A 113,222-nucleotide genomic window follows, 5' to 3' on the forward strand; every position below is an offset into this window, starting at 1 on the left:
TCAGGTCAACCGGCCCGGACGGCCGTCCCGGCCGGAAAGGGTTTGGGTTCAGCGGGTCGCTCAGTGCGCGGGCTCAGTGCTTTGGCCACTTCACGTTGAGCAGCAGCAGTCCCAGCAGGAGCCCGTCAATGGTCATGATTGCCGCCATCAGGTAGGCCCAGCCGATCATCACGAGTTGCTCACCGCCCGCCAACTGCAGGAAGTGCGGGGGTGCATCGCAGTGCCCATGACGATCTCCTGACGTGGAATCCCCCCAGTCACTCGATAGTTCCCCCAGTGTGCCACGGCGGCGCCGAAGAGGGAACGGCATGGCCGGGTGGATATCGAGCGCTCCTGCCCGGTTGCTTCTGCCCGGACACGGCAAAGCCCGGCGTGGTCATGGGGAACACGCCGGGCTTCTGCGGTGTGGCGGGGTGCAACTGGGCGGGAACGCGTGCGGGCGGCCTCGCGGTCCGCTCCGTGCGGCGCCGCGGTCCGGCCGGCGCGGCGCCCGGGGGAGGGTCAGCGGAGCACGACGGTCCTGTTGCCCTGCAGGAAGACGCGTCCCTCGCAGTGCCAGCGGACGGCGTTGGACAGAGCTTTCCGCTCGGTGTCACGTCCGGCGGCCACGAGGTCGGCGGCTCCGAAGGTGTGGTCCACCTCTACCACCTGCTGGGAGATGATCGGGCCCTCATCCAGCTCCGCGTTGACGTAGTGGGCGGTGGCGCCGACGGTCTTCACGCCGCGGGCGTGCGCCTGGTGGTAGGGCTTGGCGCCCTTGAAGCTGGGCAGGAAGGAGTGGTGGATGTTGATGGCGCGGCCGTCCAGCCGGCGGGTGAGGTCGTCGCTGAGGACCTGCATGTAGCGGGCCAGGACCACCAGTTCGACGTCGAGCCGGTCGACGAGCTCCATCAGACGCGCTTCGGCTGCAGGCTTGGTGTCCGCTGTGACGGGCACATGGAAGAAGGGGATGCCGTGCCATTCCACGATCCCGCGGTGATCCGGATGGTTTGAGACGACGCCGACAATCTCGATGGGCAGTTCGCCGATGCGGGCGCGGAACAGCAGGTCATTGAGGCAGTGCTCGAATTTGGAGACCATGATCAGGACCCGGCGTTTCGCCGCGTGTTCGCGCAGTTGCCACTGCATGCCGAATTTGTCCGCGACGGGCACGAAGGCTTCCCGGAGCGACTCAATGCCGGCCGGTCCGCCGGTCGAGTCTCCATCAGGGTCTCCGGCCGACGCGAAGTGGAGCCGCATAAAGAAGTGGCCGTCATCCTGCGAGTCGAACTGCTTGCTCTCCAGGATGTCGCAGCCTTGATCGAGCAGGAACCCGGACACGGCGTGGACGAGTCCGCGCGTTTCCGGGCAATCGAGGGTCAGGACGTATTCCGCGGCGCTGCTATTCGGAGTATCCACGGTTCAGCACTCGATCACATTCACGGCGAGGCCACCGCGGGAGGTTTCCTTGTACTTCGTTTTCATGTCCGCTCCTGTTTCTCGCATGGTCTTGATGGCTTTGTCCAGCGATACTTTGTGGCTGCCGTCGCCGTGCAGGCACAGGCGGGCGGCGTTGATGGCTTTGACGCTGGCGATCGCGTTGCGCTCGATGCAGGGGATCTGCACCAGTCCGCCGACGGGATCACAGGTCAGGCCGAGGTTGTGTTCGATCCCGACTTCGGCCGCGTTTTCCACCTGGGCAGGGGTGCCGCCCAGGACTTCGCACAGCCCGGCCGCCGCCATGGAGCAGGCCGATCCGACCTCGCCCTGGCAGCCGACCTCGGCCCCCGAGATGGAGGCGTTGATCTTGAACAGGATTCCGACGGCGGCGGCCGTCAGGAGGAAGCGGATGACGCCGTCGTCGTTGGCTCCCGGGACGAACTTGACGTAGTAGTGCAGGACGGCCGGCACGATCCCGGCGGCGCCGTTGGTGGGGGCGGTGACAATCCGGCCCCCGGCGGCGTTTTCCTCGTTGACGGCGAGGGCGAACAGGTTCACCCACTCCATGGCGAGCAGCGGGTCGGCGGGCACCTGGACGATGTACGGGTCCTGGGCTGCCGCTTCGGCGCTGACGGCGAATGCTGCCAGCGTCCGGAACAACGCCGGGGCGCGCCGCTTGACCTTCAACCCGCCAGGCAGGATGCCCTCGGCCGCGCAGCCGTTCTCCACGCACTGGCGCATGACCGCCCAGAGCGCCAGGAGTCTTTCCCGGAGTTCGGCTTCGCTGCGCCAGACCAGTTCGTTGGCGAGCATCACGTCGGCTATGGACATGCCCTCCCGCGCACAGATTGCCAGGAGCTCGTCGGCTGTGGTGAAGGGATAGGGCAGCACGGTGTCGTCAGCGACCACCTGGTCGGCGCCCTGGGCCGTGCCGTCCACGACGAAGCCGCCGCCGATCGAGTAGTAGCTGCGTTCCCGGAGCACCTCCCCGGTGTGGTCCAGCGCCCGGAAGGTCATGCCGTTGGGGTGGGCCGGGAGGGACTTGCGGCGGTGCAGCACCACGTCCTCGTCCCAGTTGAAGTCCACGCGATGCTCCCCGCCGATCCGGAGTTCGGCATCGAGCGCGGCGGCCGCGACCTGGTCATCGGCGGTGGAGGTGTCTACAGTCTCCGGGTCCAAACCCTGGAGTCCAAGTACCACCGCTTTGTCCGAACCGTGGCCCCGGCCGGTGGCGCCGAGGGAACCGAACAGCTCGGCCTGCACCCGCGTCGTCGAGCTTAGCTGTCCGTCGCTTTTGAGCCCGTCCGCGAAGCGTTTTGCTGCCCGCATCGGGCCGACCGTGTGGGAGGAGGACGGCCCGATGCCAACAGAAAAGAGGTCAAGGACGCTCAGCGCCATCAGGGGACCTCTGGGGACGCATACTCGCGCATGGCGTCCAGGAGCCAGCGGCCCAGGAACTCCGCAAAGGACGCCCGCGGAAAGATCCGGTAGGCCTCGTCGGCGCTCTTCCACAGGACGGCCGGGATGCCGCCGATTTCCGTGGACAGCGCCGTCCCGGTCTTGAAGACTCGGGGATGCAGGTCCAGGGAGCAGCCCTTTTCCAGGACGGCCCGGGCACGCGGGCCGGAGAGTTCAAGCGTGGTGCGGTTGGCGGAGAGATCCACCACCTGGCCTTCCCCGTCGCCCAGGGCCTCGACCAGGGCGCGCGGCAGGTCGCCGCCCAGGCTCTCGTGGGATTCGGCGGGGGCCACGAGCAGGAATTCGGCCGGGCCCAGCCACAGCACGGCGGTGCCGCCGCTGCTCCGGACCTCGCCCGAAGCGGACGGCAGGCCCCCGGTCAGGGTGCCCAGGCGTCCACCGGCGTCGCCGGCCGGATCGACCCGGAGCCCGGCCATGGTCAGGAACGGCACTTCCCGCAGTTCCACGGTGCCCGGAACGGAACCGGACTCGAATGCCTGGCCCAGCGGCGACGCCGGACTCTTCCGGAGGGTCTGGATCTTCTTGGAGTTCTTGAGTGCTGCAGTGTCAGCCATCTTTGCGGGTCCCTTCAGAGTCAAAAAGTACGGTTTCTGCGACAACAACGTCCACCAACTGGTCCCCGGCGGCGGCCACGAGGGTCTCACCGATGCGGTTGCGGCCGTTCTTGATCAGGGCGAGGGCAAACGACCTGCCCAGCGCCGCGCTGTGGTAGCTCGAGGTCACGAAGCCCTGCATCGGGACGGGCCCGTCGGCGGGGTTGGTCGGAATGCCCTGCTCCACCAACTGGGTGCCTTCGGGGAGCCGGATGGTGCCGTCCACGGGCAGGACGCTGACCAGGTGCTTCCGGTCGGTGCGGTCTGCGTCCTTGCGGGCGTAGGAGCGCTTGCCGATGAAGTCCTTGACCTTGGAGACCACCCATTCCATCCCGGCGTCCTGCGGGGTGACGGTACCGTCGGTGTCCTGCCCGACGATCGGGTAGCCCTTTTCGGCCCGGAGGACGTGCATGGTTTCGGTGCCATACGGGGTGATGTTGAATTCCGCCCCGGCCGCTGCCACGGCTTCCCAGGTGTTCAGCCCGTACCAGGACGGGATGTTGATTTCATACGCCAGTTCGCCGGAGAACGAGATCCGGCAGATCCGGGCCTGCACGCCGGAAGCCAGCGTGGTTTCCTTGAACGCCATGAACGGGAACGCCTCGGCGTCGAGACCGCCGTCGGCCGCCAGTTCCGGGGCCAGTTTCGCCACAACGGCGCGGGACTTGGGCCCGACGACGGCGATGGTGGACCACTGCTCGGTGACGGAGGTGCAGTGCACGTCCAGCTCCGGCCATTCGGTCTGCAGCCATTCCTCCAGCCAGTCCAGGACCTTCGCGGCGCCGCCGGTGGTGGTGGTCATGAAATACCGGTCCGCGTCGAGGCGGAGGGTGACGCCGTCGTCGAAGATCATGCCGTCGGGGGTGCACATGACGCCGTAGCGGGCGGACCCCGGAGCGAGTTTCTTGAACGCGTTGGTGTAGATCCGGTTCAGGAACTCACCGGCATCCTTGCCCCGGATCTCGATCTTGCCCAGGGTGGTGGCGTCCAGGAAGCCCACGGACTCGCGGACGGCGGCGCACTCACGGAGCACGGCGGCGTCCATGTCCTCGCCGGCCTGCGGGTAGTACCAGGGGCGCTTCCACTGGCCGACGTCCTCGAAAAGGGCGCCGTGGGCGACATGCCAGGGGTGGATGGAGGTGAGCCGGGCCGGGTCGAAGAGTTCGCCGCGCTGGCGTCCGGCCAGGGCCGCGAACGCGACGGGGGTGAACGGGGCGCGGTACGCGGTGGTGCCGATCTCGCCGATGCCCCGGGACGCTTCGCCGACCTGCCGCAGTGCCGCGGCAATGACGCCGATCGCGTTCACCCCGGAGGTCTTGCCCTGGTCATTGGCGGTGCTGATCGAGGTGTAGCGCTTGACGTGTTCCACCGAGCGCATGCCGGCTCCGGTAGAGCGGAGTACGTCGGCCACCGACTGGTCCCGCTGGAAGTCGACGAAGTGGTGGTGCCAGTCGTCCGGACCGCCTTCCTGCCCGGGCACCAGCCAGAGCTGGCGGGTCGGGGCGGACGCCTTCGGCTCGGAAAAGACCATTGGATCGACGGCTGCGCCAGAGTTTTCAGGGTCGAAGCCGGCGGCGCCGACGGCGGCTGCCCCGGCGGAGATGCCCTGGGCGAGGCAGTCCTCGAGGGCGAAGCTGCCGCGGCCCGCACCGGCCACCTGCTGGTTGGGGACCACACTGCTGGGGACGAATGCTGCCAGGTTCTCGTCCCAGCGGATCTTGCCCTGGCGCTGGGAGTGCAGGTGGACTACGGGGGACCAGCCGCCGGAGACGGCCAGCAGGTCGCAGGCGAGCTGTTCGACGCCGGAGGTGAGTTCGCCGTCGTCGTTGAGGCTCCGGACGGTGACGCCGGTGAGCCGGCCGCCTGTTCCGACAGTGTCGGTTCCGGCAGCGGTGGTGTTGGCCACGGCGCTGCCTACCAGGACGCGGGTGCCGGCGGCGGCTGCGGCGGCGGCGGTCTCGCTCAGCTGCGGACGGGCGTCCACGACTGCTTCGACGCGGATGCCGGCGGCCTTCAGGTCAGCGGCCAGGGCGTAGGCGCTGTCGTTGGTGGTGCTGATGACCACGCGCTTCCCGGCGGCCACGGCGTAGCGGTTGAGGTAGCTGCGGACCGCGGAGGCGAGCATGATGCCGGGGCGGTCGTTGTTTTCGAAGACCAGCGGGCGTTCGTGGGCGCCGGGGGCCAGGATGACCTGGGCGGCGCGGATGTGCCAGATCCGCTGGCGGGACACGCCGGGCGCGGCCGGGGTCAGGAGGTGGTCGGTCCGGTTCTGGGCCGCGATGACGTAGTTGGCGTCGTAGGAACCGAACGCCGACGTGCGGTTCAGGACGGTGCACTCGGCCGCGGAGATCAGTTCGGCTTCAACATTGGACACCCAGTCCAGGGCGGGTACCCCTTCGATGGTCTCGGCGAGGGCCGGGTCGGTGGATCCGGACAGCAGTGAGCCGCCGAGCTCGGGCTGGTCGTCGATGAGGATGACGCGGGCGCCGCTCCGGACGGCTTCGCGGGCCGCGGCCAGGCCGGCGGGGCCGCCGCCGACCACGAGGACGTCGGTGTGCACGTACTTCTTGTCGTACTCGGCGTGGTCCTCCTCCGGGTCCAGCTTTCCGAGCCCGTTGAGCAGTTCGGCGCTGAGTCCGTCCACAAGGGTCACCGTGGTGGCGGGGAGCATGGATTCGGCGACGTGGCCCGGGAAGCGGGCGGCGACCTTGACGAGGGCGTTGGATTCCTCGACCCCGGCGGACATGATGCCGCGGGGCCGGTCCTCGTACAGCGAGTTGCCGGCCGCGATCCGGCCGTTCGCGAGCAGGGCCGAGGCCAGCGTGTCGCCGGGGTGGCCGGTGAATTCCTCGCCGTCCAGGGTGAAGCGCCAGGTGACACTGCGGTCAATGCGTCCGCCGGTGGACAGACGCGCGGGCTGCGGCTGAGCGGTCATTTGACTGCTCCTTCCGGGGAGACGGGGCTGGGAACGGTGGGGGCTGTGGTTCCCGTGGCGGGGCGGAGCTGGCCCATGGGGTAGACGGCCTGGATGTCGTAGGTGACGGTGTCGCGGAGCATGTTGAACCATTGCCGGCAGCCGGTGCTGTGCAGCCAGCGTTCGGCGAACGCGCCTTTGGTGTTGTCGCGGTAGAACAGGTACTCGGCCCATTGCCGGTCGGTCAGTTCTGCCGGGTTTTCGGGGTAAGGCACGTGGGCCTGGCCGCCGTAGTGGTATTCGGTTTCGTCCCGGGGGCCGCAGTTGGGGCAGGGAATCAGGAGCATGTCCGTACCTCTTTCTAGTGGGCCACGGCGGCGGCGCCGTGTTCATCGATCAGGGCGCCGGTTTCGAAGCGCTCGAGGGCAAAGGGTTTGTTCAGGATGTGCGGTGCGCCGGTGGCGATGGTGTGCGCGAAGGTCAGCCCGGCGGCGGGGGTGCCCTTGAAGCCGCCGGTTCCCCAGCCGCAGTTGACGAACATGTTCTCCACCGGGGTGGTGCCGACGATGGGGGAGGCGTCCAGGGTGGTGTCCACGATCCCGCCCCAGGTCCGTAGCACGTGGGCGCGGGCGAAGATCGGGAAGAGTTCGACGGCGGCTGCCATCTGGTGCTCGATCACGTGGAAGGATCCGCGCTGGCCGTAGCCGTTGTAGGAGTCGACGCCGGCGCCCATCACCAGTTCGCCCTTGTGGGCCTGGGAGACGTAGACGTGGACGTGGTTGGACATGACCACGGTGGGGTGGACGGGTTCGTGGAGTTCGGACACGAGCGCCTGGAGCGGGTGGGACTGGATGGGCAGCCGGAACCCGGCCATTTCGGCGAGCACGGAGCTGTGTCCGGCGGCGCAGAGACCGACTTTTTCGGTGTGGATGGTGCCCTGGTTGGTCTTGACGCCGACCACGCGGTTGCCGTCCTTCAGGAAGCCGGTGACCTCGCAGTTCTGGATGATGTCCACGCCCATCTCATCGCATTTGCGGGCGAAGGCCCAGGCAACGTGATCATGCTTGGCGATCCCGGCGCGCGGCTGGTAGGTCGCGCCCATCACCGGGTAACGGATGTTGTCGTTGATGTTCAGGATGGGGCAGAGTTCCTTGACCTGCTTCGGGTCAAGCCACTCGGCATCCACGCCGTTGAGCTTGTTCGCCCCGACCCGGCGCATGCTTTCGCGCACGTCGCCCAGGGTGTGGGCAAGGTTCATTACCCCGCGCTGGCTGAACAGGAAGTCGTACTCGAGTTCCTCCGGCAGGATCTCCCAGAGCTTCAGGGCGTGCTCGTAGATCGCCGCGGACTCGTCCCAGAGGTAGTTGGAGCGGATGATCGTGGTGTTCCGCGCCATGTTCCCGCCGGCCAGCCAGCCCTTTTCCAGGACGGCGATGTTGGTCATGCCGTGGTTCTTGGCCAGGTAATAGGCGGTGGCGAGGCCGTGCCCGCCGCCGCCGACAATCACGGCGTCGTAAGAGGACTTCGGCTCCGGGTTGCGCCAGAGGAATTCCGGGTGCTCCGGAAGCTGTTCCGTGCTCATTGTGCTGCTCCAATCAGTTTTGCCTCGAGGGCCGGTGCCGCGGTTGCGCCAAGGTGCGGGTACAGGGGGAACTTCTCGGCGAGGACCGTGACGCGGTCACGGAGGAGTACGGCCGACTCGTCGCTGAGCTCGCCCTTAATGGCCTCGGCGATAATGTCGGCAACCTCGGTGAATTCGGCCGGGCCGAAGCCGCGGGTGGCCAGCGCCGGGGTGCCGATCCGCAGCCCGGAGGAGACCATCGGCGGGCGGGGGTCGAACGGGACGGCGTTGCGGTTGACCGTGATGCCGATCCGGTGCAGACGGTCCTCACCCTGCTGCCCATCCAGGGCCGAGTTGCGCAGATCCACCAGGACCAGGTGCACCTCGGTTCCGCCGCCCACCACGGAGATCCCGTATTCGGCGACGTCCGGTGCGAGCAGGCGCTCGGCCAGGATCTTGGCCCCTTCCAGGGTGCGTTGCTGCCGGTCCTTGAACTCATCGCTTGCGGCGATTTTGAAGGAAACGGCCTTTGCGGCGATGACGTGTTCCAGCGGCCCGCCTTGCTGGCCGGGAAAAACGGCGGAGTTGATCTTGCGCGCCAGGGACTCACGGCTGAGGATTACGCCTCCGCGCGGGCCCCCCAGGGTCTTGTGCGTGGTGGTGGTGACGACGTCGGCAAAGGGCACCGGGTTCGGGTGCAACCCGGCGGCGACGAGGCCGGCGAAGTGCGCCATATCGACCATGAGGTACGCGCCCACGGCGTCGGCGATGCGACGGAACTCCGCGAAGTCGAGCTGGCGCGTGTACGCGGACCAGCCAGCCACGATCATCTTCGGGCGGTGCTCCAGGGCCAGGGCCTCGACTTCAGCCATGTCAACGGTCATATCGGATTCGCGCACATGGTAGGGGACGACGTTGTAGAGCTTGCCGGAGAAGTTGATGCGCATCCCGTGGGTTAGGTGCCCGCCGTGCGCCAGCGACAGTCCCATGATGGTATCGCCCGGTTCCAGCAGGGCAAACATCGCCGCGGCGTTGGCCTGCGCACCGGAGTGCGGCTGCACGTTCGCAGCTTCCGCACCGAACAGGGCCTTGACCCGGTCGATCGCCAGCTGCTCAATCACATCAACGTGCTCGCAGCCGCCGTAGTACCTCTTGCCAGGGTAACCCTCGGCGTACTTGTTCGTCAGGACCGAGCCCTGCGCCTCCATGACCGAGGCCGGCGCGAAATTCTCCGAGGCAATCATCTCAAGGGTGGACTGCTGGCGTTCCAGCTCATGGTCGATGGCGCGTGCGACGTCAGCGTCGACGCTGGCCAGGGGTTGGTTCAGGGTGCCCGTCATGGCGGCCTCTCTCGGTTCAAGAAAACTTCTAGACGAATGCAACAGTGTTGCGTTTGTTGCAACTCTAGGTGGACGACGGTGTTGCGTCAATCACTTTCTTCTTTGCGACAGGGATTGGTTGATTTCCACAGCACTCAGGAAAATAGGCCTTGACTGTGTCCTCGGTCACGCATAGCCTGTTGCAACAGCGTTGCTCAGAACGCAACCGCTCAAAGTTCTCATTGAAGAAAGGCAACACACCATGACCAGCACGCAATTCGAAGCCGCCAACGACGTCACCAAGCTGGAGCGCCTCAAGGTCCTGAACAATGGCAAGAAGGTCAGCCTCACGTTCTCCGATACCGAGTTTGAGCGCCGGCTGGCAGGGCTGCGCCGCATCATGGCGGAGAAGAGCCTGGACGCCGTCGTCCTGACGAGCTACCACTCCATCAAGTACTACTCCGACTTCCTCTTCACCTCGTTCGGCCGCTCCTACGCCATGGTGGTCACCAAGGACGACACCGTGACCGTCACGGCCAACATCGACGCCGGCATGCCGTGGCGCCGCAGCTACGGCGACAACGTTGTCTACACGGACTGGCGCCGGGACAACTACATCTTCGCCATCCAGGAGGCGCTCCGCACCCGCGGCATTTCCCCGCGCCGGATCGGCGTCGAGGACGACTCACTCCCGCTGGATAACCGCAACAAGATCCAGGCAGCCTTTGAATCCGCCACCCTCGTCGACGTCGCCCAGGCGGCCATGCGCCAGCGCATGATCAAGTCGGCCGAAGAGATCGAGGTCATCAAGCACGGTGCCCGCATCGGCGACCTGGGCGGCGAAGCCATCCGCAACGCCATCACCGCCGGGATAACCGAATACGAGGTCGCCCTGATCGGCACAGAAGCCATGGTCCACGAAATCGCCCGGACCTTCCCGAACTCGGAAATCCGCGACACCTGGGTCTGGTTCCAGTCCGGCATCAACACCGACGGCGCCCACAACTGGGCCACCACCCGGAAAATCCAGGAACACGACATCCTGTCCCTGAACTGCTTCCCCATGACGTCCGGCTACTACACCGCCCTGGAGCGCACCCTGTTCTACGGCGAACCCGACGCCCGCTCCCTGGAGCTGTGGAACATCAACGTGGAGGTCCACAAGCGCGGCCTCGAACTCATCAAGCCGGGAGCCGTCTGCAAGGACATCGCCGCGGAACTGAACGAGATCTACGTGGGCCACGGACTGCTGGCCAACCGGACCTTCGGCTACGGACACTCGTTCGGCGTGCTCAGCCATTACTACGGCCGTGAAGCCGGTCTCGAGCTCCGCGAGGACATCGACACGGTGCTGGAACCGGGCATGGTTGTCTCGATGGAACCGATGATCACGGTCCTGGACGGGCAGCCCGGCGCCGGCGGCTACCGCGAGCACGACATCCTGGTGGTCGGCGAGGACGGGGCCGAGAACATCACCAAGTTCCCCTTCGGCCCGGAATACAACATCGTGGGTGCCTAACCACCCCTGATCCGCGAACAAGCGGCGCCACGTTCCACGTGGCGCCGCTTCTGGCCCTTAATGCGGAATGATGGTGGACACCATGACTACAGCAGAATCCCCCGAGACCACCGGAAACGGCGACACCAAGGGCACCTCCGTCATCGTCAACGCCATCGCCGTGCTGAGGACCTTCACCGCCGACGAACCGCTGCTCGGAGTCACCGAGATCGCCAACCGGGTCGGTCTGCACAAAAGCACCGTTTCCCGGATCCTGGCCACCTTCGAACAGGAACACCTGGTGGAACGTGACCCGGAAACGCGCCGGTTCCGTCTCGGACTGGGGCTGATCGCCATCGCTGGCCCGCTGCTCGCCGAACTGGAGGAACGCCGGGTGGCCTACCCGGTCCTGCGTGAACTCACCGAACAAACCGGCGAAACCAGCGCCCTGATGGTGTGGAACGGCACCGAATCGATGTGCGTGGAACAGATCGCCAGCCACCACCAGATCAAGCACACCACCCCGTTGGGAGCCCGGTACCAGGACGCCATGAGCGCGTCCGTGCAGGTCTTTCTTTCCACCGAGCCCGCGGAGCGGGTGAAGTCCCTGCTGCGCAGCGGGGCGATCACCTACCCGGGGCTGGATGATGCCAGCCTCGACGGCTACCAGATCAAACTCGGCGACGTCATCCGCCGCGGCTGGGCCATCAACTACGGCGAATCATCCATCGACGAAGTCGGCGTCGCCGCGCCCGTGTATGACCACCGCGGCAACATCGTGGCCGGCGTCCTCATCCCGGCGCCCCGTTTCCGCGTTTCCCGCGACCGGCTTCAAAGCCTGGGCGAGGCCTGCGCCGCCGCAGCGGACCGGGTCACCACCCGGCTGGGCGGACGCCCGCCCGGAAACCCGGAACGCACCGGCCAGAGCTAGGACTCGGGCGAGCCGGGCCCCCAGTCAGGCCCAGCGTCCCAGGCGAGCCGGGCGACCAATCGAGCCTACCCTCCAGCCGGCTTGACGTCTCAGACGATTCTGGCGAGGCTGGCCGCCAAGTGCAGGGCCGCCAGCCGTCCCGTTTCCCGGGGGTCACCGCCGCAGAGTTCAAAGATCCGACGGAGCCGCTGGTGCATCGATTGACGTTCCAGATGCAGCTCCCTCGCAGCTTGGGCGGTGTTGCATCCGCAATCCAGCCACGTGACCAGGGTCTCGAGCAGCCGCGAACTACGGTGTGCATCATGGTCCAGAAGTGGCCCCAGTTGCTGGCGCACGAAGTTCCGCCGTTGATAGGGGTCCAGCGACTGAACGGCGAGCCGTTCCACCGCGAACGCCTCCGCGTCGATGACGGGATGGTGAGTGCCGCCAGCTTCGGGACGGGACTGCTCCCGGGAGGCCGCCAATTCCAGCGTGAGCTTGGCCTCGGATAGCGACCAGGGAGCATCCGACACACCTGCCACCAAGGGGCCAACGGCCGCGAGCGTTCTGGCCAGGGCCGGAAGAACCAGCAGGCCTGCCAAAAGCTTTTGCCGGCGCTCTTCCTGCGCATCGGCCCCAAGGCTGGCCACCGCGAGCAGCTCGGCGTTGTCAACGTACGTGGCGTGGGAGTGCGCGGCCCGGGCCAGCAGCTGCTCCACCGACGTCCGCAGCTGTTGGGACGTATCCGACCGAACCACCAGGGCCACCAGCGGATCGGAGACCGGAATGCCTGCTGCCGAGGCCAACTGCTGAAGCCGCCACGGCTGGCTGCGGGAATCAATCGCGCGCATCAAGGCAGCTCCCGCAACCTCCCGGAGCCCTGGCGACATCCGCTGCAGCATTGCCAGGGCCAGGATATCCACCGAGCGTTTTCCGGCAGTGCGGGCAAGGTTTTCGTCCTCGTTGGCGGGGACCCGGAGCACCAGCTGAGCCGCAAGGATTCCGCGTACCGGCACGTCAATGTGGATCAGGCGGGCGTGAACCTGGCCGGTAGCCCCAGAGCTGGCGGTTTCGTCGTTCTCGGCGATGCCTGCTGTTGCGCTGGCCAGCGTTGCGCCCGTTAGGGAAGCCAGGGTCACCTCGGCGTTGATGATGCCGGCGAGCACCGCCAGGATCCGGTCCAGGCTGCCGCCGTGAGCCAGCTCGACGGCCATCGCGTGGCTCGCCTCGTCGGCACGCCGCAACTGGGAAACCGACTCGCTGACCAGTGTCGAGTTGATGGCCTGCATCACACCAACAAACGGCACCACTTTTCGGAGTTCGATGAGCGGAAGGCCGGCTGCCTCGGCGGCCGACACCATCGCGGACGGGAGTGAGGGGAGAGCTATGCCGGTTTCGATTGCCAGCGCGGCCACCCCCCGCTCTGCCAGTTGGCGGACGTACATGATCTGCCGTTCCTCGGAGACGTGAGCCAAAGCCTCGCCTCCCGTCAGCAGCAGCTCCCCGCCGTCAAGCAGGGGAGCGATGTCCAGGATCTCGCTGGAGTGGATCCAGCGGAGCTGCGTGCTGGCCGCTGTGCCGGCCGCAGCGCGGATTACGGGGTCAGCGACGGACAGCGTCGGGTGGTCCAGGACATCCTGAAGGCGTATTGTCATGACACTCCGTCGCATAGAACAAACATTAACTAGACACATTCTATATAGGTGGATGTGGTGCACGCCACATAACCTTGAAGGACCTAAAACTCTCACGGAGGCTCCAATGCCTGAAAAATCCCCAGCGGTTCCCGCCGGTCCGGTGGTCAACGAAGACCACATAGACCACGAGGCCTGGCTCCAGCCCATTCCCGAATCCCAGCGCACCCGGAAAGTCTCCGGTCAGTTCTGGATCTGGGCCGGCGCCAACCTCGCCCCGATCAACTGGGTGCTCGGCGCCCTCGGCATCCACCTCGGCCTCGGATTCTCCGACACAGTCCTCGTTCTGGTTCTGGGGAACCTGATCGGCATGCTGCTCTTCGGCTGCTTTGTGCTCCTCGGCCAAAAGACCGGGGCCACCGGCATGGTGCTGGCCCGGGCCGCCTTCGGCCGGCAGGGGAACTACCTGCCGGCAGCCATCCAGGCGCTGCTGGTCATCGGCTGGTGCGCCGTCAACACCTGGATCATCCTGGACCTGGTCATGGCACTCTTCGGCACCCTCGGCTGGGTGGACCCGACAGCCCACAACTATGCCTGGAAGATCGGCGTCGCCACCGCCATCATGGCCGCACAGGTCGCTATCGCCTGGTTCGGCTACAAGGCCATCGCCGCGTTCGAAAAGTGGACGGTCCCGCCGACCATCATCATCCTCGCCGTGATGTCCGTCGTCGCCTGGTTCGGCATGAAGATCAACTGGACCTACGCCGGCCCCGCCGGCAACATCCTCGAAGGCTCCGAACGGATCGCCGCGATGAGCGCAGTCATGACGGCCATCGGTATCGGCTGGGGCATCACCTGGTTCACCTACGCCGCCGACTACTCCCGCTTCGTCAGCACCGAAGTCCCCAGGCGCAAGCTCTACCTGGCCTCAGTACTGGGCCAGTTCATCCCCGTTGTCTGGCTCGGCATCCTGGGCGCCAGCCTTGCCACTAACAGCGGTGAGATCGACCCCGGCAAGCTGATTGTGCAGAACTTCGGCGTGATGGCACTTCCGGTGCTGCTGATGGTTCTGCACGGTCCGATCGCCACCAACATCCTCAACATCTACACCTTCTCCGTAGCTACTCAGGCGCTCGACATCACCATCAGCCGCCGCAAGCTCAACCTCTTCGTCGGGGTATTCTCCCTCGCCGCCGTCGTCTTCTTCATCTTCCAGGAAGACTTCGCCGCCGTCCTGGATGCCTGGCTGATCGGCCTCGTCGCCTGGGTAGCGGCCTGGGGCGGAGTCATGCTGGTCCACTACTTCTGGCTCGACAAGCGCTGGCCCGGCGACCCGGCCCGGCTCTTCGACGCCGTCGGCACCAGGCGCCTGCCAGCCGTGAACCCGGCAGGCATCGCATCCCTGCTCATCGGCATCTTCTCCACGTGGCTGTTCATGTACGGGCTGGTCCCCGCAATGCAGGGCCCGATCGCCGTGGCCCTCGGCGGATGGGACCTCTCCTGGCTCGCCGGCGGCCTGACCAGCGCCGCAGCCTACGCCGTCATGGGCCCGCGGTTCCACCGCCGCTACCTGAACCTCCGCAGCGACACCGGAGCCGCCCCCGAGGAATCCGCCATCGGGACGGCCAACCGTCCCGCCGTATTCGCGCCCCACACCGGCCACTGACCAGGAGATCACCCTGGTGGCGGCGGTCGTCGCCACCAGCGCACTAACGAGGAGCACCACCAGCATGGACAAGTCAGTATTTCTGGAAGACCTGGATGCCTTTGCCTACCGCGAAGCCTTGGCCTCCGGGGAGGCGATCGTCCTCATTCCCGTCGGGTCCCTGGAGCAGCACGGCCCACACCTGCCGCTGGGAACGGACACCATCCTGTCATCCCACTTCGCGGAGGGTGTTGCCCGACGGCTGGGTGCCCTGGTTGCCCAGCCGATCGCATACGGGTACAAGTCGCAGCAGAAGTCCGGCGGCGGCAACCACCTCTCCGGTACGACCAGCCTGGATGGCGCCACCCTCATCAACGTGGCGCGAAACCTGGTCAAGTCCTTCCTCAACCAGGGCGTCCGGCACGTGGTGTTAATCAACGGCCACTTCGAGAACTACCAGTTCCTGTACGAGGGAATCGACCTTGCCCTTGACGAGTTGGGCATCAAGCCCGGGGCGGAGCAGAGCGTGCTGCTGCTCTCATACTGGGACTTTGTCAGCGAGGAGACGCTGAGGCAGGTCTACCCCGATGGCTTCCCGGGCTGGGAAATCGAACACGGCGGGGTCCTGGAAACCTCCCTCATGCTCCACCTCGAACCGGCCCGGGTAGCCATTGACCGCCTGGTCGACGGTCCTGCCGCGGTTCTGCCGCGCTTCGACAGGCTCCCGGTCGTGCCGGACCGGACACCCGCCACCGGTTGCCTGTCATCGGCCGCGGGCTCCACCGCAGCCAAGGGCGGGCTGCTGTTCGGACAGGTCGTCGGAGATCTGGCCGTCGACCTCGCAAATGAACTGGTCCGGGAACCCGCGCCTGCGGTTGTTCCGGCGTAGGGGACAACGATCCCAGAGGGCAACGCGATTGACCCAGTGAAACTATGGCGCCGCGGGGAGACTTTCCCGCGGCGCCTTTCGTGTCACAGCACTGCACATCGGACATACGACGGCGTCGACCAAACTACGACCCCCAACGCGGAGTCACTTAGCGGCCATCTGCGGCCACGGCACTGGCGCTAAGTGACCCCGCGTTGCTTGGTTTCCGGACCGCACGGCCAGGAGCCGGCAATTGCGGACTACACTCGATCCCGGGCAGCCCGACGGCCCGGCTGACGGCCAAGCCAGATAACGAAGCTGGCATTAGGCCCGCGACAAGGAGGTCAGGATGGCCGGCGGGAGCCGCGAACCAGGCAGGACCGTGACCTCGAAGGTCCTTTCCATTCTCGAAGCCTTCGAAAAGTCCCGGGGTGCCCTCAGCCTCACCGATATCGCCGAGAAATCCGGACTGCCCCTGAGCACCGCCCACCGTCTGGTCAACGAGCTCACGGACTGGGGATTCCTCGCGCGCGAGCCCAACGGCCGCTACCAGCTCGGCATCCGCCTCTGGGAGCTCGCCCAGAACACCGGGAGGCAGCTGCGCGACGCGGCGCGGCCCTACGTTCAGGACCTCTTTTCGCTCACCGGCGAAACCGCGCATCTGGCAGTCCGGGCCGGCCGTGACGTGCTCTACATCGACCGGGTCTACGGCTCCAGGCGGGTGCCCCGCGCCGGTCGGGTCGGCGGCCGGCTGCCCATGCACGCGACCGCCGTCGGAAAGGTCATCCTCGCCTTTGAGGAGGAATGGGTCCGGGACGCCTACCTGAACCGGCAGCTGGCGCGCCACACCGCCCACACCCACGTGGACCCCACAAAGCTGGCTGCTGAGCTGGCCCAGATCCGGGAGCAGGGCTACGCCACCACCCTGGAGGAAGTCCGGCTGGGCTCCTGCTCGATCGCGGTCCCGGTCTTCCATACCGGCAGGATCGGCGCGTCGATCGGCCTTGTGCTGCCCACCAGCCAGGCCGCCACGATGACCCGGCACCTGCCCGTGCTGCGGGGAATCGCCGCCCAGATTGAGCGCGCCACGGCCAGGATCCCGCTGGAAACGCTGCTCGGCAGCCACGTCGCCGGCACGGACTGATCGGCGCGATCCTCGCTATGGTCTAGCACCCCGCAGCACGGCTGCCGGCTGCCCGGGGTGGCCGGCGGCCTTACGTTGCGGCCGGGCAGCGTCCGTCCGGGGGCACTTTGGTGCCAACATTCGACGTCGGCGGCTTAGAAGGGGCGGCGTGTCCGTGTCGAAGTGCCCCCGGACCGCGGCCGGGGGCTCCCAGGGCTTGGCCGGACGCTGTCCAATGGGGCGGGTTAGCCGGGCGATCGGGGCGCGGTTGGCGGAGGAGAGGCTACCGGCCCCGGGGTGGCCGGCAGCCTTGCGGTGCGGCCGGTGGTGTCCGTCCGGGGGCACTTTGAGGGGCAATATTCGACGTCGGCGGCTTAGTTGGCGGCATGTCCGTGTCGAAGTGCCCCCCCGACCGCGGCCGGCCCGCACCACCCCGGGCGGAAGATAACTCACTTCCGCTCAGTGGAAGTGAACGCTGCGTTCCGGGAGTGATGGGGACCACACTGGTGAGAAGAACCCCGGCATGCACTGGCGCTGCCGGCGGAACTCAAACCAAGGAGCTTAGATGTCATCGTCGACGGATACGGCCGGCCGCTGTCCCTTTGGACACGGCGCCGAGGCACCCGCAGGGCACCACGGCTACGAGCCGTTCCAGATGAAGAATCCCTTCCCGGCCTACGCAGAACTCCGGGCCGAGCAGCCGGTGATGTTCGACGAGCGGGTCGGCCTCTACGTCGTCTCCCGCTATGACGACATCAAGGCCGTCTTCGAGGACTGGGAGACCTTCTCCAGCGAAAACGCCCAGGCCCCCGTCCGGGAACGCGGCGACGCAGCAAAGAAGATCATGGAAGACGGCGGCTTCACCGCGTACTCGGGCCTCTCCGCCCGCCGCCCGCCGGAGCACACCCGCATCCGCGCCGTGGTCCAGAAGGCCTTCACGCCCCGCCGTTACAAGGCGCTTGAGCCCTTCATCCGGCAGAACGTCGTCGAGCTGCTCGAAAAGATGCTGGCCCGGCCGGACCGCCACGGCGACATGGTCAAGGACCTCGCCTACGACGTCCCGACCATCACCATTCTCACCCTCATCGGCGCCGACGTGTCCCAGGTGGACACGTTCAAACGCTGGAGCGATTCCCGGGCGGCCATGACCTGGGGCGACCTCAGCGACGAGGAACAGATCCCGCACGCCCACAACCTCGTGGAGTACTGGCAGGAGTGCCTGCGCCTGGTCAAGGTGGCCCATGAGCAAGGCGGCGACAACCTCACCGGGGACCTCGTGAAGTCCCAGCAGGAGGGTGCGGAGATCTCCGACCACGAGATCGCCTCCGTCCTCTACAGCCTGCTGTTCGCCGGCCACGAGACCACCACCACGCTGATCTCCAACGCCCTCCGCGAGCTGCTGGCCCGACCCGAGCAGTGGAAGCAGCTCATCGAGGACCCCAAGAAGATCCCCGCCGCCATCGATGAGGTCCTGCGCTACGCCGGGTCGATCGTCGGCTGGCGCCGCAAGGCCCTCAAGGACACGGAAGTCGGCGGCGTCGCCATCGAAGAGGGCGCGCAGCTGCTGCTCCTGATGGGCTCCGCCAACCGCGACGAGAACAAATTCAGCGCCGGTGAGGACTTCGACATTACCCGCCCCAATGCCCGCGAGCACCTCTCCTTCGGGTTCGGCATCCACTACTGCCTGGGCAACATGCTCGCCAAGCTCCAGGCCAAAATCGCCCTCGAGGAAGTGGCCCGGCTCGCCCCCGGCCTGCAGCTGGAGAACCCGGAAGCCATCGGCTTCCGGGAAAACCTCTCCTTCCGCGTCCCCGAGACCGTCCCCGTCAGCTGGAAGGCCTGAGAAATATGCAAAGCAACGAATATATCCAGTTCTTCGACGGCGGCATCGAACCGAAGCTCGAAAACCTCGGCGGGAAGGGCGCCTCCCTGGTCACCATGACCTCCGCCGGCATGCCCGTCCCGCCCGGGTTTGTGGTCACCACGGCCCAGTTCGACACGTTTATGGAGGAAGCCGGCATCACCCGGCACATCCACCAGCTCCTCGCCGACCTGGACCCCGAGGATATGGGCCAGGTCGACAAGGTCTCCGCCGCCATCCGCGAGGACATCTGCTCCCGCCCGGTGCCGCAAGCGATGCGTGAGCTCACCGTCGGCGCCTACGAAGCCCTGATGTCCCGCTTCGACGCACCCGTCCCGGTGGCCGTCCGCTCCAGCGCCACCGCCGAAGACCTCCCCGACGCCTCCTTCGCCGGCCAGCAGGACACCTACCTCTGGCTCGCCGGCGTCAAAGCCGTCACCGAGCACATCCGGCAGTGCTGGGCCTCGCTCTTCACCTCCCGCGCCATCATCTACCGGCTCAAAAACAACATCCCCAACGAGGGCCTGTCCATGGCCGTCGTGGTGCAGAAGATGGTCAACGCCCGCGTCTCCGGCGTCGCCATCACCATGGACCCCACCAACGGCGACCGCTCCAAGATCACGATTGACTCCTCCTATGGGGTCGGCGAGATGGTGGTATCCGGCCAGGTCACCCCGGACAACATCATGCTGGACAAGGTCACCCTGACGGTCATCTCCGAACACCTCGGCGACAAGCATGCCGAACTTGTCCCGGACGCCGTTGCCGGCCGGCTGGTGGAGCAGGAGGTCGACGCCGAACGCCGCGGCCGCCGCAGCCTCAGCGACGCCGAACTGACCGCCGTCGCGCAGATGGCCAAGCGCGCGGAAAAGCACTACAAGTGCCCGCAGGACATCGAGTGGGCCCTGGACGCGGACCTGCCCGACGGCGAAAACCTCCTGTTGCTGCAGTCCCGCCCCGAAACCGTGCACTCCTCCAAGCCGACCGTCCCGTCGGCTGCCAGCGCGGGCGGCTACTTCAGCGGACTCAGCCCGGCAGCCTCTGCGGCCACCCCCGCCCCCACAACGACGCCGGCCACCACGACGGCGGGCGGCACCACGCCGTCGTCCGCCACAGGACCGTCCGCCACGCCGCCGGCCTCCGCCGGCTTCAGCCTCAGCAGCATTACCGCGTCCCTACTGAAGCCCTCGATCTGACAAGTTTTGACCCGCTAGTCCGCTTCGTTCCCCAGGCTCACCGCCGAGCCCGTATTGAAAGGACCGCCATGTCCCTGAAGTCCTTCCCCAAACCCTCCGAGCTTGCGGTCCCCGCCGGCGCCGAGGGCTGGGAAAAGATCTACCCGTACTACCTGGTCTTCCAGGACAAGCTCAAGGACCAGGAGGACGCCAAGTTCTGGTTCTGCGACAGCCAGCACTGGCCCACCGTGTTCAAGCCTTTCGAAACCATCGGCGGCGAATTCGCGGTCAAGTGCCTGGGCCAGTACAACGCCCGGCACCTGATGATCCCCAACGCCAACGGCATCGAGTTCCGCGTCCATTTGGGCTACCTCTACATGTCGCCCATTCCGGTGCCGGAGGACCAGATCGCCGCGCGGGTGCCCCTGTTCGAACAGCGGGTGGGCCACTACTTCCAGAACTGGGACCAGCTCCTCAAGCAGTGGCACGTCAAGGTCAAGGGCACCATCGACGAGATGGAAACCATCTCCTTCCCCAAGCTCCCGGACGTGGTCCCGATGGAGGACATCCTCGCCGGCAAGGGCAAGGACGGCTCCGAGAAACTGCTGGAGAGCTACGACCGGCTGATCCAGCTGGCCTACCAGAACTGGCAGTACCACTTCGAGTTCCTCAACCTCGGCTACATCGCCTACCTGGACTTCTTCAACTTCTGCAAGCAGGTCTTCCCCAACATCCCGGACCAGTCCATCGCCACCATGGTGCAGGGCGTGGACATGGAACTCTTCCGCCCGGATGACGAGCTGAAGGGGCTGGCCAAACTGGCCGTCGAACTCAAGCTGCAGCCGCATTTTTCCAACACGGACGACGTCGAGGCCACCCTCGCTGCCGTCGCGGCGGCCCCCGGCGGGGACCGCTGGACGGCCCAGTACGAGGCGGCCAAGGACCCGTGGTTCAACTTCACCGTGGGCAACGGCTTCTACGGCCACGACAAGTACTGGAACGAACACCAGGAAATCCCGCTCGGCTACATCGCCGACTACATCCGCCGCGTCGACGAGGGCCAGGAGATCATGCGCCCGGTCGAGGCCCTGATCATCGAACGCGACCGCATCATCGAGGAATACCGGGACCTGCTGGAAGGCGAAAACCAGGGCCTCTTCGACGCCAAGCGCGGGCTCGCCGCCACCGCCTACCCGTACGTGGAGAACCACAACTTCTACATCGAGCACTGGACCATGGGTGTTTTCTGGCGCAAGATCCGCGAGCTCAGCCGCATGATGCAGGCCGAGGGCTTCTGGACCGAACCGGACGACCTGCTCTACCTGGGCCGCAACGAGGTCCGTGACGCGCTCTTTGACCTGGTCACCGGCTGGGGCGTCGGCGCCAAGCCGATCGGCCCGGACTACTGGCCGGAAGAGATCGAGCGCCGCCGCGGGATCGTGGATGCGCTCAAGACCGCCCGCCCGGCCCCGGCGCTGAACACCCCGCCGGAAATCATCACCGAACCGTTCACCCGGATGCTCTGGGGCATCACCACGGAACAGGTCCAGCAGTGGCTGGGCGCCGGCGAGGCGGTCGAGGGCGGCGGCCTGCGCGGCATGGCAGCCTCGCCCGGCGTCGTCGAAGGCCTGGCCCGCGTGGTCACCGACGCCGACCAGCTCTCCGAGGTGCAGCAGGGCGAGATCCTGGTCGCCACCGTCACGGCCCCGTCGTGGGGTCCGATCTTCGGCAAGATCAAGGCCACGGTCACCGACATCGGCGGCATGATGAGCCACGCGGCGATCGTCTGCCGGGAATACGGCCTTCCGGCCGTGACCGGCACCGGCTCGGCGTCCACCACGATCAAAACGGGGCAGCGGCTGCGCGTGGACGGCACCAAGGGCACGGTCCAGATCCTCGACGCGGAGGAACCGGAACTCCAGGTCACCGGACCCGGGGCGCACAGCCACAGCCATGTCTGATCTGAATATGCCTGTAGCGGAATATAACGACGACGGCGGGGCCGGCCCGGCGGGCCAGCCTGCCCGCACCGTCCTGATCACCGGTGCCGCCGGCGGGCTGGGCCGGGCGTTCGCGCTCGGCTTCGCCCGCCGCGGCTACCGCGTGGCGGTGGCTGACGTGAACCTCGAAGGTGCGGAGGAAACCGCGAAGCTGGTCCGGGAATCCGGGGCTGACGCTGCAGCTTTCCATGCGGACGTCACGAGCGTCGAGTCCACCGAGGCCCTCGCGAAAAGCTGCGCGGAGTTCGGCAACGGAAGCATCGACGTCGTGCTCAATAACGCGGCGGTCTACGCGGGGGTGACCCGCAGCCCGTTCGAGGACATTGACCCGGCCGAATGGGACCTGGTCATGAACGTGAACCTCAAGGGCCCCTGGCTGGTCACCCGCGCGGCGAGCCCGTACCTGCCCGACGGGGGCCGCGTCATCAACCTCTCCAGCGCCACGATCTTCAGCGGCTCGGAGCAGTGGCTGCACTACGTCGCCTCCAAGGGCGGGGTGGTTGCCCTGACCCGGGTGCTGGCCAAGGAACTGGGCCGGCGGGGGATCACGGTCAACGCGATCGCCCCCGGCTTCACCCTCACCGAGGCCAGCTACGGGCTGATGCAGAACGCCGAGAACTACGGCGTGGACCGCGGCGCGATCAAGCGGGCCAGCCAGCCGGAGGACATCGTGGGCGCGGCGCTCTTCCTGGCCGGGCCGGACAGTTCCTACTACACCGGCCAGACCATGGTGGTCGACGGCGGCCGCCAGTTCATCTGACTCCCTTTCTTACTCGACTTTCAGCTTTCAACCCCAAGGAGGACCAATGCCAACGGTTCATTTCACCGACGCAGAAGGCGCCGTCCGCGACGTCCAGGGCAACCCCGGCGACTCCGTCATGGAAACCGCGGTGCGCAACGGCGTCCCCGGCATCGTGGCCGAATGCGGCGGATCGCTGTCCTGCGCCACCTGCCACGTCTTCGTCCGTGAGGATTGCCTCCCGCAGCTCCCGGCGATGGAGGACATGGAGGACGAGATGCTGTACGGCACCGCCGTGGACCGCGAGGAGAACTCGCGGCTGTCCTGCCAGCTCCGCCTGACCGACGAGCTCGAGCTGTTCGTCACCACCCCGGAAACCCAGGTGTAGGAATGGGCACCCATGTTGCCGCAGCCGAGAAGACCTCCGCCGGGGCCGCCGCGCAGCCGGACAGCCCTACCCGCACCGGCCTGCTGATCATCGGCGCGAGCCAGTCCGGCGTCCAGCTCGCGGTCTCCCTCCGTGCGCTGGGATTCGATGAGCACATCACCCTGCTCGGCGACGAGGACCACCGCCCCTATCAGCGCCCGGCCCTGTCCAAGGAGTTCCTGCAGGGCACGGTGGAGAGCGAATCCTTGATTTTCCGCTCCAATGAGTACTGGGCCGAACACAACGTGGACCTCGTCAAGGGCGAATACATCGCCAGGATTGACAAGGAGGCCGACGGCTCCGGCATCGCGCACTCCGCCTCGGGCAGGCAGTTCCCCTTCAAACGCCTTGCCCTCACCGTTGGCGCGCGTGCCCGCAAAATGGAGATCGAGGGCGGGGACCTCGACGGCGTGCTCTACCTGCGCAACGCCGACGACGCCCTGGCACTCAAGGCCCGGGTGGGGGACGCCCAAGACGTGGTGGTGATCGGCGGCGGATTCATCGGCCTCGAAGCCGCGTCCAGCCTGCAGAAGATGGGCAAGAACGTCACCGTGCTGGAATTCGGGCCGCGCCTGGTGGGCCGCGCCGTCGGCGAGGAAACCGCCGAGTACTTCCTGCAGGCCCACCGGGCCCGCGGCCTGGACATCCGGCTGAACACGAGTGCCACACGCTTCATCGAGGGAGACGCCCCGGGAGACGCCTCGGGTGACGGCCGCCGGGCCGTCGCCGGTGTCGAACTCCAGGACGGCAGCGTGCTGCCCGCGCAGATCGTGCTGGTCGGCATCGGCGTCATCCCCAACATCCAGCTGGCCGAACAGCTTGGCCTGGCCGTGGACAACGGGATCGTCGTGGACCGCTTCGCGCTGGCCTCGGACGGCACCACGGTGGCAATCGGCGACTGCGCCAACATGCCCAACCCGGTGCCCGGCTCGGAACCGGACGAGCGGATCCGGCTCGAAAGCGTGAACAACGCGATCGAACACGCCAAGGTGGCCGCCTACTCCCTCACCGGCCGGCGCGAGGAATACGCCGGCATCCCGTGGTTCTGGTCCAACCAGGCCGACCTCAAACTCCAGATCGCCGGACTCTGCAACGGCTACGACCGGACCGTGCTGCGGCGCGACGAGGAACGCGGAAAATTCAGTGTCCTCTACTACCGCCAGGACCAGGTCATCGCCGCGGACTGCGTCAACGCCCCGCTGGACTTCATGGCGGTCAAAAACGCCCTCGCCAAAGGCCAGAACATCCCCGCCGACGCCGCCGCGGACCCGGCCACACCCCTCAAAACGATCACCACGGACAGCTAACTCCACTCAGACAGTGAGTCGGCCCCACCCGAAGGAGCATTATGACCACCCCCAAGACCCCGGTTGCCGAGACCGGCACCGCGAACCCGGTTCCCGAAACCCCAGCGGCCGCCCATCCCGCGGCTGCGGACTTCGCCGCCGCGTACCCGGTCCGGCCGGTCCCGGCGCAGGGACCGGTGGACACCGCCCCGATCGCCACCACCCCGGCGGCGCTCGAGGAACTCGACCGGCTCTGGCAGGCCGTGGTGCACGAGACCCGCACCCGCGGCAACGACATCCACCTGCCGATCTCGCTCGCCTTCGCCGAGCGGCTCTGCCGGGCCTACCCCGACGCCGACGCCGAACTGGTCCGGGTGGCCACCCTGCTGCACGACACCGGCTGGGCCCACGTGGACGAATCCCGCATCATCTCGGAGGGCTTCGCGGGCGACTGGCGCAAGGCCGCCATCCGCTACGAACACGAGAAACAGGGCTGCGACGTGGCCCGCCGGGTGCTCCCGGGCCTGGGCTACTCCGCGGAATTCATCGAGCGGGTCTGCGCGATCATCGACGGCCACGACACCCGCCCGCTGGCCCACTCCCTGGAAGATGCGCTGATGCGCGACGCCGACCGGCTCTGGCGGTTCGACCAGGCAGGGATCGCCCTGGCCTCCACCTGGTTCAAAATGGACCCGGCCACCTACACCGACCGGCTGGCCTCCGAAATCGTGCCCGAACTCATCACCCAGGCCGCCCACGACATGGCCACCGCCGACCTGGACCGCTCCACCGCCCTGCTCAAGACGGCCGTGATCCGATGACCGCCGCGACGCACGACGCCCCCGCCCTGGCCGCCCGGGCAGCGCTGAGCCTGCCGTACGCGCACGTGGACGACGTCTATATCAACGGCGCGTGGACCCCTGCCCGCGGCCCGGCCCGCAACCCGGTCACCGACCCCGCCACCGGCGAAGTCTGGGGCTCCGTCCCGGACGGAAGCGCCGAAGACGTGGACGCCGCCGTCGACTCCGCCCGTAACGCGTTCGACGACGGCGCCTGGCCGCGGCTGGCGCCCTCCGAACGGGCCGCATACCTGCTGCGCATCGCCGAGGAAGTGGAGAATCGCGCCGGGGAACTCTCGCTGACCAACACCCGCGAGAACGGCTCGCCGGTCTCGGAATCCGCCGGGGCCGCGGCCAACGCCGCCGGCATCTTCCGCTACTTCGCCTCCCTCGCCGGCTATCTGGAGCGCGAGGACGTCCGGGCCTTCCCCCGGGGCGGCGGCGAATCCGTGGTCCGGCGCGAACCGATCGGGGTGTGCGCGCTGATCGCGCCCTGGAACTTCCCGATCAACCTGGTGGTCATCAAGCTCGCCCCGGCGCTGCTGGCCGGCTGCACTGTGGTGATGAAGCCGGCGTCGCCCACCCCGCTGTCGCTCCGGGTGATCGTCGACGCCGTGGCCGCGGCCGGCGTCCCGGCCGGCGTCGTCAACCTGGTCACCGGTTCCGGCCGGCTGGGTGATGCGCTGGTGAAGCACCCGGGCGTGGACAAGGTCGCCTTCACCGGTTCGACGCCGGTGGGCCGGAAGATCGCGGCGGCCTGCGGCGAGCTGCTGCGCCCGGTCACGCTGGAGCTCGGCGGAAAGTCCAGCGCAATCGTGCTGCCGGACGCGGACCTGGACGCGATGTCCAAGGTGCTGATCCGCTCCTCGATGCGCAACACCGGGCAGACCTGCTACATCTCGACCCGAATCCTGGCTCCCGCCAGCCGCTACGAGGAAGTCGTGGACATGGTCACCCGGACCATCGCCGCCGGAAAACAGGGCGACCCGCTGGACCCGGACACGGTCTTCGGGCCCTGCGCCACCGAGTCGCAGTACCGGACCGTGCTGGACTACGTGGACTCGGGCCTGGCCGAAGGCGCCCGCGCGACCACCGGCGGACGTGCGGCGTCCCTGGGCGGCGGGCTCGAAGGCGGGTACTTCGTGGAGCCCACCGTGTTCGCCGACGTCACGCCGGACATGCGGATCTCCCGCGAGGAGATCTTCGGACCGGTCATTTGCATCCTGAAGTACAACGACGCCGGCGGCAGCGTCGATGAGGCCGTTGCGCTGGCGAACAACACCGAGTTCGGCCTGGGCGGCCTGGTCTTCGGCGCTGATCCGGAGGCTGCGCTCGCCGTCGCGGACCGGATGGACACCGGCTCGGTGGGCATCAACTTCTTCGCCTCCAACCACGCCGCACCGTTCGGCGGCCGGCACGACTCCGGTCTGGGCACCGAGTACGGCGTCGAGGGCCTCAACGCGTACCTGAGCTACAAGTCGATCCACCGGAAAGTCTGAAAACCCCAACGCGGGGTCACTCCGCGCCCATCCCGGGGCCCCGGACCGGCGCGAAGTGACCCCGCGTTGCTCCGTGGGTCCACGGTTTACGGGGTGGAGTGGGGCTGGGTCAGGCCATCAGCGTCAGCACCGCGATCTGGTAACCCTCGGCGCTGTCGATGAGCTGGTAGCAAAACCGCTCGGGCGGCCGGCCCTGGTATGACCAGGTGACGTCGGCCCAGACGGTCCCGGGAGCTTCGCCCATGATCGAGATCCGCTTCCCGACGTCGTTCACACCGTCGTACTGGCTGAAGGCGGACGCGAAGAACTCCTCGGTCTGCCGGGTGTCGCTGACCGGGATCGACGTGCCCGGGAACAGGATCAGCGACGGAACCGCATACAAGGCCGCGATGGCCCTGGCGTCACGGGCCAGCAGCGCCGACGCGTAGCGATCGAAGAATCCGGCTACTTTGTCCTTGGTTTCCATGGCATCAGACTACAAATCCGATGCCTGCTGCGCACTGACTTCCTGAACCGGGAAGGATGCCGCCGTCGGGTAAATCGGCCCTACCGGCCACACGAAGGCCGGGCCGATAATCGGGGGTATCCACCCCTTGCAGACTACGGAGGCGATCGACGTGTCGGTTTATACGCTCGGAATCTGGCTGGTACACCCCGGCCGCGAGAATGATTTTGTGCAGGCCTGGCGGGATCTGGCCCGGAAGACCCAGGAGGACTTCCCGCACGCGAAGGCGGTGCTGATGCATGACCGCGACGTCCGGAACCGGTTCATCAGCACCGGTCCGTGGGAATCCCTGGAACAGGCTGAAGTGTGGCGGGCGTCCGAGATGTTCAAGCAGAGCATGGAGGGCATGCGCGAGATGCTGGAGCATTTCGAGGCACGCACCCTGGACGAGGCCGCCAGCATCGGCTGGGATTCGCCCTAGCTTGCTGTTTCCGCGCCGGCCAGCGCCGTGAGGACTGCGGGCAGGAGAACGCCGTTTCGGCCCCAGACCGGGTCGAAGACCTCCACGTACCAGGACTCGGCGAGCAGCAGGGCGAGGGAATCGTTGGCCTCCTCAGACCAGTCGCGGAGCTGGTCTTCGCCGGCCGGGCTTTCGCTGCTGCCCAGTACCGTCACCACTTCGCCGTCCCGGAGGGTCACAGGAATGGAGGCCTGGCTGGCTTCGCCGGGGGCGTGGGCAACGGTCACCAGCTCGGTCCGGCCGGACAGCTGCAGAAGCGCGGCCGCCGAGGCAGCACTGCAGAATCCGGTCACGTAGGCGCGCTGTGTGTGTCCCTCGGCGGGCAGACCGGGTTGTGACTCCCTGGTGAAGAGCCCGTTCCGGTTCAGGGCCGCGAGCTCCCCGGCGATGGCCGTCGTCTCGTCGTCGAAACCGGGGGTGAAAGTTCCCGGCTGGTACTGGCTCCGGCCCTCAAGCCAGCGCGCGGTGAGCTCGCCGGCCGCCGGGATGGTGCCCGCCTGCCGCCAGACTTCGCGGTCGGCCAGCAGCCGCCCGAAGCTGTCCCGTTCGGTGGTGTATCTGTCGTCTGACAACGGGGCTACGCCCCTCTGCTGTGGCTGCCGGCGGCGCTGCCGGCGGGGCCGGCCCCGGAGTGCTGGCGCAGCAGCAGGGCGAGGCGCTCGCAGCTCAGGCGCAGCGCCTCGAGCTCCCGCCGGCTGAACTCGTCGATGGCGTGGTGGATCTGCTCCGGCAGCTCCCCGGCTTCCTCGTCCACCTCAAACTCGTGATCCAGCGTGACCTCGGAAGACCCCTCCGCTGGGCGGATCGCCCAGCGGCCGCCAAGGCTCAGCAGCGGAGGCTCCAGCCCGAGCTGCCGGAACTCGCCACGGTGTCCTGCGGCATCAAAGGTCCGGTGGCAGTGGCTGGAGTTCAGCGACCCGTTCGCCACGACCGAGGTCCGGAGTTCGTGGTCGGCGTCGTCGCCGCTGACCCGCTCGGCGTAGACGGTCAGGCCGTCGAGGTAGGGCCAATGCGAGGAGTCGCGCAGCATCGCGAAGATGAGGTCGGCCGGGGCCTCGATGGTGAGCCGGTGGGTTGTCCGGCGCGTGGTCAGCGACAAGTCCGACACCTCCTGCGATCTGCGGGCTTTCTATGCAATCTAGGCGAGCCGGGCCCGGCGGCACAGGTTTTTGTCCCACTGCGTCACGGCAGGCAACAAAGCGACACACTTGCTCCTGCCCGGGTTCCTTGTGGATTTTAGAGGGGGCCGAATTACCGGTAGCCCCGTGGATCCCAAACGCGGGGTCACCTGGCGCCGATCCGGAAGGGCTGGGATGGGCGCTAAGCCTCGATCCACCGGTTGTGTTTGATGGGGCGGGGTCGTTCTGATCTGGGTCCGCGTTCGGTCGTTGGGCATGACGGAGTTCCCGGCCTTGCTGCCGGTGGTGTTCCTGGTCCTGGTTGCGCCGAGTCGGCTGGGTGGTCAGATAGCGGCGGTCCGTGGTGGCCCGCAGGCCGCTTCGAAGAGTTGTGACCAGCTGGTTTCCCAAGGCCAGTGAGCAGGACGGTGCAGGGTGATTTTCCGTGCCGAGGTCGCGATCCTGGCGGGGACGGTGATGAGTTTTCGGCGGATGGTGCCGCTGCGTGCCTTGCCCAGGTCGGTGCCGGCGAGGGTGCCGATGGCGCGCGAGAGGTTGAAGGCGATGGTCGCCAGGACCAGCCAGGCCGCGTTGGCGGTGAACTTTCCCGAGGGCAGGTGCGCCAGGGCACTGTCTTTGAGGTCCGCGTTGACCTGCTCGATGATGGCGTGTTGGCGGTGGGTTTTGTCTGCGGTGACGGCGTCCAGGGCGCTGGTGGTGAAGAAGGCGTGGAAGCGGTGGGTGTCGAACAGGGTCTGTTGGCCTGCGCCTGCTTTGGCGTTCAGTTCCGGGATCCGGCGCACGACCAGGCGCCCGTGGACGCGTTCGGCTTTCTTTCGGCCCACGAAGGCGGTGAAGGCGGTTTCGGCGACTTCCGCCGAGGAAATCCAGGCTCCGGTGGTTTCATCGCGGACCGCGTCGGTGTATTGGATTGTGGTCCAGGCCTTCTCGTTGATGGTGGCGATGGCACGTTTGACGGCCGGGTCCATCCTGGCGGTAATGGACACTTTCGCGCCTGCGCGGTGGGCAGCGGCGACGACCGGGTGGCCGTAGAACGCACTGTCGGCGCGCAGCAGCACCAGCCCGGTGGCATCCTTGCCGCGCAGCCGTTTCACGGTGGCAAGGATTCACCGATGAACTTCCCCGCCCCGCGCGGGGAGCCGGAGCTTCCCTTGCGCAGCCTCGCGCCGATGATGACCGGCGCCGCGGTCGCGGTCGAGAGGATCCCAATCAGCGCGTTCAGTCCCCGGACCCCGGAGTAACCGTATCCGGAACCCTGTTTCCGGTAGCCGTGGACTTCCTTGATGGTGTCGTCGATATCGACCAAAGCGTAATCATCGATACCGGAGGCGATCGGGGCCACGGCGGCGACGTTCACCAGCCACCGGGCCGCGAGGGCGTCGAGCTGACGGACATGGCCGAAGGTGAACGCCCGCAGGAACGATCCCAAAGTTGACGGGGCATATGCACCGGCGAAAAGTTTCTTCATCCCGCCGTGCCGCAACAAGGCCATGTCATCGATGGAATCGGCCCCCGCGACCATGCCCGCGACCATCGCAGTGACCTTCAACCCCGCATTCGCGCCGAAGTATCCGGGCAGCGTCAGCCACTGATCAGCGAGTTCACCGAGGCAGGTTTTCACCGCCAGCGCCATCGCCGGGACCAGACCTGCGGCCGACACGAGATTGGAATCATCGAACGCGGCTGACACGCGCGTGGATCTATGGAAAAGTTGCACCTACGAGATGCCTCTCGGATTGGCCAAACGGAGTTCTAGACAAACCCCATTTTTCCCGATCCGACAGGCATTCTCCGTTTAAACCGCCGCTACAACCTCAAACCGACCGGTGGATTGAGGCTAAGTGACCCCGCGTTGGTGTGAGGGCTAGAGTTCACGGAGGGGGTCCACCCCAGGACGAAAGTTTCAGCAACGCCACGGATCCGCGGCGGAGAACCACCCGGGAGTCATCAGTGCGGCACGGAGCCAAGCCCACCATCCGCGACGTCGCGGAGGCCGCGGGCGTGTCCCTGACCACGGTGTCCTACGTGCTGTCCGGCCGCCCCGGAGGTAACACCCGGATCAGCCAGCCCACGCACGACCGGGTCCATGCCGCAGCCCACGAACTGGGCTATGTGCCCAACCGGGCCGCCCGCGGGATGCGGCGCGGGCGCACCGACGTCATGGCCGTGGCCATCACCGACCTCGACGACGACTGGGACCGAGCGCTGGCCACCGCAGCCGCCGGCATCCTGTCCCGGCACGGCTACCAGCCGGTCATCCTGCTGGGCGACAGCTGGCGTCAGTTTATGCTCTCCGGGGGTGCCGACGGCGTTATCCTCGGCTCCGTTCCGGCGGACCGTTCGCCCGAAGAGCTCCAGACCATAGCCGAACTCGTTGAGCGCGGCGTGGGTTTGCTGGTCTTTTCAGACACCCTGCAGCCGGACGGTTTCGACGTGCTGGCACCGGGGGCCGCGGAAGATGACTTGGCGGACGGTACCGCGGCCGGCGGGGACGCGCCCTTTGAACAAGCGGTAACCCTGCTGCTCGCCCGGCTTCGCGGCTGAGGGATCTTTCCGTCAGGAGCGATGCACAACACCGGCCCCGGGCCCGCACGGTAAAGTTGCCCATGCAAGGTGAGCCGCGGCCGCTTCCGCCCGGCGCCCTTGCCTCGTGACTTCCCTTCCGGTGCAGTGCAGCCCCCTCCCTTCTTGCCGACGTAGCCAGCCGTTGTCTGAGTAACGAAGCCGCCCAGGCGCGTCTTCCCGAGATTGAACGGAGCCAGCAATGGCCACCAAAACCGCCGAAGCTGTTCCGGTTCTGACCCCGGAACAGCTTCAATCAGTCCGCGGCACCCTCCGGTCCCCGCGCCGGCTCAAGACCGAGGTCCTCGGCGGGCTCGTCGTGGCGCTGGCGCTCATCCCGGAGGCCATCGCCTTCTCCATCATCGCCGGCGTTGACCCCCGGATCGGGCTTTTCGCCTCCTTCACCATGGCGGTCACGATCGCCGTCGTCGGCGGCCGCCCGGCCATGATCTCGGCGGCCACCGGCGCCGTTGCCCTGGTGATTGCCCCGCTGGTGAAATCCCACGGCCTGGATTACCTCATCGCCGCCGTCATCCTCGCCGGCCTCTTCCAGATCATCCTGGGCCTGTCAGGGGTGGCCAAGCTGATGCGGTTCATTCCCCGCTCGGTCATGGTCGGGTTCGTCAACGCCCTGGCCATTCTTATCTTCATGTCCCAGGTCCCCGAACTGGTCGGCGTCCCCTGGCTGGTCTATCCGCTCACCGCGGTGGGCCTGCTGATAGTCTTCGGCCTGCCCCGACTGACCAAAGCCGTGCCCGCACCGCTCGTTGCGATCGTGGTCCTCACGCTTGTTACGGTGCTGGCCGCCGTCGCCGTCCCCACGGTGGGGGACAAGGGCGCGTTGCCCGACTCGTTGCCGGCCCTCTTCCTTCCCAACGTGCCGCTGACGCTTGGGACGCTGCAGGTGATCTTCCCGTTCGCCCTGGCCATGGCCTTCGTGGGGCTGCTCGAATCCCTCATGACCGCGAAACTCGTCGACGACATCACGGACACCCGCTCCCACAAGACCCACGAGGCCTGGGGGCAGGGTGTCGCCAACGTTGTCACCGGCTTCTTCGGAGGCATGGGCGGCTGCGCGATGATCGGGCAGACCATGATCAACGTCAAGGCCTCCGGCGCACGGACACGAATCTCGACCTTCCTCGCCGGCGTGTTCCTGCTCATCCTGGTGGTGGCCCTCGGCGACATCGTGTCCCTCATCCCGATGGGCGCCCTGGTTGCCGTGATGATCTTTGTTGCCGTGGCCACCTTCGACTGGCACAGCATCCGGCCGTCCACACTGAAGGCGCTGCCCAAGAGTGAAACGCTCGTGATGGTGGCCACCGTGATCGTCACCGTGGCGACGCACAACCTGGCGATCGGCGTCGGCGTCGGTGTGCTGGTGGCAATGGTGCTGTTCGCCCGCCGGGTGGCGCACTTCGTCACAGTGGACCGCACTGTGGCCGACGTCGACGGTCGTCCGGTCGCCACCTACAAGGTCGACGGCGAGCTCTTCTTCGCCTCCTCAAATGACCTCTACACCCAGTTCGACTACGCCCTGGATCCGGAACTGGTGGTCATCGACATGCACGCCTCCCACCTCTGGGACGCCTCCACCATCGCCGCGCTGGACGCCATCACCGAGAAGTACCGGCGCCACGGCAAGACCGTCGACGTGGTGGGTCTCAACGACGCGAGCCTCCTGATGCGCGAACGGCTCGCCGGAAAGCTCGGCGGCGGCGACTAGCTGTACTAGCCCGCGCTCCTGCCCGGTTGCTGTTGCCGGTGACTGGTTCGGACACACAAAAGACCGGCGTGTCCTTCTTTGGAACACGCCGGGCTTTTGAGGTCTGGCGGGGTGTAACTGGGCGGGAGCGCAGTGGCCCCCGCTCAGTTCGGCCGTCCGGCTGTCAGGCAGACGGTGCCGTTGCCGGGGTGGCGGTTGAAACGGCTGGCGCAGGTGCCGCCGCGGCGGGTTCCGCCGGGGTTTCCACCAGCGGGTCGACAAAGGCTTCGGCGGAGGGGTGGGTGTCCTTGACGCCGTGGAGGCCGATCAGGGTGAGCAGGGCCGCGGCGGCTGCGGCAATTGCACAGACGAAGAAGGCCTGGGAGAAGCCGTTGCCCAGTGCCTGCAGGGCAAGCTCGTGGGCCGCGGAGCCGGGTGCTCCCGGCGGCAGGCTGTTGAGTGCGATCGGGCCGCCGGCCTGGAAGATGGCATTGGCGGGTCCGGCCTGATCGGCGGGCAGGGTGGCGGTCTGCAGCGAGGCGCCGAGGCTGGCACCCGCGGTGCTCAGAGCCACGGCGCCGGCCAGGACCGGGCCGAGGGCGAAGCCCAGGTCACGCAGCAGGTTGGTGGTGGCGCTGGCCATGCCGGCCAGGTGCAACGGCACGGTGTTCAGGGCGATGGCGGTCATTGGGCTCAGGGTCAGGGCGAAACCGACGCCCAGCAGCAGGGCCGGGGTGATGAACGGGGTCATGGCCATGTTGGTCACGTCCAGGCCGGAGGCCATCAGCGCGCCGATGGCCATCAGGAGGAACCCTGCGGTCAGCAGCCAGCGCCCGGCCACCCGGGTCAGCAGGCGGGAGATCAGCGGCACCAGCACGAACGTGGGGCCCTGGAGCAGCAGGAAGAGCAGGCCGATGTTCAGCGGGTTCTGGTGCTGGACCGGGCCAAGCCACATGCTCAGTGAGAACAGGCTGCCCAGGAACGCGAACATGCCGACGACGGCGACGATCGAGGAGATGGTGAAGCCGCGGTTGCGGAACAGCCGCAGGTCCAGCAGCGGCGAATCGACGCGCGTTTCGATGAGGATGAACGCGCCCAGCAACAGCGCGCCGGCGACGAAGGAGCCGACGACGTGCGGGGCAGCCCAGCCGTCTTCCGGGCCCTGGACCAGGCCGAAGAGGACCAGGATCAGGCCGAGGGCGAAGGTGGTCTGGCCCCACCAGTCGGGTTTGCGGCCCTGTGCGGCCTTGTGTTCAGCCGCGACCAGGATGGCCAGGATGACGGTCAGGACACTGAGGCCCGCGACCACGCCGTAGGCGCCGCGCCACACGCCCTGGCTGGCGAAAATGCCGCCGAGCAGCGGGGACAGCGCCGCACCGACGGACAGAAAGCCCGCCCACATGGCGATGCCTTTGGCGCGTGCCTTGGCGTTATGGGTCACGGCGGCCACGAGGGCCAGGGAAGCCGGGAAGATCGCGCCGGCGCCCAGGCCGTTGAGTGCCGAACCAATCCACATCAGCTCAACCGTCGGGGACAGCGCGCACACCAGCGAACCGAGGGCCAGCAGCAGGGCGCCGCCGATGACGAGCCTTTTGTGGCCGAGCTTGTCGCCCAGCAGGCCGAAGGTCAGTTCGAAAACCACGACGGGGATCATGAACGCCGCCGTGATCCAGGTCAGCTGGGACCCCACGGTGTTGAACGTCTGCTGGAATTCGCCGTTGAGGGAGCCGGGCAGCGCGTTGGCGATCTGCGCGACCATCACTGCGACGGCTGCCGTCGCCAGGGTGCCTTTCACCCGCAGCCGCGGCAGGCCGAGCTGCGCAGCGTCTGTTGCGGCGGGCGAGGGCGGTGCGGTCCGGGGCGGAGCGGTGCCTGGATCGGTGCTCATGTAAAACTCCTTTGTTTGATGCGAGCGATCGGGAGGGACGATTGCGAAGTCGAGCCGTCCGCCGTGGGCTGTCAGTGCTTGGGCGACTGTCTTCGTCGACGGCCTAGTGCATGGGGCCGGGTCCAAGGTTCCCCGGCGCCGGAGACCAAGGTGTTCACGCCCGGCGGGGACGGGAAATGTGATGTTGCTAACAGCATAGGCAGTCACTATACAGAGTGTCAAGTGAATGAATGGGGCGGAAATTTGCACTAATCTGAGGACGTGGCAAGCATCCGAGAAGCTCAAAAGCAGATGACCCGACGACTGCTGCTCGAAAAGGGTCTGGAGCTCTTTGAGGAGAAGGGTTTCGCCGCGACGACGGTGGACGACATCGCTGCCGCTGTGGGCACCACACGGGCGACCTTTTACGCGCATTTTCCGTCCAAGGCCCAGCTGATGCGGGCGCTGGTCGAGCGGTCCAACGAGATGCTGACCGAGGCGGATGTCCCACCGTTGCATTCGGTGGTGGAATCCGGCGACCGCGAGCTGATTCGGGTCTGGCTCGCCCGGAAGTTTGAGCAGTGGGCCGAAATCCGCCCCTACGTGGTGGCGGCGCACCAGGCCGCGGCCAGTGAACCGGACATCCAGGCGGCCCTGGACCAGTGGTTCGACGCGGCGATTGACGACATGCAGGCGGGCCTGGACCGGGCAGGGCGGTTCGACGCAGCCAGCCGCCGCGTGCGCTGCGCGCTGGCCTTCGGCGAGCTGGAGTTCTTTTCCCGGCGCTGGATGCGGCTCGGCTGGACCGTGGACCGCGATGTTTCGCTGGAGTTGATGGTCGACAACTGGTGCTTCCTGCTGGCTGAGTGAGCAGGCAGTGACGGGGGCATACCCTCAACGCAGCCTTAACCGCCGCCGGCCCTAACGTTCAAGGTCTGAACGTTACGGCCGGCGCTTTTGACTGCCAATCAGGTTAATTTCCACGCGGCTGCGGGGGATGCCTGGTCGTAACCGCAGCGGCCCCCCGCTGGGGTCAGTTCGCCTGTTCTTCCGCCGCCTTGCTCGTCGTGAACGGCAGGAGCAGCCGGGACGGGTGGGCGGCGTCGCGGTAGATCTTGTGGGTGACGGGCCGGCCCACCGGGAGGTGGAAGGCATCCGGCGGGAGCAGGGCGTTGTGCTCGTCGGCCAGCGGCTCGCCGTTGGACAGTTCCACCGTCAGCTTGTGACCGGGCTTGAAGGTGTTCGCGAACGGGTAGAGCCGCAGTACGTACTCCTCGATCTTCCCCGGTTCCACCGGCACCACACGGTTGTGCGGGTGGTGCGGGCTGCCCTCGGTGCTGCGCTCGTCGAGTTCGCGGTGCGAGGCCTTGAGGTAGCCGCTGGTGATGAGCTGGCGTTTGCCGTTGGGGGCGTAGTCCCACAGGCGGAGGATGAAGTTGGTGTCCGGCTGGTCGATCTCGGCGAAGATGTGCGCGGCGCCGGTGCCGATCATCTCGGTGTCCTCCTCGAAGACGGGGGTGGACCAGCTGATGATCTCGACCTTGTCGGTCACCGTCAGCGGCGCCTGGTAGAAACCGTCCGGCGCGGCGTACTCGGTGCCCATCGGTTCGGGTTCGGTGGAGAGCTTGTGCCGCGGGCGCAGGTAGAGGGCCTTGTGCTCGACGTCCTTCGGCGGCCACGCCTCGCCGGTCACGTGCTCGCGGGAGCCCTCCACAAAGACGCTGACGGCGGGTTCGTCCATGATGCCGTTGTCGATGCCCTTGATCCAGTAGTCGTACCACCGGAACATCTTGTCGTGTTCCTCGATGAAGGGGCGGGACTGCATCGGCGGGTAGGGGCCGATGTCCAGCTTCTTGGGTCCCTTCAGCGAATCGAACAGGTCGATCGTGCCGTCCATGGTCCAGCCGCGGCCCTGGTCGATCTGCAGCCAGACCGGGATGTCGATGTTCGGGGCCAGCGTGATCGGGTTGTGCTCCTTGTACCAGTCGCCGTCGAGCTCGTTCATCACGATGTCGAACCAGGCTTCGTGGTTCTTCGGGTAGTTCAGCACGTGCACCAGGTTCGGCCAGGCCGCGACGTCGGGATCCTCAAGCCGCTTGGCGACGAGCTTCGTCAGCTCCCCGGGGGAGTACTTCTCGATCATGCGGGACTTGACGCCGTCGGTGAACGCCCAGCCGGAGTCACCGCCGCGGCCCTCGCGGGCCGCGCGCGGCATGAACCACATGATTCCGCCGTGGTAGGTGGTTTCGTAGAAGTCGTAGTGGCCGCCGGAGACGAAGATCGCCTTCAGGGACGGCGGCCGCTCGGCCGCGGCCAGCACCTGCATGGAGCCGAAGTAGGAGATGCCGACCATGCCGACGTTGCCGTCGCACCACGGCTGCTCGGCGACCCACTCGATGAAGTCGTACGCGTCCTGGCCCAGCGAAACGCCGCCGGCGTTGTAGTTGCCGATATGCTCGCCGCCGGAGTGGCCGGAGCCGCGCAGGTCGCCAATGACGTGGACGTACTCCTCCTTGACGATGCGGGCGATGTCGCCGGCCTCGATGCAGCCGTCCCACATCGGGCTGGGGCGCCGCTGCGGCGGGGTGGTCAGGGCCAGCGCCTGTAGTTCCTTGCCGTACGGGCTGAGCGCCACCAGTGCCGGGCGCGGCTTGTCCTCGGGGCCGTGGTAGGCGTCTGCGGCGAGCTCGACGCCGTCCCGCATCGGGACGCGGAGGTCCTTGCGAATGGCGATGGGCTCCCCACCGGCATTCCAGGTCGTGAAATCAGTCATGAGTGTGTAACTCCTCGTCAACGTTCGAGTGCCAGGTGTCGCGCCGGCTGACATGCTCTCCGGAGCGTGACGTAATCATATTATTATAATAAAGTAGGGTGTGCAAGAGCACGCAGCCGTTGAGGAGAGAACGATGACGCAAGAAGTGAAAGTCCATCCGCTGGTGTCGCCCTGGGGCCGATTCGGCCTCTACAGCTTCTTTATCGACGCTCCCGAACCGGCCATCGTCGACACGGGGATCGCCTCGTCGCCCGCCGAAGGCATGATCCCCGCGCTGGAGAAGCTCGGCCGCAACATCGAGGACGTGCGCTGGATCCTGCTGACCCACGGCCACATCGACCACCTCGGCGGCGCGCACGCGCTGTGGGACCTTACCGGCCGCCGCGCCAACGTCGTGATCCATGAGGCCGACGCGCCCCTGCTGCGTTCGCGCCGCGCGCACGTTGACCAGTACGTGGACGTGCGCCAGCAGTACATCGACAACCCGAACGCCGTCGAGGAGCAGCTGAAGGCAGCGAACCATGTCATCTCCGGTGAGCTGGAGCCGACCATGCTGGTGAAGGGCGGCGAGAAACTTTCCCTGGGCGGGGACGTCACCGTGTCCGTGCACCACATCCCGGGCCACACCGCCGGGTCCGTGGCCTACGTCGTGGACGGCCAGCGATCGGTTTTTGTCGGCGACGCCGTGCAGATCCACGGGGCCGCCAACGGCTTCCCCGGTTACGAGGATCCGGCCGCCTACCGCTCGAGCCTGCAGTACCTGCGCGACGAGGTCCGGCCCGGGCACCTGTACCTGGGCCACCCGTACCGGGGTGCGGACGGCGTGCCCTACGGCGTCGAGCTGGACCGTGAGGCGGCCCGGAATGCCCTGCAGGGGAGCCTGGACCTTGAGGCCAGGATCGACGACGCCGCACGCCGGTACCTGCGCGGCGGCCTGCAGGAAACCGACTCCGTGTACTCCCCGTTTGCCCCGGTGGCCGAGGAACTCGGTTACACGGGGGATCCCACGCTGGAGCCGTCGCCGTTCTTCACCACGCTGCACGGCTACCGCAGGCTCTTCGACCAGGGCCGCTGAGGGCCACTGACCAGGTTGAGTCCGTAGGTTAAACCAGAACGGCGGCACGCACCGAAGGGTGTGTGCCGCCGTTCTGTTTCCTACGGGGCCGACGTCGGACGCTGCCTTACGGGGCTGCCGTCACGGTGTCCCTGGCGGGATCCTCAACGGTGCTGCCGCCCGGGCTGATTTGTCCGGTCGGCCGGGTTGCCGACTTGGCGGCTAGCGGAACGAACGTGAAGGCCAGCGCGGCAAAGAGACCCGGGATGGCGAAGAAGAGGAAGTTCATCTGGACCGGCAGGGCGAGCGTCAGCAGCACGCCACCGAAGGTCGGTCCCACGATCGCCCCGAGCCGGCCCACGCCCGAGGCCAGCCCGATCGCCGTCGAACGCATAAACGACGGGTAGTACTGCGAGACGAAGGAGTAGGAGATGTTCTGGGCGCCCATGGTGCAGGCGCCGGTGATGAACACCAGCACCAGCAGGACCGCCATGTTGTTGCCGAAGCCCAGCAGCGTCAGCGAGACCGCCGAGATCACGAACATCGGGATGAGGACCTTTTTGACGCCCCACTTGTCGGCGAGCTTGCCCAGTACGAGGGTGCCAACGATGGCCCCCACATTGAGCACGATCATGAAGGTCAGGCTGGAATCCAGCGCATAGCCCGCCTCGATCATCAGCTTGGGCAGCCAGGTCGATACGCCGTTGATCATCAGCAGGCACATGAAGAAGGCGATCCAGATCATGATCGTGCCCAGCGCGCGGTGGTTCCTGAACAAGGCACCCACGGGGCTGCCTGCTTCCTTCTCCTGCAGTCCGCTGAATTCCACGTCCGCCGGAAGGGCCGCTTCGGGGTTCACCTTGGCGAGGGCGGAGCGCAGTTCGGTGAGCCGCCCCTGTTCCAGGAGCACGGCGGGGGAGTCCAGCAAGTACTTCATCATGAACGGCAGAAAGAGCAGTGGAAGGACGGCAACAAAATAGACGACATGCCAGCCGAAGGCGGGAAGCAGCAGCATGGAGACGAAGGCCGCCAGGATGCCGCCCACGGAAAAGAAGCACATCACGACGGCGACCAGGCTGTTGGCGCGTCCCTTCGGAGCGTAATCGGTCAGCATGGCAATCAGGCAGGGCAGGATGCCGCCGATGCCCAGACCGCCCAGGAAACGCAGCACCGAGAACTCCAGCGGTCCGGGCGCGAACCCGCACAGGGCCGAGGCGACCGAGAAGAGGATAACGCTGGCCGTGAGCACCCGCTTCCGTCCGAGCCGGTCGGCCAGGATCCCGAAGACGACGGCGCCGACCATCATGCCGAAGATGCCGTAACTGCCGATGGCGCCGGCCGCGACGGGACCCAGCGACCACTCCTTCATCAGAACGGGCAGGACCGACCCGTAGACGACCAGGTCATACATGTCGAAGGTGATGATGAAGCAGGCCCAGAGCAACATTCCGGCGTGGAAGCGGCTGAAGCGCGCCCCGCCGATGAAATCCCTGATGTTGATGGTTGTCATGTCGATGGTTCCTAGTGATTTACGGTGCCCGGGGTGGGCGTGGATGAGGGTTTGCTGCGGAGACAAAACGGCGGCACGGGTCGGGGAGACTCGTGCCGCCGTTGGGTGGGGCGGAGGGGGCTGGGCCCCGGGGTGGACTCAGTCCTGGTGCAGGAACTCTGCCGTCTCCTGGAAGGCCCGGTGGAACTCCGGGATCCAGGAGAAGTTCTGGACGAAGCCGTGGTTGGCTCCCGCATAGCGGCTGACCGTCGTCTTCACGCCGGCCTCCGTCAGGCGCTGGCCGTAGAGTTCGCCCTCGTCGCGCAGCGGGTCGTGCGCGGCCGTGATGACCAGGGCGGGCGGCAGCCCGGTGAGGTCCTCGCGCTTGATGGGCGAGACGAGGGGATCCGCCGGATCCGCCCCGCTCTCAAGGTAGAAGGAGTTGAACGGCAGCAGGCCCGCCGTCTCCAGCCCGTAGCCCTCAGCGTTCTCCCGCATCGAGGCGTAGCGGTCGACGTCGAAGTCCAGGTCCAGCGACGGGTAGAACAGGATCTGGTGCGTGATCCGGTTGAACCCGTCATCGTGCGCCTTCGCGGCGACTGCGGCGACGAAGTTGCCGCCCGAGCTGTCGCCGGCGATGGCCAGGCTCTTCCCGTCCCATTTGAGGGACTCGCCGTTCTCGGCGGCCCAGCGGACCACCCCGTAGCAGTCGTCGAGGCCGGCCGGGAAGGCGGACTCGGGGGCCAGGCGGTAGCCGACCGAGATGACCTTGTGGCCGGTTTCCTTGGCCAGCGACCGGGCGACGTGGTCGTGGCTGTCCAGGCTGCCCAGGAAGAACGCGCCGCCGTGGAAGTACACCAGCACGCCGTAGGTGTCGGCCTCGACCGGGGTGTAGATCCGCACCGGGACGTCGCCGGACGGCGTCGCCGCCGTCAGGTCCTCGACCGCGTGCAGCGGCAGCCGGTCCGCGGGCAGGGCGACCTGCGCGGCCTCGCCGGCGCGCATGGCCGCCGGATCCAGCGGCGAACCGTCCGGTGCCGGCAGGGTGCTGAGGATCTCGGCGATCTGCGGGTGAATAGACATCGTATGACCTCTTTACTGGTTGGCCGGGAACGCTGAGTCCACGGCGTCGGCGTGCCAGCCCTGGCGCGACACACGCTGCAGCTCATCCGTCAGCGGCTTGCGGGTGGCCTCGTAGATGGACAGCGCGTCCTTCACGGTGTCGCCCTGCAGCAGCGCGTCGGCGAGGCCGCCGGCGTCGAGGATCGCCGAGTTCGCGCCCTGGCCCTGGTGGTGGAGCATCGCGTGGGCGGCATCGCCGAGCAGCGCGACTGAGTCGGTGTGCCACGAGTCGATGGAATCGATGTCGAAGACCGAACGGCTCGTCACCTGGCTCAGGTCAAGTTCCCTGGCGACCTGGACGATCCGCTCGTCGAAGCCGTCCAGGATCTTCACCAGATACTCGGTCGAGATTTCCGGCGCCCACGAGCCGTCCTCGGACGGGGCCGTGATGTCGAACGAGAGCTGCCCGCGGTGACGCAGCGGCAGGTTGTAGGCGATCGTGCCGTTCTGGCCCATGTAGAAGCGCGGGTTGTCGTCGGTCACCAGCCCGTGGGCGTCGTCGATCGAAATGACCGCGCGGTAGGCGTGCTCGCCGGAGAAGACCGGCTCCTTCTGCGAGAACAGCTGGTTGCGCACCGTCGAGCGGATGCCGTCGGCGCCGATGACGAGGTCGGCGGTGACCACCTCGCCGTTCTCGAAGGTCAGCGTCGCGTGGTCGCCGTTGTCCTCGATGGTCTCCAGCTTGTAGCCGAGATGCACCATGCCCTCAGGGAGCACGCTCAGCAGGGCGTCGATGAAGTCCCCGCGGTGGATCATGCGGTTGTGGTTGACCTGCTCGTAGGCGTGCAGGAAGGGCCACTCCTCGTTCGCGAGGACGTGCTGACCGTCCGCACTGAGGATCTCGAGGTGGTCGCTGGGCGAGCTCACCGCGGCGATCGCGTCGAAGATGCCCCACTGGCGGAACAGCTCGACCGACGGCGGGCGCAGCCCGATGCCGGCGCCGACCTGGGCGAGGGCAGACGCCTGCTCGTAGACGTGGACGTTCTCCGCGCCGATGCTCTGCAGCGCCTTGGCCAGGGAGGCGCCGCCGTAGCCGCCGCCGATGATGGCAATCTTGAGGTTCTTGATCTCTGAAGTCTTCATGAGTTGGTTCGCTTTCTTGACCCAGGGCGGACCTGGAAAATTTTTGGGTGGGGTGGTCGTGGATCAGGCTTGGAGCGACAGGAAGTCGGCCGGGTTGTCCTCGAGCAGGAGTTTGATGGTGGCGTCGTCGATGCCCGCCGCGCGCATGTCGGGGATCATGTCCTCGAAGATGTAGTTGATCGTGTGGCCCTTGACGCCCGGCCAGCCCAGCGGGCTGCAATTGGCGTCGGCCGAGACGAGGAGTTTGTCCGCGTAGCCCTTGTTTACGAGGTTGACGAAGTGCTCCATGCGTTCGGCGCGCTTGCGGCCCCAGAACGGCGGATCAGGCAGCTCGAGATCGTAGCCGAAGGTGTCGAAGCCGATGCGGCCGCCCTGCTCGTAGATCCAATCGTGCGGCGTGATGGGGGCGTTCAGGCCGTCGTCGGCGTGGCCGAAGAGTACACGGTCCAGCGAGAGGCCCTCTTCATTGAAGATGTTCACCGCGGGTTCGGGGTCGATGGCCAGGTGGGTCAGGATCGGGGCGCCGGTCACGACGGCGGCGCGGGCCGCGGCCCGGTAGATGCGCTTGTCCAGGTCCGTCATGCGTCCGCCGCGGCTCACTCCGACCTTGATGACGCCGGCCTTGGCACCCGTGTCGCCGATGCCGACGGTGATCTCGTGGATGAACACCTTCGCGAGGTAGTCCACTGTTGCGCAGGAGAAGTGCGGCAGGGCGGTGTCGCCACCGACGAAGCCGGTGCAGGCCACAATGTGCACGCCCGTCTTCTGGGACAGGGACTTGTAGTAGTCCACGTCGCGGCCGTTGCAGATGCCCGTGGCATCCACGAAGGTCCCGCCGCCGTATTCGCGGAATTTCCGCAGCTTCGGCACGGTCTCCTCGTAGGCCTGCTCAGGGGTCTTCCACCACCTGGTGTCCAGTTCGGACCCGGGCATGCCGTACCCAATGTGTTCGTGGACCGCCACGATTTCCAGTTCTTCGGCCGGGATGGTTCCCAGCACGGTGTTAACCTTTGTCATTCGTTCACCTCAGGGGTTCGAAAGCTTGTTGTGTGTGGGCCGACGCGTGCTTAGCGCACGGTCAGCAGGTTGCGCGGGTTGTCCACGAGGATGCGCTGGGCGTCTTCTTCGCTCAGGCCTTGTGCCTTGAGGAAAGGTACGAACGTGGACACGACGTGGCTGAAAGGCAGGTCGTAGTCCGGCTGTCCCTTGGCCACGCCGATCGAGTTGCCCGAAAGGATGATCTTGTCGCTGTGTCCGGCCGCGACCAGCTTGAGCACCAGTTCGGCGCGGTCGTTATCGGTGAGGTAGTCCGCATCGTCGTTCAGACCCACGTGGTCCAGGCCGACGAACGCTCCCCGGCCGGCCGCCTCGAGGGCGGCGCCGGCGGCGTCCTTGCGGTCCAGGCCGCCGACAAGCACCCGGTCGGCCGGGAGCTTTTCGTCCAGCACGACGTCGAGGTCGTGCAGCGCGTCGGCTCCAAAACGGATGGACACCGGGACGCCGGTGTTCAGGGCGGTTCGCGCTGCGCCCCGGAACAGGCTCTCCTCGGTCGGCGTCATGCCGGCCCGGTCGGCCGTGGTGGTCACGAGACCCGCTGCGGCGCGACGTTCGACGCGCGGTACGACCATGCCTTCCGTGACTTCCTTGGAGAAAAGGTCGGCGAACTTCTCGGCGGGCCACGGCGTCGGCGGGTTGGTTTGCGGAGTCAGGAAGTAGCCGCCGAGTGTTTCCTCGGGTCCCATGCCTGTCGAGGCGATGATGTTCACGCGGGTGGAGCGCGACAGTGCCTCGTAGAGTTTCAGGTCGCGGCCGTGGAACATGCCCGTGCTGTCCACGATCGTCTTTCCGCCGTGGTCGCGGAAGTCGTTCAGCTTTCCGGCCAGGATCTCGAAGATTTCCGCCCGGTCCATGCTGATGTCGGGGGCATACTGGGCGCCGGGGACCACTGAGAGCAGTGCCTCGTGGACGGCAACCACACCCAGTTCAGAGGCCGGGATGGGGCCAAGGACCGTATTGACGGTCTTGGTGGTGACAGTCGTTGTAGCCGTCATTGGCACAACCTTTCGTCGGCGTCACGCCATCGTTGGCGTAGCGCGGTGGAAGGATCATGCACCGCGCGACCTCTGGATTGAGTCCTCGCCGATCTCGGTGCAGGCGGTGGTAAGCAAAGGAGACGATGCACCGGGGAGCCTGACGTCCGCCCGTAGGCCGTAGTGGACTGCCCGTGAATGTGACCTTGATTACCTGTCTACTAGATTTACACGTTGTATAGCCAAAGTCAATAAGGAAGTTGCCTGCACGGTGGGATCGCGGGTGCCGGAACCCCCGGGTTCGGGGCGCTGACCTCGACGGCGTCCTACTGGCGAGTGCTGAACCGGTACTTGAATTTCTCGGCCTGGTGCACCGCGGAACGCCACCCCGCGGGCCGGTCGCCCGTCGTGAAAAAGATGGTCTCGATGACGAGCAGCGGGCTCCCCTTGCTGACTCCGAAGGTCGCCGCCTGGCCGGCGGTTGCCGCCGTCGCCCACGCTTCGTGTTCGGCCCGGACGAGGGTGATGCCGAAGTCCCGCTCCAGGCGCCTGAAGGCTGAGCCCTCGTCGTCGAGTTGCGCGGCCGTGGGCCGGAAGTCGTCAGGCGCCCGGATGTAGACATCGGCTTCGACCAGAGGCTCGTCTTTTTCAACCGAGATCAGCCGCGTGAAATGCAGGAGCCGCTCGCGGGACTCAAGCCCCAGGAGGTCGCGGATCCGGGCAGGCGGCTCCACCCGCTCGACGCCGGAGACCTTCCCGGTCGGATGGCGACCGGTCTCGGAGAGGTACTCGTACAGGGCCCCGGACCGGACATCGGCCGGGCGCTCTACCCGGGCGCCCACAACCGGGAACGTCCCCTTGCCCTGCTTTCGGTAGACGTAGCCCTCGCTGGCAAGCTCCAGGAGCGCCTGGCGGATGGGTGCCCGGCTGACGTCGAACCGGCCGAGCAGCAGCGCCTCGGTCATGGGCTTCGCGGGATCCGCAATTCCCTCGGCGACCTCCTTGCGGAGAATCTCCTTGATCTGCCGATAGAGGGGTACCCCGGACGAGGGATCGAGCTCGCCATGTGCCATGAGTCTTTTGTCCCTCTGCCTCGGTGATTACCGGTTGTCCCTGGTCCGGCCTCCACTATGCCATCGAAGCGGGACGGAGAGGCCAGTCCTACCCGAAGCCTATGCTTATGGAATGGAAAGTGTTGGTGCCAATGAAGGACCGGCGACGGCTGTGGACCACCGGTCCCTTGCCGTCGCAATGATCGACATTTCCTCGGATGTCCGCCGGAAGTCGCTCAATGACACCGGCGTCCGGCCGCTCTCCAACGGCGTCCTGGAAATCCTCCGGGTCATCGAAAGCCACCCCGGCATCACTGTCGCGGAAGTCGCTGGCCGTCTCGGCCGGCAGTTCAGCAATGTCAGTGTCCAGCTCCGTGAACTGGTTGCCGCGGGCCTCGTTACGCGCGCCCGTGACGCCGCCGACAAGCGTTACGTCGCCCTGTATCCCACGGCCGAATCCCAGCGCATCAAGGCAGTCCTGGAAGGTGCCTGGGCCGAAGCGCTCGGCTCGGCGAGTTCCCGGCTGCGGCCCGAGGAGCGCGCGCAAATCGCTGCCAGCCTGCCGGCCCTGCAGCGGCTCGCCGCAATGCTGGCCGAGCCCGAGTAACCGAAATCACCCCTCAAGCCCTCAACCTTCATGCGCAAAAACTAGTTATACTTTTGTAAGTATTATTACTTTGAAGGGTGAAAATGGGCGTGGCGACACAGGTAGCAGATGCAGGCGTACAACAGGGCACTAGACCCAAAAACCAATGGTGGGCCCTGGTGTTCCTGGCCCTCGCACAATTTATGGTGGTGCTGGACGGCACGATCGTAAACCTCGCGCTGCCTCGTCTTCAGATCGAGATGAGCATCAGTGACGCGACCCGGTCCTGGGTGGTCACGGCCTACGCCCTGGCCTTCGGCGCCTTCCTGCTGCTGGGCGGACGAATCGCGGACTTCTGGGGCCGGAAGCGGACGTTCATCGTGGCCGCCGTCGGCTTCGCCGTCGCGTCCCTGATCGGCGGATTCGCGCAGCAGCCGTGGGAGCTGATCGGCGCCCGCGCCCTGCAGGGTGTGTTCGCCGCACTGCTGGCCCCCGCAGCCCTGGCCCTGCTGACCGTCGCCTTTCCGGGCGGAAAGGACCGCGGCACGGCGTTTGCGATCTTCGGCTCCATCACCGGTGTCGGTGCCGCCGTCGGCGTCCTGCTGGGCGGGTTCCTGACGGAACACGTGAGCTGGCGCTGGTGCTTCTTCGTGAACGTGCCGATCGCCATCATCGCCCTTGTCGGCGTGTGGTCACTCGTCGGTGAGAGCAAGGCGCAGGGGTCCACCAAGTACGACTGGCCCGGCGTCTTCCTGGCTGCCCTTGGCCTGGGGTCCCTCGTGTACGGCTTCACCAATGCCGAGCGCGGCTGGGATGCCCCCGAAGCCTGGGGCTTCATCGCCGCCGGCGTCATTCTGATGGCGCTGTTCGTCCTCGTGGAGCGCAAGGTCAAGCACCCGCTCCTGCCGCTGCGCGTGGCCACCGAGCGCAACCGCGGAGCTGCCTTCCTGGCCTCGTTCCTGGCCGGCGCGGTCCTCATTGGCGGCATCCTGTTCATCAACTTCTACATCCAGATTGTGCTTGGCTTCGCTCCGTTCCTCGCCGGGCTGGCCTCGCTGCCGATGACGGTGGCGTTGATCATCACGGCAGCGGTCGTCGCGAAAAACCTGCCGAAGCTGGGCGCCAAGATTCCGACAGCCGTGGGCCCGGTCTTCATGGCGGCTGCAATGCTCTGGCTCACCCAGGTCAGCGCCGAGGGAAGCTACCTCGTCAACATGCTGCCCGCGTTGATTCTCCTGGGCATCGGCCTGGGGTCGGTCTTCGTTCCGATGCAGAACCTCGCCCTGTTCGGCGTCGACAAGGATGACTCCGGCGTGGCCAGCGCATTGGTCAACGCCTCCCAGCAGATCGGCGGCTCCCTGGGTATCGCCCTGTTCAGCACGATCGCTGCCGCCGCGACGGCCGGCGGTGCCTCGCTGGTCGCCATCTCGTCCGGCTACTCGATGGTCTTCCTCTGGGCCGCCGGCGTTGCGATCCTGATCGCCCCGATCGCCCTGCTGCTCATCAACATCGACCGCAGGACGTTCACCGGGACCGAAGGTGACGCACCCGTGGTCCATCTGGGCTAGCCTGACGGCCCGATTCGGGCGCGGCGGCGGCTTGAGTGCGCGCTCCTGCCCAGTTGCAACGACCGCTAGAACCCGCCCCTTGGATCCGCCGGGCTTTTTGGTCTGCGGCCGGAAGATCCCGGGCGTGGGATGGGGAGCAACTGGGCTGCAACGCGGCCGGTGCGTGCTGCCGACGGAAGGACTACGCTCGGGAACATGACGCAGACCTGGGATCCGGGCCAGAGGGGAGTCCTTGAGTTTCCGTCCGGCCGGCTAATCCGCGGCCGCGCTCTGCTCCGGCCGTTTCCCGCCGGACAGCGGCCTGAATTTGGCCTGTACCTGTTGGGGCGGCGCCCCACACCGACGCCGTGGGATTCGCGCTGGGTCCGCTGGCGGGACCTGCGGATACCTGCCGACGACGCCGACACCCTGGACGCGCTCCGGGAAGCCTGGCGGCGTGCCGAGACGGAGCGTGTTGAAGTTGCCTGCTGGGGCGGCCGTGGCCGGACCGGCACCGCCCTGGCATGCATGGCGGTCCTGGACGGTGTCCCGTCTGCAGAAGCGGTGGCCTTCGTCCGCGCCCGCTACCGCCGGGGCGCCGTGGAGACACCGTGGCAGCGGAAGTACGTCGCCCGGTTCCAAAACCCAGACGCCTGATTGGGTAGCCGGGACTAGATGCGGGATCCTGCGCCGGCCGATCCCTGCGCTACGTCGCGGCTCCTGCGACGCGCCCTCCCCGCCGCGACGCGCCCTCCTCGCTGCGACGCGCCAAATATCTGGCGCGCCGGTATTCTGGCAGCGCTCGGACTTCCGCGCCTCGCAGACGCGAAATGGCCGCGCCGGCTGCGCTTTGGCGGCCTTCCTCCGGCAGGGCCTGCCCGGTCGAGTGCTCGCCCGCTTCGGCATTAGGTCACACAATTGGGTCTTTTTGATTGCTGCGGAGCGGCCTAGCGTGGGCACATGGGTCCGCCCGGCCGGGGCGGCCGAACCACGGAGGGCTATCCAATGACGACACACGTGGCCGACTGCAGCGTGAGCAACTGCTCCTTCAACGACCATTCCAACTGCAATGCCGCCGCCATCACCGTCGGCGGTGCCGAAGACCATGCCTCCTGCGCCACCTTCATCGATATCGGTGTGCATGGCGGGCTCCCCAAGGTGCTTGCCGATGTCGGTGCCTGCCAGCGTTCCGAATGCGCCCACAACGACCATTTGATGTGCAAGGCAACCGAGGTCCATGTGGGTCCAGGGGCCGACAACGCCGACTGCCTCACTTACGCCCACCGGTAATCCGCGCAGGGGAACAGGGAAGCAGGAAGCGCGCTGGGGACCTGCCAGCCATTCCCGCGGGGTTTGGGTAGTCTCGATTGCGAGAACCTATTCCCTGAACCAGGAGAACCTCCGCATGGCTGCCGAAAGTCCCACCATTCTTGCCACTTCCGGGGGTTACAAGCCTGGCGAGCGGACACGCCTGGAATTCAACAAGCTGGCTCATCACGCCGTGGACTTGTCCGGTGTCACCGGGCGGGCGCCCAGGGTCGCCCACGTTGGAACCGCCAGCGGCGATCAGCGATGGTTCAACAACGAGATCAGCGAAGCAGGAAACGTCGCCGGCTTCGAGCTCACGCATCTGAACTTGTTCACCATGCCCAACGTCGCCAACGTCGAGGAATACCTGCTCGGCCAGGACGTCGTCTGGGTCAACGGTGGCTCCGTGGTCAACCTCCTCGCTGTCTGGTGCGCCCATGGGCTCGACGCGATCTTCCGGCGGGTATGGGAGGCAGGAGTGGTGCTGGCCGGGGTTTCGGCCGGTTCGATCTGCTGGTTCAACGGCGGAACGACCGATTCGTTCGGCCCCGAGCTTCGCGCCGTGGACAACGGGCTCGGCCTGCTGCCCTTCGACAACGGGGTGCACTACGACTCCGAAGCCGCACGCCGGCCCCTTGTGCACCGCCTGGTGGCGGACGGAACTTTGGGCGAGACCCATTGCACCGACGACGGCGTGGGCCTGCTTTACCGGGGAACGGAACTGGTCGAGGTGGTCACGGAAACGCCGGGCAAGGCCGCCTACCGGGTGCGCCTGGACTCGCCCGACGGCTCAGACTTTGAAGTGCGCGAGGAGCGGCTCGAGCCGTTTGAGCTCTAGGGTCACCGGCTCACTCGGCCGGCGGCGTCAGTGGTCCCGGTAACCCCGCGCCTTAACCGGACGAAGGCAGCCACCGCAGCGGAAATGCCGAGGACACAAAGGGTTGTGGCGGCGAGCTGTGCCGCCGGGTACCCGTCCGTGGCTATTCCCAGGGCAACGGTCAACGGGAACCAGATGACGAGCCATCCGGCAACGACCGCGGCGGTTCGGGGCAGGGATGGCCCCGCGCGTCCAATCCAGACGCCGAGACCTACGGCGCCGGTTGTCAGGCCGCCAATGGTCATGGCTGCAAGACCCAGCTGCGCCAGCCCGGGGTCGGCAACGGATTCGATGGCGTAGATCCGGACGGTCTCCACAATGCCGGTCAGCAGCGAGAACAGCCCCACCGCCGCCAGCAGCGCATCCATGATCGTCGTCCGCGTACTCGGGGTCATAGTTCCAGAACCTAGCATCCGTGGACCCGATTAGGGCCTGGGCCGCCAGGCCCTCGCGGCCCTCGCCCTCAACATCACGCCACGCTGTTCGCAACGTCCGGAGGAACTACACCTAGCTCTGGGTCAGGCGATAGCGCTCGATCTGCTTGAGCCGCCGCAGGAGGCTGTCGCGCCGCGGGTGCGGGACAGCGTCGGCCGGTTCGGCGGTGAGGTCGATGTGTTTGGTGCCGTACTGCCAGAGCAGCAAGTCATCGAGGAGCCGGTCCGGGCCGGGGGAGTAGCGGTGGTCCAGGGCCTGACGCACCTCGGTGATCCGGTTGGCGCTGAGCAGTCCGGCCAGCTGCACGGTCTGGTTCAGGCCGTGGGCAGCCATCAGCTCCGCGGCCCAGCCCCAGTCGTCGTCGACCTTCCGGTCAACGTGCGGGAGGAGCGTGCGCCAGACGTCGCGGATCCGGTTCGGGGTCAGCTGCGCGGCGCCTTCGCCGTCCATGTCCCAGTAGCTGCGGACCTCTTCGTAGCGTTCGTGCAGGTCAGCGAACGCCCCCTCCACGGTTTCCAGCATGGCGGCGGTGGCGGTGAACTGCCGGTCGAAGTGCGGGGTCCAGGCGCGCGGATCCTCGGCCTTGAAGCGGATGTCGTGCTCGATCTCGCTCCAGGCGTGCGCGAAAACGGTGCGGATCTGGCATTCGAAGAAGTAGCTGCCGTTCGGCGGGACCTCCGGGTTAAAGGTCTGCTGGTACTCCTTGACGGCCTCGTTCTGGATTGTCCGCAGGATCAGGTGGCGGCTGGAATAGCCGTAGGTCCCCGACTCGATGGAGCCGATGTCCTTCTCGCGGTCACCGCGGCAGTCGAAAAGCTGCCGCTGGCGCTTGATCAGGTTGGCCACCACCGCGTTTTCCGTCGGCAGCTTCGTGATCACCCGGATGCCCACCATGTCGTTCAGGGTCCGGAACGGATCCGGGAACTTCAGCACCGGTGCACCCCCCGGTTCCAGCGGGTCCTCCGTGCGGGAGATCTTCTCGCGGAAGGATTCGACCGTTTTGGTGCGGCCCGTGACGAACAGCGGAGTCACCTCCGTTCCCTTGAGCATGGTCCGCAGCGTCAGCAGGACCTCGCGGGTGACCAGTTTCAGGGCAGGGCGCACCCGCTCGTAGAGTTCCACGTTTTCCTGCACGGATTCGCGCAGGTTCGGGTCCAGTCGATCCCAGTTGCTCGCCATGCGTCCAGCTTACGGCCGGGGTACGACGGCGGCGGGCAGGGCGCCGCCTTACACGGCGCTGCGCGGTGCTCAAGGTAGGCTCGGCACATGGCTGATGCGCGGCGTCGCGCTGTGATCGCGGCCGCAACGACGGTGACTCCGGGGGCAGTCTCCGCCGCCCGTACACCTGGCCCCAAGGAGGACAGAGTGAAGCGGCATAAGTACAGCTACGGCGACGACTCCAGCCAGTGGGGGGAGCTTTTCCTGCCGGAGACCGCTGCAATCAAGGGTGTGGTCGTGGTGATCCACGGCGGCTACTGGCGCTCGCAGTACGGCGCGGAACTCGGCGAACCCCTGGCCAAGGACCTCGCGGCGCACGGCATGGCCGCCTGGAACCTGGAGTACCGCCGTGCCGGCAACGGCGGCGGCTGGCCCCATACGTTCGCGGATGTGCTGGCCGGCATCGACAAGCTCAGCGAGATTTCCGGTGAACACGGGATCGGCCTGGAGCGGGTTGTGGCGCTGGGACACTCGGCCGGCGGGCACCTGGCGGTGTGGGCGGCGGGACGAAACCGCCTCGCACAGCTCGGCGCCCCCGACGCGGACCGCCAGCTGCTCCGGCGTAACGGCGAGCACGCGGTGCACCTGACCGGCGTCGTCAGCCAGTCCGGCCTGCTCAACCTCGCGGAGGCCGAACGGCTCAACCTCAGCAACGGAGCGGTCAGCAACCTGCTGGGCGGGTCCTCGGAGAAATACCCGAAACGGCATAAATTCGCGGACCCGATGAGCGCGGTGCCGCTGCAGATTCCCGTCTATGCCGTCCATGGCACCGACGATGACACGGTTCCCGTGAGCCAGTCCGACTCCTACGCCGCGGCAGCCAAGTCCGCCGGCGCCCCCGTCCAACTCCTCAAGGTCCCCGGCGACCATTTCTCCCTGATCGATCCGAAGGCCGCCGCTTATCGGAAGTGCCGGGAACTGGTGCAAATCCTGCTCGGCTGAGTCGCCTCCGGTGCGGCCGCAACCCGGTGGTAGCGTGGCCCCTATGCAAGTAGAAGTCCCCGCCGTTCTGCGCCCCCTGGCCGCGGGCTTCACCAAGTTCCTCCGGGCGTTTGCGCCGCGCCACCCCGCCCAGGTGATAGTCCTCGGCTTTGCTGCTGCAGTCGCCGCAGGCACCGGACTGCTGCTGCTTCCGGTGGCCACGGCAAGCGGGGGCGGGGCCAGCCTGCTGGAGGCGCTGTTCACCGCGACCTCCGCGGTCTGCGTAACCGGGCTGATCACCGTGGACACGCCGGTGTTCTGGAGCGGTTTCGGGCAGGTGGTCATCCTGGTCCTGATCCAGATCGGCGGCTTCGGCGTGATGTCCTTCGGCACGCTGCTCGGGGTCCTGACCGCGCGCAGGCTGGGCCTGAGGTCACGGATTTCCGCCGCCGCCGAGACCAAGAGCAGCGGGTTCGGTGACGTCCGCCGGGTGCTGGTTGGAGTCCTGCTCATCAGCCTCGCGGTGGAGGCCGCGCTGACGCTGATCCTCACGGTCCGCTTCATGGCCGGCTACGGCTATCCGCTGGGCGAGGCGGCCTGGCACGGGGTGTTCCACTCCATCTCGTCCTTTAACAACGCAGGCTTTGCCCTGTATTCGGACAACCTGATCGGCTTCGTCGGTGACCCCTGGGTCTGCCTGCCGATCGCAGCCGCCGTGATCATCGGCGGACTCGGGTTCCCGGTCCTCTTCGAACTGGGCCGGCAATACCGGCGTCCGATCCACTGGAGCATGAACACGAAACTCGTCCTCGTCGGCTCCGCCATCCTCCTCGCCGGCGGCACCGTCTTCCTCACCGCCGTCGAATGGGCCAACCCGGCAACGCTCGGTGGACTCCATCCAGTTGAACGGGTGCTGGCCGGCTTCTTCCAGTCCGTCATTACCCGCACCGCAGGCTTCAACAGCATCGACATTGCCCAGATGAACCCGGTGTCCTGGCTGGGCATGGACATCCTGATGTTCATCGGCGGCGGCCCGGCCGGTACCGCCGGCGGCCTGAAGATCACCACCTTCGCGGTGCTGTTTTTCATCCTCAGCACCGAGCTTCAGGGGGGAACCGCCGTCAATATTTTCGGCAAGCGCCTGTCCCGCGCCGTGCACCGCCAGGCCATCACCGTCGTGCTCCTGGCGATTGCCCTGGTCACCGGCTCGACGATGTTCCTGATGCTGATCACGGACTTCGGGCAGGAGCGAATCCTGTTCGAGGTCATTTCGGCCTTCGCCACGGTCGGGCTGTCCACCGGCATTACGGCCGCGATGCCGCCGGCCGGACAGCTAGTGCTGATCCTGCTGATGTTCGTCGGGAGGCTCGGCCCGGTGACGCTCGGCGCGGCCCTGGCCCTGCGCGAACGACCCCCGCTCTATGAATACCCCAAGGAAAGGCCCCTCATTGGCTAGGAACATGTTCTCGTCCCATTCCGCTTCCGTTTCCGCCACAGCCAGGGCGTCATCGGTCGTGGTCATCGGGCTGGGCCGCTTTGGCGGTTCGCTGGCCCTGGAGCTGGAGGCGCAGGGCACCGAGGTGCTCGGCATCGACGCCAACGAGGAAATCGTCCAGTCCTTCAACGGGCTCCTCACCCATGTGGTCCGGGCGGACTCGACCAAGGAAGAGGTGCTGCGCCAGCTCTCGGTCCATGAATTCGACCGGGCGGTGGTCGGAATCGGCTCGGATATCGAAGCGAGCATCCTCACGACATCCCGGATCCTGAAATTCCAGCGCCCCCAGATCTGGGCGAAGGCCATCAGTGAGCCGCACGCGGAGATCCTTGGCCAGCTCGGCGTCGAGCACGTCATCCGGCCCGAACACGACATGGGCAAGCGCGTCGCGCACCTTGTTCTCGGTTCAATTCTTGACTACGTGGAGTTCGAGGACGACTTCGTCATGGTCCGGACCAGTCCGCCAACCGTCGCCCGCGACCGGCCCCTGGGGGTCCTCGGCCTCCGGGACAAATATGACATCACGATCGTCGCTGTCAAACGCCCCGGCGGAAAATGGGGCCACACGACGGCGCAAACGGTGCTTTACGACGACGACCAGATCATCGTCCAGGGCACCAAAGCCAAGGCCGAACGGTTCAGCACAATGGCCTGACCCACTAGACTGGGTGGCAGGTGCGCCGGGAAGTCTGGTCGGCATAGATCTGTCGACCCAAAATTTAGGACTCCCGCATGAGCCCCACGCCATCTCCCGCCCCGCCGCGTCTGACAATTTTTGGCCGCGGCAGCTACGCCGAATCCCTCCGGATCGGCGAGATCCTCCGCAAGGAGACCGTTGGCGGCGCCCTCCTCGTTGCCGCCGCGGTGATCGCCCTGATCTGGGCCAACTCACCGGTTTCCGAGAGCTACTTCGCCCTGAGGGACTTCAAATTCGGCTACGAACCGTGGCACCTGGATTTGAGTCTGGGGACCTGGGCGGCCGACGGGCTGCTGGCGATTTTCTTCTTCCTCGTAGGACTCGAACTCAAGCGTGAATTCATCGCCGGGGACCTGCGCCAGCTGGACAAATCGATCGTTCCGGTCGCTGCGGCCGTCGGCGGGGTCGCCATCCCGGCGGTGATCTACACCCTCGTGAACCTCGCGAGCCCGGAGACCCTGCGCGGCTGGGCCATCCCCACCGCCACCGACATCGCCTTCGCCGTCGCCGTGCTGGCCATCATCGGCTCGCACCTTCCCAGCGCCCTGCGGATTTTCCTGCTGACCCTGGCCGTGGTGGATGACCTGATCGCCATCACGATCATCGCCGTCTTCTACACCAGCGACCTCCAATGGATGCCGCTGCTGCTGGCCCTGGTTCCGCTGGCCCTTTACACCTACCTGGCGCACAAATACCGGCGCTTCTTCGGGATGAAGGCTCCCGCTGCCTGGCTGATCCTCCTCCCGCTCGGTGCCGTCACCTGGGCTCTCGTGCATGCCTCGGGCATCCACGCGACGGTGGCGGGCGTGCTGCTCGGGATCGCCATCCCGGTGCTGCGCTCCCAGGCCAGCGGCGGCCCCGCGGCCGGCCCGGGCCTCGCGGAGATCTTCGAGCACCGGTTCCGCCCGATCTCGGCCGGCGTCGCCGTCCCGATCTTCGCGTTCTTCTCCGCCGGCGTCGCCGTGGGCGGAGGAGCAGGACTCGGCTCCGCGCTGACCGGCCCGGTGGCCGTCGGCATCATCATGGCTCTGGTTCTCGGCAAGCCGATCGGCATCATGGGCACCACCTGGCTGCTCACGAAGGTCACCAAGGCCCGGCTGGACACCAGTTTCAAATGGATTGACGTCTTCGGAGTGTCCCTGCTGGCAGGAATCGGCTTCACCGTTTCGCTTCTGGTGGCTGAGTTGAGCTTCGGCCACGGCAGCGTCCACGACGACCATGCCAAGGTGGGTATCCTCGCCGCCTCCATGCTGGCCGCCCTGCTCGCCACGCTGGTGCTGAGGACCCGGAACCGGCAGTACCGGCAGGCGGAAGAGGCGGAGAAGGTCGACTCGGACCACGACGGGATTCCGGACGTGTACCAGCAGGACCCCACCACCCGATAGGCCCGACGGCGGCGCCGGGACACCCGACGCAGGCCGGCCGCCGGTGCCGGGACGCCCGACGCCGGCCCGGCAGCCCGCCGTCGACGTCGGAAGGCCCGCCGTCGCCGCCGGAATTCCGCAGCAAATCGAGGCTTGCATTCATACCCTGGGGGGTTTGATCATGGAGGTACGCAGCCCGGCGGCCATCCGGCCATGGCCTGCGAGGCACGCCAGGAGGAAAGCATGGACGTCATCGTCATCGAGACCACACAGCTCGGGGACCGCAGCTACCTCGTCCATGACGGCGCCGTGGCGCTGGTCATTGACCCGCAGCGGGACACGGACCGCGTCGAAGCGGCCGCCCGCGCTGCCGGCGTGACCATCACGCACGTCGCCGAGACCCACATCCACAACGACTACCTCAGTGGCGGGCTGGAACTGGCCAGGGCGCACGGTGCGAACTACCTCGTGAATGCTGCCGATCCGGTGAAGTTCGAGCGGCAGCCGATCACGGACGGGCAGTCCGTCCAGGTCGGCTTACTGACAGTCAAAGCGGTCGCCACGCCTGGCCACACCCACACCCACCTGTCCTTCATCGTCGACGACGGCGGGCAGCAGGCGGTCTTCTCCGGCGGAAGCCTGCTCTACGGCTCGGTCGGACGCACGGATCTTGTCGGCGCCGGGGACACACTTGGCCTCACACATGACCAGTACGCCTCCGTGCGCCGCCTCGTCGGGGAGGCCGTGCCCGAAGCCGCCCTGTTCCCGACCCACGGCTTCGGATCGTTCTGCTCCTCCGGTCCTGCCAGCGGCGCCGGAGCCTCCACCATCGGGGATCAGCTCACCAGCAACCACGCCCTGACGGACCCGGACGAGGACCACTTCGTCCAGGAGCTCATCGCCAACCTCACCGCCTATCCCTCCTACTACGCCCACATGGGTGTCACCAACGCCGCCGGTCCCGGTCCCGCGGACCTGGCCGTGCCGGAATCGCTCGACCCCACGGAACTCACTCGGCGCCTCGCGGACGGCGAGTGGGTCGTGGACCTCCGCCGCCGCGTGGCCTTCGCCAGCAACCACCTGCTGGGCAGCGTGAGCTTCGAATACGGCACCAGCTTCAGCACCTACCTGGGCTGGATCCTGCCCTGGGGCGAGCAGCTGACCCTGGTGGGGTCCCGCGGCGACGTGGAAAAAGCCATCCGCGACCTTTCCCGGATCGGTATTGAATCCCCGGACGCCGCCCTCGGGACGGACCCGCACACCCTGGCGCCCCGCGCCGCGCTCGCCTCCTATCCCCGCGTGGGCTGGGACGGGATGCTCGCGGGCCGGGCTCCGGGGGACACCGTCATCGATGTGCGCCGTGCCGACGAATACGCCGTCTCACGGGTGGCCGGGGCGGTCAATGTCCCGCTGCACGAACTGCTGCGGCAGCTTAATGCCGTCCCCGCCGGAACGTTGTGGGTGCATTGCACCTCCGGTTACCGCGCCGGCATCGCCGCGAGCCTGTTCCAGCGGGCCGGCAGGGATGTGGTCCACGTCGACGCCAAATTCGCCGACGCCGGGCCTGCCGGAATCGCGGTGGACAGCGCCCCGCTCTCCCCGGCCTGACCAAGCGCCTCCGCTCGAATCACAGGGGGCGCCGGAACCTGTTCTCTGGCAGAGTATGAGCATGCTCACAGTTATTGGCGAGGGCCTGGTCGATGTGGTCCAGCGCTCCTCCGGTGTCCAGGCCCACGTCGGTGGCAGTCCCCTCAACGTTGCCGTCGGGCTGGCCCGGCTGGACCACCCGGTGCAATTCATCGGCCGCTACGGCCGCGACCCCTACGGCGAAGCGGTGGCGGCCCACCTCAAGTCCAGCTCCGTACTGCTCCCGGTCGGCCCGGACGAGCTCCCCACGTCCGTGGCCACCGCCCTGATCGACGACGACGGCGCCGCCAGCTACACCTTCGAGCTCGCCTGGGAGCTGCCCGGGCTCGCGGAGCGGCTTCCGTTTATGCTGCAGGCCACGACGCTGCTGCACACCGGCTCGATCGCCACGATGCTGGCTCCGGGGGCGGCCGAGGTGCTCAACGCCGTCGAACATGCCCATCCCATGGCGACCATCAGCTTCGACCCCAACTGCCGGCCCAGCATCATCACCGACGTGGACTACGCCCGCCGGCAGACGGAAAAGTTCGTCACCCTGGCCGACGTGGTCAAAGCCTCGGACGAGGATCTCGAGTGGCTGTATCCCGGAGTCGATCCGCTGGATTCGGCCCGGCGCTGGCTCTCGCTCGGCGGCTCGGAGGGCCCCGCCATGGTGGTGGTCACCCGCGGCGGCCAGGGTCCCTGGGGCGTGAACGGCGCCGGCGAGGCGCACTTCCCGGCTCCGGCCGTGAACGTGGTGGACACTGTCGGCGCCGGGGATTCCTTCATGGCCGCGCTGCTGTCCGCAGTCGTGGACCTGGGCCTGGACGGGGCACAGAACCGCAAGGATCTGCGCGAGCTCTCCGCCGAAACCCTCCGCGAACTTCTCGCGCACGCGGCCTGGGCCGCCGCGGTCACCGTTTCCCGGGCCGGCGCGAACCCGCCCGGCCGAGCGGAACTGAACCGGATGGAGCTCGGCTCACCGGCCCCGCACCCCAGGGAAACCGTGGGCAGCGACCCCGAAAGCGCAGAACTCCCCAGCAACTGAAAGGCAGCCATGGCACACCACGATGCCCCGTCCTTCCGCGTCAGCAGTGAGTCGTTCCAGGACGGCCAGACCCTGCCGGCCGCCCAGCGCGGCGCCTCCACCGGCGCCGGGGCCAAGGACGAGTCGCCGCAGCTGAGCTGGAGCGGCGCCCCGGCCGGGACCCTGAGCTACGCCGTCACCGTGTTCGACCCGGACGCCCCCGGCCGCGGCGGATTCTGGCACTGGGCCGTTCTCGACGTCCCCGCCGACGTCACCTCCCTGCCGGCCGGCGCGGGATCGCGCCAGACCGGGCACCTGCCGCCTGGTGCTTTCCAGCTGAAGAACGACGGCGGCAGCACCGGCTATATGGGCGCGGCGCCGCCCAAGGGCCACGGCCCGCACCGGTACGTCGTCACCGTCCACGCCCTCGATGTCGCCCATTCGGGACTCGACGCCGGAGCCCGCCCGGCGAAGCTCGAAGCGCACCTCGCCCCGCACACCCTGGCTAAAGCAAGCCTGACCGGCATCTACGAGCGCCACTAGGCACCGAGGGCCACCCCTGCCGCCGCCCGCCGGCGCGCCCACGCCCACGCCCGCCGCCACACACTCCCGTCCCGCCTCACCCGCGCCGCCGCCAGCCCAGCACGCCGACGAAGACCCGGCACGCCTCACGCGATTTCGACGATGACCCGACGGCCCTGCACCGCCCCGGAGCGCGCCACCGCACCGCCCCGGAGCGCGCCACCGCCCCGCCCCGCCACCGCGCCGCCTCGGCCCCGGCCCAGGAACCCGCCACCGCACCGCCCACGTAGACTGGCAGTATGCGGCTGGTAGCAAGTGACATTGACGGAACGATCCTCGGCCACGACGGCAAAATCAGTGACCGGACCGTCCGCGCGTTCCACGCCTGCCGCGACGCCGGCGTTGAACTCGTCTTCGTCACGGGACGCCCGCCACGCTGGTTGCACCCCCTCCAGGAGCAGCTGGGCCACGCCGGCACCGTGATCTGCTCCAACGGCGCCGTCGTCTGGGACTTGGAAGCGGACCGCCTGGTCTCCGCCCGGGGCCTGCAGCTTGATGCCGTGTTTGAGGCCCGCCGCATCATCCAGCGGCTGCGCCCGTCCGCGCTCTTTGCCGCCGAGACGTTGACCGGCTTCCACCTTGAACCCGGGTTTATCGAGGACGGCTCCAGCAGGCTCCTCGCCGAGTACGCCCCCGCGCCGCTGCACACCACGCTCACCGCGGCGGACTCCGTGGTGAAGTTCCTCGCCATAGTCCGGGAAGGCACGGCCGACGATTTCCTGGCCGAAATCACGCCCGCCGTCGCCCACCTCGCCGCGGCAACCCACTCCGCGCCGAACATGCCGCTGCTGGAACTCTCGCTGCCGGGCGTCAACAAGGCCGTCACCCTGGCCGAATATGCGGCCGCCCTGGGGGTCGACTCCGCCGATGTGGTGGCCTTTGGGGACATGCCCAACGACATCGAGATGCTGCGCTGGGCCGGCGACGGCTACGCGATGGCCAGCGGCCACCCCGAGGCCATCCTCGCCGCCGGGCAGCAGGCACCGCACTTCGACGACGACGGCGTCGCACAGATCCTCGAGGCCAAGCTCGCAGCCCTGGGCATCCGGCTGCCCTGAGCGGCCTCTGGCCTTCCCTGACGGCCCGCAGTAAGCCGCCCCGCACGGACAACGGACTCCCAGCTGACAGTCAACTAATGTTCACCTTCGCGCCCTACGCTGGAACTTCACGACGGAACAGCTGACTTACGGTGGGAAAATCATGGCTAAGTACCGCACGGACAAGACGGACGACGCCCCGCTGCGCCGGGTGACGCCGGACGAGCGATGGAAGAGCCTGCGGCAGGGCGACCGGGTCAACGTCAGGTTGGCGCCCGGCTACGAAACTGAGGGACTGGTGGACGCCATCACGGAGGACCACACCGCAGTGTGGGTGAACCTCGACGGCGGCCGCGGCCGCACTCTCTTGCACTGCAGTGACGGCGTGGAAATCCTCCCGCCCGCGAACTGAGCCGACCTCCGCCGCCGGACTGCGTCCGTTCACCGGAGCGTGTTCACCGCTACCGGACTGCGCCTGTTCACCGGAGACTGTTCACCGCAGCATCTGTACCGCAGCCTGCCCCGCCCCGCAGTCCCCGGGCTCCGATAGGCTTCAAATGTGAGCACCCCGCACCCCTTCTTCGCTGCCGACGACGGCCCGGTGCTTCCCGTGGCGATGGCCCACCGCGGCTTCTCCCGGGATGGCCGGGAGAACTCGATGGCCGCGTTCCGCGCCGCCGTCGACCTGGGGTTCCGCCACCTGGAGACCGACGTGCACACCACCGCCGACGGCGTGCTGCTGCTGTTCCACGACGAAACCCTCGACCGGATCACGGACGGCCGCGGCCGGATCTCCGAACTCCGGGCGGAGACCGTGGCGCTGGCGCGGATCGGCGGCACCGAGCCCATCCCGCTGTTCGAGGAACTCGCCACCGCCTTCCCGGAGGTCCGGCTGAACCTCGACATCAAGGACTGGAACTCGGTGTACACCCTGGCCGCGGCGATCGAACGGTACGGTCTGCATGACCGTGTACTGATCGCGAGCTTCTCGGACCGCCGGCGCCGGGCCGTGCTGAAACAGCTGAGCCGCCCCGCCGCGAGCTCGGCCGGTATCGTGTCCAACGCCCTCTTCGTCCTGCTGGGCCCCGTTCTCCCGGCACCCCTGCTGCGTCGCACGGCGGGACGGGCGCTCCGCGGCGTCGACGCCCTGCAGGTGCCGGTGAGGTACGGTGCCGTGCCCGTGGTGACGCCCGGCTTCATCCGCCGCGCCCACCGGCACGGGCTGCAGGTGCACGTCTGGACCGTCAACGATCCCGCGGAAATGCACCGGCTGCTGGACCTTGGCGTGGACGGGATCGTCACCGACCGCGCGGACCTGCTCAAGGAAGTCCTGCAGGAACGCGGCGGCTGGCCCGGCTGACAGCGGCCGGAGCGGGTCAGGAACCGAGTTCCATCATCAGCGGTGGAAGCTCCTCCGTGAGTTCGCGGGCGAGATAGCCGAGGCCGCCCAGCCGGCTCGCAAGCCGGTCGCCGGCGGCCGCATGCAGATGGGTGCCCCAGCAGACGGCTTGGGCGTCCGTGGTTCCCCGCGCCCGCAGCCCGGCGATTGTCCCGGACAGCACGTCGCCGGATCCCGAGGTGCCGAGCCCGCTGTGTCCGGTGGTGATTTCCCACAGCGAGGCCCGGGTGCCGCCGGCCTCAGCGCCGACCGTTCCGGAGTCCGGCCGGCCGCCAGCCCCGCTCGGCCGCGCGATCACACCCTGGCAGCTCACCACAGCACAGTACTTCTCCGCGAGTTCCGGCACGTCCCGGGCCAGCTCCCCGGCGTCGTGCCCCAGCAGGATCCCCGCCTCGGTGACATTCGGGGTCAGGATCAGCCGACCCGCCCAGGGGCCCAGCTCCCCGGCCAGCTCGGGCAGGCTGCCGAGGGCGAAGGCATCGAGGATGATGGCCGGCGGCTGCTTCCCCGCCGGCACCTTGAGGAGTCCGCGAAGCAACGCGGTGGCCTCGTCCTTGTCGTCGAGGCCCGGGCCGATCAGGACCGCGTCCGCGGCTTCGACCGGTGCTGCGAGGACGGCGGCTGCCGAAGAGCCCTTGACCGTGCCCGAGGCGGTTTCCGGCAGCCTGAGCACGCCCGCCTCGGGCAGCGCGACCGCGAGGTGCACGGCTACGGATTCTGCCACGGCCAGGGTGAGCCGTCCGGCGCCGGAGCGCAGCGCGGCCACCCCTGCGAGCAGCGCGGCCCCCGGCGTTATCCGCGCCCCGCCGATCACCAGCACCGATCCGCGGTCGTCCTTGCCGGAGCCGCCGCCGGGCAGCGGCCAGTCGCGCAATAGGGACGGTGTGACGGGCTCGGGGCGGACCGGCTCCCGCCCGGCCCCGGTGGCAGACTCACCGCGGGTGGACATTGGTATCTCCTGCGTGTTCGGTCACCGGGACCCCTTCGCTCATCAGGTGATCTGCCACGTTGAAACTCTCCAGTTGCCACGGGCCGGTGCCGGCGGGCCGGACGAAGCGGCTCACGGAGGCATTGAGAATCGCGGAGCTGGCGGCGATGTCCAGCACCTCGCGCTCCGTCAGCCCTTCCAGGATGTAGCGGAACAGCAGGATGACGGCGTCGTGGCAGACCAGCAGCACCCGCTGGCCGGGGTACAGGCGGTCCAGGTCGGCCAGCAGGGAGCGCAAGCGGAGGACGACGTCGGCCCACGATTCGCCGCCGGGCGGGCGGTAGTAGAACTTGCCCAGCCAGCGCCGCCGTTCGGCCTCCTGCGGGAGCCTGGCCTCCACGCCGGCCGAGGTGAGCATGTCCAGGATGCCGAGCTCGCGGTCACGCAGCCGCTCATCCAGCAGGGGCTGGGTCTGCCAGCCTCCGGTGTGGACGGCCAGTTCCGCCGTCTGCCGGGCCCGCAGATACGGCGAAGTCCAGACGGCGCCACGCCGGTCCTCCGGGAATCCCGCGAGCAGGCGGCCGAGCGCCAGCGCCTGCTCCCGCCCGGTTCCGGACAGTTCGACGTCGGCGTCGCGCGCCGGAACGTTGATGACGTGCGCCCCGGACTGGTGCGCCAGGGTGGCGGCCACATTCCCCTGGCTCTCGCCATGCCGGACGAGCACAAGCTCGGTGATGCCGGGCGGACCGTTGACGCCGGACAGATTGTCCGTGCCAGGCCGACCGGTCATGCCCTGGCGGGCCTTTCCGTCTTCCTCCACCGTTACCCCCTGAGTCCGGGTCGAATCCGTGTGGGTGCCACGTTACTCCCGACGCCCGGGCCTGTCGCCGGAGCCCGCCCTGTCGCCGACGCCGGGGCCTGTCGCCGCGGGCCCGGCATGGGAGTGCGCGGGGGAGCAGGCGCCGCGGCTGGCAGGATGGGACCATGCGCATTCTGATCGCCCCGGACAAGTTCAAAGGCTCGCTGACAGCCGCCGAAGCCGCTTCTGCCATCGCCGAAGGTGCCTTGCGGGTCTATCCCGACGCCGAGGCCATCCAGTTTCCGGTGGCGGACGGCGGCGAAGGAACCCTCGAGGCGGCCGTCGCCGCCGGGTACGAGGAGCGGCTGAACGCCGTCGTCGGACCGATCCTGGCGCCCGTTGGCGCCGCGTGGGCGATCCGGAAGGACGCTTTCGGCAGGGCCACCGCCGTGATCGAAACCGCGCAGGCCTCCGGCCTGGCCCACATGGATCCCACCCCGGCCAACGCCCTGCGGGCGCACAGCTACGGCTGCGGGCAGCTGATTGCGGCCGCCCTCGACGCCGGTGCAACGGAGATCGTGCTGGGCCTGGGCGGCTCGGCAATGAGCGACGGCGGCAGCGGGGCCTTGCGCGCGCTGGGCCTGAAGCCGCTCGACGCCGCGGGCAACGTGGTGCCGCTCGGGGGCGGTTCGCTCGCTGAGGTGTCGCAGCTCGATGTCAGCGGCCTTGATCCGCGGCTGGGCGCCGTGAAGTTCCGGATCGCCGTCGACGTGCAGAACCCGCTGGTTGGCAGCGACGGCGCAGCCCATGTGTTCGGCCCGCAGAAAGGCGCCGACGAGGACGCCGTGGAGCTGCTCGACGCCGGCCTCCGCAACTGGGCCTCGGTGCTGCGCCAGGCCACCGGACGGGACGTCAACGTTCCCGGCGCGGGGGCGGCCGGTGGGTTCCCGGCGTCGTTCCTGGCCTTCAGCAACGCAGCCCTGGAAAGCGGCTTCGAACTGGTCGCCGGGCTCACCGGGCTGGCCGGCAAGCTCGCGCAGGCGGACCTGGTGATCACCGGCGAGGGCTCCCTCGATGCCCAGTCGCTGGCCGGCAAGGCACCGATTGCGCTCGCCGATGCCGCCCACAGCCTCGGGATTCCCGTGATCGTGGTCGCCGGACGGATCCTGGTTACCCCGGAAGAGCTCGCCCAGCATGGTGTGGTGGCCGCGGCGCAGCTGCTGGATGTGGCCGGCAGCCCGGACGACGCGGTCGCAAACGCCGCGAAGTACCTGGCCTGGGCCACCAGCCAGGTGCTCGAGGGGGCCTGAGCGCTCAGGCCCCCGTCTCATAGTGCGGCTCCGCGACCGGCTTGGATTCGGGGGAGCCCCGCTCGCGCAGGTACACCGACGCGCCGACGAGGACAGCCACGGCCAGGAATTCACTTTGCCAGTTCTGGAAGGATTCGAACCAGAAGCGGCTGGTCGCCAGATACTCCAGGACCGTCACTGGCGCCTGCCCGTGACTCTGCTGCTCGGAACTGTATTCCTCGCTGCCGCCGACCGCGTGGAGTGTCATCGACGCCAGGAACAGCAGCAGGAACATGATCGACAGGGAGTGTTCATAGAGCTTGAGGACCCAGCCGCCGCGCCGCACCGGCCACGGGGCGGTTTTTTTGAGGGCCGCGTCCCGGGGATCCTCATCCTGCGGGGCATCCCGGTCCATGGGCTTGGACTCTGAGGATCCTTTCTGGAAAAGGAACACCGTCAGGATGACGTACATGCCCATCTGCAGGAACTCGGACTCCCAGTTCTCAAACGTCGCCTCCAGGAAGGCGCCCGTGCCGAGGTACTGCAGCACTGTCACGGCAGGCTCGCCGTGGGCCAGCTGGTCCTCGCTGTAGGCGGCGGCTCCGCTGAAGACCATGCCGCCGAAGAACAGCAGGAACATGCCGATGTTGGCCAGCATCAGTCCGTGTTCCTTGACCCATCCGCTGTCATTTGCCGGCTGGGTGCTGGGTTGTTTGCGTGCGGCGTTTGCCATGTTTAAATCCTCTCTGCGGTCCGCCGGCGGAGCCTGCTCGGCACGTAAACGAGCAGGATGAGCAGCACCGCCAACAGCGTCGCCGCGGCAGTCAATCCCGCCGTCCGGCCTGCCGCGACGTCGAAGACCAGCGCGGAGGTGCCGACGCTGAGGAGCCCGACGCCGGCCAGGGCAACCTTTGCGATCCGGTCCGCGCTCGCCACGAGGGCCGCCCGGAGATGCAGGCGGAACAGGCGCCGGTGCACACTGACCGGGAGCAGGATCAGTGCTGTGGTGAGCGCGGCCAACGCCACGTTGGCGAGGTAGAGGTTGGTCTGGAAATCGTCCAGCGACTCGAACTTCGACTGGAACGGCAGGGTCAGCAGGAAGCCAGCCAGGAGCTGCACCCCGGTCTGCAGCACCCGCAGCTCCTGCAGCAGCTCCATCCAGTTGCGGTCCAGTTTCTCGATGGCGGACTCGTTCCGCTGGTCCGAATCCGGCCCATGCCGAGCGGGCCCGTTTGGCGCTGATTCGTTCCGGGCGGGCTCGTTCTGACCTGACTCGGTCCGAGCCGATTCGGAGCGAGCGGACACCGGCTCTGGGTTGGACACTGTTCGCCTCCGGGAGACTGCGGATCAAACTGCGGGGGGCAGCTAACACTCAACCTAGGCTTGAGCGTTACCAAATTCAAGCAACTACTAAGTCTGCTGATGAATCTCCGGTAGGGTGGAACTGTTTACATCACGGGGTCAGCTTTCGAAGGCCGGGGCAGCGCCCACGGCCGGGAAAGTCGCCCTTGGAAAACCGACACGTTGGTAGGTGGACTATGAGTGATTCAAGCAAGCAGCCGGACCAGCCGCGCGACCCCCGGGGCGGCTACTACTCCGGGCCGTTCCCGGAGCAGGTGCAGGAACAGCCGGGCCTGACCGCGCCCATGGATCCCCAGCCGGACCACGGCGAGGAGAGCTACGAAGGCAGCCGTGCGCTCGAAGGCAAAGCCGCGCTGATTACCGGCGGGGACTCGGGAATCGGCAAGGCGGTGGCCATCGCCTTCGCCCGCGAGGGCGCCGACGTCGCCATCTCCTACCTGCCGGAGGAGGAAGCCGATGCGCAGGACACCGCCGCGTGGATCCGCAAGACCGGGCGCAGGGCGCTGCTGCTCGCCGGCGACGGGCGCAGTGAGGATTTCGCCACCAGAATCGTGGACGACGTCCTCGCCGAGTTCGGCCGGCTGGACGTCCTGGTGCTGAACGCGGCCTACCAGAAGAACCGCGAGAGCTTCGAGTCACTCCCCACCGAGGAGTTCGACCGCGTCTTCAAGACCAACCTCTACTCGCTGATCTGGACCGCGCGGGCCGCGGTACCGCACCTGAAGGCCGGCGCGTCGATCATCACGACGGCGTCGATCCAGGCATTCAATCCTTCGCCCCAGCTCATCGACTACGCCATGACCAAGGCTGCGCAGGTCGCCTTCACCAAGGCGCTGGCCCAGGAGCTCGGCCCAAAGGGAATCCGCGTAAACGCCGTGGCTCCGGGCCCCATCTGGACGCCGCTGATCCCGGCGACCGAGTGGCCGGACAAGCTGCCCACTTTCGGCCTGGACACCCCGCTGCAACGCGCGGGGCAGCCCGCGGAACTTGCGCCGGCCTACGTGCTCCTGGCCTCCGACCACGGCTCCTACATCTCCGGCGCGGTGGTTCCGGTCACCGGGGGCAGGGGCCTCTGAGCCGCCCCCGTATCGCACAGGGTTCGAATTCCAACGTCAATTTTTCAAGCACGGGAGGAACGCTATGACTGAGCAGAATCAGCAGGATCCGATCGAAGAGGCCGGCGGCTACGGTACGCCGACGGCGGAGCAGGAAATGCCCGGCGGCGACACACAGAAGTTCGCCCAGCCCCGCGAGGAAGAAGCGTTCGACGCCGCCGGACTCAGCCAGGACAGCCCGGACGGGGAGACCTACCCGGCCGGCGCTCCCGACCTGAGCCAGTTTGGCGCTGAAGACCAAGACAGTGCAGGAGAACCCGGAGCAGGACGCTTCGGAGGAACGGAGGAACAAATGAGTTCAGAAAACGCCAGCACCACCCCCGGTTACGACGCCGACGCCTCGGAGAATTCCGAGGCGGCCATGCCATCCTCGGAAGCGGAGATGGACGAGTCCAACACCGAGCAGCCCGACGCCGGACGTCCCTTCTCCTCGGAGCCCGGCCAGGACGCGGCCGGTCTGCCCGACGGATCCGGAACGGACCTGCCCGAGGAAAAATCCCCGAAGGACCGCGACGCCGACGATGAGGAAGCCTTCGACGCCGGCTAAGCCGGGAGCGGCATTGAGCAATGCCCTACAGCGAAGGCCGGGAGCCGTGCACCATGTCGGTGTCCGGGTCCCGGCCTTTCGGTTGCGGCGGGCTGGCGCCCGAGGGCGTCTAGCGGCGCTTCTTTGGAGCCCGTTTGATCGCGGCCGTGGCGGCCGCCACGGGGCCTTCCGTTTCCGGCTCGGCAACCGTGCCGCGGGCCTTCGCGACCGCCTTCATGCCGTGGTAGATCACCAGGGCCGCAGCCGAGCCGAGGGCGATGCCGGTGAACTTCAGGTCCCCGATGGTCCAGGTGTAGTCCGCGATGCCAATGATCAGCGCCACGGCCGCGGTCGTCAGGTTGATCGGGTTGGAGAAGTTCACCTTGTTCTGGACCCAGATCTTGACGCCCAGGACGCCGATCATGCCGTACAGCATGGTCGCCGCGCCGCCAAGCACCCCGGCCGGGACGGTGGCGATCACTTCGCCGAATTTCGGCGAGAAGCTCAGCACCACGGCGAAGACACCGGCCACCCAGTAGGCCGCCGTCGAATAGACCTTCGTCGCGGCCATCACGCCGATGTTTTCCGCGTAGGTCGTGGTCCCGGATCCGCCGCCCATGCCGGCCAGCACTGTGGCGGCGCCGTCGGCCATCAGCGCACGCCCGGAGACGCCGTCGAGGTTCTGCCCGGTCATGGCGGACACGGACTTCACATGGCCGATGTTCTCGGCCACCAGCACCAGCACCACCGGCACGAACAGGCCGACGACGCCGAGGTGGAACTCGGGGGCCTGGAAGAACGGGAGCCCCACCCAGGCCGCGGAGTCGACCTTGGAGAAGTCCACTTCGCCGCGGATCATTGCCACGAGGTAACCCACCACAACGCCGACCAGGATGCTGAGCCGGCCGAGGATGCCGCGGAAGAAGACGCTGACGACGATGATCGTGGCGAGGGTGATGAGGGCCGTGACCGGGGCGGCGTCGAAATTGTTCTTCGCTGCGGGGGCAAGGTTGAGGCCGATCAGTCCCACGATCGCGCCCGTCACGATGGGCGGCATCAGGCGGTTGATCCAGCCGGCCCCGAACTTCTGCACCACCGCGCCGATGATTGCCAGCCCGACGCCGGCCAGCACCACGCCGCCCAGCGCGCCGGCGACGCCGTACTGCTGCTGCGAGGCCATGATCGGGGCGATGAACGCGAAACTGGAACCGAGGTAGCTCGGCACCTGGCCCTTGGTGATCACCAGGAACAGCAGCGTGCCGATGCCTGAGAAGAACAGCGTCGTTGCCGGCGGCATGCCCGTGATGATCGGTACCAGGAAGGTGGCGCCGAACATGGCGACAACGTGCTGCATTCCGACGCCAATGGTCAGGGGCCAGGCAAGGCGCTCATCCGGCTTCACGACCTCGCCCGGGCGGATGGACTTGCCGTTGCCGTGGAGCTTCCATTTGGTACCGAGCATGCTCATTGCCGGAGCCTTTCAGTGAATGTGTGGTGGGGCGGGAAGGAATCTTCCGGAGCAACTTTACCGCGCCGGTGTTTCCGGCATGCTTCGCCGGAGGCCGCGCTGTGCCGGACGTCACGGGGCGTTACGGGAAGCACCCCGCATAGCTTGAAGTTGCAACTATAGACAGTAACAAGTGGCCGCCGTCCCGGCGGGCACACCCAGCGAAAAGGACGCCCATGACGATCGCCCATGACGAAGCAGTAATCGACGCCGCCGCAGTGGATGCCATCTTTGCCGAGGCCCGCACCGCCAACACCTTCACCGGCGAGGTCACCGACGAGCAGGCCCGGGCCATCTACGAACTCACCAAATTCGGTCCTACCGCCTTCAACTCGCAGCCGCTGCGCGTGACGTACGTCCGGTCCGCGGAAGCCCGCGCCACTTTGGTCGAAAAGCTCTCCAACGGCAACCGCGCCAAGACTGCGACCGCACCGCTCGTGGCAGTGCTCAGCTATGACACCTCCTGGCAGGAGCAGTGGGACAGCTTCCTGCCCGGCTACAACGCACCCAAAGCGATGTACGACGCCGCCCCGGACCTCGCCGCTGCCACCGGCAACAACAACGCGCACCTGCAGGCCGGCTACTTCATCCTCGCCGTCCGGTCCCTGGGCTTCGCTGCAGGACCGATGACGGGCGCTGACTTCACCGCGATTGACCAGGCTTTCTTCCCCGACGGCGACCAGAAGAGCTTCCTCGTGGTCAACATCGGCCAGCCCGCTGCCGACGCCTGGGGTGCTCCGAAGCCGAAGTTCGCTTACGAGGACGTCGTCCGCACGGTCTGACAGCAATGCCGGCGCGGACGTGCACCCGGCGTCGGGCTGGCGCGGAAGTGCCCCCGGCACCATGGGGGACAGACCGGAGGCACTCGGGACGCAATTCTGCGGTTGAACGCAAGGCCGCATCCGGGGCCGCTTCCCAGTTTAGTCCGCATCGGGGCGCAACCACAGGGCCACCGGTTGGCTTCGTCGCGGAGTCCGCGGTGCTGCACCACGGGACGCCCCGGGGCCCGGCAGGTCACATCGGAGACAGTAGTCACACATATCGTGCCGCCGGGTGCCATACTAAAGGTCACCTGCGGCGCGGAGTCGGCGCAAATCGGGCAATTGCGAGCGGACCGGGGGGCCACTACATGATGCTTGACACCGCGACCCTGAGGGTCGCCCTGGCGGTGGTCGATCTGACCCTCCTGCTGCTTTTTTACTTCATCACTTACCGCCGGACACGCTCGTCCTACAGCGGCTGGTGGTGCCTGGCGCTGCTGCTGTTCCTGTCCGGCAATGCGGCCTATCTGCTGGACCATACGCCGTACCAGATCTGGGGCAACCCGCTCGGGAACGTGCTCCTCGTCGCGGGCGCGGGCAGTATCTGGGCGGGGGCACGGTCACTGCGGACCACGGTTCCCCGCCTTTGGTACCTCGCCGCCGGACCGGTAATCACCGCCCTGGTCTCGGTACTGGACCAACCGGCCACCAATACGTGGTCCGGTGCGCCCGCGTATCTGGGATTTATGGGCGTGCTGATCGGCCTCGGCTGCCGGGAACTGATCCTGCTGGACCGGCAATTTTCGCGCGTGCATCTGACATTGGCGGTGGGTTCCGGCATCCTGGCGGCGTTCTACCTGGGCCGCTTCGCCGTTTTCCTCGCCGAGGGCCGGGACGGGCCGCTGTTTCAGTCCGTCTTCGGCTCCGTAACGATGACAGTCTTTTCCACCGTGATCATGGTCGTGGCGTCCTTCACAATGGCGGAGCTGAGCTACGAGCAGCAGACCCGGGACCTCCGGGCCCGCGCGACGGTGGACGGGCTCACCGGGCTGCTGAACCGCACGGCATTCCTGGACCTCGCGAGGGACGAACTGCGGCGCCTCAACCGGGGCCGGACCGCGGCGTCGCTGATCCTGGCGGATCTGGACCATTTCAAGGCCATCAACGACGAGTTTGGCCACTCGGCCGGTGACACTGCGCTGCAGGCGTTCGCGGATGCCTGCACGGCGACGGTCCGTTCCACCGATCTCGTGGGCCGCTATGGCGGCGAGGAATTCATCATGCTGCTGCCGGGCGTGACGCCGGAAAGGGCCGGGGAAATCGCCGCCGACATCAGTGCCCGGCTGCACGCGGCGGCGTCGCCGGTGATCCCGCGGCTGCCCACTTCGAGTTACGGCATCACCTCCACCGCGCCCGGGCGGGTGGATCTTCATGCCCTCATCGCCTCCGCGGACGCCGCGCTCTACCGCGCCAAGACACTGGGCAGGGACCGCTCGGTGCTGGCCGGCAGCCTCGAGGAAGATTCGGCCTGAGCGACCGGCCCGGCCCGCCAGCAGAGCGAGGCGGCCGGGCGACCCCGCCGGCCCCGCGACCAAGCCGGCAGGGAACCAGCAGGGCGGCCCCCTGCCGGGGCGAGGCGGCCCGGCAGCCGGGGCTGCGGGGCTAGGAGATGACCCCGTCCACCAGCGCCTTGGCCTCGGCCTGGACCAGCCTGAGGTGCTCCGCTCCCTTGAAGGACTCGGCGTAGATCTTGTAGACATCCTCGGTGCCGGAGGGCCGTGCCGCGAACCAGGCGTTCTCGGTGACCACCTTGAGGCCGCCGATCGCCGCCCCGTTGCCCGGAGCTTCGGTCAGCTTGGCAGTAATGGTTTCACCTGCGAGTTCCGTGGCGGTGACATCCGACGCGGAGAGCTTGCCGAGGGCCGCTTTCTGCTCCCGGGTGGCAGCGGCGTCGATCCGGGCGTAGACCGGGTCGCCGAACTGGTCCGTGAGCCCCTTGTACAGCTGCGACGGCGACTTGCCCGTGACCGCAGTGATCTCTGACGCCAGCAGGGCCAGCAGGATGCCGTCCTTGTCGGTAGTCCAGACGCTGCCGTCCATCTTGTTGAAGGAGGCGCCGGCAGATTCCTCCCCGCCGAAGGCTCCTTCGCCGGAGAGCAGCCCGGGGACGAACCACTTGAAGCCCACGGGGACTTCCACGAGTTTGCGGCCCAGGCTCTCGGCCACCCGGTCGATGATCGAGGAGGACACGAGGGTCTTGCCGATCACTGACTGCGGGTTCCAGCCGGTCCGGTGCCGGAAGAGGTAGTCGATTGCGACGGCGAGGTAGTGGTTCGGGTTCATCAGCCCGCCCTGTCCGTCAACAAAAGGCGTCACGATCCCGTGCCGGTCGGCGTCGGCGTCATTGCCGGTGGCGATATCGAACGCCGTTGTGCCGGAACCGGCCTCCGACATCCTGTTGATCAGCGAGGCCATCGCCGACGGTGAGGAGCAGTCCATCCGGATCTTCTCGTCCCAGTCGAGGGTCATGAACGCCCACTGCGGGTCGACGGTGGGGTTGACCACCGTGAGGTTCAGGTGGTGGCGTTCGCCGATCTCGCCCCAGTAGTCCACCGACGCGCCGCCCATCGGGTCGGCGCCGATCCGGACGCCGGCGTCGCGGATCGCGTTGAGGTCCAGGACCGCGGGGAGGTCGTCGACGTAGCTGCTGAGGAAGTCGAACTTGCCCGTGGTGCCGGCGCTGAGGGCCTCGGCGATGGGAATCCGCTTCACCCCGCGGAGGCCGTTTTCCAGCAGTTCGTTGGCGCGGTTGGCGATCCAGCCGGTGGCGTCCGTGTCGGCGGGTCCGCCGTGCGGGGGGTTGTACTTGAAGCCGCCGTCGCCGGGCGGGTTGTGGCTGGGGGTCACCACGATGCCGTCCGCCTGCGGAGCCCCGGCGGGGGAGTTGTTGTTGTGAGTGAGGATGGCGTGACTCAGCGAAGGCGTGGGCGTATAGCCGTGGCGGGCGTCGATCAGCACATTGACGCCGTTGGCCGCAAGGACTTCCAGGGCGGAGTTCTGCGCCGGCTCGCTCAGGGCATGCGTGTCCTTGGCGAGGTACAGCGGACCGGTGATCCCTTGACCTGCCCGGTACTCCACAATCGCCTGGGTGATGGCGAGAATATGGGGTTCGTTGAAGGATGCCTTCAAACTCGAACCGCGGTGTCCGGAGGTGCCGAACGCCACCCGTTGCCCGGGGTCACCCAGATCCGGGGAAACGTCATAGTACGCATCCAGGAGCGCAGTGAGATCAACAAGGTCTTGGGGTTGGGCAACAGTGCCCGCGCGGCTAGCCATGGCACCAGCATGCCAGAACGGCGCGGACCACAACATGATTACGGCCCCTGTGACGCCGAAATATCCTGCGCAGCACAACGCGACGGCGGTAGGCTGAATCCAGAGACGTCCAAAGGGGGAAAACCGTGACTGACCAGCCGAAACCCGAACAGGACGGGCCGCCGGAGGGCTACCGGCCGCCGTCGTTCATTCCCGGGCAGGAATCCGACGTCCCCGTGCCGCCTGAGGCAAAGACGTTCGACACGATGAAAATTGAGCAGCCGGGCTACGGCCAGCAGCCGTACGGGGCCCCGGGTCAGTCCGGGGAGCAGTATGGCCAGCCGGCTTCCGGCTACAGCCAACCGACCGATCCGTATGGCACGCCTTACGGTGCCGCGCCCCAGCAGCCGTTCGGCCAGCAGCCCTATGGCCAACAGCCTCCCCTCCAGCAGCCCTACGGCGCGCCGGGCCCTTATGGCCAGCAGCCCTATGGCCAGCCGGGCAGCCCGTTCAATGCCTACGGACAGCCGAGTTATTACGGGGTGCCGCCGGAGCCCAAGAGCCTGAGCATCGCCAGCCTGTGCTGCGGCATCGCCGCCTTCCTGGGGCTGGGCTTTTTCCTCCTGCCGCAGCTCGCGGCGGTCATCCTCGGGCACATGGCGCTCAAGCGCGAGCCGTCGGGCAGGGGCATGGCGATAGCCGGCCTGGTGATGGGCTATGTGGGGCTCGCGCTGACCGTCCTGGTGATCATGATCATCGCGCTGGGGCTGGCCATCGGCACCTCCTCCGGCCGGATGTACTACGGGGCGTAGGCTCCCCGGTCAGGCGGTCAGGGCCGCAATAAGCCGTCCGGCGTTGACCTCGAGCCAGACGCCCCGGCGGCGGATCTGGCCGCCGACGCCGTCGTCCCACATCCGCGCCCAGCCGCCGCCGAGGACCCGTGCGTTATGTTCCATCCGCTGGTAGCTGAGCGCCGTCGCCTCGACCCCAAAATCCGGCAGCCGGCGTCGTTCCTCCTCGCTCCAGCCGAAGGCGTCGGCGAAGATCCGGAGCCGCCGGAACGGGTCGGTCGCCTCCCAGCCCGGCCAGGCATCGGCCGGATCCCGGAGCGGGACCCAGTGCGACGCGGTGTTAAACGAGTCCTTGAACGCCGTGCTGGGTCCGGCCAAATCGAAGTCCACCAGCCCGGCGGCGAGGCCGTCCCGGACGACCACGTTCTGCGGGGTCACGTCCAGGTGGCAGATGAGCCCGGCCGGATCCTGGCGGACCGGGCGGGGCGGAAACGGGTGGGCGTCCGGCACGAAGCCGGCCGACGCCGCGTGCAGCCGGCGCAGCAGCTGCGCCACGGACGCCAGGAGCTCCTCGGACTGCACCCAGGCTTCCGGGACGGGCCCGGCGCACAGCCCGGGCAGGAACGTCAGCACGTCCCTGCCCTCCGCGTCCCGGCCCAGGAACCGCGGCGAACCGTCGAACCCGGCATCCTCCAGCCAGTCGAGGTACGCGGCGACTGCCAGGGACTGCGGCTGGTGCGGCCGGCGGACGGTTTCGCCCACCCGCACCACACCGTCGGTGACATCGCCCGCCGGCAGAAGTTCGACGTCGGACGCCTCGCCTGCGGCGGGGACATGGACGCGGGACTCAAGCGGCGCGCGGTGCCTTGGACTCATCGGCTCAGCGTACGCCGCCCATGAGCTTCTTGATCGCCGGTGAGGCGGCCGCCAGGCCAACGGCCAGCAGCATCGCGGTGCCGCCGATGCCGATGAAGTAGGGCAGCTCGTCGTCCGGGTTGTACAGGCCGGACAGCATGCCGGCCAGCGTGGTGCCCAGCGACACCGAGAGGAAGAACAGCGCCACCATCTGGGTGTGAAACGCCTTCGGGGCCAGCTTCGTGGTGACGGACAGGCCGATGGGGGACAGGAACAGTTCCGCGAGGGTGAACAGGAACAGGATTCCCACCAGCGCCAGCAACGGGGTCTTCCCGTCCCCGGCCAGCGGGATGAACGCCAGGAACGCCAGGCCCATCACGAAGAGGCCAACGGAGAACTTCAGTGCCGAGCCGGGCTGCCTGCGGCCCAGCCGGGTCCAGAGGGCAGCCATGACCCCGGCGAAGATGATGATGAACACCGGGTTGATGGACTGAACCCAGGCGGCCGGCATTTCCCAGCCGAACAGGTTCCGGTCCAGTTTCTCCTCCGAGTACACCGCGATGAAGGTGAACTGCTGCTGGAACAGCGCCCAGAACGCGGCCGAGGCGATGTACAGCGGGATGAAGGCGGCCACCCGGCGGCGTTCCGTGCCGTTGACCTTTTTGCTGCTGAAGATCAGGCCGAAGTAGAGCACGGACGCGCCGATGGCCGCGTAGGCCATGGACAAGGCCAGGTTCCCGGCATTGACGATGCCGGTGGCCAGCAGCACGGCGATCACCGCGGCGATGCCGGCGAAGCGCAGGCCATACCTGGTGCGCTCGGCGGCGGGCAGCGGGTTGTGCACCAGATGCGCCTCCTCGGGCAGGTTCTTGCGGCCCAGCGCGTAGATGACCAGGCCCACGGCCATGCCGGCGGCGGCGGCGCCGAAGCCCCAGTGGAACCCGTGGCTATCCTGCAGCCAGCCGGTGACGAGCGGGCCGATCAGCGCGCCCGCGTTGATGCCCATGTAGAAGATGGAGAATCCGGCGTCGCGGCGTTCGTCCTTCTCCCGGTAAAGGCTCCCGACCAGTGCGGTGGCGTTCGCCTTCAGGCCGCCGGAGCCGACGGCGACAAGCACCAGGCCGGCGATCAGGCCGGGGATGCCCGGCAGCAGCGCGAGGGCGATGTGGCCGGCCATGATCAGGATGGCCGAGCCGAAGAGCACTTTTTCGGAGCCGAAGAGCCGGTCCGCGAGCCAGGCGCCCAGGATAGTGGAGAGGTAGACGCCGCCGCCGTAGGCGCCGACCAGGCCGGCGGCCAGGCCCTGCTCAATCCCCAGCCCGCCCTCGGCGGCCGTGAAGTACATGTAGTAGAGCAGGATCCCCTGCATGCCGTAGAAGGAGAAACGCTCCCACATTTCGACGGAGAACAGGCTGGCCAGCATCTTTGGGTGGCCAAAAAAGGACGTATCGCCCGGCGTCGTAACGGGGGGATCGGATAAATGAGTAGTGCTCATTTACTTAATGCTGACAGTGTGACGCGGGATTGTCACATTCCGGGCGCCGCGGGGCAAGCGTTCCAGCCGGTGTTTTCTCCCCGGGTGGGCCGCGTGAGGGGGCGGCGCCGAAAAGCGCGCGGGGCTACCCGGCGTCGAACATAATGACCTGGCGCACCGCTTTGCCGTCGGCGAGCTGGTCCATGGCCTTATTGATGTCCGAAAGGGCGATGCGCGCCGAGATCAGCTCCTCGACTGGGAGTTTCCCTTCGCGCCAGAGCTGGGCGTACTTGGGAATGTCCCGGGCCGGCACGGCGGAACCAAGGTAACTGCCGACGATTGTCCGGGCCTCGGCCGTGACGGTCAGCGGCGAGATCTGGGCCCGCGCGTCCGGGTGCGGCAGGCCAGCGGTGATCGTGGTGCCGCCCACCGCGGTCGCGGCGAACGCGGTTTCGAACGCGCGCGGGTTCCCGGCACATTCGATCACGTACCTGGCCTTGACGCCCTGTTCTCCAACCTGCTGCGGGGTGTACGTTTCGTGGGCGCCCAGCCGGCGGGCGTGATCGAGTTTTTCGTCCAGCGTGTCCACCGCAATGATCCGCGAAACACCCTGCGAGATCGCCGTGATCAGCGCGGCCATGCCGACGCCGCCGAGCCCCACGATCATGATGCTGTCCTGCGGCCGGGGCCGGGCCGCGTTCAGGACGGCGCCGCCTCCGGTCAGCACGGCGCAGCCGAGGACGGCGGCGATGTCCGCGGGGATGTCGTCCCCGACCGGCACGGCCGAAGCGCGGTCCACCACGGCATGGGTGGCGAAGCCGGAGACGCCCAGGTGGTGGAAGATCTTTTCGCCGCTGCGGTCAAGGTGCATGGACCCGTGCAGGAGCGTGCCTTCGCCATTGCTCTTCGACCCCGCCGTGCAGGGGAGCCGTCCGTCTTCGGCGCAGTTTGCACACTTTTCGCACCGCGGCAGAAAGGACATCACGACGCGCTGGCCCGGTTCCAGGTCCTTAACGTCCGCGCCGACCTCGACGACGCGTCCGGCAGCCTCATGCCCCAGCAGCATCGGCACCGGGCGCACCCGGTTGCCGTCCACAACACTCAGGTCCGAGTGGCAGATGCCGGCGGCCTCGATCCGCACCAGGATCTCGGTGGGCCCGGGGCCCGCCAGGTCCAGCTCGGAGATGCTGATGGGCCGGGAATCCGCGTAGGGGCGGGGGCGGCCGATTTCCTCAAGTACTGCGCCGGTGATCTTCATTGATCCCTCTCGTCGGGGAAGTTCTCAAACTGGACATGTCCGGACCTTGCTCAGCTAAACCGTAGCCGCACCGGTGGATGAAAACACCCACATCGTGCGGGTCGCCCGGCTAGCATCCGAGCTGTGTTGCCAGCTGGAGCAGCAGTGCCTCGGAGCCCAGCGGTCCGATCAGCTGGACGCCCATCGGCAACCCGGCACCCGTGGACCCGCCGGTCCAGTGCACCGGAATGCTGATCGCGGGCAGCCCGCACACGTTCACCATCGACGACCAGGGCGCGTACTCGCACTGCTTGCGGTAGTCGCCGTCGGCGTCTCCCGTCCATTCGGCCGCCGGCCAGTAGCCGTCCCCGTGGGCAGCCCCGGTGAACCAGCCCACCGGGCGGGGCGTCTGGGCCAGTGCCGGCATCAGCATCAGGTCCCAGCCGGCGTACTGGGCAAGGGTATCCCGCCGGAACAGCGGCAGGAACCGGAGCGCCTCGGCCAGCTGCGCCGGCCCGCGCTGCTGCGCGCGGCGCCGGAACGTCCGCGTGAGCGGGGTGAGGAGGGCCTCGCGCTGGGGAACGATCCGGGCGTCCCCGACGGCGGCGGTCCAGGCAGTGGTGAACGCTGCCGGGTAGCGGTTGTCGTAGCGGATCGAAGCCTCCGAGGTTTCGTGGCCGGCCGCTTCCAGCCGCCGGATGCCTTCGGCAAGGGCGTCGAGGGCCTCGGGGTCCGGGGTGAAGGGGAAGATCGTCTGCCACGGGCTCTCCAGGGTCACCCCGATCCGCAGCCTCGGCGGGTCCTGTCCGGCGAGTTCAAGGTAGCCGGGAGCGGGAATCCCGGCGTTGCGGGCCCCGGCCGGGCCCGGCACCATGGCGTCGAGCAGCAGCGCGGCGTCCGCCGCGGAGCGGGCCAGCGGCCCGGACACGACCAGACCGGCGGGGTCGCCGGTGCTTTCGCCCGCGGGAGCCAGGCCGCGGCCGGGTTTCAGCCCCACCAGACCGCAGGCGGCGGCCGGGATACGGACCGAGCCGCCGCCGTCGGAGCCGGGGGCAAAGGGCACCAGCCCGGCTGCCACGGCGGCCGCACTGCCGCCGGAGGAGCCTCCCGAGCTGCGGCTGAGGGCGTGCGGGTTCCGCGACGGCGGAGCGATCCGGTTCTCGCTGTACGCCGTCAGGCCGAACTCCGGAACCTGGGTCTTGCCCAGCGAGACCACGCCCGCGCTCTTGAGCATGGCGACGATGGTGCTGTCGGCGAGGGCGGGTTTGTGGTCCAGGGCAGCGCTGCCGTGGGTGGTCACAACACCGGCGACGTCCGTCAGGTCTTTGAAGACCACCGGCATGCCGTGCAGCAGCGCCAGCCCGGTCCCGTCCCGCCCCGCGCGGGCTTGGGCCTCGTCCGCGGCGTCCGCCTCCAGCACGGCCTGCTCCGCGGTGACCGTGATGAAGGCGCCGAGGTGCCGGTTTTCCGAGCCGATGCGGTCCAGGAAATGCTCCGTGGCCTGCCGCGCGGACAGCTCGCCGGCGCGCAGGGCGGTGCGCAGCTCCACCGCGGAGAGCTCGTGGATTTCAGCCAAGGGAGCCCGGTCCCGGTGTTTCCCCGGCGGCACGCTCCGGGGGACATGTCCACTGCTGGCGCGGGCGGGTGGACATGGTGGCTGCATGCCCAGCCGTGGCGCCGGGGGGAGGGCATGTCCGCCGGGTGGGGGAGCGGGGAGCCGCCGGCATCGTGAGCCGGGCAGCTGCCGTTGATCTCCTTTGCGCCATGCCAGAAGCGTAACCTGCTGCGGGGTAAGGGGGCGCGGGTGCGGCTGGCGATACGCTGGAGTCAGACCATGCATTCTGCCGAAGGGACGACCATGAGCGACTTTGACACCGTAACCGTGTCCGACATCCCTGGAGGGGCCAAGATTCTCGACGTCCGCGAGGACTACGAGTGGGTCGCTGGGCACGCCGCCGGGGCAGTGCATATCCCGCTGGACCAGCTCCCGGCCCGGCTCGAGGATCTCGACCCGGACGAGGACCTCTACGTCATTTGCCGCACCGGGGGCCGGTCCTTCCGCGCCGCCCAGTGGCTCGCCGGACAGGGATATTCCGCCCTGAACGTCGCCGGCGGCATGGACCAGTGGCTGGAAACCGGAATGCCGCTGGTGTCCGACAACGGACTCAAGCCCGTCATCCTGTAGTTGAAGAAAGAAGCACCGATGCCCGCATCACCCGTCACGTACACCTTCCTTGGACCCGCGGGCACGTTCACCGAGGCGGCCCTGATGCAGGTACCCGATGCGGCGGAGGCCATTCGCATTCCGTCGTCCAACGTCAACACGGCGCTGGACAAGGTCCGCGACGCTTCGGCGGACGCGGCGATGGTGCCGATCGAAAACTCCGTGGAGGGCGGCGTCTCCGCCACCCTGGATGCGATCGCCACGGGACAGGAGCTGCGGATCCTGCGCGAAGCCCTGGTGCCGATCAGCTTCGTGCTGGTGGTACGGCCCGGCACCCGGATCGAGGACATCCGCCGGATCTCCACCCACAGCCACGCCTGGGCACAGTGCCGGCTCTGGGCCGACAGTAATATTCCGGATGCTGAATACATCCCGGGTTCCTCGACGGCGGCGGCGGCGATGGGCCTGCTGGAAGGCGACGTCCACTACGACGCGGCGATCTGCGCCCCGATTGTGGCCACCGAGCAGCCGGGACTCGCCGTGCTCGCCGAGAATATCGGCGACAACCCCGGGGCGGTCACCCGGTTTGTGCTCGTCGGCCGGCCCGGCGAGCTGCCGGCGCCCACCGGCTCGGACAAGACCACTGTGGTGGTCCCGCTGCCGGAAGACCGCCCGGGTGCCCTGATGGAGATTCTCGACCAGTTCGCCACGCGCGGTGTGAACCTCAGCCGGATCGAATCGCGTCCCACCGGCCAGTACCTGGGCCATTACTTCTTCAGCATTGACGCGGACGGCCATGTGGCCGACGCCCGGATGGCGGACGCCCTGGCCGGCCTGCACCGGATCAGCCCGGCCACCCGGTTTGTCGGTTCCTACGCCCGCGCCGACGGGCACCGGACCGCCGTGGAGCCACACACCTCGGACCAGGCCTTCCGGGCCGCCCATGCCTGGGTCAAAGACATACTGTCCGGGGCATCTGTGGTGCCGGAATATACGTCCAAGGCTTCGCCCACAGCGTAGACAAATGCCAGTTCAGGCACTTCCGCCCCTATGAAACAGTGCGTATGCTTGCCTGATCCATATTGGGGAAGGTCTCTACTGAGGGAGCAGATCATGGCGAACACCAGCCTTGAAAATGACGGCCAGGGAATGATCGTGAATCCCAAACCGACCGCTGACAACCAGGACTGGGACGGCGACGACGCGGACCGTGCGGACCGCCTGCGCTTCGAGGAGGAGCAGGCCATGATCCGCGAGCAATCCGAAGCGCGCGCCGCGAAGGCCGCCGCGGAAGCGAAAAAGACCGCAGACGCGCACAAGGAAGCCTCCGAGAAGGAAGCCAGCGCCTAGTCTCCCTCGGTGCCGTCCTTGACCCGGACGAGCAGCGAGCCGGGGGCAACCTGCACGCTGACTTTCGTGGCGGCACCGGACGGATCGCCGTCGACCTGGGTGGGCATCGGCTCCGCGCAGCGGATGGTGATCTTGCCTGAGCGGTAATACGTCATCACCGGCAGGTGCCTCTTGTGCTTCAGCACGATCTTCCAGTACATCGCCAGCCAGCCGATCGCGCTGCGCGGACTCATCACCACGACGTCCAGCATGCCGTCGTCGATCATGGCCTGCGGGATGAAGTCGATGCCGCCGGGGATCAGGCCGCAGTTCGCGAACAGGACGCTGCGGATCTTCCGGCTCTGTTCCGGCTGGTCGTCCAGCGAGATCGAGACCTTCTTCCGGCGTCCGGGCAGGTGCCGCACGCCGGCCTCGGTGTAGGCCAGCCAGCCGACCGCCTTCTTGAGGCCGTCATTGGTGTCGCCGATGACCTCGGCGTCCATGCCGATGCCGGCAATGACCAGGAAGGTGTGCTCCGCGGACTCGTTGGTGCGGGAGTTCTCCACCCGCATCCGCGCCGTGTCGATGAAGCGCTGGTGCCCGAACAGGGCGGTCTGGACATTTTCGTGCAGGTCACCGACGTCGAGATGGATGTTCCGGGCAAGCAGGTTGCCGGTGCCGAGCGGGATCAGGCCCATGGCGGTGTCCGTGCCGGCGAGAATATCGGCCACCACCCGGACCGTGCCGTCACCGCCGCCCACCAATACAACATCCGCGCCATAGTCGACGGCGGCGCGCGCCTGTGAGAATCCGGGGTCCTCGGCGGTGGTGTCGAAAAACCGCGGCGGCGCCCAGCCGGCTGTTGCGCACGCGTCTTTTATCATGGCGCGGGCCTCGTCCGACCGGGATTTGATCGGGTTCATCACCACGGCCACCTTCTGCTGGCCCAGGCCCGGGCTGTGCGTTTCCTCCCACACGGCGCTGCGCGTGTGCCTGGCCTTGAGCTTGCGCACTCCCCACCAGCTGGAGACGGCAAACGCCAGCACTGCCGCGATGATGAGGTAAAGCAGCCAGTCGCTCATTGTGCTCCAACACTATCCCGCCGGCGACCGCAGGCCGGCTGCCCGACGATTGCCCGGAAATGCCGGATGGATTGGATACTCTTGTCAGGTGATCGACGTAAAAGACCTCAGCGAAAATCCGGATAAGTTCCGGGCAAGCCAGCGCGCCCGCGGCGCCGACGAATCCGTGGTGGACGCGATCATCGCCGCGGACGCGGCCCGGCGCGCCGCCCTGATCCGCTTCGAAAACCTGCGAGCCGAGCAGAATGCCTTCGGCAAGAAGGTGGCGCAGGCCAAGGGCGAGGAGAAGCAGGCCCTGCTGGCCGAGGTCAAGGTTCTCGCGGGCGAGGTTAAGGCCGCCTCCGCCGAGGCCGACGTCGCGCAGGCCGCCCAGGAGGAACTGCTGCGCGGTATCCCCAACCTGATCGAGGAAGGCGTCCCCGCGGGTGGCGAGGACGACTACATTGTGGTCAAAACCGTCGGCGTCCCCCGCGAATTCCCCGACTTCGAACCCAAGGACCACCTGGAGATCGGTGAGCTGATCGGCGCCATCGACATGGAGCGCGGCGCCAAGGTCTCCGGTTCCCGTTTCTACTTCCTGCGTGGCGCCGGTGCCCGGCTGGAAATGGCGTTGCTGCAGATGGCCATGGAGCAGGCGATCGATGCAGGCTTCGTGCCGATGATCACGCCGACACTGGTGCGTCCGGAAACCATGCAGGGCACCGGCTTCGACGTCAAACACGACGCCGAGATCTACCGCCTCGCCGAGGACGACCTCTACCTCGTAGGCACCTCGGAAGTGGCCCTTGCCGGCTACCACGCGGACGAGATCCTTGACTTCTCCGCCGGCCCGATCCGGTACGCCGGGCAAAGCTCCTGCTACCGCCGTGAGGCCGGCTCGCACGGCAAAGACACCCGCGGCATCATCCGGGTCCACCAGTTCAACAAGGTGGAAATGTTCATCTATACAACGGTCGAGGAGGCTGCCGCCGAGCATGCCCGGCTGCTGGCCTGGGAAGAGGAGATGCTGGCCAAGTGCGAACTGCCCTACCGGGTGATCGACACCGCCGCCGGAGACCTCGGGAACTCCGCCGCACGCAAGTTCGACTGCGAGGCCTGGGTCCCGACGCAGGGCGCCTACCGCGAGCTGACCTCGACCTCCAACTGCACGACGTTCCAGGCGCGCCGGCTCAACATCCGCGAACGCGTGGTGAACGAGGAAGGGGCATCCAAGGGCACCCGCGCCGTCGCCACACTCAACGGCACCCTGGCCACCACGCGCTGGATCGTCGCCATCCTGGAGCACCACCAGAACCCTGACGGCTCCGTGAACATCCCGAAGGCACTGCAAAAGCACCTCGGCGGCATGACGGTCTTCCCGGTCATCTGAGCCGGACCGGAGCTGCCGCCGGCAGATCAGAGTCCGTCCTCGGCGTCAACAGCTGTTCACCCCGGATTCACCGCGCGCTGTGGGCTGCGTCCTAGCGGCGGCCGGGGGTGTCTGCTCTACTTATGGGATGACAACATTGACTGAAACCTCAGTCGCCGGCAACGATGACCGGCGAGAAAACAATCCGAACAACCAGAGCGCCACGGCCCACAAGCTGATGGTCGCGCTCGACGTCGACGGCACCTTGGTCGACCACGACGGCCACATGTCCGTTCCCGTCCGCGAAGCCGCCCGCGACGTCGTGGCGGCAGGCCACCACGTCACGATCGCCACCGGCCGCTCGCTGAACGCGACGCTGCCCATCATTGAGCACATCGGGATCGAAAACGGCTACGCCGTATGCTCCAACGGCGGAGTCACCCTGCGCCTCGACTCCAGCCTGTCCGACGGCTACGAGATCGTGCACAAGGCGACCTTCGACCCGGGCCCCGCGCTCCGGGCACTGCGCAAGCGGCTGCCCACGGCCAAGTACGCCCTGGAGGACGAGGACGGAAACTTCCTCTCCACCGAGCGCTTCCAGGACGCGAGCTTTGGAGTGGAGGCAATCGGCGTCGACTTCCAGACCATGCTGGCCGCCACCGCCGTGCGCGTTGTCGTGTTCAGCGCCGAGAACACCCCCGAGGAGTTCAACGCCGCCATCCGGCACATCGGCCTGGCCGGCGTGACCTACTCGGTGGGCTGGACGGCGTGGCTGGACATCGCCGCCGCCGGCGTCTCCAAGGCCAGCGCCCTGGAGGTCCTCCGCGGCCGGCTGAGCATCGAGGCGCACCGCACGGTCGCCGTCGGCGACGGCCGCAATGACATCGAGATGCTCGGCTGGGCCGCCCGCGGCGTGGCCATGGGCCAGGCGCCCGAGGAAGTCATCGCCGCGGCGAATGAAGTCACGCACTCCGTTTACGACGACGGCGCCGCCCACGTGCTGCGCAGCCTGCTGCTCTAACAGAACCGGATGCGCGCTCAGCGCACCTCGAGGATCAGGCCCAGCAGCCTGGCAGCGGCGGGCCGCGCCGCGTGTTCCTCATTCCATTGCGCCCGCGCCACGGCCTTGCTGACCGCCTGGGTGGTGATTCCGAGTTCCCTGGCCACCGCCTTCTGCTGCCCGCGGACCCCTGGGGTCAGCAGGTCAAGGACCCGCCATTCCGCGGCGCTGCGGTCATGCACGATGTGCCCCAGCAACCGCAGTACGGCCTCGGACTCCGCGGCGACGTCGGCCAGCGGACCCTCCACGGCCACCGGGATCCGGTCCTTGCCGTTGCGCAACCGGTCGACAGCCCGGCGGGCGTAAATCAGCCCATGCCCCGAGGCGTCCTTGATCTGGTTCGGCAACGGCTCGTTGACCGGGCCGACGCCGATTCCGACGTACCAGCTGCCGGTCCGCAGCGCGATCAGCGCGGCTTCGACGGCCTGCTGGGGACGGTCCACAATTCCCTGGACCTCGTCCTCCACCGAGCGGTCGAAATCGAGGCGCGCCGGAAGGTGCCGCAGGTCCCTGAGGAGCTGCGGCACGCAGTCGCCGTCGCGCCGGCTGTCGGTCTGGTTGATGGTCAGTGTGAACATTCTGGGACCAGACTACCCGGTGGTAACGGACTGGCAAGCGCCGCCCGGACCCCGGGCAGGGGGCTTGTTTCCGGTCCGGGGACGTGTTGCGATGGACCTTGCGTGCCGTCCCGGGCCCCCGTTGAAGCGAGGAATCCATTGACCAGTGACCTGAACACCGACACCGAACTGGAGCTCGTAGACCGCTGGTGGCGGGCCGCCAACTACCTCTCCGTGGGGCAGATCTACCTTCGCGCCAACCCGCTGCTGCGGAAACCCCTAAGCGCCGCCGACACCAAGTCACGGCTGCTGGGCCATTGGGGCACCACGCCCGGTCTGAACTTCGTCTACGCCCACCTGAACCGGGTCATCCGCCGGGACAGCCAGAGCATGCTCTACATTGCCGGGCCCGGCCACGGCGGACCCGCCGTGGTGGCGAACGCCTGGCTGGAGGGCACGTACTCGGAGATCTACAGCAATGTCGGCGACGACGAGCAGGGCATGGCTGAGCTGTTCCGGCAGTTCTCCTATCCGGGCGGGATCCCCAGCCACGCCGCCCCGGAAACCCCGGGTTCGATCAGCGAGGGCGGCGAGCTGGGCTACTCCCTCGCGCACGCCTACGGCTCCGTCTTTGACAACCCGGACCTGATCACCGCCGTCGTGATCGGCGACGGGGAGGCCGAAACCGGGCCGCTTGCCGCGAGCTGGCACTCCCACAACTTCCTGGACCCTGTGCACGACGGCGCGGTGCTGCCGATTCTGCACCTGAACGGCTACAAGATCGCCAATCCCACCATTCTTGCCCGGATGCCCGAATCCCAGCTGGAGCAGCTGCTGCGCGGCTACGGCCACGAGCCGCACTTTGTGACCGTGGGACATCCGGATGACACAGCCGCCGCGCACCGGGACTTCGCCGCTGTACTGGACGAGTGCCTCCAGGAAATCAGGGCCATCCAGGCCGAGCGCCGGGGCGGACTGGCAAATGGCGGAACGGCAGGCGGGTGGACTGCAGACGGCGGCAACGCCGACGACCGGACTGCCGGCGACCGGACTGCCGGCGACGCCCCCGCAGCACGCTGGCCCGTCATCGTGCTGCGTTCGCCGAAGGGCTGGACCGGCCCCAGGATCGTCGACGGATTGCAGGTCGAAGGCACCTGGCGGAGCCACCAGGTGCCGCTGTCCGAGGTGCGCACCAACCCGGAGCATCTGGTGCAGCTGGGGGAGTGGCTCGAGTCGTACCGGCCCGGCGAGCTCTTCGACGAAGCCGGGCGTCTGCGGCCCGACGTCGCGGCGAACGCCCCCGCGGGCCAGCTCAGGATGAGCGACACACCCTACGCGAACGGCGGGGGCCTGCTGCGGGACCTCAAGCTGCCGAGGTACGAGGACCATGCTGTGGAGGTCGCCGAGCCGGGAGTCCAGCGGGTCAGCGCCATGATCACGCTGGGATCCTGGCTTCGCGACGTGATCAGCCAGAACCCGGAGACGTTCCGGCTGTTCGGACCGGACGAGACGGCCTCCAACCGCCTGCAGGACGTCTACCAGGTCACGGACAAGGTCTGGCAGTACCGGATCGAGGAACTCGATGAGCATCTGGCCCGCGCCGGACGGGTCATGGAGGTCCTCAGCGAACACCTGTGCCAGGGCTGGCTGGAGGGATACCTGCTCACCGGGCGGCACGGCGTCTTCAGCTGCTATGAGGCGTTTATCCACATTGTGGATTCCATGTTCAACCAGCACGCCAAGTGGCTCAAGGTGCACCGCGAACTCCCCTGGCGCCGACCGGTCGCGTCGCTCAACTACGTGCTCTCATCCCATGTCTGGCAGCAGGACCACAACGGTTTCTCGCACCAGGATCCCGGCTTCATCGACCACGCGGTGAACAAGAAAGCCGAGGTCATCCGGGTCTACCTGCCCCCGGACGCGAACACGCTGCTCTCTGTCATGGAGCACTGCCTCGAATCACGGGACTACGTCAACATCGTGGTCAGCGGCAAGCAGCCCTCGCCGACCTGGCTGGGTCCCGCCGAGGCCGCGCATCACTGCCAGCGTGGCCTGGGCATTTGGGAGTTCGCCGGCTCCGAAGTCCCGGGTGAGGAACCCGACGTCGTGCTGGCTTGCGCCGGCGACGTACCGACGGTCGAGACGATCGCCGCGGCGGAACTGCTGAAGGCCGGTGCCCCGGGGCTTAAGATCCGGGTGGTCAATGTGGTGGACCTGATGCGGCTACAGGACGCCAGCGAACACCCGCACGGCCTGACGTCCCGGGACTTCGATGGGATCTTCACTGCGGACAAGCCGATCATCTTCGCGTACCACGGCTATCCGTCCCTGATCCACCGGCTGGCATACCGGCGGACCAACCAGGAGGGGCTGCACGTCCGCGGCTATAAGGAGGAGGGCACCACCACAACAGCCTTCGATATGGCCATGCTCAACGGGATTGACCGCTTCCAGCTCGCCATCGACGCGATCGACCGGGTGCCGGGCCTGGCCGAGAAGCATTCGCTGCTGCGTCAGGCGCTGCAGGACAGCCGGATCCGGGCCCATAACCAGACCCGGGACCACGGAGAGGATGCGAAGGAAATCAGCGGCTGGACCCTCGGCCAGGACTAGCTGCCGGGCTCTTCGGCTGGACCCTCGGCCAGGACTAGCTGCCGGGCTGGGGGCCGTTGAGCCCGGTCAGCCCGCCGGTCGGGAGATGGATCCAGCCTTCGCTCAGGGCGGCCCGGGCATGGCTGGCGTCGGGGCGGATGGTTGCGCCCACCGCCACGGCCCGTGCGGTGAGGGAGGCGATGAGCGCGTCGAACATGTCGTCGGAGCCTGCGAGCTGGTCATCCATCCCGGCCAGGTCCAGCCAGGGTGCTGCCTGCTTCAGCCCGCCAGGAAGCGCCGCCAGCCGCTGCGTTTCCACGCCGCCGCGGCCCTTGTAGCCGCGGGCCAGCAGGCCCCAGCCTTTCAGCGACGCCGCCGGGTAGACCTCGGCGAGGCGGCCGCTTCCGTCCCTCGCCTGCGGTCCGTGGTCCCGCGCGATCTTCGCCTGGATAACGGCGCAGCGCATGGCCGGGTGCGCCAGCCTGTCCGCGGAGACACTGAGCGGAATAAGCCCGGTCCGGGCGGTGACGAACCGGTCGGTGTCCCGGTACGCCAGCAGCCGGCGGCCTTCGATCCCGTCATGCTCCAGCACCGGGTGCGCCGCCGCGGCCAGGTGCCCGGCGATGAAGGGCAGGAAGGCGTCCGGCCAGCCCACGGGACAGTCGATCCCGGTCATGTCGCTGGCGCCGAAGAGCCGCACAATCTCGTCGTCGCCGACGTCGAGGGCCAGGTGCGCGAGGCGTGCGGTGCCGTTGTCCCATTCGATCACGGCGGCCGCGGTCTTCCTGGTGGCAGCGGCGAGGTCGACGCCGAGGGTCCTCACCGGGCACCGCCCGGGATCGTCTTCAGAAGCATGATCTCAACCGCTCCTCCAGCTCACGCCGAGCGGTACCTCAGGGAGCCGGGAATCCCGCCGAGGCCGTCCAGGCCCTCGCCGGCGGCGAAGCGGGCCCACACGGCGCGGAGGGCCCGGCCCTGCGCGTCGACTTCCTCCCACGACGCGCCCGCGAGAAGCCCCGCCCCCGCCCAGGTCTTTTGGTCTCCGAACAGCAGCGGCAGGTCCACGGTGTGCGCGGCCCCGTAAAAGTTACCGGGCGCCGCCCAGGACAGCACGTAGCTGTACGCCGTGCCGCCCGCCCGGGCGTGCCGCCGGGCGAATTTCCGGGCGGCCCGGCCGTACACAGCCTCAGTCACGGCCCAGCTGACGGCCCGGAGGGCGGCGGGCCCAACCACCGGGACCTTGCCGAGCAGGCTGACGGCGCGGTTGCGCGGCAGGAACATCCGGGCCTCCTCGGAGGTGTGGCCGATCAGGACCTCGATCCCGGGTGCCGTGGCGTTCCAGGCGTCCTCAATGCCGGATTCCGGCGGCAGGGGGGCGTGCCCGTACTGGGTGCCGAACGGCATGGCCGCTATCAGCCCGAACTTCCGGGCCACCTGCGACACGTGTCCCTCGATCTCCACCACGTCCATGGCCGGGGTGTCTTCGGTGACGGTTTCCGCGGCGATGCCCATCGCTGTGCTCATCTTTTCCCGGCCCCGGGTGATGCCCAGCGGCGCGCTTTGGATGATGGCGCGCCGGAACAGGCTGGGGGCTTCCGGCGTCGCCATGAGGTGGGCGACGGCGTCGCCGCCGGCGGACTGCCCGAAGGCCGTGACGTTTTCCGGATCACCGCCGAAGGCACCGATATTTCGCTGCACCCAGCGGAACGCCTCGAGCTGGTCCAGCAGGCCGAGGTTCGCGGGCCGGCCGGTGCCGGTCGCCAGGTAGCCGAACAGTCCCAGCCGGTAGGTCACGGACACGACGATGACCCTGTTTTCGGCGACGAGGGCCTTGGAATCGAAGATCGCCAGGTCACCGGAGCCGGACGTGTAGGACCCGCCGTGCAGCCATACCATCACCGGGACGCGCTCGTCGTCGTCGAGGCCGGCAGGCATGGTGATCGAAAGCCGCTGGCAGTCCTCGCTGCCCGGAAGTTCGCCGTAGCGGGTGCCCAAGATGTCGTCCAGGAACGGCACCGGACCCTGCGGGCAGGCCGGGGAGAGGGACGTGGCCGCGAGGACTCCGGTCCGGTCCGGCGCACTCACCGGAGGCTGGAAACGTCCCGCGGTGGCGTAGGGGATCCCGGTGGCGCGGACGACGTCGCCGTCACGCCACCCGGTGATCGGGCCGCAGGGAGGACTAAAGGCCGGGGCAACGTTCATGGGTCAACGATTTCACACATTCCTGACCCGCCGCTGACCCTGACCCCCACTGACACCCGCCCCCACTGACAACTGCCCCCGCGCTGGGCAGCACCCGCAGCCAGCACCGTGAACAGCCCGTTAAACCACAACGCGGGGTCACCTGCGGCCCATATCCGGTGGCCGGATGGGCGCAAGGTGACCCCGCGTTGGAGTTGGAACGTCAGTGCGTGTGCGGGACGTAACGCTTGATGGAGGCTTCGAGCTCGGCCTCGGCGGCGGCGCGGTCGCCCCAGCCCTCGGCCTTGACCCACTTGCCCGGTTCGAGATCCTTGTAACGGGTGAAGAAGTGCTCGATTTCCTTGATCAGGAAGTCGCTGACGTCGCTGATCTCCTGGATGTGGTCGAAGCGGGCGTCAACCGGCACGCAGAGTACCTTGGCGTCGCCGCCGCCGTCGTCGGTCATGTTGAACACGCCGATGGGGCGGGACTCAACGATGACGCCGGGGTGCAGGTCGAAGTCCTGCAGCAGCACCAGGGCATCCAGCGGGTCGCCGTCTTCGCCCAGGGTGTTCTCGAAGAAACCGTAGTGCGTCGGGTACTGCATGGAGGTGAACAGGACGCGGTCCAGGCGGACGCGGCCGGTTTCGTGGTCGACTTCGTACTTGACGCGTGATCCCTTAGGGATCTCGATGGTCACGTCATGCTTCATGGAATACTCCTCGACGAATTCAGGGGGTGCGCGGATTTCAGGGGGTGCGCGGCACACACAAAGGGCTGCCGGTGCCGCCGACTACTATTGAGGATATAGCGACAGGCCCTGGTTTCAGGAACTAGCGGGGACATTTAGGACTAAAGGACCAGCAGCATGAAACGCAGAACCAGCCGCCCCGGCGCGGATCCGGTGCCCGGGCCGCTGCGGCGGGTCCTGCCGCTGCTGCTCCAGACCCTGCTGGTCGTGGCTCTGGCCCTCCCCGTCGGCTTCGTGGTCGCGCCGGCTTTCCTGGGACCCGGCCCCGCTGCCCCCGCCCCGGCCGCCCCGCTCTGGCACCAGGCCCCCGGCACGCTGGCGGCCCGCGACGGTACGGCGGACGGCAGCAGCACCGGAACCACGGACGGAGTCGGACCGCTCTCCGCCACGGCCCTCCTCCCGGCGCCCGGGCCGCTGGCCGCCCAGCTTAACGAAACGCTGAAGACCGACGGCGCCGGCAGCTTCGCCGGCGTCGTACAGGACGCCGTCACGGGGGAGGTTCTCTTTGACCGATCCGGCGACGCAGCCCGCGTTCCCGCGTCCAACATGAAGCTCCTCACGGCCGTTGCGGCCCTGCGTGTACTCGGCCCGGAGCGCCGCTTCAGCACCCGGGCAATTGCAGGCGCCGCCCCCGGCTCGGTCATCCTCACCGGCGGCGGGGACGTGCTCCTGGGCGCCGGCGAATCAGACCCCGACGCCGTGCTGGGCCGGGCCGGGCTGGCCAGCCTGGCGAAGTCAACCATCCGCGGCTTGGCGGACGACGGCGTCTCCGTCCCTGTGACGGTGCTGCTGGATGACTCCCTGTTCACCGGCCCCGCGCTTAGCCCGGCCTGGAACCCGGAGGACGTGGCTGCCGGGGAGATGGCTCCGTTGTTCCCGCTGGCACTGAACTCGGCCCGCTTCGACCCTGCCACGACCACCGGGCCCCGCCCGCAGGATGCAGCGATGAGGGCTGCCGAGGTGTTTGCCGTCGAGCTCGCCGCCGCGGCGGCCGCGGCCGGGCTGACGGTCGCGCCCGGCGTCACGCGGGTTCCCGCCGGAACCGGACCGGACGCGGACGCCGGACCCCGGGTCCTGGCCGAAGTCCAGTCCGCCACGGTGGGCCAGCAGGTGGACCTGCTGCTGCGGATCTCGGATAACTACCTCACCGAAGCGATCGGCCGGATGGCGGCGCTTGCTGCCGGTAAGCCCGGCAGCAACGACGGCGCCGTCGCGGCCGTGCTGCAGCAGCTCGGGGAAATGAAAGTGCCGGCCGCCACCCTGCGCGCCGCCGATGTGTCCGGGCTGGCGCTCGCCAACCAGGTCTCGGCCCGGCAGCTCGCCGACGTGGTCCGCGCCATCACCTCGGGCACCGACCCGCGGCTGCGCTCCGCGCTGGCCGGGTTCCCGGTCGCCGGCCTCACCGGGACCCTGGCGGACCGGTACGCCGACGCGGCGACCGCCGGCGGTGCGGGGTTGGTCCGGGCCAAGACCGGGACCCTGAACACGGTGATCGCCCTGACCGGTTATGTGGTGGACGCCGATGGCCGGCTGCTGGTGTTCTCCTTCATCGGCAACGGGCTTACCCCCGGGGCGGCCAACCGGACCGCGCTGGACCGCGCCGCCTCCGTGCTGGCCGGCTGCGGCTGCCGCTGACCGTTGACCGTTCGCCGGCCGACGAATTTAAGGCGGATTGTCAGCCCCCTGTGATCTGATGGAGCCTATGGAGTCCTCTGCCGCCGAGACATCAGCCCAAGCCCAAGCCCTTATCAACTGGGACCTTGCCGCTTCCACCGCCGCCCGCCTGACGCCGTCCGGACCCACCCTGGGCTCGGCGGAGATCGGTGCCGCCGTGGAGAACCTGCGGCGGATGGCGGACATCTCCGTGCCGCACGTCCACAACATCACCGGGCTGGAGGCCGCACGCGAGCTGCGGGATTCCTCGGTCCTGGTCGTGGACCGCGCCTCCTGGTCCAAGGCAAACACCCAGAGTTTCGCCGTGATGCTCAAACCCGCGATGGAAAAGATGCTCGAGGGCCGCCGCGGCACGCTGAACCCCGGCGCGGCCAGCGTCAGCGGCGCCATCACGGGCAGCCAGCTCGGCGCCATCCTCGCCTTCCTGTCCAGCAAGGTCCTGGGCCAGTACGACCCCTTCTCCGCCCTCGCCGAGAACTCCACCGCCCCCTCGGGCGGGCGACTGCTGCTGGTTGCGCCGAACATCATCTCGGTCGAACGGGAAATCAACGTCGAGCCCGAGGATTTCCGGCTCTGGGTCTGCCTCCATGAACAAACCCACCGTGTGCAGTTCGCCGCCGCGCCCTGGCTGCGCCACCACATGCTCGATGAGATCGACAGCCTCAGCGGGCAGCTGCTCGGCAACGTCGACTCCCTGATGGAACGGGCCTCGGCCGCCGCGAAATCACTCAGGGACCGGACCGGATCCGGCAGTTCACCCAGCCGGGGGGCCATCCTCGACCTGTTGCAGAACCCCGAGGAAAAGGCCGCGATCTCACGCCTGACCGCCCTGATGAGCCTGCTCGAAGGGCACGCGAACGTGGTGATGGACGCCGTCGACTCCAGCATCGTGCCGTCCGTGAAGACCATCCGGCAGCGGTTCAATTCCCGGGGCACGGACCGCGGCGTGATCGAAAAATTCCTCCGCAGCCTGCTGGGTCTTGACGCCAAAATGCGCCAGTACAGCGACGGCGCAAAGTTCGTCCGTGAAGTCGTGGACGTGGCCGGGATGGAGGGGTTCAACAAGGTCTGGGAATCCGCCGACCACCTGCCAAGCGAGACCGAAATCCACGATTCAAAGCTGTGGCTCGAACGGATGGGGCACTAGTTTCCGTGACTTCCCGTCCCGCTTCCAGCGAACGTCCCGTCTCCAGCGGACGACGCCGGCCCGGCCGGCTGGCGCCCGTCGTTGGCACCGCCCGGAAAATGCTGCAGGATGCCCTGGCGGCTGCGGGCTATCCGGACCGGGTCCTGGTCGCCTGCAGCGGCGGACCTGACTCGCTCGCCCTTGCCGCGGTTGCCGCCTACTTCGCCCGCCGCGGACACGTGGACGGGCACCCCGTCGCCGTGGGCGCCGTCGTCGTGGACCACCAGCTTCAGCCCGGTTCAGCCGACGTCGCCGCCACCACAGCGGCGACGCTGCGGGAACTGGGGCTCTCTCCCGTGCTGGTCAGGGCTGTCGACGTCGCTCCCACCGGCATGGGGCCGGAGGCCGCGGCCCGGGACGCCCGCCATGCCGCCCTGGAGGCCGCGGCCGACGACACCGGCGCCCAGGCCGTCCTGCTCGGCCACACCCTGGATGACCAGGCCGAACAGGTGCTGCTGGGACTCGCGCGCGGTTCCGGAACCCGGTCCCTGGCCGGCATGCGGCCCGCCCGCGGACGCCTGCTGCGGCCTTTCCTGGGACTGCGGCGCGCGGACACCCTGGCCATCTGCGAAGCCGAGGGCCTGGACCCCTGGCACGATCCGAGCAACGCGGACCCGTCGTTTGCGAGGTCCCGGACCCGCGTCGAGGTGCTGCCGCTGCTGGAAGCCAAGCTCGGTCCCGGGGTGGCCGAATCACTCGCGCGGACGGCCGCCATCCTGCAACTGGACGCCGACTACCTCGACGACGTGGCGGAAGACACCTTTGTCCGGCTGAAGGAGCTGACCGGTGCCACGATCAGCCTGCCGGAGGAAGCCCTGCGCGAACTGGCGCCGGCCCTGAGGTTCCGGGTCATCGCGAAGGCCGCCGCCGCCGTCGGGGGCCAGCAGCCCAGCTACCAGCGCCTGCTGGCCGCAGAGGCACTGCTTCGACGGCAGGGATCGGCCGGTCCCGTCGAACTCCCCGGCGGGGTCAGCGTCTACCGGCTCTCGCTCGCGGAGCTCCTCGCCGAAGCGAAGTCCGGCCCCGACGGGGTGCCCCGTGAGGCCGCCCGCTGTGGGAAGCTTGTATTCCGGCCTCAAAAACCGCCCCAAATATAGTCGCCCCCCGCATCTACACAGGAGTTATTGGTGGATTCAAACGACGTCCAGTCAGATCTCAAGCACGTTCTGTACTCCAAGGAGCAGATCCAGTCACGGATCACCGAACTCGCCGCCCAGATCGACAAGGACTACGAAGGCCGTGAACTGCTGATTGTCGGCGTACTCAAGGGCGCCGTGATGGTCATGGCCGATCTCGCCCGCGCCCTGCACAGCCACGTCTCGATGGACTGGATGGCTGTCTCGTCCTACGGCTCCGGCACCCAGTCCTCCGGCGTGGTCCGCATCCTCAAGGACCTCGACACGGACCTGATGGGCAAGGATGTGCTGATCGTCGAGGACATCATCGACTCCGGCCTGACGCTGTCCTGGCTCAAGACCAACCTGGAATCGCGCGGCACGGCCTCGGTGGAAATCTGCACCGCGTTCCGCAAGCCCACCGCCGCCAAGGTCCAGATCGACGTTAAGTACGTCGGCTACGACATCCCCAACGAGTTCGTCGTTGGCTATGGCCTGGACTACGCCGAGAAGTACCGCAACCTGGACTTCGTCGGCACCCTGGCCCCGCACGTCTACGAGTAGCGGACGGCCGCTGGGCCCGGCAGGACAGGGCCGGCCAGGTCCGGCACAACGCCGGTCCTGGCCGGCCCCGCTACGCCCTCAGGGAACTTTTGGGCTACACCGTGCGTGAGTTACTGCGACGGTGTATAGCTAGAAGCTGATGCAGCACCACACGCGCGCAGATCGGTCGCCGTGCAGCACTACCAGGAGGGACGGGGCCTGCCCCGAACAGATGAAAGCTAAGAGTTTCTTCAAGGGCCCGGGCATCTGGATTGTCGTTGTTATAGGCATGCTCCTGCTGGCCTTTGCCACCCTGTCCCCGGCCGGCGCAGCCCGGATCGACACGGACAAGGGTCTCGCGCTGCTGACCGATGGCGGCAAGGTCGAACAGGCTAAAATCTTCGACGCGGAGAACCGCGTGGACCTGGTCCTGAAGGAAAACCTTCAGGTTGACGGCCAGGACAAGGGCAAGAACATCCAGTTCTACTACGTCAACGCCCGCGCCGACGACGTGGTCAAGGCCGTCACGGACTCCCGGCCGCCGAGCGGCTACACCGACCAGCCGGTCGAGAACAACTGGTTCGCCGGGCTGTTCTCCCTCCTGATCCCCGTCCTCCTCCTTGGCGTGCTCTTCTGGTTCCTGCTCTCCCGGATGCAGGGCGGCGGCTCCAAGGTCATGCAGTTCGGCAAGTCCAAGGCCAAGCTGGTCAACAAGGACATGCCCCAGGTCACGTTCGGCGACGTCGCCGGCGCCGACGAGGCCGTCGAGGAACTCGAAGAAATCAAGGAATTCCTTCAGGAACCGGCGAAGTTCCAGGCCGTTGGCGCCAAGATCCCCAAGGGCGTGCTGCTCTACGGCCCGCCCGGCACCGGCAAGACCCTGCTGGCCCGCGCCGTCGCCGGCGAAGCCGGCGTTCCGTTCTTCTCGATCTCCGGCTCCGACTTCGTGGAAATGTTCGTCGGTGTGGGCGCCTCCCGTGTCCGCGACCTGTTCGAACAGGCCAAGGCGAACGCCCCGGCCATCATCTTCGTGGATGAGATCGACGCCGTCGGCCGGCACCGTGGCGCCGGCATCGGCGGCGGCAACGACGAACGCGAGCAGACCCTCAACCAGCTGCTGGTTGAGATGGACGGCTTCGACGTCAAGACCAACGTCATCCTGATCGCGGCGACCAACCGCCCCGACGTGCTGGACCCGGCACTGCTGCGCCCGGGCCGCTTCGACCGGCAGATCTCCGTTGAGGCACCCGACCTGATCGGCCGCGACCAGATCCTGAAGGTCCATGCCAAGGGCAAGCCGATGGCTCCCGGCGTCGACCTGAAGGCCGTCGCCAAGAAGACCCCCGGCTACACCGGCGCGGACCTGGCGAACGTCCTGAACGAGGCCGCGCTGCTGACCGCCCGCTCCAACGCCAACCTGATCGACGACCGCGCCCTCGACGAGGCCATCGACCGTGTGATGGCCGGCCCGCAGAAGCGCAGCCGCGTTATGAAGGAACACGAACGCAAGGTCACCGCGTACCACGAAGGCGGGCACGCCCTCGTGGCAGCGGCGCTGCGGAACTCGGCTCCGGTCACCAAGATCACCATCCTGCCCCGCGGCCGCGCACTGGGCTACACCATGGTGGTTCCGGAAAACGACAAGTACTCCGTGACCCGCAACGAACTGCTCGACCAGATGGCCTACGCCATGGGCGGCCGCGTCGCGGAAGAACTCGTCTTCCACGACCCGTCCACCGGGGCGTCCAACGACATCGAAAAGGCCACCGGGATCGCCCGCAAGATGGTCACCGAATTCGGCATGAGCGAACGCGTCGGCGCGGTGCGCCTCGGCCAGGGCGGCGGCGAGCCCTTCCTGGGCCGCGACGCCGGCCACGAGCGCAACTACTCCGACCAGATCGCCTACATCGTTGACGAGGAAGTGCGCCGCCTCATCGAGGGCGCCCATGACGAGGCCTACGCGATCCTGGTTGAAAACCGCGACGTCCTGGACGAGCTGGCCCTGGAACTGCTGGAACGCGAAACGCTGAACCAGGCCGAAATCGCGCAGGTCTTCACCAACATCCGGAAACGCGACTTCCGCGAAATCTGGCTGTCCAAGGAGACCCGCCCGATCCAGAACGTCGGGCCGGTGGAATCCCGCCGCGAGAAGGCCGAACGCGAAGCGCAGCAGGAAGCGAAGGAAGCCCGCCTCGAGGAACCGCTGGATGCCTACCCGCCGCATGCCCAGGGTGTTGTGGCCGGACAGGAGCCGTTCCAGGGCGGTGTAACCGATCACGGGCCTGACGGCCATCCCGGCTAGGCTTCTTCCGTGACTTCTTTCTTCAACGACGACGACGACCTGCCCGCCGCCGATGCTTCGGCGGCGGGCGGATCCGTCCCCGACCCGTACGTGGTGGACAAACCCCGGATCGAGGCGGCCGTCCGTGAGATCCTGTTCGCCATCGGTGAGGACCCGGAGCGCAGCGGCCTCCTGGACACCCCGAAGCGGGTCGCCAACGCCTACACGGAGATGTTCGCCGGACTCCACCACGATCCGGCCGAAATCCTGGCCACTCAATTCGACCTGGACCACGAGGAACTGGTCCTGGTCAAGGACATTCCGTTCTACTCGACCTGCGAGCACCACCTCGTCCCGTTCCACGGGGTCGCGCATGTGGGCTACATTCCCTCGCATGACGGGAAAGTCACTGGGCTCAGCAAACTGGCGCGGCTGGTGGACATGTTTGCCCGCCGCCCCCAGGTCCAGGAACGCCTGACCACGCAGATCGTCGAAGCCCTCGTCAGCCATCTCAAGCCGCGCGGCGCCATCGTCGTCATCGAATGCGAACACCTCTGCATGTCCATGCGCGGCATCCGCAAGCCCGGCGCCAAGACCGTCACCAGCGCGGTACGCGGGCAACTCCATGACCCGGCCACCCGTGCCGAGGCCATGAGCCTCATCATCGGAAGGTAAGAACACAGACTATGGACTCCCTGGCTGCAGCCCCCGGAACCGGACCCGCGACCTCGCCCCTGCCCATCCTGCGCAAGCCCCGGCCGGCAGCGAAATTCGCGGACCTCCCCACCGACCGGACGCTTGTGATGGGGATCGTCAATGTCACCCCGGACTCCTTCAGCGACGGCGGCAAACACGCCACCTCGGAGACCGCCATTGCCGCCGGACTGCGGATGTTCTACGCCGGAGCGGACATCATCGACGTCGGCGGCGAATCCACCCGTCCGGGAGCCGTCGAGGTCTCCGTCGAAGAAGAACAGCGGCGGGTCCTGCCCGTGATCCAGGCCCTGGTGAAGGCCGGCGCCCTGGTCAGCATCGACACCACCCACGCGGCCACCGCCGCAGCGGCGCTGGCCGCCGGGGCCGTGATCATCAACGACGTCTCCGGGCTGACCATCGAACCGGAAATGGCAGAACTCGCGGCCGGCAGCAAGGCCCCTTACATCCTCACGCACCGCCGCGGCAACGCCAGCACCATGGACTCGCTGACCGAGTACACGGACATCGCGGCGGACGTGGCGGCGGAACTCGCCGGCGTCCGCGACAAGCTGTACGCGGCCGGCGTCGCCCCGGAACAGATCATCCTGGATCCGGGACTGGGCTTCTCGAAGAACGAGGAGCAGAACTGGGAACTGCTGCGCCACCTGGACGTCCTGCAGGCGATGGGGCACAAGGTCCTGGTGGCCGCCTCCCGCAAGCGCTTCCTCGGCAGCCTCCTGACCGTGGCCGGCAAGGCCGCCGCGCCGGCCGAACGCGACGCCGCCACCGCCGCCGTGACCGCCATCAGCGCCTCCCGCGGCGCCTGGGCGGTCCGGGTGCACGACGTCGGCCCCAGCCTCGACGCCGTCAAGGTCGCCGCCCGTCTGGCCCCGGCGCAACCGCCGGCTGCCGCGCCCGGCCAGCACTGATCCGACAGGCAGCCATGGACCAGATCACGCTGAGCGGCGTCACCGCCGTCGGCCATCACGGAGTACACGACTTCGAGCGGCGCAACGGGCAGCCGTTCGTCGTCGACGCCGTACTGCACCTGGACTTCAGCCGCGCCGCGGCGTCCGACGACGTGCTGGACACCGCGCATTACGGTGAAGTCGCTGAATGCATCCGGAGCTGGATCACGGGGGAGCCGCTGAACCTGATCGAGGCCCTGGCCGTGCGGATCGCCGAGGACGTGCTGGCGAAGTTCCCCGTCGCCACGGTGGACATCACCGTGCACAAGCCCAAAGCTCCAATCGAAGTCGAGTTCGGCGATGTCTCCGTCAGCGTCCGGCGGACCCGGCAGGACCAGCAATGAACTACACCCGGGCAGTGCTCGCGCTCGGCAGCAACCTCGGCGCGCGCAGCGACACCCTGTCAGCGGCAGTCGCGGACCTCGTCGACCCACCCGAGGTCCGGCTCCAGGCCATCTCACCGATCTTCCAGACCAAAGCCGTCGGCGGGCCGGCCGGCCAGCCGGACTTCCTCAACATGGTGATCGCCGTGGACACCACGCTGACGCCCCTCGAGCTGCTGCGGCACTGCCACGCAGTGGAACAAAAGCACCACCGGGTCCGCGGCATCCACTGGGGCCCGCGCACCCTCGACGTCGACATCATCACCTACGGGGCGCTGGTCAGCTCCGACCCGGAGCTGACCCTTCCGCACCCGCGCGCCGCCGAGCGGGCGTTCGTGCTCTATCCCTGGTCGCTGATGGACCCCGCGGCCGAGCTGAACGGCCAACGCGTCGGCGAGCTTGCGCTCAAGGCCGCCGACTTCGCCGATCTCGTCCCCTTCGACGGCTTCGAAAACCTCCACGGTGTGGCCGGAGCGGTGGAGTGATGAAACTGACCAACCCGCTGGTGCTGTTGCTGATCGGCGTGGCCGTGGGGATCCTCGGCTGGCTGGCGGCCCTGCTGACCACCCGCTACAGCCTGAACACCCCCGTGCTGCCGCTGAACGGACTCATCACGATGGGCGTGATCGTGGTGCTCACCCTGGTGCTGGGCATCCGGGTGCTGCGCTGGCGGAACGGCAACAAGAAGAAAATGCTCAACCCGTTCCTGGCCGCCTGGACTCTCGTCCTCGCCCAGGCCGGCGCCTACACGGGCAGCGTGCTGCTGGGCTGGCATGCCGGGATCTTCGTGGACCAGCTGCGGCTCTGGAACCTGCGCAGCGACCAGACCCTCGCCTGGCAAGCCCTGGTTATGGCCGGCGGCGGTCTGGTGATGATTGTGGTCGGGCTGATGGTGGAACGGTTCTGCCGGATACCCCCGGAGGACAGCGACGGCGACGCGGCACCGGGCCTGCAGGAAAAGCGCAAGCCCAAGCCCAAGTCGGAGGGTGAATATGCGTACCGAGGCGATTGATCCTCCGGGCATCACCTGGTTGCGGGTCTCGCCCAAGTACGTGACGGTGCGGCTCGCCGGCTGGGCGCTGGCCAACCTCGTCGTCGTGGCGCTGCTCTGCGTTCCGCTGCTGCTGATAGCCGCCGGCTGGTGGCTGTCCTTCCCGCTGTGGCTGGCCGTCGCCGCCCCCGCCGTGATGCTGGTTCTGGCCCTGTGGCGGCTCCTGCTTATTCCGCGCCAGGTCCGCGCCATCGGCTACGCCGAACGTGAGGATGACCTGCTGGTCCGCCGCGGCATCTTTTTCCAGCGGACGCTCGTCGTCCCCTACGGCCGGATGCAGTACGTGGACATCGGCGCCGGACCGGTGGAACGCAGCCTGGGCCTGTGCACGCTGAAACTGCACACCGCCTCCGCCGGAACCAATGCGGAGATCCCGGGACTGCCTGCCGCCGAGGGGGCCAGGCTCCGCGAGCAGCTCTCCGCCCGCGGTGAAGCCCGGCTGGCCGGACTGTGACGGGTTCGTTGTGAGGGTCCTGCCGTGAGAGTCTCGCTGTGAAGCCGGACGTGGCCCCGGAGGCCGTGCCCGGCGCCCAGGCGGGAACGCCCGACGGCGCGTGGTTGCGGGTGCACCCGGCCTCACCGTTCGTGCGCGGCTGGGTGGCGCTGGCTGCCATCGGGTTCTTCTTCTTCCGCGACACCTTCGAACGGATGCTCCAGGGCGGACCCCTCGTGGATGAACAGTTCGCGGGCAGGGCGCCGTGGCTGCTGCTCGGCGGCGGCATCCTGCTGCTGCTCACCGTGCTCGGCTACATCCTGAGCTGGTACTTCACCCGCTACCAGGTGGCCGAAGGCTACGTCCGGCTAAACACCGGCTTCCTCTTCAAGCAGCAGCGGCAGGCCAGGCTGGACCGGGTCCAGGCGATCGACATCGTGCAGCCGCTGCTGGCCCGGATCTTCGGGCTGGCCGAGCTCAAATTCGAGGTGGCCGACGCCGGCGAGTCCGCCGTGCGGCTCGCCTATCTCCGGATGGACGAGGCCCGCCAGCTTCGCGCCACGATCCTGGCCCGCGCCGCCGGTGCGGTGCCGGATCCTGCGACCCCCGGGGCCGCCGCCGTAGAAGCCCCCGAACACGCCGTGCTGACCGTCCCGCCGCCGCGGCTGATCGGCTCGCTGCTCCTCAGCGAACAAAGCGCGGCGGTGGTCCTGGGCGCCGTCGCGTCCGTGATGCTCTCCGCCGTGACCGAGAACCGCGGCTTCTACCTCTACCTGATCCCGGCCGCGCTGGGCCTGGCGGCCGCGTACTGGAACTCCTTCAACAAGGGCTACAACTTCACCGCCGCGATCTCCCCGGACGGCATCCGGCTGCGCTACGGACTGCTGGACACGCAGGCACAGACACTGCCTCCCGGCCGGATCCAGGCGCTGCGGGTCAGCCAGCCGCCGCTCTGGCGGATTTTTGGCTGGTACCGGATCCAAGTCAACGTGGCCGGCTACGGCGCGGCAGGAAGCAACGGCGAGGGATCTTCCCGGACCACGCTGCTGCCGGTGGGGACTTTCCCCGATGTCCTCACGATGCTTTCCCTGGTCCTGCCCGATCCCGGCACGGCCGACCCGGTGCGGGTCTTCAATGCCGGCATCAACGGCCTCGCGGACCCGGCGGCGGGGATGGACGACGGCGGCTTCGTCACCACCCCGCGGCGCGCCCGGCTGCTGGCACCGCTGGGCTGGCGGCGCAACGGCTTCACCGCCACCGACACTGCCCTGCTGATCCGCTCGGGCCGCTGGTGGCGGCACCTCGTGGTGGTCCCGCACCAGCGCACCCAGTCGATTTCGCTGGAGCAGGGTCCCCTGGCCCGGCGCTTCCGGGTAGCGGACCTGGTGCTGCACACCACCGCCGGACCGGTTTCCCCGCGGCTGATCCAGGCCGGACTGGACGAGGGGCGTGCCCTGCTGGATGCACAGGCGGCCCGCGCCCGGGCCGCCCGCAAACGCCAGACCAGCGAGCACTGGCTCGGCCAGGTCCGGGCACTCGTGGCTGAACCTTCCCCTGCCGCAGAACCCCTCCTCGTCGCAGAACCAACCCACCGCGCAGAACCCTTCCCCAGCGAAGTACCAGCCCACACCGCAGAACCCCTCCCCACCGCAGATCCCAACAGGCAGGACGACCGGCAGCATGGCTAAACCAGGACGACTCGGCATCGGAATCATCGGCGCCGGCAAGGTCGGCGCGGTCCTGGGGGCCGCGCTGCGCGGCGCGGAGCACGCCATCATCGGTGTCTCCGCCGTCTCGGAGGCCAGCCGCGAACGCGCCGATGCCCTGCTCCCTGGTGTCCCCGTCCTGGATATCCCGGACATCGTCGAGCGCGCCGAACTGGTGCTCCTGGCCGTGCCGGACGACGCGCTGGGCCCGCTCGTCGAGGGCCTGGCGAAGCTCGGAGCCTGGCAGCCGGGACAGCTCGTGGCGCACACCTCCGGGCGTTTCGGCGTCGGGATCCTGCATCCGGTCCGCGCCGCCGGGGCCATCCCGCTGGCGCTGCACCCGGCGATGACCTTCACCGGGATGAGCCTGGACCTGACCCGGCTGCTGGACTGCACCTTTGGCGTCACGGCGGACGCTGCGATGCTGCCCATTGCGCAGGCCCTCGTGGTGGAGATGGGCGCTGAACCGGTCGCGATCGCCGAGGCTGACCGCACGATCTACCACGCGGCCCTCGCGCACGGCTCAAACCACCTCGTGACCCTGGTCGCGCAGGCCTCGCAGCTGCTCCGGGAGATCGGCGTCGAGGCGCCAGAACGCATGCTGGGACCGCTGCTGCGCGCGACCCTGGAGAACGCGCTCGCCTCGGGCGAAGCGGCACTGACCGGGCCGGTGGCCCGCGGTGACGTGGGCACCGTGGCGGCGCATGCCGAGTCCCTGCGGGAGCACGACGGCGGCTCGGGCGGCGATATTCTGGAGGCGTACCTGGCCATGGCCCGGGCGACAGCCCGCCGGGCAGGACGCCGGGGACTGCTGAAACCCGAGCAACTCGACGGCGTCGCACAGGCGCTCGAGGGCCCGGACAGTGCTGGCAACAACCCCAAGGAAGGTCCCTAACGTGGCGATCCAAGTCGTGACCACGGCGGTCCAGCTCCGGGCCGAAAGCGCCCGCCTGCTCCAGACGAAGGGCGGCTCCTCGCAGGGTCTGGTGCCCACCATGGGGGCGCTGCACGAGGGCCACGCCGAGCTGGCGCGCACCGCCGTCGAGCAGAACGACGTGGTGGTGGTGAGCATTTTCGTGAACCCGCTGCAGTTTGGCGAGGCGGTGGACCTGGAACGCTACCCCCGGACCCTGGAGGCGGACCTGGCGCTGCTGGACGCCGTGGGCGTGGACCTGGTGTTCGCGCCGGACGTAGCCGAGGTCTACCCCGGCGGGGAACCCCGGGTGCGGATCAGCGCGGGCGCAATTGCCGATAAATGGGAGGGGGCGTCCCGGCCCGGGCATTTCGACGGCGCCCTGACCGTGGTCGCCAAGCTGCTGCACTACGGAACGCCGGGCGCGGCAACGGGCACCGAACTGCCGGCGTACCGGGCATATTTTGGCCAGAAGGACGCCCAGCAACTGACCCTGGTTAAGCGAATGGTGGCGGATCTGAACTTCCAGGTGGAGATCGTACCGGTGCCGATCGTGCGGTCCGCAGACGGGCTGGCGCTCTCCAGCCGCAACCGTTTCCTCTCCGCCGAAGAACGCGAGGCGGCCCTGGTGCTGTCGCGGGCGCTGCGGCTGGTTGAGGAACGGGCCAACGCCCACCAGCCCCTGGACCTTGAGTCCGCACGCGCGCTGGTGGAGTCCCAGCCGCTGGTGGAACTGGATTATTTCGATGTGGTGGATACCGCCACCCTCGAACCGCTGGCCGAGAACTGCAGGGAAACTCCGTTCCGCGGCGAGGGCCTGGTGCTGATCGCGGCCAAGGTCGGCCCGGTCCGGCTGATCGACAACGTCCCGCTGGACTCCTGACCACTCCTGACCACACCAACGCGGGGTCACGTAGCGCCCATGCCGGGCGCAAACTTGGGCCGGATCGGACCCCGCGTTGTTTTTTCGGTGGAGGGAATTACTCCTTGGACTGTTTTGTTGGAGGATGAGTCAGCAACGACGCTCGCAGACCCCAGTTCACAAATTCCTGAGGGAACCCCCATGTCTACAGACGTCTCTTCACAGCCCGCCGGCGATCCCGGGCAGGGCACGGTTTCCGGCGCAGCTGTTGCTGCCCCGGAAGCGCCAACACCACCCGCAAGGTCTGCAGCGCAGGCACTTCAGGCAGCCCCGGCGTCGCCGGCAAAGATGTCCAGGGAATCGGTCACCGTCATCGCCACCCTGCTCGTGGCCACGTTCGTGGTCATCCTGAACGAAACCATCATGAACGTCGCGCTCCAGCGGCTAATGGTCGACCTCGGGGTCACCGCCCCCACCGTCCAGTGGCTGTCGACTGGTTTTATGCTCACGATGGCCATCGTGATCCCCACAACGGGCTTCATCCTCCAGCGGCTGTCCACCCGCGCCGTCTTTATGCTGGCCATGGGACTGTTCTCCGGCGGCACGCTGCTGGCGGCGCTGGCGCCGGGATTCGAAATCCTCCTGCTCGCCCGGATCGTCCAGGCCGGCGGCACGGCCATCATGCTTCCGCTGCTGATGACCACCATCCTCACTCTCGTCCCGGTGTCACGCCGCGGCTTCGTGATGGGCAACGTCAGCATCGCCATCTCGGTGGCGCCGGCCATGGGCCCGACCGTTTCCGGCCTCATCCTTGAGCACTTCTCCTGGCGCTTCCTGTTCGTCTTCGTCCTGCCGATCGCCCTCGCCGCCTTCGCTATTGGAGCCAGGTTCCTGACCAACATCGGCGAAAGGGAAACAACCCGGCTCGACGTGCCGTCCGTGCTGCTCACCGTTCCTGCCTTCGGCGGCCTCGTCTACGGACTGAGCCAGATCGGCGGCGAGGGCGGTCCGGGCGCGCCCGCCGTCATTGCACTGGCAGTGGGCGTGATTGCCATGGTCGCGTTTGTGCTGCGGCAGTTGCGGCTGCAGACGTCTGAGGCGCCGCTATTGGACCTCCGCGCCTTCAACTTCCGGATGTTCACGGTGTCCGTGCTGCTGCTTGTGGTGGCCATGATCGCCCTGTTCGGCGCGGTGATTCTGCTGCCGTTGTACCTGCAGGAAATCCGCGGCCTGACGTCGCTGGAAACAGGCCTGACTCTGTTGCCCGGCGGCCTCGCAATGGGCCTGCTGGGCCCGTTCATCGGGCGGCTCTTCGACAAGGTTGGCCCGCTGCCCCTGACGGTCTCCGGTTCGGCCCTGCTGGTGGTGGCTCTCTTCCAGTTCTCACTGCTCGACGCCGGTACCCCTGTCGGCTGGATCGTCGCCCTGCACGTTGGCCTCAGCCTGGGGCTGGCCTTGATCTTTACGCCGGCGTTCACCACGGGCCTGAACCCGCTGCCTCCGCACCTGTATTCACACGGCTCTGCCATCATGAGCACCCTGCAGCAAGTCGCCGGTGCCGCCGGGACGGCGTTGCTCGTCTCGATCTATGCTGTGGTGTCCGCAGGCGCTGGAATCGTCGCGGGCATGCACGCGGCGTTCCTCACGGCATCGGTCATCGCCCTTGCCGCCGTCGTACTGGCCGCCATGATGCGAAAGACCGCCGCAGCGGAACACCCCGCCTCGCACTAGAACCCAACGCGAGTAATCCAACGCGGGGTCACTTAGAGCCCATCCGGCCGCGCGGAATGGCCACTAAGTGACCCCGCGTTGCTGTGGCTGGGGCTGGCTGTTAGCTGGCGAAGAACTCGCTGAGCGCGGAGATGAGCTTATCCGGCGCCTTGTTGACGCCGTCATGTCCCATGCCGGGCAGGATCGTGTAGCTGGAGCCGGAGAGCACGTCGTGGATCTGGGCGCAGGCCACGCCGAAGTACGCCGGGCTCTTCTCACCCACGACAATCAGGGTTTCCAGCGGCAGTTCCAGGAACGGCTCGGCCGGCATGTCCGCGGCGATGATGGCCTTGATCTCACGGACGCCGGTCGTCATCAGTTCGCGCATCTGCTTGCCGAGCGGCGTGCCGGCCGCCAGCTTGTTCGCCAAGGTCAGCATGGACAACGGCATCCGGGACAGGGCACTGCCGGTCTCCAGGCCCTTGAGCAGCACTGCCAGGGCGCGGTCGTCGTCGCCGGCCGCCGTCGCCTTCTCGTACTCGGTGGTCCAGTCGGCGGTGACACTGTGGTTCACGGAAACGGCCGGGTCGTAGACGGCGAGGCGTTCCACCGGCAGGGTCCGGGCGGCGTGCAGTGCCACCGCGCCGCCGAAGCTGTGCCCGAAGACGTCCGTGCTGGCGGTGTGCTTCATCACCGCGGCGAGGTCTTTGATGTCCACATCGAGGGTGTAGTCCTCCGGCTGCGGGGATGAGGAGCCGCGGCCGCGCCGGTTGAAGGTGTGGACCGGTCGTCCCAGTGCCGCGCTGAGCTTCTGGGCGAAGCGCGTGTAATCGGCGGCAGTCACCATTGAGGCCGGAACAACGACGACGCCTGAGCCCGCCGAGGCAAGCTCGGCACCCGTGCTGAAAAGCTCGATCGTTCCACCGTCGGGGGTTCTGATGTTCTCGCGGGTCATGCTCCGAGCCTAGCCGAGGCTGTAGCTACGGCGCAGTAGGTCCACCTGCGGGGGCCGCTGGGGCAATTCACAGGAGGTCAGGTGTGTTGGACAAGGAAGTGTTCCAGGATGGATGCGTAGTGGGGCTCATAGAAGACCGGGTCGTTGGTGTCCGCCGGTCTGAATGAGTACCCGGCCGTGAATGGGTGTCTGGCCGTGAGCAGGTGCCAGTCCGGGAAGGGGTCCGCGGGCAGTTCCTGTTCCTGTTCAGGATCCGGGCCGGGGTCCGGGGGCATGGCTGCGCCTATGTCGAGGTCTCTGTCCGGGTCCGGGTACATTTCCCCGGCTGCGTCCATGTCCGCGTCAGCGTGCGGGTCCGCGTCCGTGTCCAGGAATCCGGGTGGCCAGTGGGGTGGTTCCCAGTCCTGTTGCTCGCTGGGGTAGTACCGTCCGGACGGGGAGGTCCAGCCGGGCGGGGCGTCCTTGCTGGCTCCGGCCGGTGTCCAGGCTGAACTGTGTTTCAGCCCGTGGTGCTTGCGGCACGGCCCGCCGAGGTTGGTGATCCCGGTGGTCCCTCCGTCGGCCCAGGCCAGGAGGTGGTCCGCGTCGTTGTCCAGGGAATGGTTGTGACAGCCCGGGAACGGGCACCGGCCATCGCGGAGCCGCAGCCACTGGCGCAGCGCGGGGGGCAGGCGGTAGCTGCTCCTCCCGATTTCCAGCGGCGCCCCGTCCCGCGGGTCCACCAGCACCCGGTAAAACGAGCCGGCCCCGTCGGCGATCAGGCGCCGGGCCATCGAGGGCGGGATCGGCCCGTACCCGTCCAGCATCGCCGGTTCCTCGGTGGCGCCGAGCAGGGAGAACACGGGCACGGTGATCAGGACCTGCGCCCGCGGCGACGGCACACCCCCGCCCGCACCCGCCCCCTCAGCGCCCGCGGCACCATCAGCGCCGGTGATGCCGGTGGTGAGGAGCCAGGTCGCGGCGATGTCGGCGCGCAACTGGGTCAGGGTGCGTGCCTCGGCCGGGCCCTGCAGGGCGCGGGCCGCGGCGGTGGTCCGCTCCCAGATCCCCGCGGCGGTATCGGCCGGAAGGTACGCGGAGAACCAGGCCATCCCGTCAGTGTCCGGGCGGAACTCGACCCGCCGGTCCGCGACGCACTTGCTGTGGCGTTTTTCGATGCTCTCCCGGTGGTGGCGTTCACGCCAGGTCCGGGCCTTGGCCCGCAACCGGCCCGGGACGAGCTCCCCGGCCGGGCAGCCCCGGGCCGGGTCCGGCGCGGCCGGGTCCAGGAAGTGCCCCTCCAGCGCCGCCGCCCCGGCAGGGTCCAGGTTCACCGTTTCCTCCACCATGACCCTCGCGTGCGCCCAGGAAATCGTCCCCGCCGTCAGCGCCGCGAGGGTCAGCGGCAACGTCGTCGTCAGTGCCACGCAATCGCCCAGGAACCCGTCCGCGGCCCGTTCACTCACGGTCAGAACACACGCGACCTCCGCCGTCAGCGCCATCTCCTGGCGAGTCGCGTCATGCGGGGACACCGCCGGCGGCGCCATAGCGTCGGCGGCCCGCAGATAGGCCGCGGCCAGCTTCACCTTCCATGCAGCGGCCCGCGCATCCCACCGCGCCATGTCGGCCAGGCCATCCAGGCAGCCATCTGCCAGATCCCGCAACGGATCATCCCACAACGGATCAGCATCCCGGCGGAGACTGGCGCCCGACGGACCCGTGTGGACAGAACCGGACGGACCCGTCTGATCCGCCCCAATGCCGGCCCCGGTGACGGAATCCAGTGCCGCAGTCAACGCCGCGACAGCCGCCAGGGCCTCCCTGCCCTCCGTAATCCAGTCCGTGCTTCCCATAAACCAAGAATCTCAGATGCCTCCGACAAAAAGCCTGGCCCTGGACGCCTTCGCGAGGGCAGGTTCCGCGACAAGAAATTCCAGCAGCGCCAGGGAACACCTGATCTGTCTACGCAACCAAGATGGTGGGCCCTAGTTCCCCAGCCGCCCGCCGGAGACCTCGAGATAGCAGGAGCCGCAAAGGGATTCGTACCAGACGTCCTGGCCGTCGATCGCGACCTGGTCGCCGTCGAAGACGACTTGGTCCCCGGCCCGACGGGTGTTGAAGATGGCCTTGCGGCCGCAGCGGCAGATGGTTTTGAGTTCCTCGAGAGTGTGCGCGATTTCCAGGAGGCGCAGTGATCCCGGGAACGCTCGGGTGCGGAAGTCGGTGCGGATGCCGTAGGCCAGGACCGGAACGTTGTCCAGGACGGCGATCCGGAACAGGTCGTCCACCTGCCCAGGTTCCAGGAACTGGGCCTCGTCCACCAGCAGGCAGGCGACCGGCTGGGTGTCCACATGCTCCAGGAGGGCGTCCGGGTCATCCCCGTGGGCCTGGGCGGTGAACAGCCCGCGGGCGGATGCTCCGGCGGGGATCAGGAAGTCCACGGATCGGGTCATGCCCAGCCGGGAGACCACGTCGGCGTCGCCCTTGGTGTCCACATCCGGCTTCGCCAGCAGCACCCGCTGGCCGCGTTCCTCGTAGTTGAAGGCAGCCTGCAGCAGGCCCGTTGATTTGCCGGAGTTCATGGCGCCGTAGCGGAAGTAGAGCTTGGCCAAAGGGGTCCTTTCGAAAGGGTCGCCCACCGATTGTAAAGGCGCGCCCCTTAGCGGCCCAGCTTGAGCCGCGGCCTGCGCGCCGAGAGGGGCCGCAGTACCCCTTGGCCGGCGAGGAGGAACCTCGCGGCTGCCCGCGGAAGCCGGATACCGGGCCGGAGCGGGCTCTCGTGGAGCTGCCCGGGCAGCACAGCGAACTCAATCGACGGGACGGCGGCGGCGAGCTGACGGCCGGTCTCGGCGAAATACGCGGGGCTCCAGCCGCCGCTCAGCATCAGCGTGGGGGTGGTCATGGCCGCGAAGTCGGCCAATTCGGCGTCGGCGTCCAGCACCGCCCGCATTTCCGCGACCGCGGTGGGCAGGAGTTCGCGCATCTCGGCGCCCGTGCTGGTCCGTGCGGAGAGGATGCTGAGCATCCGCAACGCGCCGAGCGGGAGTTTTGATACAGGCCCGGCCGTCTCAAGGCCCTGGACCAGGTGCGCCCACGCGTCGTCGAGCTGTCCGGCGGCCACGGTGCGCTCCAGTTCGGGCCGCCAGCGCCGGGTGAGGTTGCCGGACAAGGACACCGCCGCGTCATAGGTCACCATCCGGCGGATCGTTAGCGTCCGGGCCGCCTGCAGGGCCACGAACCCGCCATAGCTGTGTGCCACGACGTCGCACGAGCCCGTCTCCCGCAGCACAGCAGCCAGGTCGCCGACCTCCGTGGCCACCGAGTAGCCGGCTGGCTGCGGTGAGGACCCACCCCTACCGCGGCGGTTGTAGCAATGCACCGGACGCGCCAGTAGCTGGCCGAGCTTCCGCGCGAATGGACGGTACAGCGCATCAGTGACAAGCGTGCCGTGCACGACGACGATGCCTGGCCCCTCCGAGCCGACCCCGTCCAAGCCCGGCCCGGGAGACGGACGGAAGGAATGCAGCTCGAGCTGCCCGGCGCCGTCGTCGGTGCTGATGGTCCGCGTCTCCACAGCCTGAGTCTATTCCGCAACCGGCCAGAGCCGCGCGGGACCTGCCCCGGCAGAAACCCCGGTAAACTTGGGGATTGTGACTTCCCAAAACACTTCCGCCCCGAATACCGCCGCCGACTCCCACGACGCCAGCGAGCAGACGCGCATCCGTATGGAGAAGCGCGCCAAGCTGATCGAACGCGGCATCGAGGCGTACCCGGTGGGTGTTGAGCGCACCCATTCGCTGGGCGAAATCCGGGAGAAGTACGCGCACCTTGAGGCCGACGAAACCACGGGCGACGTCGCCGGGGTGACCGGCCGTATCGTCTTCATCCGCAACACCGGCAAGCTCTGCTTCGCCACGCTCCAGGAGGGCGGCGTTGACGGCAAGGCTATCCGGCTGCAGGTCATGCTGAGCCTGGCCAACATCGGGGAGGACGCCCTTGCCGACTGGAAGGCCCTCGTGGACCTCGGCGACCACGTGTTCGTCAAGGGCGAGGTCATCTCCTCTCGGCGCGGCGAGCTCTCGGTGATGGCCGGGTCCTGGTCCATGGCCTCCAAGGCGCTGCGCCCGCTGCCGGTGCTGCACGCCGAGCTCAACGAGGAAACCCGCGTCCGCCAGCGCTACGTGGACCTGATCGTCCGCGACGAAGCACGTGAGATGGTCTACACCCGTGCCGCCATCACCCGTTCCATCCGCGAGACCCTGCACCGACAGGGCTATGTCGAGGTGGAAACCCCGATGCTGCAGCTGGTCCACGGCGGCGCCACGGCCCGTCCCTTCGAGACGCACATGAATGCGTTCGACCAGAAGATGACCCTGCGGATCGCCACCGAGCTGTATCTCAAGCGAACCGTCGTCGGCGGCATCGACCGCGTCTATGACATGGGCCGCGTCTTCCGCAATGAAGGTGTGGACTCCACCCACAGTCCGGAATTCACCACCCTGGAAAGCTACGAGGCCTGGGCCGACCAGTTCGTCATGGCCGACCGCATCAAGGAACTCATCCTCGATGCCGCCGATGCGGCCGGCGTGGGCCGGGTCCTGCAGACCGAGGCCGGGGAGATCAACCTCGACGGCGACTGGGCCTGGATGGCGGTCTACCCGGGACTCTCCGAAACTGTGGGCCAGGAAGTCACCCCGGAAACGCCGGTGTCGGAGCTGCTGGCGCTTGCCGCCAAGCACGAGGTCAAGGTCGACGCCAACTGGGATGCCGAGAAGCTCGTGGTGGAACTCTTCGGTGAGCTTGTCGAACCCACACTGCTGAACCCGACCTTCGTCTACGACTACCCGCCGTCCGCCCAGCCGCTGGCCCGCCAGCACCGCGAGGATGACCGGCTGATCGAAGCGTGGGACCTCATCATCGGCGGGATGGAACGCGGCACGGCCTTCTCCGAACTGATCGACCCGGTGATCCAACGCGAGCGGCTCACCGAGCAGTCACGCCGCGCCGCCGCCGGCGATGTCGAGGCAATGCAGCTGGACGAGGACTTCCTCCGGGCCCTGGAGTACGGCGCCCCGCCGATGGGCGGTATCGGCCTGGGCATCGACCGGCTGGTTATGCTCTTCACCGGCGCCGGTATCCGAGAGACCATCCTGTTCCCGCTCCTGAAGCCGGAAGGGCACTGACCATGGAGTATGTAGCCGTATTGCTTCCCTCTGTTGTGGTCGGCCTGATTTTCTGGTTTGCCATGAAATCGATTTTCAATGCGGACAAATCCGAGCGCCAGGCCGAAGCGCGTGCTCAGGCGGAAGCGGACGCAAATGGCCAGGCGTCTGATACTCGTCGCAACGACGGCCATTCCAACGGCCAGAACTAATAGCCGGATATTCAAAACCTTGGGTTTTCCTTTGGAAGCCCCTTTTCACTTTGACTCATTGCCATAAAGCAGAGGATACTTTCAAGCAGATAGATCCCGCTTTTCCCTAATACTCATCCTTTTGGAAAGGGAGTTATGGCTCAGAAAGTAAAAATCATCCTCGTTGATGATCTCGACGGGGGTTCCGCGGATGAGACCGTCAGGTTTGGCCTTGACGGTGTCAGCTACGAGATCGACCTGTCTTCGGACAATGCTGCGGCGCTCCGGTCTTCACTGGAGCGGTTTGTAGCCCATGGCCGCAAAACCTCAAGCGGCCGCCCCACCCGCACCAAGATTTCATCCGGCCGGAATCAGGACTCCGCCCAGATCCGGCAGTGGGCCCGCGATAACGGTTATGCGGTAAACAGCCGGGGCCGCATCCAGGCTGAAATTCAGGAAGCCTACCAAAAGGCGAATTCCTAACTGGAAGGCACGGCGGTGCGCGCGCCTTGAGTTCCGGTGTGCAATAACTCTGACAAAGCCCCCGCTTTCCGCGGGGGCTTTTGTCATGGGGCGCCCGCGCCGGGGATGCCGACGTCGGGGCGTCCAGTTGGTCGACGCCTTATGGTCCACCCGCCGTCG

General features: G+C 67.7%; 104 protein-coding genes and 1 pseudogene. 63 read left to right on the forward strand and 42 right to left on the reverse strand.

Annotated elements, in window-relative coordinates:
- Positions 1-73: 73 nt before the first annotated feature.
- The 8 genes from AC50X9_RS02760 to glyA all read right to left on the reverse strand — a co-directional run bounded on the left by AC50X9_RS02760 (position 74) and on the right by glyA (position 9,306).
- Entirely contained in the window at positions 74-310 is a 237-nt protein-coding gene (locus AC50X9_RS02760) for a hypothetical protein (RefSeq protein WP_494889929.1), read from the reverse strand.
- Positions 311-501: 191 nt separating this feature from the next.
- A complete protein-coding gene (gene purU / locus AC50X9_RS02765) occupies positions 502-1,398 on the reverse strand; it encodes a formyltetrahydrofolate deformylase (protein ID WP_494889933.1) in 897 nt (298 codons plus the stop codon).
- Between the two features lie 3 nt (positions 1,399-1,401).
- Entirely contained in the window at positions 1,402-2,817 is a 1,416-nt protein-coding gene (locus AC50X9_RS02770; RefSeq protein WP_494889936.1) for an L-serine ammonia-lyase, read from the reverse strand.
- Positions 2,817-3,452 (reverse strand): sarcosine oxidase subunit gamma, encoded by a 636-nt coding sequence (locus tag AC50X9_RS02775; RefSeq protein WP_494889940.1) that lies wholly within the window; start codon positions 3,450-3,452, stop codon positions 2,817-2,819. The genes AC50X9_RS02770 and AC50X9_RS02775 overlap by 1 nt, the downstream gene beginning before the upstream one ends.
- Positions 3,445-6,426, reverse strand: coding sequence for a 2Fe-2S iron-sulfur cluster-binding protein (locus tag AC50X9_RS02780; protein ID WP_494889942.1), 2,982 nt, complete (start codon positions 6,424-6,426; stop codon positions 3,445-3,447). The genes AC50X9_RS02775 and AC50X9_RS02780 overlap by 8 nt, the downstream gene beginning before the upstream one ends.
- Positions 6,423-6,752 (reverse strand): sarcosine oxidase subunit delta, encoded by a 330-nt coding sequence (locus AC50X9_RS02785; RefSeq protein WP_494889944.1) that lies wholly within the window; start codon positions 6,750-6,752, stop codon positions 6,423-6,425. Before AC50X9_RS02785 ends, AC50X9_RS02780 begins: the two co-directional genes overlap by 4 nt.
- 14 nt (positions 6,753-6,766) lie before the next feature.
- Entirely contained in the window at positions 6,767-7,987 is a 1,221-nt protein-coding gene (locus AC50X9_RS02790) for a sarcosine oxidase subunit beta family protein (RefSeq protein WP_494889946.1), read from the reverse strand.
- A complete protein-coding gene (gene glyA / locus AC50X9_RS02795) occupies positions 7,984-9,306 on the reverse strand; it encodes a serine hydroxymethyltransferase (protein ID WP_494889948.1) in 1,323 nt (440 codons plus the stop codon). The genes AC50X9_RS02790 and glyA overlap by 4 nt, the downstream gene beginning before the upstream one ends.
- A 241-nt stretch (positions 9,307-9,547) precedes the next feature.
- Here glyA and AC50X9_RS02800 point away from each other — a divergent pair, with 241 nt between their 5' ends.
- Together AC50X9_RS02800 and AC50X9_RS02805 are read left to right on the forward strand one after the other, a co-directional pair.
- Positions 9,548-10,804 (forward strand): aminopeptidase P family protein, encoded by a 1,257-nt coding sequence (locus tag AC50X9_RS02800; RefSeq protein WP_494889950.1) that lies wholly within the window; start codon positions 9,548-9,550, stop codon positions 10,802-10,804.
- An 82-nt stretch (positions 10,805-10,886) separates the two neighbouring features.
- Entirely contained in the window at positions 10,887-11,714 is an 828-nt protein-coding gene (locus AC50X9_RS02805) for an IclR family transcriptional regulator (protein ID WP_494889952.1), read from the forward strand.
- Positions 11,715-11,803: 89 nt separating this feature from the next.
- Here AC50X9_RS02805 and AC50X9_RS02810 read toward each other — a convergent pair whose 3' ends face one another.
- A complete protein-coding gene (locus AC50X9_RS02810; RefSeq protein WP_494889954.1) occupies positions 11,804-13,348 on the reverse strand; it encodes a PucR family transcriptional regulator in 1,545 nt (514 codons plus the stop codon).
- A 106-nt stretch (positions 13,349-13,454) separates the two neighbouring features.
- Between AC50X9_RS02810 and AC50X9_RS02815 the strand changes: the two genes are divergently transcribed.
- The 11 genes from AC50X9_RS02815 (at position 13,455) to AC50X9_RS02865 (ending at position 26,789) form a co-directional block, all read left to right on the forward strand.
- Positions 13,455-14,993, forward strand: a complete 1,539-nt coding sequence (locus AC50X9_RS02815) for a purine-cytosine permease family protein (RefSeq protein WP_494889958.1) — start codon at positions 13,455-13,457, stop codon at positions 14,991-14,993.
- 64 nt (positions 14,994-15,057) lie between these two features.
- Complete coding sequence (locus AC50X9_RS02820; RefSeq protein ID WP_494889961.1) at positions 15,058-15,861, forward strand: creatininase; 804 nt, start codon at positions 15,058-15,060, stop codon at positions 15,859-15,861.
- A gap of 328 nt (positions 15,862-16,189) precedes the next feature.
- Positions 16,190-16,984: an IclR family transcriptional regulator gene (locus tag AC50X9_RS02825; RefSeq protein WP_494889964.1), complete on the forward strand. Its 795-nt coding sequence runs from the start codon at positions 16,190-16,192 to the stop codon at positions 16,982-16,984.
- A 544-nt stretch (positions 16,985-17,528) separates the two neighbouring features.
- Positions 17,529-18,806 carry a cytochrome P450 gene (locus AC50X9_RS02830; RefSeq protein ID WP_494889967.1) on the forward strand — a complete coding sequence of 426 codons (1,278 nt, stop codon included), beginning with the start codon at positions 17,529-17,531 and terminating at the stop codon, positions 18,804-18,806.
- A 5-nt stretch (positions 18,807-18,811) separates the two neighbouring features.
- Positions 18,812-20,020 carry a PEP/pyruvate-binding domain-containing protein gene (locus AC50X9_RS02835; RefSeq protein WP_494889969.1) on the forward strand — a complete coding sequence of 403 codons (1,209 nt, stop codon included), beginning with the start codon at positions 18,812-18,814 and terminating at the stop codon, positions 20,018-20,020.
- A 68-nt stretch (positions 20,021-20,088) separates the two neighbouring features.
- The gene (locus AC50X9_RS02840; protein WP_494889971.1) at positions 20,089-21,960 is read left to right on the forward strand and encodes a PEP-utilizing enzyme; all 1,872 of its coding nucleotides are present in this window, start codon (positions 20,089-20,091) and stop codon (positions 21,958-21,960) included.
- 7 nt (positions 21,961-21,967) lie between these two features.
- Positions 21,968-22,759 carry an SDR family NAD(P)-dependent oxidoreductase gene (locus tag AC50X9_RS02845; RefSeq protein ID WP_494889973.1) on the forward strand — a complete coding sequence of 264 codons (792 nt, stop codon included), beginning with the start codon at positions 21,968-21,970 and terminating at the stop codon, positions 22,757-22,759.
- Between the two features lie 46 nt (positions 22,760-22,805).
- Positions 22,806-23,126, forward strand: a complete 321-nt coding sequence (locus tag AC50X9_RS02850) for a 2Fe-2S iron-sulfur cluster-binding protein (RefSeq protein WP_494889975.1) — start codon at positions 22,806-22,808, stop codon at positions 23,124-23,126.
- 2 nt (positions 23,127-23,128) lie between these two features.
- Positions 23,129-24,472 (forward strand): NAD(P)/FAD-dependent oxidoreductase, encoded by a 1,344-nt coding sequence (locus tag AC50X9_RS02855; RefSeq protein ID WP_494889977.1) that lies wholly within the window; start codon positions 23,129-23,131, stop codon positions 24,470-24,472.
- 41 nt (positions 24,473-24,513) lie between these two features.
- The gene (locus AC50X9_RS02860) at positions 24,514-25,272 is read left to right on the forward strand and encodes an HD domain-containing protein (RefSeq protein WP_494889979.1); all 759 of its coding nucleotides are present in this window, start codon (positions 24,514-24,516) and stop codon (positions 25,270-25,272) included.
- Entirely contained in the window at positions 25,269-26,789 is a 1,521-nt protein-coding gene (locus tag AC50X9_RS02865) for an aldehyde dehydrogenase family protein (RefSeq protein WP_494889981.1), read from the forward strand. Before AC50X9_RS02860 ends, AC50X9_RS02865 begins: the two co-directional genes overlap by 4 nt.
- A 109-nt stretch (positions 26,790-26,898) precedes the next feature.
- On the opposite strand, the gene AC50X9_RS02870 is transcribed toward AC50X9_RS02865, so the two are convergent.
- Positions 26,899-27,255 (reverse strand): hypothetical protein, encoded by a 357-nt coding sequence (locus AC50X9_RS02870; RefSeq protein ID WP_494889983.1) that lies wholly within the window; start codon positions 27,253-27,255, stop codon positions 26,899-26,901.
- 151 nt (positions 27,256-27,406) lie between these two features.
- On the opposite strand from AC50X9_RS02870, the gene AC50X9_RS02875 reads away from it, so the two are divergent.
- Positions 27,407-27,715: an antibiotic biosynthesis monooxygenase family protein gene (locus tag AC50X9_RS02875; RefSeq protein WP_494889985.1), complete on the forward strand. Its 309-nt coding sequence runs from the start codon at positions 27,407-27,409 to the stop codon at positions 27,713-27,715.
- On the opposite strand, the gene AC50X9_RS02880 is transcribed toward AC50X9_RS02875, so the two are convergent.
- The 3 genes and pseudogenes from AC50X9_RS02880 to AC50X9_RS02890 all read right to left on the reverse strand — a co-directional run bounded on the left by AC50X9_RS02880 (position 27,712) and on the right by AC50X9_RS02890 (position 30,610).
- A complete protein-coding gene (locus tag AC50X9_RS02880) occupies positions 27,712-28,326 on the reverse strand; it encodes a DUF6919 domain-containing protein (protein ID WP_494889987.1) in 615 nt (204 codons plus the stop codon). The genes AC50X9_RS02875 and AC50X9_RS02880 overlap by 4 nt on opposite strands.
- A gap of 5 nt (positions 28,327-28,331) precedes the next feature.
- Positions 28,332-28,853 carry an SRPBCC family protein gene (locus AC50X9_RS02885; RefSeq protein WP_494889989.1) on the reverse strand — a complete coding sequence of 174 codons (522 nt, stop codon included), beginning with the start codon at positions 28,851-28,853 and terminating at the stop codon, positions 28,332-28,334.
- 363 nt (positions 28,854-29,216) lie between these two features.
- A pseudogene (locus tag AC50X9_RS02890) lies at positions 29,217-30,610 on the reverse strand (IS1380 family transposase).
- Positions 30,611-30,843: 233 nt separating this feature from the next.
- Here AC50X9_RS02890 and AC50X9_RS02895 point away from each other — a divergent pair.
- On the forward strand, positions 30,844-31,437 hold the full coding sequence (locus AC50X9_RS02895; RefSeq protein ID WP_494889991.1) for a LacI family DNA-binding transcriptional regulator: 594 nt from the start codon (positions 30,844-30,846) through the stop codon (positions 31,435-31,437).
- 220 nt (positions 31,438-31,657) lie between these two features.
- Positions 31,658-33,181, forward strand: a complete 1,524-nt coding sequence (locus AC50X9_RS02900; RefSeq protein ID WP_494889993.1) for a SulP family inorganic anion transporter — start codon at positions 31,658-31,660, stop codon at positions 33,179-33,181.
- Positions 33,182-33,344: 163 nt separating this feature from the next.
- Here the strand turns inward: AC50X9_RS02900 and AC50X9_RS02905 are convergent, their stop codons facing one another.
- A complete protein-coding gene (locus AC50X9_RS02905) occupies positions 33,345-35,048 on the reverse strand; it encodes an MFS transporter (protein WP_494889996.1) in 1,704 nt (567 codons plus the stop codon).
- A gap of 261 nt (positions 35,049-35,309) precedes the next feature.
- On the opposite strand from AC50X9_RS02905, the gene AC50X9_RS02910 reads away from it, so the two are divergent.
- Positions 35,310-35,897, forward strand: coding sequence for a TetR/AcrR family transcriptional regulator (locus AC50X9_RS02910; protein ID WP_494889998.1), 588 nt, complete (start codon positions 35,310-35,312; stop codon positions 35,895-35,897).
- Between the two features lie 163 nt (positions 35,898-36,060).
- Here the strand turns inward: AC50X9_RS02910 and AC50X9_RS02915 are convergent, their stop codons facing one another.
- Positions 36,061-37,800, reverse strand: a complete 1,740-nt coding sequence (locus AC50X9_RS02915) for a CocE/NonD family hydrolase (RefSeq protein WP_494890000.1) — start codon at positions 37,798-37,800, stop codon at positions 36,061-36,063.
- Positions 37,801-37,933: 133 nt separating this feature from the next.
- Between AC50X9_RS02915 and AC50X9_RS02920 the strand changes: the two genes are divergently transcribed.
- A complete protein-coding gene (locus AC50X9_RS02920; RefSeq protein WP_494890002.1) occupies positions 37,934-38,875 on the forward strand; it encodes an MBL fold metallo-hydrolase in 942 nt (313 codons plus the stop codon).
- A gap of 106 nt (positions 38,876-38,981) precedes the next feature.
- On the opposite strand, the gene AC50X9_RS02925 is transcribed toward AC50X9_RS02920, so the two are convergent.
- The 6 genes from AC50X9_RS02925 to AC50X9_RS02950 all read right to left on the reverse strand — a co-directional run bounded on the left by AC50X9_RS02925 (position 38,982) and on the right by AC50X9_RS02950 (position 45,651).
- Positions 38,982-40,364, reverse strand: a complete 1,383-nt coding sequence (locus tag AC50X9_RS02925) for an MFS transporter (RefSeq protein WP_494890004.1) — start codon at positions 40,362-40,364, stop codon at positions 38,982-38,984.
- A gap of 138 nt (positions 40,365-40,502) precedes the next feature.
- Positions 40,503-41,426, reverse strand: coding sequence for an alpha/beta hydrolase (locus AC50X9_RS02930; RefSeq protein WP_494890007.1), 924 nt, complete (start codon positions 41,424-41,426; stop codon positions 40,503-40,505).
- 12 nt (positions 41,427-41,438) lie between these two features.
- On the reverse strand, positions 41,439-42,548 hold the full coding sequence (locus AC50X9_RS02935) for an FAD-dependent oxidoreductase (protein ID WP_494890009.1): 1,110 nt from the start codon (positions 42,546-42,548) through the stop codon (positions 41,439-41,441).
- A 63-nt stretch (positions 42,549-42,611) separates the two neighbouring features.
- Positions 42,612-43,565: a phosphotriesterase family protein gene (locus AC50X9_RS02940; protein ID WP_494890011.1), complete on the reverse strand. Its 954-nt coding sequence runs from the start codon at positions 43,563-43,565 to the stop codon at positions 42,612-42,614.
- Between the two features lie 50 nt (positions 43,566-43,615).
- Positions 43,616-44,599 (reverse strand): phosphotriesterase family protein, encoded by a 984-nt coding sequence (locus AC50X9_RS02945; RefSeq protein ID WP_494890013.1) that lies wholly within the window; start codon positions 44,597-44,599, stop codon positions 43,616-43,618.
- Positions 44,600-44,904: 305 nt separating this feature from the next.
- Positions 44,905-45,651, reverse strand: coding sequence for a GntR family transcriptional regulator (locus AC50X9_RS02950; RefSeq protein WP_494890015.1), 747 nt, complete (start codon positions 45,649-45,651; stop codon positions 44,905-44,907).
- 112 nt (positions 45,652-45,763) lie between these two features.
- On the opposite strand from AC50X9_RS02950, the gene AC50X9_RS02955 reads away from it, so the two are divergent.
- The 5 genes from AC50X9_RS02955 to AC50X9_RS02975 all read left to right on the forward strand — a co-directional run bounded on the left by AC50X9_RS02955 (position 45,764) and on the right by AC50X9_RS02975 (position 49,909).
- Complete coding sequence (locus tag AC50X9_RS02955; RefSeq protein ID WP_494890017.1) at positions 45,764-46,237, forward strand: MarR family winged helix-turn-helix transcriptional regulator; 474 nt, start codon at positions 45,764-45,766, stop codon at positions 46,235-46,237.
- Between the two features lie 158 nt (positions 46,238-46,395).
- Positions 46,396-47,784 carry an MFS transporter gene (locus AC50X9_RS02960; protein ID WP_494890020.1) on the forward strand — a complete coding sequence of 463 codons (1,389 nt, stop codon included), beginning with the start codon at positions 46,396-46,398 and terminating at the stop codon, positions 47,782-47,784.
- Positions 47,785-47,979: 195 nt separating this feature from the next.
- Positions 47,980-48,420: a protein-tyrosine phosphatase family protein gene (locus tag AC50X9_RS02965; RefSeq protein ID WP_494890022.1), complete on the forward strand. Its 441-nt coding sequence runs from the start codon at positions 47,980-47,982 to the stop codon at positions 48,418-48,420.
- A gap of 348 nt (positions 48,421-48,768) precedes the next feature.
- A complete protein-coding gene (locus AC50X9_RS02970; protein WP_494890024.1) occupies positions 48,769-49,053 on the forward strand; it encodes a DUF1540 domain-containing protein in 285 nt (94 codons plus the stop codon).
- Positions 49,054-49,168: 115 nt separating this feature from the next.
- Complete coding sequence (locus tag AC50X9_RS02975; RefSeq protein ID WP_494890026.1) at positions 49,169-49,909, forward strand: Type 1 glutamine amidotransferase-like domain-containing protein; 741 nt, start codon at positions 49,169-49,171, stop codon at positions 49,907-49,909.
- Positions 49,910-49,911: 2 nt separating this feature from the next.
- Here the strand turns inward: AC50X9_RS02975 and AC50X9_RS02980 are convergent, their stop codons facing one another.
- Positions 49,912-50,343, reverse strand: a complete 432-nt coding sequence (locus AC50X9_RS02980) for a hypothetical protein (RefSeq protein ID WP_494890028.1) — start codon at positions 50,341-50,343, stop codon at positions 49,912-49,914.
- Between the two features lie 112 nt (positions 50,344-50,455).
- Entirely contained in the window at positions 50,456-51,562 is a 1,107-nt protein-coding gene (locus AC50X9_RS02985; protein ID WP_494890030.1) for a GTP pyrophosphokinase, read from the reverse strand.
- A 186-nt stretch (positions 51,563-51,748) separates the two neighbouring features.
- On the opposite strand from AC50X9_RS02985, the gene AC50X9_RS02990 reads away from it, so the two are divergent.
- The 10 genes from AC50X9_RS02990 to AC50X9_RS03035 all read left to right on the forward strand — a co-directional run bounded on the left by AC50X9_RS02990 (position 51,749) and on the right by AC50X9_RS03035 (position 61,710).
- Complete coding sequence (locus tag AC50X9_RS02990; protein ID WP_494890032.1) at positions 51,749-52,543, forward strand: alpha/beta hydrolase; 795 nt, start codon at positions 51,749-51,751, stop codon at positions 52,541-52,543.
- A 43-nt stretch (positions 52,544-52,586) separates the two neighbouring features.
- The gene (locus AC50X9_RS02995; protein ID WP_494890034.1) at positions 52,587-53,978 is read left to right on the forward strand and encodes a TrkH family potassium uptake protein; all 1,392 of its coding nucleotides are present in this window, start codon (positions 52,587-52,589) and stop codon (positions 53,976-53,978) included.
- A 4-nt stretch (positions 53,979-53,982) separates the two neighbouring features.
- A complete protein-coding gene (locus AC50X9_RS03000) occupies positions 53,983-54,672 on the forward strand; it encodes a potassium channel family protein (RefSeq protein ID WP_494890036.1) in 690 nt (229 codons plus the stop codon).
- Between the two features lie 77 nt (positions 54,673-54,749).
- Complete coding sequence (gene nhaA, locus AC50X9_RS03005) at positions 54,750-56,099, forward strand: Na+/H+ antiporter NhaA (protein ID WP_494890038.1); 1,350 nt, start codon at positions 54,750-54,752, stop codon at positions 56,097-56,099.
- Positions 56,100-56,321: 222 nt separating this feature from the next.
- Positions 56,322-57,686 carry an MBL fold metallo-hydrolase gene (locus AC50X9_RS03010; protein ID WP_494890040.1) on the forward strand — a complete coding sequence of 455 codons (1,365 nt, stop codon included), beginning with the start codon at positions 56,322-56,324 and terminating at the stop codon, positions 57,684-57,686.
- A gap of 61 nt (positions 57,687-57,747) precedes the next feature.
- Complete coding sequence (locus AC50X9_RS03015; RefSeq protein WP_494890042.1) at positions 57,748-58,752, forward strand: carbohydrate kinase family protein; 1,005 nt, start codon at positions 57,748-57,750, stop codon at positions 58,750-58,752.
- Between the two features lie 9 nt (positions 58,753-58,761).
- Positions 58,762-59,274 carry a YbhB/YbcL family Raf kinase inhibitor-like protein gene (locus AC50X9_RS03020; RefSeq protein ID WP_494890044.1) on the forward strand — a complete coding sequence of 171 codons (513 nt, stop codon included), beginning with the start codon at positions 58,762-58,764 and terminating at the stop codon, positions 59,272-59,274.
- A gap of 278 nt (positions 59,275-59,552) precedes the next feature.
- Positions 59,553-60,371: an HAD family hydrolase gene (locus tag AC50X9_RS03025; protein WP_494890046.1), complete on the forward strand. Its 819-nt coding sequence runs from the start codon at positions 59,553-59,555 to the stop codon at positions 60,369-60,371.
- Positions 60,372-60,513: 142 nt separating this feature from the next.
- On the forward strand, positions 60,514-60,762 hold the full coding sequence (locus tag AC50X9_RS03030; protein ID WP_494890048.1) for a hypothetical protein: 249 nt from the start codon (positions 60,514-60,516) through the stop codon (positions 60,760-60,762).
- Positions 60,763-60,966: 204 nt separating this feature from the next.
- Positions 60,967-61,710 carry a glycerophosphodiester phosphodiesterase family protein gene (locus tag AC50X9_RS03035; RefSeq protein WP_494890192.1) on the forward strand — a complete coding sequence of 248 codons (744 nt, stop codon included), beginning with the start codon at positions 60,967-60,969 and terminating at the stop codon, positions 61,708-61,710.
- A gap of 16 nt (positions 61,711-61,726) precedes the next feature.
- Here the strand turns inward: AC50X9_RS03035 and AC50X9_RS03040 are convergent, their stop codons facing one another.
- Both AC50X9_RS03040 and AC50X9_RS03045 read right to left on the reverse strand, forming a co-directional pair.
- Positions 61,727-62,698 carry an ADP-dependent NAD(P)H-hydrate dehydratase gene (locus tag AC50X9_RS03040; RefSeq protein WP_494890050.1) on the reverse strand — a complete coding sequence of 324 codons (972 nt, stop codon included), beginning with the start codon at positions 62,696-62,698 and terminating at the stop codon, positions 61,727-61,729.
- Positions 62,682-63,467: a histidine phosphatase family protein gene (locus AC50X9_RS03045; protein ID WP_494890194.1), complete on the reverse strand. Its 786-nt coding sequence runs from the start codon at positions 63,465-63,467 to the stop codon at positions 62,682-62,684. The genes AC50X9_RS03040 and AC50X9_RS03045 overlap by 17 nt, the downstream gene beginning before the upstream one ends.
- Before the next feature lie 194 nt (positions 63,468-63,661).
- Between AC50X9_RS03045 and AC50X9_RS03050 the strand changes: the two genes are divergently transcribed.
- The gene (locus tag AC50X9_RS03050; protein ID WP_494890052.1) at positions 63,662-64,786 is read left to right on the forward strand and encodes a glycerate kinase; all 1,125 of its coding nucleotides are present in this window, start codon (positions 63,662-63,664) and stop codon (positions 64,784-64,786) included.
- 4 nt (positions 64,787-64,790) lie between these two features.
- Here the strand turns inward: AC50X9_RS03050 and AC50X9_RS03055 are convergent, their stop codons facing one another.
- Together AC50X9_RS03055 and AC50X9_RS03060 are read right to left on the reverse strand one after the other, a co-directional pair.
- The gene (locus AC50X9_RS03055) at positions 64,791-65,498 is read right to left on the reverse strand and encodes a DUF6766 family protein (RefSeq protein ID WP_494890055.1); all 708 of its coding nucleotides are present in this window, start codon (positions 65,496-65,498) and stop codon (positions 64,791-64,793) included.
- A gap of 2 nt (positions 65,499-65,500) precedes the next feature.
- The gene (locus AC50X9_RS03060) at positions 65,501-65,947 is read right to left on the reverse strand and encodes a DUF6328 family protein (protein ID WP_494890197.1); all 447 of its coding nucleotides are present in this window, start codon (positions 65,945-65,947) and stop codon (positions 65,501-65,503) included.
- A 356-nt stretch (positions 65,948-66,303) separates the two neighbouring features.
- Here AC50X9_RS03060 and AC50X9_RS03065 point away from each other — a divergent pair, with 356 nt between their 5' ends.
- Positions 66,304-67,203, forward strand: coding sequence for an SDR family oxidoreductase (locus AC50X9_RS03065; protein ID WP_494890060.1), 900 nt, complete (start codon positions 66,304-66,306; stop codon positions 67,201-67,203).
- Positions 67,204-67,267: 64 nt separating this feature from the next.
- Positions 67,268-67,789 carry a hypothetical protein gene (locus AC50X9_RS03070; protein WP_494890063.1) on the forward strand — a complete coding sequence of 174 codons (522 nt, stop codon included), beginning with the start codon at positions 67,268-67,270 and terminating at the stop codon, positions 67,787-67,789.
- Positions 67,790-67,898: 109 nt separating this feature from the next.
- On the opposite strand, the gene AC50X9_RS03075 is transcribed toward AC50X9_RS03070, so the two are convergent.
- The gene (locus AC50X9_RS03075; RefSeq protein WP_494890065.1) at positions 67,899-69,236 is read right to left on the reverse strand and encodes a uracil-xanthine permease family protein; all 1,338 of its coding nucleotides are present in this window, start codon (positions 69,234-69,236) and stop codon (positions 67,899-67,901) included.
- Positions 69,237-69,451: 215 nt separating this feature from the next.
- Here AC50X9_RS03075 and AC50X9_RS03080 point away from each other — a divergent pair, with 215 nt between their 5' ends.
- Together AC50X9_RS03080 and AC50X9_RS03085 are read left to right on the forward strand one after the other, a co-directional pair.
- On the forward strand, positions 69,452-70,057 hold the full coding sequence (locus AC50X9_RS03080) for a malonic semialdehyde reductase (protein WP_494890070.1): 606 nt from the start codon (positions 69,452-69,454) through the stop codon (positions 70,055-70,057).
- A gap of 347 nt (positions 70,058-70,404) precedes the next feature.
- Positions 70,405-71,568, forward strand: coding sequence for a GGDEF domain-containing protein (locus AC50X9_RS03085; RefSeq protein WP_494890074.1), 1,164 nt, complete (start codon positions 70,405-70,407; stop codon positions 71,566-71,568).
- Between the two features lie 130 nt (positions 71,569-71,698).
- Here the strand turns inward: AC50X9_RS03085 and pgm are convergent, their stop codons facing one another.
- Complete coding sequence (pgm, locus tag AC50X9_RS03090; RefSeq protein WP_494890076.1) at positions 71,699-73,372, reverse strand: phosphoglucomutase (alpha-D-glucose-1,6-bisphosphate-dependent); 1,674 nt, start codon at positions 73,370-73,372, stop codon at positions 71,699-71,701.
- A 125-nt stretch (positions 73,373-73,497) separates the two neighbouring features.
- Between pgm and AC50X9_RS03095 the strand changes: the two genes are divergently transcribed.
- Entirely contained in the window at positions 73,498-74,163 is a 666-nt protein-coding gene (locus tag AC50X9_RS03095; protein ID WP_494890078.1) for a DUF4190 domain-containing protein, read from the forward strand.
- A 9-nt stretch (positions 74,164-74,172) separates the two neighbouring features.
- Here the strand turns inward: AC50X9_RS03095 and AC50X9_RS03100 are convergent, their stop codons facing one another.
- The 4 genes from AC50X9_RS03100 to AC50X9_RS03115 all read right to left on the reverse strand — a co-directional run bounded on the left by AC50X9_RS03100 (position 74,173) and on the right by AC50X9_RS03115 (position 79,284).
- Entirely contained in the window at positions 74,173-75,018 is an 846-nt protein-coding gene (locus AC50X9_RS03100; protein WP_494890080.1) for a phosphotransferase, read from the reverse strand.
- A gap of 4 nt (positions 75,019-75,022) precedes the next feature.
- Complete coding sequence (locus AC50X9_RS03105; RefSeq protein ID WP_494890082.1) at positions 75,023-76,492, reverse strand: peptide MFS transporter; 1,470 nt, start codon at positions 76,490-76,492, stop codon at positions 75,023-75,025.
- A gap of 124 nt (positions 76,493-76,616) precedes the next feature.
- Entirely contained in the window at positions 76,617-77,729 is a 1,113-nt protein-coding gene (locus tag AC50X9_RS03110) for an alcohol dehydrogenase catalytic domain-containing protein (RefSeq protein ID WP_494890084.1), read from the reverse strand.
- Between the two features lie 109 nt (positions 77,730-77,838).
- Entirely contained in the window at positions 77,839-79,284 is a 1,446-nt protein-coding gene (locus tag AC50X9_RS03115) for an amidase (protein WP_494890089.1), read from the reverse strand.
- 282 nt (positions 79,285-79,566) lie between these two features.
- Here AC50X9_RS03115 and AC50X9_RS03120 point away from each other — a divergent pair, with 282 nt between their 5' ends.
- The 3 genes from AC50X9_RS03120 to AC50X9_RS03130 all read left to right on the forward strand — a co-directional run bounded on the left by AC50X9_RS03120 (position 79,567) and on the right by AC50X9_RS03130 (position 81,222).
- A complete protein-coding gene (locus tag AC50X9_RS03120) occupies positions 79,567-79,893 on the forward strand; it encodes a rhodanese-like domain-containing protein (protein ID WP_494890094.1) in 327 nt (108 codons plus the stop codon).
- 18 nt (positions 79,894-79,911) lie between these two features.
- A complete protein-coding gene (pheA, locus tag AC50X9_RS03125) occupies positions 79,912-80,892 on the forward strand; it encodes a prephenate dehydratase (RefSeq protein ID WP_494890096.1) in 981 nt (326 codons plus the stop codon).
- Between the two features lie 93 nt (positions 80,893-80,985).
- Positions 80,986-81,222: a hypothetical protein gene (locus AC50X9_RS03130; protein WP_494890098.1), complete on the forward strand. Its 237-nt coding sequence runs from the start codon at positions 80,986-80,988 to the stop codon at positions 81,220-81,222.
- Here the strand turns inward: AC50X9_RS03130 and AC50X9_RS03135 are convergent.
- Positions 81,219-82,283 carry a diacylglycerol/lipid kinase family protein gene (locus AC50X9_RS03135; protein WP_494890100.1) on the reverse strand — a complete coding sequence of 355 codons (1,065 nt, stop codon included), beginning with the start codon at positions 82,281-82,283 and terminating at the stop codon, positions 81,219-81,221. The two genes, AC50X9_RS03130 and AC50X9_RS03135, sit on opposite strands and share 4 nt — an antisense overlap.
- An 88-nt stretch (positions 82,284-82,371) precedes the next feature.
- On the opposite strand from AC50X9_RS03135, the gene serS reads away from it, so the two are divergent.
- Positions 82,372-83,652, forward strand: a complete 1,281-nt coding sequence (gene serS, locus AC50X9_RS03140) for a serine--tRNA ligase (protein ID WP_494890102.1) — start codon at positions 82,372-82,374, stop codon at positions 83,650-83,652.
- Between the two features lie 127 nt (positions 83,653-83,779).
- Positions 83,780-84,652, forward strand: coding sequence for an HAD family hydrolase (locus AC50X9_RS03145; RefSeq protein WP_494890104.1), 873 nt, complete (start codon positions 83,780-83,782; stop codon positions 84,650-84,652).
- A gap of 17 nt (positions 84,653-84,669) precedes the next feature.
- Here AC50X9_RS03145 and AC50X9_RS03150 read toward each other — a convergent pair whose 3' ends face one another.
- Entirely contained in the window at positions 84,670-85,269 is a 600-nt protein-coding gene (locus AC50X9_RS03150; protein ID WP_494890106.1) for a hypothetical protein, read from the reverse strand.
- Positions 85,270-85,407: 138 nt separating this feature from the next.
- On the opposite strand from AC50X9_RS03150, the gene AC50X9_RS03155 reads away from it, so the two are divergent.
- A complete protein-coding gene (locus AC50X9_RS03155; RefSeq protein ID WP_494890108.1) occupies positions 85,408-87,861 on the forward strand; it encodes a phosphoketolase family protein in 2,454 nt (817 codons plus the stop codon).
- Positions 87,862-87,895: 34 nt separating this feature from the next.
- Here the strand turns inward: AC50X9_RS03155 and AC50X9_RS03160 are convergent, their stop codons facing one another.
- The 3 genes from AC50X9_RS03160 to AC50X9_RS03170 all read right to left on the reverse strand — a co-directional run bounded on the left by AC50X9_RS03160 (position 87,896) and on the right by AC50X9_RS03170 (position 90,733).
- Positions 87,896-88,663: a DUF429 domain-containing protein gene (locus tag AC50X9_RS03160; RefSeq protein WP_494890110.1), complete on the reverse strand. Its 768-nt coding sequence runs from the start codon at positions 88,661-88,663 to the stop codon at positions 87,896-87,898.
- Positions 88,664-88,716: 53 nt separating this feature from the next.
- Positions 88,717-90,042 (reverse strand): carboxylesterase family protein, encoded by a 1,326-nt coding sequence (locus tag AC50X9_RS03165; protein ID WP_494890112.1) that lies wholly within the window; start codon positions 90,040-90,042, stop codon positions 88,717-88,719.
- Between the two features lie 202 nt (positions 90,043-90,244).
- The gene (locus AC50X9_RS03170; RefSeq protein WP_494890114.1) at positions 90,245-90,733 is read right to left on the reverse strand and encodes an inorganic diphosphatase; all 489 of its coding nucleotides are present in this window, start codon (positions 90,731-90,733) and stop codon (positions 90,245-90,247) included.
- A gap of 156 nt (positions 90,734-90,889) precedes the next feature.
- On the opposite strand from AC50X9_RS03170, the gene dacB reads away from it, so the two are divergent.
- The 15 genes from dacB to AC50X9_RS03245 all read left to right on the forward strand — a co-directional run bounded on the left by dacB (position 90,890) and on the right by AC50X9_RS03245 (position 106,314).
- Positions 90,890-92,407, forward strand: coding sequence for a D-alanyl-D-alanine carboxypeptidase/D-alanyl-D-alanine endopeptidase (gene dacB / locus AC50X9_RS03175; protein ID WP_494890116.1), 1,518 nt, complete (start codon positions 90,890-90,892; stop codon positions 92,405-92,407).
- A 67-nt stretch (positions 92,408-92,474) separates the two neighbouring features.
- The gene (locus tag AC50X9_RS03180; protein WP_494890118.1) at positions 92,475-93,593 is read left to right on the forward strand and encodes a zinc-dependent metalloprotease; all 1,119 of its coding nucleotides are present in this window, start codon (positions 92,475-92,477) and stop codon (positions 93,591-93,593) included.
- 98 nt (positions 93,594-93,691) lie between these two features.
- A complete protein-coding gene (gene tilS / locus AC50X9_RS03185; RefSeq protein ID WP_494890199.1) occupies positions 93,692-94,729 on the forward strand; it encodes a tRNA lysidine(34) synthetase TilS in 1,038 nt (345 codons plus the stop codon).
- Between the two features lie 30 nt (positions 94,730-94,759).
- A complete protein-coding gene (hpt, locus tag AC50X9_RS03190; RefSeq protein ID WP_494890120.1) occupies positions 94,760-95,311 on the forward strand; it encodes a hypoxanthine phosphoribosyltransferase in 552 nt (183 codons plus the stop codon).
- A 211-nt stretch (positions 95,312-95,522) separates the two neighbouring features.
- Positions 95,523-97,592, forward strand: coding sequence for an ATP-dependent zinc metalloprotease FtsH (ftsH, locus tag AC50X9_RS03195; RefSeq protein WP_494890122.1), 2,070 nt, complete (start codon positions 95,523-95,525; stop codon positions 97,590-97,592).
- Between the two features lie 9 nt (positions 97,593-97,601).
- Complete coding sequence (gene folE, locus AC50X9_RS03200; protein WP_494890124.1) at positions 97,602-98,246, forward strand: GTP cyclohydrolase I FolE; 645 nt, start codon at positions 97,602-97,604, stop codon at positions 98,244-98,246.
- Positions 98,247-98,257: 11 nt separating this feature from the next.
- Positions 98,258-99,196, forward strand: a complete 939-nt coding sequence (folP, locus tag AC50X9_RS03205) for a dihydropteroate synthase (RefSeq protein ID WP_494890126.1) — start codon at positions 98,258-98,260, stop codon at positions 99,194-99,196.
- Positions 99,197-99,210: 14 nt separating this feature from the next.
- A complete protein-coding gene (gene folB / locus AC50X9_RS03210) occupies positions 99,211-99,579 on the forward strand; it encodes a dihydroneopterin aldolase (protein ID WP_494890128.1) in 369 nt (122 codons plus the stop codon).
- Positions 99,576-100,103: a 2-amino-4-hydroxy-6-hydroxymethyldihydropteridine diphosphokinase gene (gene folK / locus AC50X9_RS03215; RefSeq protein ID WP_494890130.1), complete on the forward strand. Its 528-nt coding sequence runs from the start codon at positions 99,576-99,578 to the stop codon at positions 100,101-100,103. The genes folB and folK overlap by 4 nt, the downstream gene beginning before the upstream one ends.
- Positions 100,103-100,630 carry a DUF3180 domain-containing protein gene (locus tag AC50X9_RS03220; RefSeq protein ID WP_494890132.1) on the forward strand — a complete coding sequence of 176 codons (528 nt, stop codon included), beginning with the start codon at positions 100,103-100,105 and terminating at the stop codon, positions 100,628-100,630. The genes folK and AC50X9_RS03220 overlap by 1 nt, the downstream gene beginning before the upstream one ends.
- The gene (locus AC50X9_RS03225) at positions 100,611-101,123 is read left to right on the forward strand and encodes a PH domain-containing protein (protein ID WP_494890134.1); all 513 of its coding nucleotides are present in this window, start codon (positions 100,611-100,613) and stop codon (positions 101,121-101,123) included. The genes AC50X9_RS03220 and AC50X9_RS03225 overlap by 20 nt, the downstream gene beginning before the upstream one ends.
- Before the next feature lie 38 nt (positions 101,124-101,161).
- A complete protein-coding gene (locus AC50X9_RS03230; protein ID WP_494890136.1) occupies positions 101,162-102,790 on the forward strand; it encodes a PH domain-containing protein in 1,629 nt (542 codons plus the stop codon).
- On the forward strand, positions 102,783-103,703 hold the full coding sequence (locus tag AC50X9_RS03235; RefSeq protein WP_494890138.1) for a Rossmann-like and DUF2520 domain-containing protein: 921 nt from the start codon (positions 102,783-102,785) through the stop codon (positions 103,701-103,703). Before AC50X9_RS03230 ends, AC50X9_RS03235 begins: the two co-directional genes overlap by 8 nt.
- Before the next feature lies 1 nt (position 103,704).
- The gene (gene panC / locus AC50X9_RS03240) at positions 103,705-104,604 is read left to right on the forward strand and encodes a pantoate--beta-alanine ligase (RefSeq protein WP_494890140.1); all 900 of its coding nucleotides are present in this window, start codon (positions 103,705-103,707) and stop codon (positions 104,602-104,604) included.
- A gap of 180 nt (positions 104,605-104,784) precedes the next feature.
- Entirely contained in the window at positions 104,785-106,314 is a 1,530-nt protein-coding gene (locus tag AC50X9_RS03245) for a DHA2 family efflux MFS transporter permease subunit (protein WP_494890142.1), read from the forward strand.
- Positions 106,315-106,414: 100 nt separating this feature from the next.
- On the opposite strand, the gene AC50X9_RS03250 is transcribed toward AC50X9_RS03245, so the two are convergent.
- The 4 genes from AC50X9_RS03250 to AC50X9_RS03265 all read right to left on the reverse strand — a co-directional run bounded on the left by AC50X9_RS03250 (position 106,415) and on the right by AC50X9_RS03265 (position 110,801).
- Positions 106,415-107,248 (reverse strand): alpha/beta fold hydrolase, encoded by an 834-nt coding sequence (locus AC50X9_RS03250; RefSeq protein ID WP_494890144.1) that lies wholly within the window; start codon positions 107,246-107,248, stop codon positions 106,415-106,417.
- A 77-nt stretch (positions 107,249-107,325) separates the two neighbouring features.
- The gene (locus AC50X9_RS03255) at positions 107,326-109,080 is read right to left on the reverse strand and encodes an HNH endonuclease signature motif containing protein (RefSeq protein WP_494890146.1); all 1,755 of its coding nucleotides are present in this window, start codon (positions 109,078-109,080) and stop codon (positions 107,326-107,328) included.
- Positions 109,081-109,212: 132 nt separating this feature from the next.
- On the reverse strand, positions 109,213-109,839 hold the full coding sequence (locus tag AC50X9_RS03260; protein WP_494890148.1) for a thymidine kinase: 627 nt from the start codon (positions 109,837-109,839) through the stop codon (positions 109,213-109,215).
- A gap of 47 nt (positions 109,840-109,886) precedes the next feature.
- Entirely contained in the window at positions 109,887-110,801 is a 915-nt protein-coding gene (locus AC50X9_RS03265; protein ID WP_494890150.1) for an alpha/beta fold hydrolase, read from the reverse strand.
- A gap of 76 nt (positions 110,802-110,877) precedes the next feature.
- Here AC50X9_RS03265 and lysS point away from each other — a divergent pair, with 76 nt between their 5' ends.
- The 3 genes from lysS (at position 110,878) to AC50X9_RS03280 (ending at position 113,063) form a co-directional block, all read left to right on the forward strand.
- Entirely contained in the window at positions 110,878-112,410 is a 1,533-nt protein-coding gene (gene lysS / locus AC50X9_RS03270) for a lysine--tRNA ligase (protein ID WP_494890152.1), read from the forward strand.
- Positions 112,411-112,412: 2 nt separating this feature from the next.
- Positions 112,413-112,601: a hypothetical protein gene (locus AC50X9_RS03275; protein ID WP_494890154.1), complete on the forward strand. Its 189-nt coding sequence runs from the start codon at positions 112,413-112,415 to the stop codon at positions 112,599-112,601.
- A gap of 135 nt (positions 112,602-112,736) precedes the next feature.
- Positions 112,737-113,063: a histone-like nucleoid-structuring protein Lsr2 gene (locus AC50X9_RS03280; RefSeq protein WP_494890156.1), complete on the forward strand. Its 327-nt coding sequence runs from the start codon at positions 112,737-112,739 to the stop codon at positions 113,061-113,063.
- The last annotated feature ends 159 nt before the right edge of the window (positions 113,064-113,222 follow it).

The sequence above is a fragment of the Pseudarthrobacter sp. HLT1-3 genome, assembly GCF_059383535.1.

What these genes read in the sequence shown, in the direction of transcription:
- AC50X9_RS02760 (WP_494889929.1), bottom strand. Translation starts at nt 310, where the DNA reads ATGCCGTTCCCTCTTCGGCGCCGCCGTGGCACACTGGGGGAACTATCG.
- AC50X9_RS02770 (WP_494889936.1), bottom strand. Translation starts at nt 2,817, where the DNA reads ATGGCGCTGAGCGTCCTTGACCTCTTTTCTGTTGGCATCGGGCCGTCC.
- AC50X9_RS02775 (WP_494889940.1), bottom strand. Translation starts at nt 3,452, where the DNA reads ATGGCTGACACTGCAGCACTCAAGAACTCCAAGAAGATCCAGACCCTC.
- AC50X9_RS02780 (WP_494889942.1), bottom strand. Translation starts at nt 6,426, where the DNA reads ATGACCGCTCAGCCGCAGCCCGCGCGTCTGTCCACCGGCGGACGCATT.
- AC50X9_RS02785 (WP_494889944.1), bottom strand. Translation starts at nt 6,752, where the DNA reads ATGCTCCTGATTCCCTGCCCCAACTGCGGCCCCCGGGACGAAACCGAA.
- AC50X9_RS02790 (WP_494889946.1), bottom strand. Translation starts at nt 7,987, where the DNA reads ATGAGCACGGAACAGCTTCCGGAGCACCCGGAATTCCTCTGGCGCAAC.
- glyA (WP_494889948.1), bottom strand. Translation starts at nt 9,306, where the DNA reads ATGACGGGCACCCTGAACCAACCCCTGGCCAGCGTCGACGCTGACGTC.
- AC50X9_RS02800 (WP_494889950.1), top strand. Translation starts at nt 9,548, where the DNA reads ATGACCAGCACGCAATTCGAAGCCGCCAACGACGTCACCAAGCTGGAG.
- AC50X9_RS02805 (WP_494889952.1), top strand. Translation starts at nt 10,887, where the DNA reads ATGACTACAGCAGAATCCCCCGAGACCACCGGAAACGGCGACACCAAG.
- AC50X9_RS02810 (WP_494889954.1), bottom strand. Translation starts at nt 13,348, where the DNA reads ATGACAATACGCCTTCAGGATGTCCTGGACCACCCGACGCTGTCCGTC.
- AC50X9_RS02815 (WP_494889958.1), top strand. Translation starts at nt 13,455, where the DNA reads ATGCCTGAAAAATCCCCAGCGGTTCCCGCCGGTCCGGTGGTCAACGAA.
- AC50X9_RS02820 (WP_494889961.1), top strand. Translation starts at nt 15,058, where the DNA reads ATGGACAAGTCAGTATTTCTGGAAGACCTGGATGCCTTTGCCTACCGC.
- AC50X9_RS02825 (WP_494889964.1), top strand. Translation starts at nt 16,190, where the DNA reads ATGGCCGGCGGGAGCCGCGAACCAGGCAGGACCGTGACCTCGAAGGTC.
- AC50X9_RS02830 (WP_494889967.1), top strand. Translation starts at nt 17,529, where the DNA reads ATGTCATCGTCGACGGATACGGCCGGCCGCTGTCCCTTTGGACACGGC.
- AC50X9_RS02835 (WP_494889969.1), top strand. Translation starts at nt 18,812, where the DNA reads ATGCAAAGCAACGAATATATCCAGTTCTTCGACGGCGGCATCGAACCG.
- AC50X9_RS02840 (WP_494889971.1), top strand. Translation starts at nt 20,089, where the DNA reads ATGTCCCTGAAGTCCTTCCCCAAACCCTCCGAGCTTGCGGTCCCCGCC.
- AC50X9_RS02845 (WP_494889973.1), top strand. Translation starts at nt 21,968, where the DNA reads ATGCCTGTAGCGGAATATAACGACGACGGCGGGGCCGGCCCGGCGGGC.
- AC50X9_RS02850 (WP_494889975.1), top strand. Translation starts at nt 22,806, where the DNA reads ATGCCAACGGTTCATTTCACCGACGCAGAAGGCGCCGTCCGCGACGTC.
- AC50X9_RS02855 (WP_494889977.1), top strand. Translation starts at nt 23,129, where the DNA reads ATGGGCACCCATGTTGCCGCAGCCGAGAAGACCTCCGCCGGGGCCGCC.
- AC50X9_RS02860 (WP_494889979.1), top strand. Translation starts at nt 24,514, where the DNA reads ATGACCACCCCCAAGACCCCGGTTGCCGAGACCGGCACCGCGAACCCG.
- AC50X9_RS02865 (WP_494889981.1), top strand. Translation starts at nt 25,269, where the DNA reads ATGACCGCCGCGACGCACGACGCCCCCGCCCTGGCCGCCCGGGCAGCG.
- AC50X9_RS02870 (WP_494889983.1), bottom strand. Translation starts at nt 27,255, where the DNA reads ATGGAAACCAAGGACAAAGTAGCCGGATTCTTCGATCGCTACGCGTCG.
- AC50X9_RS02900 (WP_494889993.1), top strand. Translation starts at nt 31,658, where the DNA reads ATGGCCACCAAAACCGCCGAAGCTGTTCCGGTTCTGACCCCGGAACAG.
- AC50X9_RS02905 (WP_494889996.1), bottom strand. Translation starts at nt 35,048, where the DNA reads ATGAGCACCGATCCAGGCACCGCTCCGCCCCGGACCGCACCGCCCTCG.
- AC50X9_RS02915 (WP_494890000.1), bottom strand. Translation starts at nt 37,800, where the DNA reads ATGACTGATTTCACGACCTGGAATGCCGGTGGGGAGCCCATCGCCATT.
- AC50X9_RS02920 (WP_494890002.1), top strand. Translation starts at nt 37,934, where the DNA reads ATGACGCAAGAAGTGAAAGTCCATCCGCTGGTGTCGCCCTGGGGCCGA.
- AC50X9_RS02925 (WP_494890004.1), bottom strand. Translation starts at nt 40,364, where the DNA reads ATGACAACCATCAACATCAGGGATTTCATCGGCGGGGCGCGCTTCAGC.
- AC50X9_RS02930 (WP_494890007.1), bottom strand. Translation starts at nt 41,426, where the DNA reads ATGTCTATTCACCCGCAGATCGCCGAGATCCTCAGCACCCTGCCGGCA.
- AC50X9_RS02935 (WP_494890009.1), bottom strand. Translation starts at nt 42,548, where the DNA reads ATGAAGACTTCAGAGATCAAGAACCTCAAGATTGCCATCATCGGCGGC.
- AC50X9_RS02940 (WP_494890011.1), bottom strand. Translation starts at nt 43,565, where the DNA reads ATGACAAAGGTTAACACCGTGCTGGGAACCATCCCGGCCGAAGAACTG.
- AC50X9_RS02945 (WP_494890013.1), bottom strand. Translation starts at nt 44,599, where the DNA reads ATGACGGCTACAACGACTGTCACCACCAAGACCGTCAATACGGTCCTT.
- AC50X9_RS02950 (WP_494890015.1), bottom strand. Translation starts at nt 45,651, where the DNA reads ATGGCACATGGCGAGCTCGATCCCTCGTCCGGGGTACCCCTCTATCGG.
- AC50X9_RS02955 (WP_494890017.1), top strand. Translation starts at nt 45,764, where the DNA reads ATGGAAAGTGTTGGTGCCAATGAAGGACCGGCGACGGCTGTGGACCAC.
- AC50X9_RS02965 (WP_494890022.1), top strand. Translation starts at nt 47,980, where the DNA reads ATGACGCAGACCTGGGATCCGGGCCAGAGGGGAGTCCTTGAGTTTCCG.
- AC50X9_RS02970 (WP_494890024.1), top strand. Translation starts at nt 48,769, where the DNA reads ATGACGACACACGTGGCCGACTGCAGCGTGAGCAACTGCTCCTTCAAC.
- AC50X9_RS02975 (WP_494890026.1), top strand. Translation starts at nt 49,169, where the DNA reads ATGGCTGCCGAAAGTCCCACCATTCTTGCCACTTCCGGGGGTTACAAG.
- AC50X9_RS02980 (WP_494890028.1), bottom strand. Translation starts at nt 50,343, where the DNA reads ATGACCCCGAGTACGCGGACGACGATCATGGATGCGCTGCTGGCGGCG.
- AC50X9_RS02985 (WP_494890030.1), bottom strand. Translation starts at nt 51,562, where the DNA reads ATGGCGAGCAACTGGGATCGACTGGACCCGAACCTGCGCGAATCCGTG.
- AC50X9_RS02995 (WP_494890034.1), top strand. Translation starts at nt 52,587, where the DNA reads ATGCAAGTAGAAGTCCCCGCCGTTCTGCGCCCCCTGGCCGCGGGCTTC.
- AC50X9_RS03000 (WP_494890036.1), top strand. Translation starts at nt 53,983, where the DNA reads ATGTTCTCGTCCCATTCCGCTTCCGTTTCCGCCACAGCCAGGGCGTCA.
- nhaA (WP_494890038.1), top strand. Translation starts at nt 54,750, where the DNA reads ATGAGCCCCACGCCATCTCCCGCCCCGCCGCGTCTGACAATTTTTGGC.
- AC50X9_RS03010 (WP_494890040.1), top strand. Translation starts at nt 56,322, where the DNA reads ATGGACGTCATCGTCATCGAGACCACACAGCTCGGGGACCGCAGCTAC.
- AC50X9_RS03015 (WP_494890042.1), top strand. Translation starts at nt 57,748, where the DNA reads ATGCTCACAGTTATTGGCGAGGGCCTGGTCGATGTGGTCCAGCGCTCC.
- AC50X9_RS03020 (WP_494890044.1), top strand. Translation starts at nt 58,762, where the DNA reads ATGGCACACCACGATGCCCCGTCCTTCCGCGTCAGCAGTGAGTCGTTC.
- AC50X9_RS03025 (WP_494890046.1), top strand. Translation starts at nt 59,553, where the DNA reads ATGCGGCTGGTAGCAAGTGACATTGACGGAACGATCCTCGGCCACGAC.
- AC50X9_RS03030 (WP_494890048.1), top strand. Translation starts at nt 60,514, where the DNA reads ATGGCTAAGTACCGCACGGACAAGACGGACGACGCCCCGCTGCGCCGG.
- AC50X9_RS03035 (WP_494890192.1), top strand. Translation starts at nt 60,967, where the DNA reads ATGGCCCACCGCGGCTTCTCCCGGGATGGCCGGGAGAACTCGATGGCC.
- AC50X9_RS03040 (WP_494890050.1), bottom strand. Translation starts at nt 62,698, where the DNA reads ATGTCCACCCGCGGTGAGTCTGCCACCGGGGCCGGGCGGGAGCCGGTC.
- AC50X9_RS03045 (WP_494890194.1), bottom strand. Translation starts at nt 63,467, where the DNA reads ATGACCGGTCGGCCTGGCACGGACAATCTGTCCGGCGTCAACGGTCCG.
- AC50X9_RS03050 (WP_494890052.1), top strand. Translation starts at nt 63,662, where the DNA reads ATGCGCATTCTGATCGCCCCGGACAAGTTCAAAGGCTCGCTGACAGCC.
- AC50X9_RS03055 (WP_494890055.1), bottom strand. Translation starts at nt 65,498, where the DNA reads ATGGCAAACGCCGCACGCAAACAACCCAGCACCCAGCCGGCAAATGAC.
- AC50X9_RS03065 (WP_494890060.1), top strand. Translation starts at nt 66,304, where the DNA reads ATGAGTGATTCAAGCAAGCAGCCGGACCAGCCGCGCGACCCCCGGGGC.
- AC50X9_RS03070 (WP_494890063.1), top strand. Translation starts at nt 67,268, where the DNA reads ATGACTGAGCAGAATCAGCAGGATCCGATCGAAGAGGCCGGCGGCTAC.
- AC50X9_RS03075 (WP_494890065.1), bottom strand. Translation starts at nt 69,236, where the DNA reads ATGAGCATGCTCGGTACCAAATGGAAGCTCCACGGCAACGGCAAGTCC.
- AC50X9_RS03080 (WP_494890070.1), top strand. Translation starts at nt 69,452, where the DNA reads ATGACGATCGCCCATGACGAAGCAGTAATCGACGCCGCCGCAGTGGAT.
- AC50X9_RS03085 (WP_494890074.1), top strand. Translation starts at nt 70,405, where the DNA reads ATGATGCTTGACACCGCGACCCTGAGGGTCGCCCTGGCGGTGGTCGAT.
- pgm (WP_494890076.1), bottom strand. Translation starts at nt 73,372, where the DNA reads ATGGCTAGCCGCGCGGGCACTGTTGCCCAACCCCAAGACCTTGTTGAT.
- AC50X9_RS03100 (WP_494890080.1), bottom strand. Translation starts at nt 75,018, where the DNA reads ATGAGTCCAAGGCACCGCGCGCCGCTTGAGTCCCGCGTCCATGTCCCC.
- AC50X9_RS03105 (WP_494890082.1), bottom strand. Translation starts at nt 76,492, where the DNA reads ATGAGCACTACTCATTTATCCGATCCCCCCGTTACGACGCCGGGCGAT.
- AC50X9_RS03110 (WP_494890084.1), bottom strand. Translation starts at nt 77,729, where the DNA reads ATGAAGATCACCGGCGCAGTACTTGAGGAAATCGGCCGCCCCCGCCCC.
- AC50X9_RS03120 (WP_494890094.1), top strand. Translation starts at nt 79,567, where the DNA reads ATGAGCGACTTTGACACCGTAACCGTGTCCGACATCCCTGGAGGGGCC.
- pheA (WP_494890096.1), top strand. Translation starts at nt 79,912, where the DNA reads ATGCCCGCATCACCCGTCACGTACACCTTCCTTGGACCCGCGGGCACG.
- AC50X9_RS03130 (WP_494890098.1), top strand. Translation starts at nt 80,986, where the DNA reads ATGGCGAACACCAGCCTTGAAAATGACGGCCAGGGAATGATCGTGAAT.
- AC50X9_RS03135 (WP_494890100.1), bottom strand. Translation starts at nt 82,283, where the DNA reads ATGAGCGACTGGCTGCTTTACCTCATCATCGCGGCAGTGCTGGCGTTT.
- AC50X9_RS03145 (WP_494890104.1), top strand. Translation starts at nt 83,780, where the DNA reads ATGACAACATTGACTGAAACCTCAGTCGCCGGCAACGATGACCGGCGA.
- AC50X9_RS03150 (WP_494890106.1), bottom strand. Translation starts at nt 85,269, where the DNA reads ATGTTCACACTGACCATCAACCAGACCGACAGCCGGCGCGACGGCGAC.
- AC50X9_RS03165 (WP_494890112.1), bottom strand. Translation starts at nt 90,042, where the DNA reads ATGAACGTTGCCCCGGCCTTTAGTCCTCCCTGCGGCCCGATCACCGGG.
- AC50X9_RS03170 (WP_494890114.1), bottom strand. Translation starts at nt 90,733, where the DNA reads ATGAAGCATGACGTGACCATCGAGATCCCTAAGGGATCACGCGTCAAG.
- dacB (WP_494890116.1), top strand. Translation starts at nt 90,890, where the DNA reads ATGAAACGCAGAACCAGCCGCCCCGGCGCGGATCCGGTGCCCGGGCCG.
- AC50X9_RS03180 (WP_494890118.1), top strand. Translation starts at nt 92,475, where the DNA reads ATGGAGTCCTCTGCCGCCGAGACATCAGCCCAAGCCCAAGCCCTTATC.
- tilS (WP_494890199.1), top strand. Translation starts at nt 93,692, where the DNA reads ATGCTGCAGGATGCCCTGGCGGCTGCGGGCTATCCGGACCGGGTCCTG.
- ftsH (WP_494890122.1), top strand. Translation starts at nt 95,523, where the DNA reads ATGAAAGCTAAGAGTTTCTTCAAGGGCCCGGGCATCTGGATTGTCGTT.
- folP (WP_494890126.1), top strand. Translation starts at nt 98,258, where the DNA reads ATGGACTCCCTGGCTGCAGCCCCCGGAACCGGACCCGCGACCTCGCCC.
- folB (WP_494890128.1), top strand. Translation starts at nt 99,211, where the DNA reads ATGGACCAGATCACGCTGAGCGGCGTCACCGCCGTCGGCCATCACGGA.
- folK (WP_494890130.1), top strand. Translation starts at nt 99,576, where the DNA reads ATGAACTACACCCGGGCAGTGCTCGCGCTCGGCAGCAACCTCGGCGCG.
- AC50X9_RS03220 (WP_494890132.1), top strand. Translation starts at nt 100,103, where the DNA reads ATGAAACTGACCAACCCGCTGGTGCTGTTGCTGATCGGCGTGGCCGTG.
- AC50X9_RS03225 (WP_494890134.1), top strand. Translation starts at nt 100,611, where the DNA reads ATGCGTACCGAGGCGATTGATCCTCCGGGCATCACCTGGTTGCGGGTC.
- AC50X9_RS03235 (WP_494890138.1), top strand. Translation starts at nt 102,783, where the DNA reads ATGGCTAAACCAGGACGACTCGGCATCGGAATCATCGGCGCCGGCAAG.
- AC50X9_RS03245 (WP_494890142.1), top strand. Translation starts at nt 104,785, where the DNA reads ATGTCTACAGACGTCTCTTCACAGCCCGCCGGCGATCCCGGGCAGGGC.
- AC50X9_RS03250 (WP_494890144.1), bottom strand. Translation starts at nt 107,248, where the DNA reads ATGACCCGCGAGAACATCAGAACCCCCGACGGTGGAACGATCGAGCTT.
- AC50X9_RS03255 (WP_494890146.1), bottom strand. Translation starts at nt 109,080, where the DNA reads ATGGGAAGCACGGACTGGATTACGGAGGGCAGGGAGGCCCTGGCGGCT.
- AC50X9_RS03275 (WP_494890154.1), top strand. Translation starts at nt 112,413, where the DNA reads ATGGAGTATGTAGCCGTATTGCTTCCCTCTGTTGTGGTCGGCCTGATT.
- AC50X9_RS03280 (WP_494890156.1), top strand. Translation starts at nt 112,737, where the DNA reads ATGGCTCAGAAAGTAAAAATCATCCTCGTTGATGATCTCGACGGGGGT.